The sequence below is a fragment of the Streptomyces sp. NBRC 110035 genome (genome assembly GCF_000829695.1).
GTDB lineage: Bacteria > Actinomycetota > Actinomycetes > Streptomycetales > Streptomycetaceae > Streptomyces.
The window spans coordinates 171660-279224 of the sequence record NZ_BBNN01000020.1; the positions used below are offsets into that span (position 1 = coordinate 171660).

General features: G+C 71.7%; 101 protein-coding genes, 1 tRNA gene and 4 pseudogenes (1 of these 106 cut by a window edge). 68 read left to right on the top strand and 38 right to left on the bottom strand.

Annotated elements, in window-relative coordinates:
- A protein-coding gene (locus TU30_RS10275; RefSeq protein ID WP_199816845.1) for an HD domain-containing protein crosses the window boundary here: on the top strand, positions 1–25 show its 3' end. Its footprint begins 545 nt before the window's first position; only the last 25 of its 570 coding nucleotides appear in the window; its start codon lies beyond the left edge, outside the window; the stop codon is at positions 23–25.
- Here TU30_RS10275 and TU30_RS10280 read toward each other — a convergent pair.
- Together TU30_RS10280 and TU30_RS10285 are read right to left on the bottom strand one after the other, a co-directional pair.
- Entirely contained in the window at positions 13–486 is a 474-nt protein-coding gene (locus tag TU30_RS10280) for an NUDIX domain-containing protein (RefSeq protein ID WP_042167495.1), read from the bottom strand. The two genes, TU30_RS10275 and TU30_RS10280, sit on opposite strands and share 13 nt — an antisense overlap.
- Entirely contained in the window at positions 486–1253 is a 768-nt protein-coding gene (locus TU30_RS10285) for a helix-turn-helix domain-containing protein (RefSeq protein WP_042167783.1), read from the bottom strand. The genes TU30_RS10280 and TU30_RS10285 overlap by 1 nt, the downstream gene beginning before the upstream one ends.
- Before the next feature lie 317 nt (positions 1254–1570).
- Here TU30_RS10285 and TU30_RS10290 point away from each other — a divergent pair, with 317 nt between their 5' ends.
- From TU30_RS10290 to TU30_RS10360, 15 genes are all read left to right on the top strand, one after another.
- Positions 1571–1870 carry a hypothetical protein gene (locus tag TU30_RS10290; protein WP_042167499.1) on the top strand — a complete coding sequence of 100 codons (300 nt, stop codon included), beginning with the start codon at positions 1571–1573 and terminating at the stop codon, positions 1868–1870.
- Positions 1867–2316 (top strand): Pycsar system effector family protein, encoded by a 450-nt coding sequence (locus TU30_RS10295; RefSeq protein WP_042167501.1) that lies wholly within the window; start codon positions 1867–1869, stop codon positions 2314–2316. Before TU30_RS10290 ends, TU30_RS10295 begins: the two co-directional genes overlap by 4 nt.
- Positions 2313–3311 carry a DUF2637 domain-containing protein gene (locus tag TU30_RS10300; RefSeq protein WP_042167504.1) on the top strand — a complete coding sequence of 333 codons (999 nt, stop codon included), beginning with the start codon at positions 2313–2315 and terminating at the stop codon, positions 3309–3311. Before TU30_RS10295 ends, TU30_RS10300 begins: the two co-directional genes overlap by 4 nt.
- Positions 3308–3958, top strand: a complete 651-nt coding sequence (locus tag TU30_RS10305) for a GGDEF domain-containing protein (RefSeq protein WP_042167507.1) — start codon at positions 3308–3310, stop codon at positions 3956–3958. The genes TU30_RS10300 and TU30_RS10305 overlap by 4 nt, the downstream gene beginning before the upstream one ends.
- A complete protein-coding gene (locus TU30_RS10310) occupies positions 3958–4341 on the top strand; it encodes an RRQRL motif-containing zinc-binding protein (protein ID WP_042167510.1) in 384 nt (127 codons plus the stop codon). Before TU30_RS10305 ends, TU30_RS10310 begins: the two co-directional genes overlap by 1 nt.
- Before the next feature lie 80 nt (positions 4342–4421).
- Positions 4422–6677, top strand: a complete 2256-nt coding sequence (locus TU30_RS10315; protein WP_052479772.1) for a hypothetical protein — start codon at positions 4422–4424, stop codon at positions 6675–6677.
- Between the two features lie 139 nt (positions 6678–6816).
- Positions 6817–7068 (top strand): hypothetical protein, encoded by a 252-nt coding sequence (locus tag TU30_RS10320; protein WP_042167513.1) that lies wholly within the window; start codon positions 6817–6819, stop codon positions 7066–7068.
- A gap of 35 nt (positions 7069–7103) precedes the next feature.
- A complete protein-coding gene (locus tag TU30_RS10325; RefSeq protein ID WP_042167516.1) occupies positions 7104–7292 on the top strand; it encodes a hypothetical protein in 189 nt (62 codons plus the stop codon).
- Between the two features lie 11 nt (positions 7293–7303).
- Complete coding sequence (locus TU30_RS10330; RefSeq protein ID WP_042167518.1) at positions 7304–7912, top strand: hypothetical protein; 609 nt, start codon at positions 7304–7306, stop codon at positions 7910–7912.
- Positions 7909–8694, top strand: a complete 786-nt coding sequence (locus TU30_RS10335) for a hypothetical protein (RefSeq protein WP_042167521.1) — start codon at positions 7909–7911, stop codon at positions 8692–8694. Before TU30_RS10330 ends, TU30_RS10335 begins: the two co-directional genes overlap by 4 nt.
- Complete coding sequence (locus TU30_RS10340) at positions 8691–9080, top strand: hypothetical protein (protein WP_042167524.1); 390 nt, start codon at positions 8691–8693, stop codon at positions 9078–9080. Before TU30_RS10335 ends, TU30_RS10340 begins: the two co-directional genes overlap by 4 nt.
- 89 nt (positions 9081–9169) lie before the next feature.
- Positions 9170–10069, top strand: a complete 900-nt coding sequence (locus TU30_RS10345; RefSeq protein ID WP_042167526.1) for a bifunctional DNA primase/polymerase — start codon at positions 9170–9172, stop codon at positions 10067–10069.
- Positions 10066–11223: an AAA family ATPase gene (locus TU30_RS10350; protein WP_052479773.1), complete on the top strand. Its 1158-nt coding sequence runs from the start codon at positions 10066–10068 to the stop codon at positions 11221–11223. Before TU30_RS10345 ends, TU30_RS10350 begins: the two co-directional genes overlap by 4 nt.
- The gene (locus TU30_RS10355; RefSeq protein WP_030955389.1) at positions 11220–11414 is read left to right on the top strand and encodes an AlpA family transcriptional regulator; all 195 of its coding nucleotides are present in this window, start codon (positions 11220–11222) and stop codon (positions 11412–11414) included. Before TU30_RS10350 ends, TU30_RS10355 begins: the two co-directional genes overlap by 4 nt.
- Positions 11411–12871: a tyrosine-type recombinase/integrase gene (locus tag TU30_RS10360; RefSeq protein WP_199816846.1), complete on the top strand. Its 1461-nt coding sequence runs from the start codon at positions 11411–11413 to the stop codon at positions 12869–12871. The genes TU30_RS10355 and TU30_RS10360 overlap by 4 nt, the downstream gene beginning before the upstream one ends.
- 133 nt (positions 12872–13004) lie before the next feature.
- Here the strand turns inward: TU30_RS10360 and TU30_RS10365 are convergent.
- Positions 13005–13076 (bottom strand) — tRNA-Arg (locus TU30_RS10365).
- 59 nt (positions 13077–13135) lie between these two features.
- On the opposite strand from TU30_RS10365, the gene TU30_RS10370 reads away from it, so the two are divergent.
- The 25 genes from TU30_RS10370 to TU30_RS10490 all read left to right on the top strand — a co-directional run bounded on the left by TU30_RS10370 (position 13136) and on the right by TU30_RS10490 (position 39670).
- Positions 13136–13723: a response regulator gene (locus TU30_RS10370; protein WP_078878222.1), complete on the top strand. Its 588-nt coding sequence runs from the start codon at positions 13136–13138 to the stop codon at positions 13721–13723.
- A 96-nt stretch (positions 13724–13819) separates the two neighbouring features.
- Positions 13820–14929: an ArgS-related anticodon-binding protein NrtL gene (gene nrtL / locus TU30_RS10375; protein WP_042167533.1), complete on the top strand. Its 1110-nt coding sequence runs from the start codon at positions 13820–13822 to the stop codon at positions 14927–14929.
- Positions 14930–14944: 15 nt separating this feature from the next.
- Entirely contained in the window at positions 14945–16345 is a 1401-nt protein-coding gene (lysA, locus tag TU30_RS10380; RefSeq protein WP_042167536.1) for a diaminopimelate decarboxylase, read from the top strand.
- A gap of 181 nt (positions 16346–16526) precedes the next feature.
- On the top strand, positions 16527–17819 hold the full coding sequence (locus TU30_RS10385) for a homoserine dehydrogenase (protein WP_042167538.1): 1293 nt from the start codon (positions 16527–16529) through the stop codon (positions 17817–17819).
- A 6-nt stretch (positions 17820–17825) separates the two neighbouring features.
- Positions 17826–18884, top strand: a complete 1059-nt coding sequence (gene thrC / locus TU30_RS10390; RefSeq protein ID WP_042167542.1) for a threonine synthase — start codon at positions 17826–17828, stop codon at positions 18882–18884.
- Positions 18885–19309: 425 nt separating this feature from the next.
- A complete protein-coding gene (thrB, locus tag TU30_RS10395; RefSeq protein WP_042167545.1) occupies positions 19310–20227 on the top strand; it encodes a homoserine kinase in 918 nt (305 codons plus the stop codon).
- Between the two features lie 403 nt (positions 20228–20630).
- Positions 20631–22709 carry a transcription termination factor Rho gene (gene rho, locus TU30_RS10400; protein ID WP_042167547.1) on the top strand — a complete coding sequence of 693 codons (2079 nt, stop codon included), beginning with the start codon at positions 20631–20633 and terminating at the stop codon, positions 22707–22709.
- Between the two features lie 152 nt (positions 22710–22861).
- A complete protein-coding gene (locus tag TU30_RS10405) occupies positions 22862–23956 on the top strand; it encodes an LCP family protein (protein ID WP_042167550.1) in 1095 nt (364 codons plus the stop codon).
- A gap of 169 nt (positions 23957–24125) precedes the next feature.
- On the top strand, positions 24126–24347 hold the full coding sequence (gene rpmE / locus TU30_RS10410) for a 50S ribosomal protein L31 (RefSeq protein WP_007499053.1): 222 nt from the start codon (positions 24126–24128) through the stop codon (positions 24345–24347).
- Between the two features lie 102 nt (positions 24348–24449).
- Positions 24450–25526: a peptide chain release factor 1 gene (prfA, locus tag TU30_RS10415; RefSeq protein ID WP_042167554.1), complete on the top strand. Its 1077-nt coding sequence runs from the start codon at positions 24450–24452 to the stop codon at positions 25524–25526.
- A 102-nt stretch (positions 25527–25628) separates the two neighbouring features.
- A complete protein-coding gene (gene prmC, locus TU30_RS10420) occupies positions 25629–26516 on the top strand; it encodes a peptide chain release factor N(5)-glutamine methyltransferase (protein ID WP_042167556.1) in 888 nt (295 codons plus the stop codon).
- 55 nt (positions 26517–26571) lie between these two features.
- A complete protein-coding gene (locus TU30_RS10425) occupies positions 26572–27219 on the top strand; it encodes an L-threonylcarbamoyladenylate synthase (RefSeq protein ID WP_042167557.1) in 648 nt (215 codons plus the stop codon).
- Positions 27216–27893 carry a low molecular weight phosphatase family protein gene (locus TU30_RS10430; RefSeq protein WP_042167559.1) on the top strand — a complete coding sequence of 226 codons (678 nt, stop codon included), beginning with the start codon at positions 27216–27218 and terminating at the stop codon, positions 27891–27893. Before TU30_RS10425 ends, TU30_RS10430 begins: the two co-directional genes overlap by 4 nt.
- Positions 27894–28027: 134 nt before the next feature.
- Positions 28028–29272, top strand: coding sequence for a serine hydroxymethyltransferase (gene glyA / locus TU30_RS10435; protein ID WP_042167560.1), 1245 nt, complete (start codon positions 28028–28030; stop codon positions 29270–29272).
- Positions 29273–29467: 195 nt separating this feature from the next.
- Positions 29468–30847, top strand: coding sequence for an MraY family glycosyltransferase (locus TU30_RS10440; RefSeq protein WP_042167562.1), 1380 nt, complete (start codon positions 29468–29470; stop codon positions 30845–30847).
- Between the two features lie 345 nt (positions 30848–31192).
- Positions 31193–31642: a hypothetical protein gene (locus TU30_RS10445; RefSeq protein ID WP_042167564.1), complete on the top strand. Its 450-nt coding sequence runs from the start codon at positions 31193–31195 to the stop codon at positions 31640–31642.
- A gap of 225 nt (positions 31643–31867) precedes the next feature.
- Positions 31868–32689 carry a F0F1 ATP synthase subunit A gene (gene atpB / locus TU30_RS10450; RefSeq protein ID WP_042167567.1) on the top strand — a complete coding sequence of 274 codons (822 nt, stop codon included), beginning with the start codon at positions 31868–31870 and terminating at the stop codon, positions 32687–32689.
- 71 nt (positions 32690–32760) lie between these two features.
- Positions 32761–32991, top strand: a complete 231-nt coding sequence (gene atpE / locus TU30_RS10455; protein ID WP_042167569.1) for an ATP synthase F0 subunit C — start codon at positions 32761–32763, stop codon at positions 32989–32991.
- A gap of 44 nt (positions 32992–33035) precedes the next feature.
- Positions 33036–33581, top strand: a complete 546-nt coding sequence (locus TU30_RS10460; RefSeq protein ID WP_042167571.1) for a F0F1 ATP synthase subunit B — start codon at positions 33036–33038, stop codon at positions 33579–33581.
- Positions 33578–34393: a F0F1 ATP synthase subunit delta gene (locus tag TU30_RS10465; protein WP_042167574.1), complete on the top strand. Its 816-nt coding sequence runs from the start codon at positions 33578–33580 to the stop codon at positions 34391–34393. The genes TU30_RS10460 and TU30_RS10465 overlap by 4 nt, the downstream gene beginning before the upstream one ends.
- 175 nt (positions 34394–34568) lie before the next feature.
- Complete coding sequence (gene atpA / locus TU30_RS10470) at positions 34569–36161, top strand: F0F1 ATP synthase subunit alpha (protein ID WP_042167576.1); 1593 nt, start codon at positions 34569–34571, stop codon at positions 36159–36161.
- 23 nt (positions 36162–36184) lie between these two features.
- Positions 36185–37129 carry a F0F1 ATP synthase subunit gamma gene (locus TU30_RS10475; RefSeq protein WP_042167579.1) on the top strand — a complete coding sequence of 315 codons (945 nt, stop codon included), beginning with the start codon at positions 36185–36187 and terminating at the stop codon, positions 37127–37129.
- Entirely contained in the window at positions 37126–38562 is a 1437-nt protein-coding gene (gene atpD, locus TU30_RS10480; protein ID WP_042167580.1) for a F0F1 ATP synthase subunit beta, read from the top strand. The genes TU30_RS10475 and atpD overlap by 4 nt, the downstream gene beginning before the upstream one ends.
- Before the next feature lie 113 nt (positions 38563–38675).
- Positions 38676–39053 (top strand): F0F1 ATP synthase subunit epsilon, encoded by a 378-nt coding sequence (locus tag TU30_RS10485; protein ID WP_042167583.1) that lies wholly within the window; start codon positions 38676–38678, stop codon positions 39051–39053.
- 170 nt (positions 39054–39223) lie between these two features.
- Positions 39224–39670 carry a DUF2550 domain-containing protein gene (locus tag TU30_RS10490; protein WP_042167586.1) on the top strand — a complete coding sequence of 149 codons (447 nt, stop codon included), beginning with the start codon at positions 39224–39226 and terminating at the stop codon, positions 39668–39670.
- Between the two features lie 81 nt (positions 39671–39751).
- On the opposite strand, the gene TU30_RS10495 is transcribed toward TU30_RS10490, so the two are convergent.
- The 3 genes from TU30_RS10495 to TU30_RS10505 all read right to left on the bottom strand — a co-directional run bounded on the left by TU30_RS10495 (position 39752) and on the right by TU30_RS10505 (position 43592).
- Entirely contained in the window at positions 39752–41575 is a 1824-nt protein-coding gene (locus TU30_RS10495; protein ID WP_042167589.1) for a glycoside hydrolase family 18 chitinase, read from the bottom strand.
- A 119-nt stretch (positions 41576–41694) separates the two neighbouring features.
- Positions 41695–42345 carry a response regulator transcription factor gene (locus TU30_RS10500; protein WP_042167592.1) on the bottom strand — a complete coding sequence of 217 codons (651 nt, stop codon included), beginning with the start codon at positions 42343–42345 and terminating at the stop codon, positions 41695–41697.
- Positions 42342–43592, bottom strand: a complete 1251-nt coding sequence (locus TU30_RS10505) for a sensor histidine kinase (RefSeq protein WP_042167595.1) — start codon at positions 43590–43592, stop codon at positions 42342–42344. The genes TU30_RS10500 and TU30_RS10505 overlap by 4 nt, the downstream gene beginning before the upstream one ends.
- Positions 43593–43754: 162 nt before the next feature.
- On the opposite strand from TU30_RS10505, the gene TU30_RS10510 reads away from it, so the two are divergent.
- Positions 43755–44339 (top strand): hypothetical protein, encoded by a 585-nt coding sequence (locus TU30_RS10510; RefSeq protein ID WP_042167597.1) that lies wholly within the window; start codon positions 43755–43757, stop codon positions 44337–44339.
- Positions 44336–44533 carry a DUF5708 family protein gene (locus TU30_RS10515; RefSeq protein ID WP_042167599.1) on the top strand — a complete coding sequence of 66 codons (198 nt, stop codon included), beginning with the start codon at positions 44336–44338 and terminating at the stop codon, positions 44531–44533. Before TU30_RS10510 ends, TU30_RS10515 begins: the two co-directional genes overlap by 4 nt.
- A 178-nt stretch (positions 44534–44711) precedes the next feature.
- Here TU30_RS10515 and TU30_RS10520 read toward each other — a convergent pair whose 3' ends face one another.
- Positions 44712–45284, bottom strand: a complete 573-nt coding sequence (locus TU30_RS10520; protein WP_042167600.1) for a cob(I)yrinic acid a,c-diamide adenosyltransferase — start codon at positions 45282–45284, stop codon at positions 44712–44714.
- Between the two features lie 106 nt (positions 45285–45390).
- Positions 45391–46125 carry a D-Ala-D-Ala carboxypeptidase family metallohydrolase gene (locus tag TU30_RS10525; protein ID WP_042167601.1) on the bottom strand — a complete coding sequence of 245 codons (735 nt, stop codon included), beginning with the start codon at positions 46123–46125 and terminating at the stop codon, positions 45391–45393.
- Positions 46126–46460: 335 nt separating this feature from the next.
- Between TU30_RS10525 and TU30_RS10530 the strand changes: the two genes are divergently transcribed.
- From TU30_RS10530 to TU30_RS10540, 3 genes are all read left to right on the top strand, one after another.
- Positions 46461–47309 carry a 3-hydroxyacyl-CoA dehydrogenase family protein gene (locus tag TU30_RS10530; RefSeq protein WP_042167603.1) on the top strand — a complete coding sequence of 283 codons (849 nt, stop codon included), beginning with the start codon at positions 46461–46463 and terminating at the stop codon, positions 47307–47309.
- Positions 47310–47463: 154 nt separating this feature from the next.
- Positions 47464–47787, top strand: coding sequence for an anti-sigma factor antagonist (locus tag TU30_RS10535; RefSeq protein WP_042167604.1), 324 nt, complete (start codon positions 47464–47466; stop codon positions 47785–47787).
- Between the two features lie 315 nt (positions 47788–48102).
- Positions 48103–50703 carry an ATPase AAA gene (locus TU30_RS10540; protein WP_042167605.1) on the top strand — a complete coding sequence of 867 codons (2601 nt, stop codon included), beginning with the start codon at positions 48103–48105 and terminating at the stop codon, positions 50701–50703.
- A 124-nt stretch (positions 50704–50827) separates the two neighbouring features.
- Here TU30_RS10540 and nucS read toward each other — a convergent pair whose 3' ends face one another.
- On the bottom strand, positions 50828–51499 hold the full coding sequence (gene nucS, locus TU30_RS10545; RefSeq protein WP_042167608.1) for an endonuclease NucS: 672 nt from the start codon (positions 51497–51499) through the stop codon (positions 50828–50830).
- Between the two features lie 369 nt (positions 51500–51868).
- Here nucS and TU30_RS10550 point away from each other — a divergent pair, with 369 nt between their 5' ends.
- Positions 51869–52261 carry an SCO5389 family protein gene (locus tag TU30_RS10550; protein WP_042167610.1) on the top strand — a complete coding sequence of 131 codons (393 nt, stop codon included), beginning with the start codon at positions 51869–51871 and terminating at the stop codon, positions 52259–52261.
- Between the two features lie 88 nt (positions 52262–52349).
- Here the strand turns inward: TU30_RS10550 and TU30_RS10555 are convergent, their stop codons facing one another.
- Positions 52350–53387, bottom strand: a complete 1038-nt coding sequence (locus TU30_RS10555; protein WP_042167612.1) for an LLM class flavin-dependent oxidoreductase — start codon at positions 53385–53387, stop codon at positions 52350–52352.
- Between the two features lie 243 nt (positions 53388–53630).
- Between TU30_RS10555 and TU30_RS10560 the strand changes: the two genes are divergently transcribed.
- Positions 53631–53963 (top strand): hypothetical protein, encoded by a 333-nt coding sequence (locus TU30_RS10560; RefSeq protein WP_042167614.1) that lies wholly within the window; start codon positions 53631–53633, stop codon positions 53961–53963.
- A gap of 13 nt (positions 53964–53976) precedes the next feature.
- Here TU30_RS10560 and TU30_RS10565 read toward each other — a convergent pair whose 3' ends face one another.
- The 6 genes and pseudogenes from TU30_RS10565 to mce form a co-directional block, all read right to left on the bottom strand.
- Positions 53977–54849: an ABC transporter permease subunit gene (locus TU30_RS10565; RefSeq protein ID WP_042167618.1), complete on the bottom strand. Its 873-nt coding sequence runs from the start codon at positions 54847–54849 to the stop codon at positions 53977–53979.
- Positions 54846–56126 (bottom strand): ABC transporter ATP-binding protein, encoded by a 1281-nt coding sequence (locus tag TU30_RS10570; RefSeq protein WP_042167796.1) that lies wholly within the window; start codon positions 56124–56126, stop codon positions 54846–54848. The genes TU30_RS10565 and TU30_RS10570 overlap by 4 nt, the downstream gene beginning before the upstream one ends.
- Positions 56127–56754: 628 nt before the next feature.
- A pseudogene (locus TU30_RS10575) lies at positions 56755–57054 on the bottom strand (ATP-binding cassette domain-containing protein); the annotation flags it as partial.
- Positions 57055–57161: 107 nt separating this feature from the next.
- The gene (locus tag TU30_RS10580; protein ID WP_042167623.1) at positions 57162–58097 is read right to left on the bottom strand and encodes a cellulose-binding protein; all 936 of its coding nucleotides are present in this window, start codon (positions 58095–58097) and stop codon (positions 57162–57164) included.
- A 235-nt stretch (positions 58098–58332) separates the two neighbouring features.
- The gene (scy, locus tag TU30_RS10585) at positions 58333–62187 is read right to left on the bottom strand and encodes a polarized growth protein Scy (RefSeq protein ID WP_042167626.1); all 3855 of its coding nucleotides are present in this window, start codon (positions 62185–62187) and stop codon (positions 58333–58335) included.
- Positions 62188–62460: 273 nt separating this feature from the next.
- Entirely contained in the window at positions 62461–62901 is a 441-nt protein-coding gene (gene mce / locus TU30_RS10590) for a methylmalonyl-CoA epimerase (RefSeq protein WP_042167628.1), read from the bottom strand.
- A 147-nt stretch (positions 62902–63048) separates the two neighbouring features.
- On the opposite strand from mce, the gene TU30_RS10595 reads away from it, so the two are divergent.
- Together TU30_RS10595 and meaB are read left to right on the top strand one after the other, a co-directional pair.
- Positions 63049–64272: an acetyl-CoA C-acetyltransferase gene (locus tag TU30_RS10595; protein ID WP_078878217.1), complete on the top strand. Its 1224-nt coding sequence runs from the start codon at positions 63049–63051 to the stop codon at positions 64270–64272.
- Between the two features lie 62 nt (positions 64273–64334).
- On the top strand, positions 64335–65291 hold the full coding sequence (gene meaB, locus TU30_RS10600) for a methylmalonyl Co-A mutase-associated GTPase MeaB (RefSeq protein ID WP_042167633.1): 957 nt from the start codon (positions 64335–64337) through the stop codon (positions 65289–65291).
- Between the two features lie 366 nt (positions 65292–65657).
- Here meaB and TU30_RS10605 read toward each other — a convergent pair whose 3' ends face one another.
- The gene (locus tag TU30_RS10605; protein ID WP_042167636.1) at positions 65658–66329 is read right to left on the bottom strand and encodes a PepSY domain-containing protein; all 672 of its coding nucleotides are present in this window, start codon (positions 66327–66329) and stop codon (positions 65658–65660) included.
- 116 nt (positions 66330–66445) lie between these two features.
- On the opposite strand from TU30_RS10605, the gene TU30_RS10610 reads away from it, so the two are divergent.
- Together TU30_RS10610 and TU30_RS10615 are read left to right on the top strand one after the other, a co-directional pair.
- Positions 66446–67114, top strand: coding sequence for a response regulator transcription factor (locus TU30_RS10610; protein WP_042167638.1), 669 nt, complete (start codon positions 66446–66448; stop codon positions 67112–67114).
- Positions 67111–68640 carry a cell wall metabolism sensor histidine kinase WalK gene (locus TU30_RS10615; protein ID WP_042167641.1) on the top strand — a complete coding sequence of 510 codons (1530 nt, stop codon included), beginning with the start codon at positions 67111–67113 and terminating at the stop codon, positions 68638–68640. The genes TU30_RS10610 and TU30_RS10615 overlap by 4 nt, the downstream gene beginning before the upstream one ends.
- Before the next feature lie 134 nt (positions 68641–68774).
- On the opposite strand, the gene TU30_RS10620 is transcribed toward TU30_RS10615, so the two are convergent.
- The 4 genes from TU30_RS10620 to TU30_RS10635 all read right to left on the bottom strand — a co-directional run bounded on the left by TU30_RS10620 (position 68775) and on the right by TU30_RS10635 (position 71446).
- Complete coding sequence (locus TU30_RS10620; RefSeq protein WP_042167642.1) at positions 68775–69251, bottom strand: MarR family winged helix-turn-helix transcriptional regulator; 477 nt, start codon at positions 69249–69251, stop codon at positions 68775–68777.
- Positions 69252–69352: 101 nt separating this feature from the next.
- The gene (locus TU30_RS10625; RefSeq protein ID WP_042167644.1) at positions 69353–70165 is read right to left on the bottom strand and encodes an AIM24 family protein; all 813 of its coding nucleotides are present in this window, start codon (positions 70163–70165) and stop codon (positions 69353–69355) included.
- Positions 70162–70812, bottom strand: a complete 651-nt coding sequence (locus tag TU30_RS10630) for an AIM24 family protein (RefSeq protein ID WP_042167647.1) — start codon at positions 70810–70812, stop codon at positions 70162–70164. Before TU30_RS10630 ends, TU30_RS10625 begins: the two co-directional genes overlap by 4 nt.
- A 1-nt stretch (position 70813) precedes the next feature.
- Complete coding sequence (locus tag TU30_RS10635) at positions 70814–71446, bottom strand: AIM24 family protein (protein ID WP_042167649.1); 633 nt, start codon at positions 71444–71446, stop codon at positions 70814–70816.
- Positions 71447–71868: 422 nt separating this feature from the next.
- Between TU30_RS10635 and TU30_RS10640 the strand changes: the two genes are divergently transcribed.
- Positions 71869–72213 carry a DUF3817 domain-containing protein gene (locus TU30_RS10640; RefSeq protein ID WP_042167651.1) on the top strand — a complete coding sequence of 115 codons (345 nt, stop codon included), beginning with the start codon at positions 71869–71871 and terminating at the stop codon, positions 72211–72213.
- A complete protein-coding gene (locus TU30_RS10645) occupies positions 72210–72521 on the top strand; it encodes an MTH1187 family thiamine-binding protein (protein ID WP_042167652.1) in 312 nt (103 codons plus the stop codon). Before TU30_RS10640 ends, TU30_RS10645 begins: the two co-directional genes overlap by 4 nt.
- 51 nt (positions 72522–72572) lie before the next feature.
- Here TU30_RS10645 and TU30_RS10650 read toward each other — a convergent pair whose 3' ends face one another.
- Genes TU30_RS10650 through TU30_RS10660 form a run of 3 tightly spaced genes read right to left on the bottom strand, consistent with a single transcriptional unit; the run spans position 72573 to position 74634 of the window.
- Positions 72573–73214, bottom strand: coding sequence for a TetR/AcrR family transcriptional regulator (locus tag TU30_RS10650; protein ID WP_042167654.1), 642 nt, complete (start codon positions 73212–73214; stop codon positions 72573–72575).
- On the bottom strand, positions 73211–73891 hold the full coding sequence (locus TU30_RS10655; protein WP_042167656.1) for a DUF4166 domain-containing protein: 681 nt from the start codon (positions 73889–73891) through the stop codon (positions 73211–73213). Before TU30_RS10655 ends, TU30_RS10650 begins: the two co-directional genes overlap by 4 nt.
- Positions 73888–74634, bottom strand: coding sequence for a hypothetical protein (locus tag TU30_RS10660; protein ID WP_042167657.1), 747 nt, complete (start codon positions 74632–74634; stop codon positions 73888–73890). Before TU30_RS10660 ends, TU30_RS10655 begins: the two co-directional genes overlap by 4 nt.
- Before the next feature lie 161 nt (positions 74635–74795).
- Between TU30_RS10660 and TU30_RS10665 the strand changes: the two genes are divergently transcribed.
- From TU30_RS10665 to TU30_RS10695, 7 genes are all read left to right on the top strand, one after another.
- Positions 74796–75305, top strand: coding sequence for a MarR family winged helix-turn-helix transcriptional regulator (locus tag TU30_RS10665; protein WP_042167659.1), 510 nt, complete (start codon positions 74796–74798; stop codon positions 75303–75305).
- A gap of 59 nt (positions 75306–75364) precedes the next feature.
- Entirely contained in the window at positions 75365–75703 is a 339-nt protein-coding gene (locus TU30_RS10670) for a DUF3817 domain-containing protein (RefSeq protein WP_042167800.1), read from the top strand.
- A gap of 132 nt (positions 75704–75835) precedes the next feature.
- On the top strand, positions 75836–77536 hold the full coding sequence (locus TU30_RS10675) for a methylmalonyl-CoA mutase (protein ID WP_042167660.1): 1701 nt from the start codon (positions 75836–75838) through the stop codon (positions 77534–77536).
- A gap of 268 nt (positions 77537–77804) precedes the next feature.
- Positions 77805–78785, top strand: a complete 981-nt coding sequence (locus tag TU30_RS10680) for a tetratricopeptide repeat protein (RefSeq protein WP_042167663.1) — start codon at positions 77805–77807, stop codon at positions 78783–78785.
- Between the two features lie 645 nt (positions 78786–79430).
- The gene (locus tag TU30_RS10685; RefSeq protein ID WP_042167664.1) at positions 79431–80072 is read left to right on the top strand and encodes a DUF6230 family protein; all 642 of its coding nucleotides are present in this window, start codon (positions 79431–79433) and stop codon (positions 80070–80072) included.
- 184 nt (positions 80073–80256) lie between these two features.
- Positions 80257–80847 carry a DUF6114 domain-containing protein gene (locus TU30_RS10690; protein WP_042167665.1) on the top strand — a complete coding sequence of 197 codons (591 nt, stop codon included), beginning with the start codon at positions 80257–80259 and terminating at the stop codon, positions 80845–80847.
- Positions 80848–80944: 97 nt separating this feature from the next.
- Complete coding sequence (locus tag TU30_RS10695; RefSeq protein ID WP_234307829.1) at positions 80945–82210, top strand: hypothetical protein; 1266 nt, start codon at positions 80945–80947, stop codon at positions 82208–82210.
- Between the two features lie 120 nt (positions 82211–82330).
- Here TU30_RS10695 and pyk read toward each other — a convergent pair whose 3' ends face one another.
- From pyk to pta, 3 genes are all read right to left on the bottom strand, one after another.
- Entirely contained in the window at positions 82331–83758 is a 1428-nt protein-coding gene (pyk, locus tag TU30_RS10700; RefSeq protein ID WP_042167669.1) for a pyruvate kinase, read from the bottom strand.
- Between the two features lie 73 nt (positions 83759–83831).
- Entirely contained in the window at positions 83832–85040 is a 1209-nt protein-coding gene (locus TU30_RS10705; RefSeq protein WP_042167671.1) for an acetate kinase, read from the bottom strand.
- The gene (pta, locus tag TU30_RS10710; protein ID WP_042167674.1) at positions 85037–87151 is read right to left on the bottom strand and encodes a phosphate acetyltransferase; all 2115 of its coding nucleotides are present in this window, start codon (positions 87149–87151) and stop codon (positions 85037–85039) included. The genes TU30_RS10705 and pta overlap by 4 nt, the downstream gene beginning before the upstream one ends.
- 721 nt (positions 87152–87872) lie before the next feature.
- On the opposite strand from pta, the gene TU30_RS10715 reads away from it, so the two are divergent.
- The 3 genes from TU30_RS10715 (at position 87873) to TU30_RS10725 (ending at position 89735) form a co-directional block, all read left to right on the top strand.
- Complete coding sequence (locus TU30_RS10715) at positions 87873–88898, top strand: ATP-dependent 6-phosphofructokinase (protein ID WP_042167676.1); 1026 nt, start codon at positions 87873–87875, stop codon at positions 88896–88898.
- Between the two features lie 377 nt (positions 88899–89275).
- Positions 89276–89518 (top strand): DUF6400 family protein, encoded by a 243-nt coding sequence (locus TU30_RS10720; RefSeq protein WP_042167678.1) that lies wholly within the window; start codon positions 89276–89278, stop codon positions 89516–89518.
- Between the two features lie 4 nt (positions 89519–89522).
- The gene (locus tag TU30_RS10725) at positions 89523–89735 is read left to right on the top strand and encodes a hypothetical protein (protein ID WP_042167680.1); all 213 of its coding nucleotides are present in this window, start codon (positions 89523–89525) and stop codon (positions 89733–89735) included.
- A gap of 14 nt (positions 89736–89749) precedes the next feature.
- Here TU30_RS10725 and hypE read toward each other — a convergent pair whose 3' ends face one another.
- The 8 genes and pseudogenes from hypE to TU30_RS10760 form a co-directional block, all read right to left on the bottom strand.
- On the bottom strand, positions 89750–90853 hold the full coding sequence (gene hypE, locus TU30_RS10730; protein ID WP_042167683.1) for a hydrogenase expression/formation protein HypE: 1104 nt from the start codon (positions 90851–90853) through the stop codon (positions 89750–89752).
- A pseudogene (locus TU30_RS33905) lies at positions 90846–91274 on the bottom strand (hydrogenase formation protein HypD); the annotation flags it as partial. The pseudogene TU30_RS33905 and the gene hypE, both read right to left, overlap by 8 nt.
- Positions 91270–92463: pseudogene (locus TU30_RS10735) on the bottom strand (hypothetical protein); the annotation flags it as partial. The pseudogenes TU30_RS10735 and TU30_RS33905, both read right to left, overlap by 5 nt.
- Positions 92460–93113, bottom strand: a complete 654-nt coding sequence (locus tag TU30_RS10740) for a DUF6084 family protein (RefSeq protein WP_042167686.1) — start codon at positions 93111–93113, stop codon at positions 92460–92462. The gene TU30_RS10740 and the pseudogene TU30_RS10735, both read right to left, overlap by 4 nt.
- Positions 93110–93772, bottom strand: coding sequence for a DUF5947 family protein (locus tag TU30_RS10745; protein WP_042167688.1), 663 nt, complete (start codon positions 93770–93772; stop codon positions 93110–93112). Before TU30_RS10745 ends, TU30_RS10740 begins: the two co-directional genes overlap by 4 nt.
- Before the next feature lie 601 nt (positions 93773–94373).
- A pseudogene (locus tag TU30_RS10750) lies at positions 94374–94940 on the bottom strand (nickel-dependent hydrogenase large subunit); the annotation flags it as partial.
- A 297-nt stretch (positions 94941–95237) separates the two neighbouring features.
- Positions 95238–95927, bottom strand: a complete 690-nt coding sequence (locus TU30_RS10755; RefSeq protein WP_042167693.1) for a response regulator — start codon at positions 95925–95927, stop codon at positions 95238–95240.
- A complete protein-coding gene (locus TU30_RS10760; protein WP_042167696.1) occupies positions 95924–97570 on the bottom strand; it encodes a sensor histidine kinase in 1647 nt (548 codons plus the stop codon). Before TU30_RS10760 ends, TU30_RS10755 begins: the two co-directional genes overlap by 4 nt.
- 158 nt (positions 97571–97728) lie before the next feature.
- Here TU30_RS10760 and TU30_RS10765 point away from each other — a divergent pair, with 158 nt between their 5' ends.
- From TU30_RS10765 to TU30_RS10780, 4 genes are all read left to right on the top strand, one after another.
- Positions 97729–99129, top strand: coding sequence for a cation:dicarboxylate symporter family transporter (locus tag TU30_RS10765; RefSeq protein WP_042167699.1), 1401 nt, complete (start codon positions 97729–97731; stop codon positions 99127–99129).
- 190 nt (positions 99130–99319) lie between these two features.
- Positions 99320–99745: a MerR family transcriptional regulator gene (locus TU30_RS10770; RefSeq protein ID WP_042167701.1), complete on the top strand. Its 426-nt coding sequence runs from the start codon at positions 99320–99322 to the stop codon at positions 99743–99745.
- On the top strand, positions 99742–100074 hold the full coding sequence (locus TU30_RS10775) for a co-chaperone YbbN (protein ID WP_304951810.1): 333 nt from the start codon (positions 99742–99744) through the stop codon (positions 100072–100074). Before TU30_RS10770 ends, TU30_RS10775 begins: the two co-directional genes overlap by 4 nt.
- A gap of 125 nt (positions 100075–100199) precedes the next feature.
- The gene (locus TU30_RS10780) at positions 100200–102482 is read left to right on the top strand and encodes an AAA family ATPase (RefSeq protein WP_042167806.1); all 2283 of its coding nucleotides are present in this window, start codon (positions 100200–100202) and stop codon (positions 102480–102482) included.
- Positions 102483–102510: 28 nt separating this feature from the next.
- Here the strand turns inward: TU30_RS10780 and glgB are convergent, their stop codons facing one another.
- From glgB to TU30_RS10795, 3 genes are all read right to left on the bottom strand, one after another.
- Positions 102511–104988, bottom strand: coding sequence for a 1,4-alpha-glucan branching enzyme (gene glgB / locus TU30_RS10785; RefSeq protein WP_078878218.1), 2478 nt, complete (start codon positions 104986–104988; stop codon positions 102511–102513).
- 32 nt (positions 104989–105020) lie between these two features.
- The gene (locus TU30_RS10790; protein WP_042167706.1) at positions 105021–106478 is read right to left on the bottom strand and encodes a maltokinase; all 1458 of its coding nucleotides are present in this window, start codon (positions 106476–106478) and stop codon (positions 105021–105023) included.
- 95 nt (positions 106479–106573) lie between these two features.
- The coding region (locus tag TU30_RS10795; RefSeq protein ID WP_042167811.1) for an alpha-glucosidase C-terminal domain-containing protein at positions 106574–107565 on the bottom strand (992 nt) is incomplete at its 5' end.

A 107565-nucleotide genomic window follows, 5' to 3' on the forward strand; every position in this document is an offset into this window, starting at 1 on the left:
TTCCGTCGGTGGTCAGCCAATGTAGGGTTCCCGCCGCGCGTCATCGAGGCCGTGCCGGATGCGTAGCATCATCGAAGGGTGGATATCCAGCCCGTCAAGGTCCGCCGGATCAATCCAGCGGACCTCTTTCGATTCGCTGCTTGTGCGCAGGGAACCGCCGACCGAGTGGGCTCGGAAGCAGATGGAGAACTGTTGCCGGATTTCACCGTCGTCGTACGCCAACACGTGCTCGGGGTCGGTATAGAGCCCGACGATGTTGTCAACCTCAACGTCGATACCGGTCTCTTCCCGGACCTCACGAACCACCGTGTCCGCGATGCGCTCGCCGATATCGTGGCCACCACCGGGTAGGGCCCAAAGGTCATTGTCGGTCTTGTGGATGAGCAACAGTTTCCCCGTATCGTCGCGGATAACTGCCGTCACCGAGGGGACCACCGAATTTGCCTTAGGCGCGTTCGGGTCGCGGAAGTAGTCAATGCGGCTCATCAGGGTGTGCCTTCCCAATCGTCGGGTGATGAGATCGGACGGGCCGACTGCCATACCTTTTCAACGCTCTCAGCGTAGGCATCGAAGAGTTCGCCGCCGGGGACGCGTTGCAGATGGAGCACGGGAGCCATGTAGGCGCCGACCCCGTATAGGTGGCCGTTCGCCAGCATCTCGTCATCGGCCCGGTAGATCGAGTTGTAGAGCGTGGTGCCGTGCAAGCGGAACTCGACACCTGGGAGGCCAAAGAGCGGGCCGTAGTTGATGAGGGCGTTGCGAATCTTGCCCGCCATCGCGACGCCGATCCCTTCGTCGTCGCCCCGTACGGCCACGGCCTGCGAGTCCGGCTCTCCCAACATGAAGCGGATGGGTACTCCGTCAGCCGACTTCTCTTTCACGATGCGGTGAAACGTCGCGTCCTCGGTGAGCCAGAACCCCGAGTACACCAGTAGGTCAAACTGTCGGGTCGCCTTGGAGTACAGGTTCGTCCAAAGGGTCTGCATCACGACGGACCGGTGCGGATACAGCCTCACCAACTCCGCGTTGCCGGTGGCGGTCACTTCGGCCGACGTTCGTTCGTCCGGCCAGAGGTACGAGACTTCGCACTTCAGAAGTGAGGCGGTCGCGTACTGGAAGCGCCGATACGGCTTGCGGTCCGGGTCGTTGATCCAGCGTTCGACCGTCTTGGCCGCGACACCGAGCCGTTCAGCGACCTCGTCAAGGGTCAGGCCCAGGTCGACTATCGCGCCACGCAGTCGCTCGTTCGCCACGTCCAACCTCCGCTCACTCGGGACGACTTGGTACGACTTCACGCTAGCCAAGGACGACCCGAGTCGTACAGGTGCGAAGTCGAGCGTCGCTGTCATCGCCGCCACTCTGTAGGTACATCGAGCGCGAGGGGCTCGCGAACGTCAACAGTCGAAGGGCTTGACGCAGCGAACCTCTCACTGCACGATGAGGAACACGTAATACATGTTCTCCATCGCGGAGGGCGTGTATCGACGCGCACATGTTCGGTGGCGGGACTCCCCAGCAAGGTCGCCCGCCGCCGGACCTCTCCCTGTCCCATCGATTCAGGAGAACGTCCATGCGTACGTACATCGGCCGCCAACAGGCCGTATCGGTAGAGGACTTCGTGGAACTCGCCCTGGGCACCCCGGTTGAGCTGTGGCTCGGGGCCGAGGGTGAGACGGCGGAAGAGCGCGCGGCTCGCCTGGACGCGGCGCGCGACATCCTGGCCGACCCGGAGTACAGCAACCTGCCGGACGACGTGGCCCGTATCGCCGCTGAGGTGATCGAGGCGCACGCCCCGGAGCTGTTCAACGTCGTTCCGCTGGTACGCCCGACCGGGCGCCGCCTGTCCTTCCGGAAGGGGGCGGCGGCATGAGCGCCCCGGAGACGAAGCTGACGGCTGCGCACGCCGAGGTGAAGGCGGAGATTGCGCGGACGGACACGAAGACCGGTCTGTTGCTGGCGTTCGTGGGCGCAGTGCTGGCCGGAGCCTGGACGGTCGCCAAGGACATGCCGCTGAACACCGCTTCTCTCGCGGTGGGCGGCGCGGGCATGGCGCTGTTGGTCGCGGCGGCCGGTCTACTGCTGCGGTCGGTGCGCCCGAACCTGCGCGGTCGGCACGGCTTCCCGCTGTGGGCGACGCTCACCGCTGAGGAGATCACCGCCCACCTGCGTGAGGACCGCCTCAGCGCGGACATCGCGGGTCTGTCCCGCCTCGCTGTGGCCAAGTTCACCGGCCTGCGCCGTGCGGTTGACCTCACCTGCGCGGGTGGTGCGCTGCTCATCGTCGCGGCCCTGATCGTGGCCGGGGGTGCGGCATGACGAAGACGCAGAGCATCGAGCGTCCGGCGGTGCCGCCGCTGACGCGCCCGGAGATGGGCCTTGCCGGGCTGGGGGCGCTCGCCGCGGCCGGTGTCGGGGCCCTGGGACTGATCGCATCCTTCGATGCAGTCTCCTCTGCTGCCGCCCGGTGGGGTTTCGGTGAGCCGTGGATGCTGCCGGTCGGTATCGACGTGGCCATTCCGGTGTTCACCGTGGCCAACCTGCTGTTGATCCGGATGGACATGGCGCTTGCGTGGGTGCGGTTTGTGCCCTGGGTGCTGACGCTGATCACGTGTGGGCTGAACGTCGCTGCTGGTGAGTCGCTGTGGGCGAAGGTCGCGCACGGCACGATGCCGCTGCTGTGGGTGGTGTTCTCCGAGATCGGCGCGCACATCTACGCCGTGCGGATCGGCGCCGCGACCGGCCGGCGGATGGAGAAGGTGCGGTTCTCCCGCTGGATGCTGGCCCCGCTGTCGACGTTCGCCCTGTGGCGGCGGATGACGCTGTGGGAGATCACGTCGTACTCCGAGGCGCTGAAGCGGGAGCGTGAGCGGCAGTTGGCCCGCGCCCGGCTGCGTGAGGAGCACGGTCGGCGGTGGCGGTCGAAGACCCCGCGCCCGGAACGCGTGCTGCTGAAGCTGGGGGAATTGGCCCCGGCGAGCGAGGATATCCCGCCTGTCCTGCCTGTGCCGCCGAAGGAGACGGAGAAGCCGAAGGCGGAGGCGCCCAAGCCGCCGCGCAAGCGCCCGGCCAGCACCAAGGGCAAGGCGACGAAGGCGCCGCGGACCCCGGCGGAACTGCTCACCGAAGCGCGCGCGGCTACGGCCGACTGGACGGACGACGCGATCAACGCGGAAGCCATCCGCACCACGCTGCACTGCTCTGCCGCGAACTCCCGTGTCCTGCGTGACCTGCTGCTGAACGAGCGGGCCGATGGGCGCCGCCTGCACTCCGTCGACGGCGACGACGAAGGCACCGAGGGGGCGGCGGCATGAACACCCTGATGACCATGCTGGCCGCGGCGGCTCCGGTCGCCTCCGGCTGGACGGCCCACACGCTGTGGCTGCGGCGGCGCCTGAACGTCGCCCGTCGCGACCCGCTGACCGGGCTGCGGACGCGGGAGGCGTTCACCCGCCGCGCTACCGCCCTGTTGAGGGACCCGCGCGCGGTCGTGGTGCTGGCCGACGTCGACAAGTTCAAGCAGATCAACGACACCTTCGGGCACGCTGCCGGGGACGTGTTGTTGCAGGCGACTGCGGACCGGCTCGCCCACCACGTCGGCCGTGCGGGGGTGGCCGGGCGGCTCGGGGGCGATGAGTTCGCCGCCGTCCTGATCGACGACCACGGCACCGCCGGAGACATGCTCGCCGTGCTGCACGGCGTGCTCGCCCGCCCGGTCGACAGCCAGGGCCCCGCCGTACACACCACGGTCTCTCTCGGCTGGGTGCGCGCCGCCGACTTCCCCGACGACGACCTGTCCGCGCTGCTGCGCCGTGCGGATGAGGCGATGTACGCGGCCAAGCAGGCTCACGCCGGTACCCGCCGGGCGGGGCTGGGTCGGCTGTTCGCCACAGTCACCGGGCGGCGCGCAGGCCGCACGGGCGCCCGCGCGGACGCTCCGGTCGTGGGGGTGGCTGCCTGATGTCGCCCTACGCCAAGTGCTTCGACCCGCACGGCACCCGGTTCGGCATCCCCACGTTCCCGTGGCGCTTCGCCCCGGACGGCTACGCCACCCGCCGACAGCTGCGCGAGAAGGGGCTGCGGCCGGGCGGACAACCGGTCGCCGCGCAGGTGATGCGCCGCCACCGGGGCCGCAAGTCCGGCGTTCAGGTCGCTTACCTCTACCGCATCGACTGCGCGAAGCCGGTCCGCCCGATGACCTCGCGCAAGTGGGGCGCGCTCGCCCTGGCGATGCTCGCCCGCCGCACCTGCCCGCAGTGCCGGATCACCTACAGCTACTGCATCCCGACCTCGCTCGGGGTGTGCGTCCCCTGCGCTTACCCCGAAGACCAGCGCGCCGCCTGACCCGCTCAACACGGGGCCCGGTCTCAACCGACCAAAGCAGCGTCCGGGCCCCGCATCCCTCCCGAGAGAAGGAACCCCAAGTGAAGCACCCCGACGACGACAACGAACTGTTCAACCGACTCGAAGCCGAGATGGCCACCGACTCCAAGGGCGACGTGGTCGACCTGGACAAGGCCCGGTCGGCCCGCACCGAGTCGGCCGACGGCACCCCCGACGCGTCGCCCGACTCCGCGCCCGACCGGTCGGGCGACTCGAAGCCGACCGAGTCGGCCGACCCGAGCGAGGGGGAGTCGGACGACTCCGGCCCGGCTCTGGTCGACCGCCCGGCGCCGACTCGGTCGGGCCCCGGTCTGATCGACCGCATCCGCGACTCCAAGCGGCTGGACATCATCCCGGTGTGGATGAAGTCGGGCGCGGAGTTCAAGGACGCGATGGGCTGGCTGGCCGGGCACGTGGGGCACACCATCGCCTTCCACGCGGTCCGCGTGCCGTTCCTGTACGTGCCCAAGCTCATCTGGCGCTCCCCGAGCGGCCTGGTCAACGCCCTGGGCAGGATCGGCCGTTGGGCGGTCGACGCGGAGGGCGAGCCGCTACGGCAGGCAGAGGCGCGCCGCGAGAATTCCGAGCTGTACCTGAAGCTGTCCCGGCAGCGGGACCGCCGGGTACGCCTGCGGATGCTCCTCACGTTCCTTGGCGGACTGTTCGCCCTGGTTGCGGGCCTGTTCCTGGTGTTCGGGGCGGAGCTGATGACACAGCTCATCGCCGCCGCGGTCGCCGTGCTGACGCTGGGCTGGCTGGGTGCGCCGGCGGATGCGCCGCTGGCTTCCCGCGCGGTCATCAAGACCGAGGTGCAGAAGCTCACCAGCGACATCGTGGTCAAGGCCATGGCCTCCATCGGTATCGGGCAGATCGCATCCGCGGTCGCCAAGGGACAGGACGGCATCCGGTTCGTCGCCCCGATCACCCGCGAGGGTCCGGGTTGGCGCGCTGACATCGACCTGCCGTTGGGCGTCACGGTCGCGGACGTGGCCGACCGGCGCGCCCGGCTCGCCTCCGGCCTGCGCCGCCCACTGGGCTGCGTGTGGCCCGACGCCGACCCCAACGAGCACGAGGGACGGCTCATCCTGTGGGTCGGGGACCGGGACCTGTCCAAGACCGGCACCGTGAAATGGGCGCTCGCCAACGTCCGCAAGCACGACATCTTCAAGCGCGTCCCGTTCGGCATCGACCCGCGCGGCCGTGCCCAGTCCGTACCGATGATCCAGCACAACATCCTGGTCGGCTCGCTGCCCGGCCAGGGCAAGACCGCCTCCGTGCGCGTGCTGGCCTGCGGCGCCGCCCTTGACCCGTCGGTGGAACTGTGGCTGCACGAGAACAAGGGCACCGGTGACCTGGACTCTCTCGAATGCGTCAGCCACCGGTTCGTCTCCGGCATCGACGACGACTCGATCAAGTACGCGGCCGACTCCCTGAAGCTGCTGCGCGAGGAAGTCATGCGCCGCGCGGCTGCGATCAAGAAGCTCCCGCGGGACCTGTGCCCGGACAAGCGCGTCACCCGCTCCATTGCCGACAAGCGCTCGCTGAAGCTGTGGCCGCTGGTCGGCGTGTTCGACGAGTGCCAGAACCTGTTCGCGCACCCCAAGTACGGCAAACAGGCTGGTGACGATGCCGAGTTCATCATCAAGCTCGGTCGCGCCCTGGGCGTGATCCTCGTGCTCGCCACGCAGCGGCCCGACAAGGACTCGCTTCCGACCGGCATCAGCGGCAACGTCTCCATCCGCTTCGCCCTCAAGGTCGCCGGACAGGTCGAGAACGACATGATCCTCGGTACGTCCGCGTACAAGAACGGCGTGCGCGCCACGTCGTTCCGTCCCGAGATCGACGCCGGCAACGGCTACCTCGCCGGAGCCACCGCGCTGCCGGTCGTGGTCCGCACCGCCTACCTGGACGACCCGGCCACCAACGCCATCGCTCAGCGCGCGCTCGCCCTGCGCAAGGCCGAAGGCACCCTGTCCGGGCACGCCCTCGGAGAGGACGCCGACAGCACGGCGGGCCCGTCGTACGACCTGCTTGCCGACGTGGCCGCGGTCGTGCCGCCGACGGAGAAGCGCGTATGGAACGAGCGGATCGCCGCTCGGCTCGCCGAACTGCGCCCGGAGGTCTACGGCGGCTGGAAGGGCGAGAACGTCACCAGCGCACTCAAGCCGCACGGCATCAAGACCACCGGCGTGGCCGGGACGACCGACGACGGCGAGCGCACCACCCGCCGCGGCATCGTCCGCGACGACCTCACGAACGCGATTGCGGAGCGTGACGAAAACCGGGGCGCCGCCTAGCCCGCCGGACCGCTACCGGTAGCGGGCTCACCTGCTACCGGTAGCACCCCCGCTAGCACCCCACATAGCACCTGATCTGCCATCTAGCGCATAGCACCCCACCTGCGAAAACCCCGAAAACCCCGAGAAAGGGCCCCCGATGACCCTCATCGCCCTTGCTATCGCTTGCCTGATGTTCATCACGCTCGGTTACAGCGCTCTGTGTGCGGCCAGCCCGTTCGGCACCTGCCGCAAGTGCAACGGCTTCGGCTTCGCCACCACCACCGACCGCAAGGGACGCCCCAAGCGCGGCAAGAGCTGCCGCCGCTGCAAGGCCACCGGCAAGCGCATACGCGCCGGGCGCTGGATCTTCAACCGTGCCCAGCGGATCTACCGCGAAGGCACCAACTGACCACCCGCCCCCACCACTCGAAGGAGGCTCCGCCCGTGGCCGTCACCGTCTCGCTCGTGGCCCTGTTCGGACTCGTCCTGTTCTTCCTGCTGCGCTCCAAGTCCCTCGGATACGGCTCCGCGTTCACCGCCGCCGCCTTCGGCTTCTTCCTCGCCTCCACCGGAGCCTCCGGCCCTATCAACGAACTCACCGCCGCCGTCATCGACGCCATCCAGAGTCTCTGAGGAGTCCGGCCATGAACGAACAGATCGTCGCCCGGCACTGGCTCGCCATCATCACGCCCAAGGCGGCGCCCGCCATCGCCACGTCCACCGTGCTCATCCTGGCCCGCATCTGGAACGCCAACGGCGCCGAACACTCCACCGGCAACGCCGTGCTCATGACCGTCCTGTCCCTCGGAGCCGCGGCGGCCGGCGCCTGCGCCTCCCTCGGTCGCTCCGGTGACGGCGTGCTCGCCGGAACCGCGTTCGCCGCCTCTGGCGGGCTCGCCCTGGCCGGGGTCGCCGGATACGCCGACGGGCTGTCCCTGCCGCTGCTGCTGTGGGTGCTCGCCACCGCTGTCGCCTACGGGCTCGCCGCACGCTACTGGCGCACCGACCGCCGGGAGCGCGTCGCGTACGAGCGGCACGTGAGCGACCGCCGCGAGGAACGCGCCCACATCGAACGCGTCGAAACCCTCCGCGCCACCACTCAGATCGAGGTGGCCCGTACCGGTGCGGCCTACGCCGAACAGCTTGCGCAGGCACTCGTCACCCGCGCCACCCTGCCCGGCTTCGACCCGCAGGCGCTCAACCGGGCGAGCCTTCCGCAGCTGCCCGCCGCCGGCGAGCGGGAGGCGCTGTGAGGTTCTTCCTCGGCACCCATCAGCCGCAGTGGCTGGGCACCGCGAATGTGCCGCTGTTCGTCTCCTACCGCCGTCTCGCGACCCGCCGCACACTGCCGCGCGCCATAGCGCCGTGGGCTCTGGACTCCGGTGGGTTCACCGAACTGTCCATGCACGGCACCTGGCGCACCACCATCAGCACCTATCTCGCCGCAGTCCGCCGCTTCCGTGACGAGATCGGCCGCATGACGTGGGCCGCTCCGATGGACTGGATGTGCGAGCCCTGGATCACCGGCCTGACCGGCCTGAGCGTGGGCGAACACCAGCGGCGCACGATCGACAACTTCCTTCACCTGCGCGGAGCGGCCCCGGATCTGCCCATCATCCCCGTCCTCCAAGGCTGGGAGCTGGACGACTACCTTGCCTGCGCCGACGCCTACGAGCGGGCCGGTGTCGACCTGGTGGCCGAACCCGTCGTCGGACTCGGCTCCGTATGCCGCCGCCAAGCCACCGGGGAAGCCGCCGCGATCGTCACGACCCTCGCCGCGCAGGGGCTGAGACTGCACGGCTTCGGCTTCAAGACCCTCGGCCTGCGCAGCTGCGGACAGAGCCTCGCATCGGCTGACTCCCTCGCCTGGTCCTACGACGCCCGCCGCAAACCGCCCCTGCCCGGCCACCCGCACAAGAACTGTGCCAACTGCCAGCCCTACGCCCTCAACTGGCGTGCTCGCACCCTCAACAGCCTGCCGCCGTGGCACCAACCGCCACTCGGTGACGACACCCCCGAAGGAGACGCAGCATGACGCCCCGAACCGAGAGGCCGACCACGACGAACGCGCACCCCCAGGACCTGGCGAACCAGGCTGCGGATGCGATCCGCAGCCTCAATCACGCCACCCAGAACGCCAAGGGAGAGCTGACCTACCCCGGCGACGCGTACGCGCTGGTTGCGTCGCTCAAACAGCTCACCCAGCGACTGCCGCAGAGCTTCGAGCAGATCTCCCGCTTCCTGGGGGCGCTCGCCAAGACCGGGGCGGTCACTGCGGACCACGGTGCGCCGGATGACCACCTGGCCGAAGCCCGCTCCGGTCTTGCCTCCGCCACGCTGATTGCCCAGACCCTCACCGACCACTTGGACCGCGCGCACAGTGCCCTCGGTCCGCTCGGCTACGACATCGGCTCCGAGTAGCAACGCCGCGGCGGCGGGACTCCCCAGCAAGGTCGCCCGCCGCCGCGGTTCTCCCTGCCCATCCGAAGACAGAACAGGAGATCCCCAGCATGCCGTACCCGGACGGCTCTGCCCAGCTCACCGCCGCGCTTGACGCAGCGTCGCGAGACTGGCACGTCTTCCCCCTCCGGCCCGGAGACAAGCGCCCCGCCATCTCCGCGTGGGAACAGCGCGCCACCACTGACCCGGACCGCATCACCCGGTGTTGGACGCACGCCCCCTACAACGTCGGTATCGCCACCGGCCCCTCCGGCCTGGTTGTCATCGACCTGGACAGGCCCAAGCACCCCGATGACACTCCGCCGGCCGACTGGGCCGCGGACGCGGTCACCGACGGCGCCGATGTGCTCGCCGTGCTCTGCGCGCGCCACAGCCAGCCGTTCCCCGGCAACACCTACACGGTCCGCACATGGAGCGGCGGCACGCACATGTACTTCGCCGCACCCCAGGGCGAGCCCCTGCGCAACACGGCCGGGGACAGCGCCCGCGGGCTCGGCTGGAAGGTCGACACGCGCGCCGTTGGCGGACTTGTCGTCGGCGCGGGCAGCACCTTCGACGGGCACCCCTACAAGGTCGTCCACAACGTTCCTGTGGCGCCGCTGCCGGGCTGGCTCGCCGAGCTGCTGCGCCCGGCTCCGCTGCCTCCGCAGCGACCGGTTACGGTCGCTCTCGGAGGCCACGGAAGGCGCACGGCGTTCCTGAACGCCGCGGTCAACGGAGAGTTGGCCCGCGTCACCAACTCCGGTGAGAACGAGCACAACACCAGCCTCTATCTCGCCTCCGTCGCCCTCGGACAGCTGGTAGCCGGGGGCGAGTTGAGCGAGGCCGACGTGACCGGCTGGCTTCTGTCCGCCGGGCTTCGTGTCGGCCAGGGCGAGCGTGAGGCACAGCGCACCATCGCCTCTGGCCTGCGAGCCGGAGCACGACGCCCCCGGACGGTCGCAGCATGAGTGCTAACCCCATCCCGCCCCTGCACCTGTACTCCGTGCCCAGCGACTCCGAGCCAGCACGCCCGGCGCCGCCGAAGCGGGAGCGCCCGCGCACCGCATGGACGGCTGATCAGCTCATGGCCGCCCACTTCCCCGAGCCGAAATGGGCCGTGCCCGGCATCCTCGCCGAAGGCGTCAGCGTGCTCGCCGGACCGCCCAAGGTCGGCAAATCCTGGCTCTCCCTCGGACTGGGCCTGTCGGTCGCGGCCGGAGGTACGGCGTTCGACTCCGTGCCCGTACAGGGCGGACCCGTGCTCTACCTCGCGCTCGAAGACACCCCGCGCCGTCTCCAGACCCGCATGGGCAAGCTCTTGGGCGGACAGCCAGCCCCCGCCGGGCTCACCCTGGTCACCGAATGCCCGCCCTTCCCCCAGGGCGGCATGGAGGCCATTGCCCAGTGGTTGGAGCGCAACCCCGACGCGCGCATGGTCGTCATTGACGTGTTCGCCAAGATGCGCGGGAACGCGCCGCAAGGGGTGTCGGCATACGACGCGGACTATGTCGCCGTCGGCTACGCCAAGCGGCTGGCCGACCACTACGGCGTTGCTGTCGTCCTCGTGCACCACGTGCGCAAGGCAGGCTCCGAGGACTTCCTCACCGAGGTCTCCGGCACCAACGGAATCGCCGGAGCCGCGGACGCCACGCTCGTACTGAAGCGCGCCCGCGGACAGGCAGACGGCATCCTGCACGTCACCGGCCGCGACGTCGACGAAGCCGAGTACGCCCTCAGCTTCCAACCCGCCTCCGGCGCCTGGCACCTGTTGGACGGACCGGTAACCGACCACACCGTCAGCGACACCCGCGCCACGATCCTGCGCTACGTCCGCGCTCACCCCGGAGCCAAGCCGAAGGACATGGCGGGCGAACTGCCGAACGTCGACCTGGACACGATCCGCCGCACCTGCAACCGCATGGCCGCCGACGGACAGCTCACCAAGGACCCCGGCGGCCGGTACTACCCGGACACCGAGACCCGGACGCAGGGCGCCCAAGAGGTGTCCGCACTGTCCGGCTGTCCGGTTACCCCCTCTGACCAGCACGAACACCCCGGACAGTCGGAATTGGAGCTGTCCGGCCTGTCCGGTGCGGACGAAGGCGAAGGGATGGCGGGATGAGCGCCCGTACGCAGGACGAAAAGCTGACTGTCCAAGAGGTCATCACCGATCTGAAGGTTGCCGAGTCGACCTTTTACCGGTGGCGCCAACTCGGCAAGGGCCCCCGCTCGATCAAGCTCCCCAACGGCGACGTACGAATTCGGCGGTCTGAGTACGAGCGTTGGCTCGCAGAGCGAGAGGACGCTGCGTGACCACGAATGACGAAACTCCTGCTCTCCGACCACACGGGGAGGCAAGGCCGGGTTACTCCCTCGATATTCGGCTTTGGAAGGTCACGAAGGTAAACCGGAAAGCGCGCCCCTACCAACTACGTTGGGTTGTGGGCGGGAAGGTAAGTAGCGCGACGTTCGCCACGTCGGCACTTGCCGAAAATCGAAGCTCGGAATTGCGGCAGGCTATGCGCAGGGGCGAGGCTTTCGAGATTGAAAGCGGACAGCCTGAGTCCGAAGTCCGCGCGGCAGAGGAAGCGGCCAAAGCCTCCGAAGAAGAGCCGCCGTTGCGTTGGTTCGAGTTCTGCCGGAAGTACGTGGCCGGGCGGTGGCGCACGAGTGCAGCCAAGACCCGAGAGGGCATGGCAGACGGTCTTGCAGCCGTTTCTCTCGCCATGGTCAAGCGCGGGGACGAAGCTCCGTCGGATGAGCAATTGCGGTTGGCCTTCCGGTGGGGGATCGTGCCCGCGAATGCGGGGGAGGACCCGCCGGCTGACCTCAAAGCCGCGCACGACTGGCTCACAACGACGGACCGCCCGGTTGGCGATGTGGCAGACGCGGCTGTGTTCGAAGACGTGCTCTACCGCCTCGGATACAAGCTGGACGGCACCCCAGCGGCGGGCGACACGTACAGGCGCCGCCGTCGCGCCCTGAACACCGCTCTCGAACACGCGGTGGTCGCTGGGGACCTTTCAGAAAACCCGCTTCAGCGCGCCCGCCGTAAGCACGTCGGCTCCAATGATGTGGTGGACCGACGCGTCCTCGTGAACGCCCTACAGGCCCGTCAGTTGCTCGCGGCGGTCTCCTACGTCGGATCGTGGGATCGGTGCCGTGGAAGGCGTCTGGTGGCCTTCTACGCGGTTCTGTACTACGCGGGCTTGCGTCCGGCTGAGGCGGTCGGACTCAAGCGGTCTGACTGCCATCTCCCGGACACGGGATGGGGCACGCTGACGCTCAGGGAAACGCGTCCCGTTTCTGGAAAGCAGTGGACCGATTCCGGGGAACGTCACGATCGGCGTGGGCTGAAAGCGAGGGAGGCCAAGAGTGACCGACCGGTGCCTATCCCGCCTGTCCTCGTGACGATCCTCAGGGCTCACCTGGACACGTTCGGCACGGCCAAGGAAGGACGCGTATTCGGGAACGAGCGCGGGGGAGTGGTCGGCTCATCGACCTATTGGCGAGTGTGGGAGGAAGCGCGGGAGTACGCCCTCCCGCCTGAGCGCGTCGACTCGCCGTTGGCCGGGCGCCCGTACGACCTGCGGCACGCGTGCATCACGCGGTGGCTCAACGCGGGGGTGCCGATCGCTGAGGTTGCCCGGCGGGTCGGCAACTCGCCGGAGGTGATCCACCGGCGCTATCACGGCTGCATCGACGGTCACGAGGAAGCGGCCAACGCGAAGATCACAAAGGCGCTGGAAGAGGACGGCGATACGGCCTGACGTGTGTATCGCAGATGGTGCGTGAACACTGAGAGACAGTGAGAGAGAGCGGGAGTCAGTGAGACTGACTCCCGCTCTCTCATGTCGGCATCCGCACTGGTCAGAGCATGATTCTTGCTGGCTGACTGGCGAGTGCCCCCGGCAGGATTCGAACCTGCGCACACGGCTCCGGAGGCCGTTGCTCTATCCCCTGAGCTACGGGGGCGTGTCGGTTGCGGTGATCGCTTCGACGGGTAGAACAGTACCAGTTCCGGCGGGGTGGTCATGAACCGTTTTCCGCGGGGTGGGGGAGGCCGGTGTCGCCCTGTGCGTTCGAGGCGCCACCCATGGGAGGCGGAAGTGGGGAAAGCGCGGACGCGGTGGCCGGTCCCGACCTACTCTCGAGTTGTGCCAAGGGCGTCGCGCCGGGTGCTTGTTGTGGACGACAACAAGGTCATCCGGCAGTTGATCAGGGTCAATCTCGAGCTTGAGGGCTTCGAGGTCGTGACCGCGGCCGATGGTGCCGAGTGTCTGGAAGTCGTTCATCAGGTGCGGCCCGACCTGGTCACCCTCGATGTCGCCATGCCGCGGCTCGACGGGCTCAGGACCGCGGCCCGGCTGCGTTCCGATCCCCGGACCCGTGACCTGCCGCTCGCCATCATCAGCGCCTGTACCCAGTGCGAGGTCGAGAGCGGGCTCGATGTCGGCGTTGACGTCTTCCTCGCCAAGCCCTTCGAGCCCACTGAACTCGTGCGGGTGGTACGGCAGTTGGTCGATCGGCGGAGGCGGGGGGCCAGTGGGGGCGGTGGCGGGACGGGCAGCGGCGGTGGCCTCGGGGGTGCCGATCGGGCCGCCGGGCACGCCCCCGGGTAGTCGCGCCGCCCGGTCCGTCCATTCGGGCGTCCACATCGCGGGATCCCGGCCGAGCCGGCTCGCCTCCCCACCCCCCACCTCCCCTACCCTTGTCCCGTGACCCCCGTCGAGCTCTCCCGTACCGTGCTGCGCGCGGTACGTCGTGCTGTCGACGACGGGGAGCTGAGCGTGGCCGTGCCCGAGCGGGTCGTCGTCGCGCCGCCGGGGCCCGGGGGGTGCGGGGAGTACGCCACCGGCGTCGCCCTCCAGCTGGCCCGGCCGGCCGGACGGACGCCGCAGTACGTCGCCGGGGTTCTCCGGGACCGTCTCCTTCGCGCCGAGGGCATCGGCGATGTCGTCATCACCGGACCCGGGTTCCTCAACATCAGTCTGCGGGGGGCCGACGCGTCCGTCGCCCTCGTGGAGGAGGTCCTCGGCGCGGGAGACACCCCTTACGGGCATCTCCCCGCGGGGAGCCGGGAGCCCGTGCTGCTGCGTGGCGCGGCCGACGTGCGTGCCTTCGTGCACCTCGATGCGCTGGCCCGGATCCTGCGGGCACAGGGGCATTCCGTACGGGTCGGCTTCGACGCCCCGCCTGCGTCCGAATGGGGCGCCGTGCTCGGGAACGGCGGCACCGGGGGTGCCGCCGAGGGCGCCCCCATCGAGGACGAGCAGAGCGCCGGCGCCCAGGACAGCCGCCCTCCCGTCCCCGTCCCCGTCCCCGTCCCCGTCCGCCCCGTTCCCGCCCCCGCCGACCCGCTGCCGCTGGGCCGGGACGCCGCGCGCTGGGCGCTGCTGCGGCCCGCGGCGCACGACCGGCCGCGGATCAGCGGCGAGCACCTGGAGCAGAGGGAGAGCAACCCCCTCTTCCGGGTGCGGTACGCCCACGCCCGCACCCGCGCCCTCGCGAGCAATGCCGCCGACCTCGGGTTCCGCCCCGAGCCCGGCCCCGTCGGAGTGAGCGGAAACCGGCCACTGCTCACCGCCCTCGCCGACCACCCCCGCGTGCTCGCGGCCGCCGCGCGGCACCGCGCTCCCGACCGGCTCGCCCGGCATCTCGTCACCGTCGCCGATGCCACACAGCCCCTGCTGCCCGCCGTGCTGCCGCTCGGCGCGGAGAAACCCTCGGCCGTCCACCGCGCCCGGCTCGCGCTCGCCGAAGCCGCCGGGACGGTGCTCGCCGACGGCCTGTCCCTGCTCGGCATCGACGCCCCCGACCATCTTTGAGAGAGCACGCGAAGAATGAGCCGTTCCGCACATCCCGCCGGGCCCCGTCACGCCGACGTCCTGCCCGAGGGGCGCTCCGCAGCGAGCACAGCACCGCCCGCCGACCTCAACGCCCTCGACCCCAAGGTGTGGGCGCAGACCGTCAGCCGTGACGCCGACGGTGCGCTCACCGTCGGCGGGGTCCCCGTCACGCGGCTCGCCGAGGAGTTCGGCACCCCCGCCTACATCCTCGACGAGACCGACTTCCGGGCCCGCGCGCGGGCCTGGCGCACCGCCTTCGGGGACGACGCCGACGTGTTCTACGCAGGCAAGGCGTTCCTCTCCCGGGCCGTCGTGCGGTGGCTCCACGAGGAAGGGCTGAACCTCGACGTCTGCTCCGGCGGGGAACTGGCCACCGCCCTGTCCGCCGGCATGCCCGCCGACCGGATCGCCTTCCACGGCAACAACAAGTCCGTGGCCGAGATCACCCGGGCCGTCGAGGCCGGGGTCGGGCGGATCGTGCTCGACTCCTTCCAGGAGATCGTCCGGGTCGCGCACATCGCGCAGTCGCGCGGCAGGCGGCAGCGGGTACAGATCCGTGTCACCGTCGGCGTCGAGGCGCACACGCACGAGTTCATCGCCACCGCGCACGAGGATCAGAAGTTCGGGATCCCGCTCGCCGGCGGGCAGGCCGCCGAGGCCGTGCGGCGGGCGCTCCAGCTGGACGGGCTGGAGGTCATCGGCATCCATTCGCACATCGGGTCGCAGATCTTCGACATGTCCGGGTTCGAGGTCGCGGCCCACCGGGTCGTCGGGCTGCTCAGGGAGGTCAGGGACGAGCACGGGGTCGAGCTGCCCGAGATCGACCTCGGCGGCGGTCTCGGCATCGCCTACACCAGCGAGGACGACCCCCGCGAGCCGCACCAGATCGCCAAGGCGCTGACCGAGATCGTCACCCGGGAGTGCGAGTCCGCCCGTCTCGCCACCCCCCGCATCTCCGTCGAACCCGGGCGGGCCATCGCCGGACCGACGGCTTTCACCGTGTACGAGGTCGGCACCGTCAAGCCGCTCGACGGGCTGCGCACGTACGTCTCCGTCGACGGCGGGATGTCGGACAACATCCGCACCGCGCTGTACGACGCCGAGTACAGCGTCGCCCTCGTCTCCCGCAGTTCCGACGCCGACCCGATGCTCTGCCGGGTCGTCGGCAAGCACTGCGAGAGTGGTGACATCGTGGTGCGCGACGCCTTCCTGCCGGGGGACCTGGCGCCGGGCGACCTGATCGCCGTACCGGCCACCGGGGCGTACTGCCGGTCGATGGCGAGCAACTACAACCACGTGCTCCGCCCGCCCGTCGTCGCCGTCGCGGACGGTGAGGCGCGGGTGATCGTCCGGCGCGAGACCGAGGAGGACCTCCTCCGCCTCGACGTCGGGTGAGGGGAAACGGCAGAGGCGGAGAGGGAAACCAAGAAGGAAGCAGAGAAGGAGTGGCGGAAGATCTTCGGTTCTTCCGGCTTTCCGATGGAATTGATGTCTCACGATCCGGACAAAGGGAAGAATCCTCCGTCCGGTGAGTGAGACTGGTGCAACCTAGACGGTAATCAGGAAACGAGGTCGGATGATGCGTACGCGTCCGCTGAAGGTGGCGCTGCTGGGCTGTGGAGTGGTCGGCTCAGAGGTGGCGCGCATCATGACGACGCAGGCCGTCGACCTCGCCGCCCGCATCGGGGCCCCGGTGGAGCTCGCCGGGGTCGCCGTGCGGCGCCCGGACAGGGTGCGCGAGGGCATCGCCCCGGAGCTCGTCACCACCGACGCCACCGCCCTGGTCAAACGGGGCGACCTCGACGTCGTCGTCGAGGTCATCGGCGGGATCGAGCCGGCGCGGACGCTGATCACCACCGCGTTCGAGCACGGCGCGTCCGTCGTCTCCGCGAACAAGGCACTGCTCGCCCAGGACGGTGCCGCGCTGCACGCCGTCGCCGAGGAGCACGGCAAGGACCTCTACTACGAGGCCGCCGTCGCCGGTGCCATCCCGCTGATCCGGCCGCTGCGCGAGTCGCTCGCCGGCGACAAGGTCAACCGGGTGCTCGGCATCGTCAACGGGACGACGAACTTCATCCTCGACGCCATGGACACCACCGGCGCCGGCTACCAGGAGGCGCTCGACGAGGCCACCGCGCTCGGGTACGCCGAGGCCGACCCGACCGCCGACGTCGAGGGTTTCGACGCCGCCGCCAAGGCCGCCATCCTCGCCGGGATCGCCTTCCACACGCGCGTGCGCCTCGACGACGTGCACCGTGAGGGCATGACCGAGGTCACCGCCGCCGACTTCGCCTCGGCGCGGGAGATGGGCTGCACCATCAAGCTGCTGGCCATCTGTGAGCGGGCCGCGGACGGTGGATCGGTCACCGCGCGGGTGCATCCGGCGATGATCCCGCTCACCCACCCCCTGGCCTCCGTGCGCGGCGCGTACAACGCCGTGTTCGTGGAGTCGGACGCCTCCGGGCAGCTGATGTTCTACGGGCCCGGCGCCGGCGGGGCGCCCACCGCCTCCGCCGTCCTCGGCGACCTCGTCGCCGTCTGCCGCAACCGGCTCGGCGGGACCACCGGACCGGGCGAGTCCGCCTACGCGGCGCTGCCCGTCTCCCCGATGGGAGAGGTCGTCACGCGCTACCACATCAGCCTCGACGTGGCCGACAAACCGGGTGTTCTCGCTCAGGTCGCGACCGTGTTCGCCGAGCACGGTGTCTCGATCGACACGGTTCGCCAGCAGGGCAAGGACGGGGAGGCCTCCCTCGTCGTCGTCACCCACCGTGCGTCCGACGCGGCCCTCGGCGGCACCGTCGACGTATTGCGCAAGCTCGACACCGTGCGTGGTGTCGCCAGCATCATGCGGGTTGAAGGAGAGTAAGCAGCAATGACCCACCAGTGGCGCGGAATCATCGAGGAGTACCGGGACCGGCTGCCGGTCGCCGACACCACGCCGGTCGTGACGCTCCGTGAGGGCGGCACGCCGCTCGTACCCGCGCAGGTGCTCTCCGGGCGCACGGGTTGCGAGGTCCACCTCAAGGTCGAGGGCGCGAACCCGACCGGGTCCTTCAAGGACCGGGGCATGACCATGGCCATCTCCAAGGCCAAGGAGGAGGGCGCGCAGGCCGTCATCTGTGCCTCCACCGGCAACACCTCCGCCTCCGCCGCCGCCTACGCGGTGCGCGCCGGCATGGTCTGTGCCGTGCTCGTGCCCCAGGGCAAGATCGCGCTCGGCAAGATGGGCCAGGCCCTGGTGCACGGCGCGAAGATCCTCCAGGTCGACGGCAACTTCGACGACTGCCTCACCCTCGCCCGCGCGCTCAGCGACAACTACCCTGTGGCGCTGGTCAATTCGGTCAACCCGGTGCGTATCGAGGGCCAGAAGACGGCCGCCTTCGAGATCGTGGACATGCTGGGCGACGCCCCCGACGTCCACGTCCTGCCGGTGGGCAACGCGGGCAACATCACCGCCTACTGGAAGGGCTACCGCGAGTACGCCGACGACGGCGTCTCCACCCTCAAGCCCCGGATGTGGGGATTCCAGGCCTCCGGCAGCGCTCCGATCGTGCGCGGCGAGGTCGTCAAGGACCCGGCGACGATCGCCACCGCCATCCGGATCGGCAACCCCGCCTCGTGGCAGTACGCGCTGGCCGCGCGGGACGAGTCCGGCGGTTTCATCGACGAGGTGACGGACCGTGAGATCCTGCGCGCCTACCGGCTGTTGGCCTCGCAGGAAGGCGTCTTCGTCGAGCCCGCGTCCGCCGCGTCGGTCGCCGGCCTGCTGAAGGCCGCCGAGCAGGGCAAGGTCGACCCGGGCCAGCGCATCGTGTGCACCGTCACGGGCAACGGCCTGAAGGACCCGGACTGGGCCGTCGCCGGGGCGCCGCAGCCGGTCACCGTCCCCGTGGACGCCGCGACGGCGGCCGAGCGGCTCGGACTGGCCTGACCGCCGCCACCGGAAGGCCCGGGGCGCCGCGCCACGGGCCTTCCGGCCGCCCGCCCCGGGCCCTCCCCGCCCGGTGGCGGCAGCACGCGCCGGCAGGACGGGCGTAAGAAGGCGCCTGTCCGGGGAAGTTCCCCATGAGGGAGGCACAGAGGGCTTGCGACACGCATCGGGCGCCTCCCGTGCGCCCTGTGTCGACACAGAACCTTCCTTCGATAGGCTGTACTCAACCCACCCGCCGCACATGCCGCGGTCCCGCGTCGTCTCCGTGGTCCGGACCATGGCCCGGAGGGGTTCGGGAAGCGGCCGGCCACCCTGGTCGGCGGCGGTCCCAGGGATTCTGTACGTCATCGAATGTCATTCGACAGTTCGACAGGCCGGCAGTCTTCGACTGTCACCGTCACCAGCTCAAGGAGAGTCATCGAGCGATGGCCGGTCCCGCGTTCCGCGCAGCCGCCGTCCGGGTGCGCGTCCCCGCCACCAGCGCCAATCTCGGTCCGGGCTTCGACGCCTTCGGTCTCGCGCTGGGCCTCTACGACGACGTGGTCGTCCGGGTGGCCGACGCCGGGCTGCACATCGACATCGCCGGTGAGGGCGGTGAAACCCTCCCCCGAGACGAGAACCACCTGCTCGTACGCTCCCTGCGTACCGCCTTCGACCTGCTCGGCGGACAGCCGCGCGGCCTGGAGGTCGTCTGCGCCAACCGCATTCCGCACGGCCGGGGCCTCGGCTCCTCCTCCGCCGCCATCTGCGCCGGAATCGTCGCCGCCCGCGCCGTGACCATAGGTGCCGAGGCCAGGCTCGACGACACCGCGCTGCTCGAACTCGCCACCGAGATCGAGGGCCACCCCGACAACGTCGCGGCCTGTCTGCTGGGCGGCTTCACCCTCTCCTGGATGGAGAGCGGCGCGGCCCGCGCCATCAGGATGGAGCCCGCCGAGTCCGTCGTGCCGGTGGTGTTCGTACCCGGCAAACCCGTCCTCACCGAGACCGCGCGCGGTCTGCTGCCGCGCACCGTGCCGCATGTCGACGCCGCCGCCAACGCGGGCCGTGCCGCTCTGCTCGTCGAGGCTCTGACCAGGCGTCCCGAACTGCTGCTGCCCGCCACCGAGGACCGTCTGCACCAGGAGTACCGCGCCCCCGCCATGCCCGAGAGTGCGGCGCTGGTCGAGCGGCTGCGCGCGGACGGCATCCCCGCGGTGATCTCCGGCGCGGGCCCCACCGTCATGGCGCTGGCCGACGCGGAAACCGCCGACAAGGTCGAAGCGCTGGCGGGCAACGACTGGGCCGCCAACCGGCTCGGCCTCGATCCGCAGGGAGCGAGCGTGCTTCCGCTCGCCACCTGACACACGGTTGCCGGACAAGGAGAGGGGGAATGTTTGTTGGATCCGGTAGTGTTAATCTCAAGTCTGCACCCGCACCCCACCATGGCGAGGTGCCTCGTGTCCCCGCTCGGGACAGACATTCTTCCGGGAGCCCCCCAAGCCCAACTGTGTTCTCTGCTTCGTACGCGGGCAGTACGTCGTACGAGGACACCGAACGGCCCGCCGGGCACGCTCCGGAACCGGTGCGACCGCGCCACGTGACACTGGATGCCACGGCTCGGGGAAGCGCCATCACCAGATATCCCTTCCGCCGTCGAGGCGGACCACCGCCCCGGCACGGTTCGCACAGCAAGGACCGAAGCCGGACAGCACAACCGGTCGCCGAGCCAGACAGGCCGACGTCCGCTCCAGGGAAGGACCCTTCGTGAGCGACACCACCGATCTGATGGGCGCACGTGTCGAGGAGACCGCTGCCGCGCCCGCCACGGACGCCTCCGCGCCTGCCGGCGGTGCCGGCTCCCGGCGGCGCCGCGGTACCGGCCTCGAGGGCATGGTGCTGGCCGAGCTTCAGCAGGTCGCCTCCGGCCTCGGCATCAGGGGCACCGCGCGCATGCGCAAGAGCCAGCTGATCGAGGTCATCAAGGAAGCGCAGGCGTCGGGCGGCTCCGCCGCGCCGAAGAGCGAGGCCCCGGCCGAGACGGCGCAGACCAAGCCCAAGCGCCGCGCCACCTCCAGGACCCGTACGGGCGACACCGCCCAGAAGAAGTCCGCTGCCGAGGCCCCCGCCGAACAGGCCGCCGCCCAGCAGCAGATCGACATTCCCGGCCAGCCCTCCCCGAAGGCCTCCGCCCCGGCCGAGCAGGCCCCCGCCGCCGAGGCCCCCGTCGAGCGCCGCCGCCGGGCCACCGCGGAAGCGGGCGCTCCGTCCGCCGCGGCCGAGAAGGCTCCCGCCGAGGCGAAGAGCGACGCGAAGGCCGAGGGTCAGGCGCAGTCGCAGCAGTCCTCGTCGCAGGGCGACGGCAAGTCCGACGGCGACGGCGACGGCCGCCGCCGTGACCGCCGCGAGCGCGGTCGTGACCGCGGCGACCGCGGCGACCGTGCTGAGCGCGGCGACCGGGGGGACCGCGGCGACCGTGCTGAGCGCGGCGACCGCGGCGACCGCCGGGGCAAGGGCGACGACCAGCAGCAGAACCAGGGCGGCGGCCAGGGCCGTCAGCAGAACCAGCAGCAGGGCGGCGGCCGCCAGGACGACGGTTACGACGACGACGGAGGCGGCCGTCGAGGCCGTCGCGGCCGCTACCGCGACCGCCGTGGCCGCCGTGGCCGCGACGAGATGACCTCCGAGCCGCAGATCACCGAGGACGACGTCCTGATCCCGGTCGCGGGCATCCTCGACATCCTCGACAACTACGCGTTCATCCGGACCTCCGGCTACCTGCCCGGCCCGAACGACGTGTACGTCTCCCTCGCCCAGGTCCGCAAGAACGGCCTGCGCAAGGGCGACCACCTCACCGGCGCGGTGCGTCAGCCGAAGGAGGGCGAGCGGCGCGAGAAGTTCAACGCGCTGGTCCGTCTCGACTCCGTCAACGGCATGGCGCCCGAACACGGCCGCGGCCGCCCGGAGTTCAACAAGCTCACCCCGCTGTACCCGCAGGACCGCCTCCGCCTGGAGACCGACCCCGGCGTCCTCACCACGCGGATCATCGACCTCGTGTCGCCGATCGGCAAGGGCCAGCGCGGTCTGATCGTGGCCCCGCCGAAGACCGGCAAGACCATGATCATGCAGGCGGTCGCCAACGCGATCACGCACAACAACCCCGAGTGCCACCTGATGGTCGTCCTCGTCGACGAGCGTCCGGAAGAGGTCACCGACATGCAGCGGTCGGTGAAGGGCGAGGTCATCTCCTCGACCTTCGACCGTCCGGCCGAGGACCACACCACGGTCGCCGAGCTCGCCATCGAGCGCGCCAAGCGTCTGGTGGAGCTGGGCCACGACGTCGTCGTGCTGCTCGACTCGATCACGCGTCTGGGCCGGGCGTACAACCTCGCCGCCCCGGCCTCCGGCCGCATCCTGTCCGGTGGCGTCGACTCGACGGCGCTGTACCCGCCGAAGCGCTTCTTCGGAGCGGCCCGCAACATCGAGGACGGCGGCTCGCTGACCATCCTCGCCACCGCCCTGGTGGACACCGGGTCCCGCATGGACGAGGTGATCTTCGAGGAGTTCAAGGGCACCGGCAACATGGAGCTCAAGCTCGACCGGAAGCTCGCCGACAAGCGCATCTTCCCCGCGGTGGACGTCGACGCGTCCGGCACCCGCAAGGAGGAGATCCTGCTCGGCAGCGACGAGCTGGCCGTCACCTGGAAGCTCCGCCGGGTGCTGCACGCACTCGACTCGCAGCAGGCGATCGAGCTGCTCCTCGACAAGATGAAGCAGACGAAGTCGAACGGCGAGTTCCTGCTGCAGATCCAGAAGACGACGCCGACGCCCGGCAACGGCGACTGACGTCCGCCGTTCGTCACACCCGTCTCCTCACGAGGGCCGCTTCCCGGACATCCGGGGCGCGGCCCTCGTGGTTCCGGACGACGGCGCGGACGTGGTGGTGCGGCCGGTTCCGGTGTGGTCGAAGGGGGTACCCGGGCGGACGGGAGCCGCCTATGTCTGCCGAGAGCACGCACCGGACCGACGGCCTGCGGGCCGGGGGCCGCAGCCGCAGGTGGCGGGGCATGAAGGTCGTGGCGTGGACCGCGGCCCTCGTCGTCGTCCTCGGCGGCGCCGGCCTCGGATACGTGTACGCCACCCTCGACGGCAACCTCAGGAGCGTCGACATCGACCGGATACTCGGAGCCGACCGGCCCGAGAAGGCCGACGACGGCTCCGAGAACATCCTCGTCCTCGGCTCCGACACCCGCTCCGGCGGCAACGGGAAGCTCGGCGGCGGCACCGACGACGGCACGGCCCGCTCCGACACCGCGATGATCGTGCACGTCCACGAGGGACGGGACGAGGCCTCCGTGGTGTCCGTCCCGCGGGACACCCTCGTCGACCGTCCCGAGTGCACCGGCACCGAAGGCGGCAGGCACCCCGCCGCGGACGGCGTGATGTTCAACTCCGCGTACGCCACGGGCGGGGCCGCCTGCGCCGTCAAGACCGTCGAGTCGATGACCGGCCTGCGCATGGACCACTACCTGGAGGTCGACTTCAGCGGCTTCCGGGAACTGGTCGACGAGCTGGGCGGCGTCGAGATCACCACCACCGAGGACATCGACGACCCCGACAGCCACCTGCACCTCGCCGCCGGCACCCACCGGCTCGACGGCGCACAGGCCCTCGGCCTGGTCCGCACCCGGCACGGCGTGGGCGACGGCTCCGACCTCGGCCGCATCCAGCTCCAGCAGGCCTTCGTCAGGGCCCTGGCCCAGCAGGTGGACGACGTCGGCCTCCTTGCCGACCCCGGGAAGCTTTACGGCATCGCCGACACCGCCACCCGGGCCCTCACCACCGACACCGGCCTGGGCTCGGTGAACTCCCTGATGTCCTTCGCCGGCGGCCTGCGCGACATCGACCCGGCCGGCCTGCACATGGTGACCATGCCGGTGCGCTACGACCCCGCCGACCCCAACCGCCTCGTGCCCGAGCCGCGGAAGGCGCGGCTGGTCTGGGACGCCCTGAGGAACGACGAGCCGATCCCGGGGGCGGCCACGGACGACACGGCCACCGGCGGGGCCGGGGACGTCGCAGGTGCCCCGTGAGCAGCGCCGGAGGCCCCGCGGAGCCGGCGCCGCCGCGCCGGGAACAAAAGGAGGCGGCCCCCGGTTTGGGGGGATGGCACCAGTCCTGGCAGACTGGTACGTCGGCTCCGGTTCACGCTCCCGCATCCCGCGGCGGCGACCCGGCGCCCTCCCGAACCTAGGAGTCACCTTGAAGCGCGACATCCACCCCGCGTACGTCGAGACGCAGGTCAGCTGCACCTGCGGCGCGTCGTTCACCACCCGCAGCACCATCGAGTCCGGCACCGTCCGGGCCGAGGTCTGCTCCGAGTGCCACCCGTTCTACACGGGTAAGCAGAAGATCCTCGACACCGGTGGCCGTGTGGCCCGCTTCGAGGCCCGCTTCGGCAAGGCCGCCGGCTCCAAGAAGTAGCGAGCCCCATTTCGCCGGTCCACGGCCGCGCCCCCGCCCGGGGCAGGCCGGGACCGGCGTTTTTGGTCCGCCCCTTCACCCACGTACCAGCAGGAGCCCAAGATGTTCGAGGCCGTCGAGGAACTCGTCGCCGAGCACGCCCACCTGGAGACGAAGCTCGCCGACCCGTCGGTCCACGCCGACCAGGCCAACGCGCGCAGGCTGAACAAGCGCTACGCCGAACTCACCCCGATCGTCACCACGTACCGCACCTGGAAGCAGACCGGGGACGACATCGGGACCGCGCGTGAACTGGCCGCGGACGACCCGGACTTCGCCGCCGAGCTGAAGGACCTGGAGAAGCAGCGCGAGGAGCTCACCGAGAAGCTCCGCCTGCTGCTGGTCCCGCGCGACCCCAGCGACGACAAGGACGTCATCCTCGAGGTCAAGGCGGGCGCGGGCGGCGACGAGTCCGCCCTGTTCGCCGGTGACCTGCTGCGCATGTACCTGCGGTACGCCGAGCGCGTGGGCTGGAAGACCGAGATCATCGACGCCACGGAGTCCGAGCTGGGAGGCTACAAGGACGTCCAGGTCTCCGTGAGGACCAAGGGCGGCCAGGGCGCCACCGAGCCCGGCCAGGGCGTGTGGGCCCGGCTGAAGTACGAGGGCGGTGTGCACCGCGTGCAGCGGGTGCCGGCCACCGAGTCGCAGGGCCGCATCCACACCTCCGCGGCGGGCGTCCTGGTGACCCCCGAGGCGGAGGAGGTCGACGTCGAGATCAACCCGAACGACCTGCGGATCGACGTCTACCGCTCCTCGGGACCCGGCGGGCAGTCCGTCAACACCACCGACTCCGCCGTGCGCATCACGCACCTGCCGACCGGAGTCGTCGCCTCCTGCCAGAACGAGAAGAGCCAGCTGCAGAACAAGGAGCAGGCGATGCGTATCCTGCGCTCCAGGCTGCTCGCGGCGGCGCAGGAGGAGGCGGAGAAGGAGGCCGCGGACGCCCGGCGCAGCCAGGTCCGCACCGTCGACCGCTCCGAGAAGATCCGCACCTACAACTTCCCGGAGAACCGCATCTCGGACCACCGCGTCGGGTTCAAGGCGTACAACCTGGACCAGGTCCTGGACGGCGATCTGGACGCGATGATCCAGGCCTGTGTCGACGCGGACTCGGCCGCCAAGCTCGCCGCGGCATGAGGCCGGCCCACCGGGCCTGAGCACCGGGCCCGCTGTCCGGGCCCCGCGCGAGGGGCCCGGACAACCGGGCCGCCGCAGCGACCGTACAAGAACCTCCGGAGGATGAGCGTGCAGCACCATAGTGGGGGGCGCCCCCCGAGCCCCCGCAGCGTGCTGCTCGCGGAGGTGGCCCAGGCCACCCAGCGGCTCGCCGACGCAGGCGTGCCCTCGCCGCGCACCGACGCGGAGGAGCTCGCCGCGTTCGTGCACGGCGTCAAACGCGGCGCACTGCACACCGTCAGGGACGCCGACTTCGACGCCCGCTACTGGGAGGTCGTCGCCCGCCGCGAGGCGCGCGAACCGCTCCAGCACATCACCGGGCACGCCTACTTCCGCTACCTCGAACTCCAGGTGGGGCCCGGGGTGTTCGTGCCGCGCCCGGAGACCGAGTCGGTCGTCGGCTGGGCCATAGACGCGGTACGGGCCATGGACGTCGTCGAGCCGTGCGTCGTCGACCTGTGCACCGGCTCGGGCGCCATCGCGCTCGCCCTCGCCCAGGAGGTGCCGCGCTCCCGCGTGTACGCCGTGGAGCTGTCCGAGGACGCCCTCGTGTGGACCCGCAAGAACATGGAGGGCTCGCGCGTCGAACTGCGCCAGGGAAACGCCCTGACGGCCTTCCCGGACCTCGACGGCCAGGTCGACCTCGTCGTCTCCAACCCGCCGTACATCCCGCTCACCGAATGGGAGTACGTCGCCCCCGAGGCGCGCGACCACGACCCCGGCCTGGCGCTGTTCTCCGGCGAGGACGGCCTCGACCTCATCCGCGGTCTGGAGCGCACCGCGCACCGCCTGCTGCGCCCCGGCGGCGTGGTCGTCGTCGAGCACGCCGACACCCAGGGCGGCCAGGTCCCGTGGATCTTCGCCGAGGACCGTGGCTGGACCGATGCCGCCGACCACCCCGACCTGAACAACCGGCCCCGGTTCGCCACCGCCCGCAAGGCGCTGCCGTGACCGTCCGGCAGACTTCGACCACCCCCAGCCGCATGTGTACGAGGAGGCCCGCCAGATGGCTCGGCGATACGACACCAACGACGCGACCGACCGCGCGACCGGTCTGCGTGAAGCCGCGTCCGCCGTCCGCCGGGGCGAGCTCGTGGTGCTGCCGACGGACACCGTCTACGGCATCGGTGCCGACGCGTTCACCGGCGAGGCCGTCGCCGACCTCCTGGAGGCCAAGGGGCGCGGCCGCAGCATGCCCACGCCCGTCCTCATCGGCTCCCCGAACACCCTGCACGGCCTGGTCACGGACTTCTCCGAGCAGGCCTGGGAACTGGTCGACGCGTTCTGGCCGGGCGCGCTGACCCTGGTCGCCCGGCACCAGCCGTCCCTCCAGTGGGACCTCGGCGACACCCGCGGCACGGTCGCCGTCCGCATGCCGCTGCACCCGGTCGCCATCGAGCTGCTCACCGAGGTCGGCCCGATGGCCGTCTCCTCGGCCAACCTGACGGGGCACCCCGCGCCGGAGAACTGCGACGCGGCCCAGGAGATGCTCGGCGACTCCGTCTCCGTCTACCTCGACGGCGGGCCCACCCCGGGCATCGTCCCCTCGTCGATCGTCGACGTCACGCGCCCCGTGCCCGTGCTGCTGCGCGAAGGCGCCATCCCGCCGGAGGAGCTGCGCAAAGTGGTACCCGACCTCGAGGTGGCGAATTGACGGCCCCCGAGTCGGGGCGTGGCATAGGCAACAGGGAACGCAGCGCGGAGGAGACGACCACCTTCGGGTTTCCGCGCGACACCTTCCGCATCCTCCACGTCAGCACCGGAAACGTCTGCCGCTCGCCCATCACCGAGCGGCTGACCCGGCATTTCGTGAGCCAGCGGCTGGGCCTCCTGGGCGGCGGGCTGATCGTGGAGAGCGCGGGCACCTGGGGGCACGAGGGCGCGCCGATGGAGTCCCACGCGGAGACCGTGCTGGCCGACTTCGGCGCGGACGCCTCCGGCTTCACCGGCCGTGAACTGCTGGACGACCACGTGATCCGCGCCGACCTGGTGCTGACCGCGACCCGCGACCACCGCGCCCAGGTCATCTCCATGGGCCACTCGGCGGGCCTGCGCACCTTCACGCTGAAGGAGTTCACCCGCCTGGTGAACGCGATCGACCCGGCGACCCTGCCCCCGGTGGACGAGGGCCTGGTCATGCGCGCCCGCGCCCTGGTCCGGGCCGCCGCCGCGCTGCGCGGGTGGCTGCTGGCCCCGACCGCCGAGGCGGACGAGGTCTACGACCCCTACGGCGGGCCCCTGCCGTTCTTCCGCTCCATCGGCGACGAGATACACCAGGCCCTGGACCCGGTCGTCACCGCCCTCACCGGCGTCCCGACCCGAACCTGACGGCTCCGCCGCGGTGCCCGGCCGACCTGCCCGGGGCGGCGGCCGCGACCTTCCGGGAGGCGCGGCAGCCGAGCGGGGCGGGGGCGGCGGGCCTACATTGGTCGTACGCCGGCTTCGATGTCCGGGAGCGCACCATGACGGTCACCCACGCCCTCGAGGGCGGGTTCGGGGTTCTGCGCCGGCAGGACCCCGAACTCGCCGGGATCCTGGACGCGGAGCGGGAGCGGCAGGCGACCACCCTCCAGCTGATCGCCGCCGAGAACTTCACCTCGCCCGCCGTGCTGGCCGCCCTCGGCTCACCGCTCGCCAACAAGTACGCCGAGGGATACCCGGGCGCCCGCCACCACGGCGGCTGCGAGACCGCCGACGCCGCCGAACGCCTCGCCGTCGAGCGGGCCAGGGCACTCTTCGGCGCCGACCACGCCAACGTCCAGGCGCACTCCGGATCGTCGGCCGTGCTGGCCGCCTACGCCGCCCTGCTGCGCCCCGGGGACACCGTCCTCGCCCTCGGCCTGGCCCACGGCGGCCACCTCACCCACGGCTCGCCCGCGAACTTCTCCGGCCGCTGGTTCGACTTCGTCGGCTACGGCGTGGACGCGGAGACCGGGCACATCGACCACGACCAGGTCCACGCCCTGGCCCGCGCCCACCGGCCCAAGGCGATCGTCTGCGGCTCCATCGCCCACCCCCGCCACATCGACCACGCCTTCTTCCGCGAGGTCGCCGACGAGGTGGGCGCCTGTCTGATCGCCGACGCCGCGCACCCCATCGGGCTCGTCGCCGGGGGAGCGGCGCCCAGTCCGGTCCCGTACGCGGACATCGTCTGCGCGACCACGCACAAGGTGCTGCGCGGGCCGCGCGGCGGCATGCTCCTCTGCGGCGCCGAGCTGGCCGAACGGGTCGACCGCGCGGTCTTCCCCTTCACCCAGGGCGGGGCCCAGATGCACACCGTCGCCGCCAAGGCGGTCGCCTTCGGGGAGGCGGCGACCCCGGCCTTCGCCGCGTACGCCCACCAGGTCGTCGCCAACGCGCGGGCCCTCGCCGAAGCTCTGGCCGACGAGGGACTCCTCGTCACCACCGGCGGCACGGACACCCACCTGATCACCGCCGACCCTGCTCCGCTCGGCGTCGAGGGGCGCGAGGCCCGCGGCCGGCTCGCGGCGGCCGGAATCGTCCTGGACTGCTGTGTCCTGCCGCACGCCGACGACCGCGGACTGCGCCTGGGCACCGCGGCGGTGACCACGCAGGGCATGGGGGAGCGGGAGATGGTGCTGATCGCCGGGCTGCTGGCGAGCGTCCTGCGCGGCGGCACCGAGCCGGCGCGGACCCGCACGGACGTCCACGAACTGACCGCCGCCTTTCCGCCATATCCTGGCTGAGACATGTCACCCGGCCGGGCACGCGCACCCGTACGGGCGCCGACGCGGGGCAGGCGCACCCGGGCGGTCGGGCCGTGTGCGCCGCTGTGCACGGACACACGTGCAACCATCGTCGCCACCCGGAAGTCCTCACCCGTATGCGTGCCTCGCTAGGGTGTGAGGCTGTGATGGCCAGCGAGACCTGTGGGGAAGCCCGTGCGTGAATACCTGCTGACGCTCTGCATCACGGCCGCGGTGACGTATCTGCTGACAGGGCCGGTACGGAAGTTCGCGATCGTGGCGGGAGCGATGCCGGAGATCCGGGCACGCGACGTGCACCGGGAACCCACTCCCCGGCTCGGCGGGATCGCCATGTTCTTCGGACTGTGCGCGGGACTGCTGGTCGCCGACCACCTCACCAACCTCAGCCAGCTCTTCGAGAAGTCCAACGAACCACGGGCGCTGCTCTCCGGAGCGGCGCTGATCTGGCTGATCGGTGTGCTGGACGACAAGTTCGAGATCGACGCCCTGATCAAGCTGGGCGGGCAGATGATCGCCGCCGGTGTGATGGTCGTGCAGGGCCTGACGATCCTGTGGCTGCCCATCCCCGGCGTCGGCTCGGTCGCGCTCACCCAGTGGCAGGGCACCCTGCTCACGGTCGCCCTGGTCGTCATCACCATCAACGCGGTCAACTTCGTCGACGGCCTGGACGGTCTCGCGGCCGGCATGGTGTGCATCGCGGGGGCGGCGTTCTTCCTGTACGCGTACCGCATCTGGTACTCGTACGGCATCGAGGCGGCCGCCCCGGCGACGCTGTTCTCGGCGATCCTGATGGGCATGTGCCTGGGCTTCCTGCCGCACAACATGCATCCCGCGCGGATCTTCATGGGCGACTCCGGCTCCATGCTGATCGGTCTGGTCCTCGCCGCCGGCGCGATCTCCATCACGGGCCAGGTCGACCCCGACGCCCTGAACCTGTACGCGGGCGGGGAGAAGGAGGCCGTGCACCAGACGGTGCCGGTCTACATCCCGCTGCTGCTGCCGCTGACGATCATCGCGGTGCCGGCCGCCGACCTCGTCCTGGCCATCGTGCGCCGCACCTGGCGCGGCCAGTCGCCGTTCGCGGCGGACCGGGGCCACCTGCACCACCGCCTGCTGGAGATCGGCCACTCGCACAGCAGGGCGGTGCTGATCATGTACTTCTGGTCGGCGCTGATCGCCTTCGGCGCGCTCGCCTACTCGGTCAACTCGGCGTCCATGTGGATCGTGCTCAGCGTGGTCATCCTGAGCGCCCTCGGTCTGCTGCTGCTCCTGCTGCCCCGGTTCACCCCGCGCGCGCCCCTGTGGGCCCAGCGCGTCGTCCCGCCGCGCTACCGCCGTCGCCGGTCCCCGGCGGCCGCGTCCGCCCCGCAGGAGGCGGGAGAGCGGGCCCCGGACGCGGACGCCCCGGCGGGCACGGAGCCGGACGACCGGGCCGCCGCCGCGGCCGACCGCCGTGCCCCGGTGACCGCCGGGGTCTCGGGGGGCAACGGTGCGACGGCCCTGGGCCACCACGCGCACCCGGGCGACCGGGGGACGACCGCGGGTTCCCGCTGAGGCGGCATGGCACACATCACGGTCAAGGTAAGAATCCGACTAGAGCATTGCCAAGTCGTGGGGTGGCGATGGGGCACTCTTGGGGGCGTGAAGCGCCCTAATACCAGACAAGTCGACCCCTCGCACCCTCAGGTGTGTAGGCTCACTCGCATGCGTGACCTTCCCTGCGGCCATTAGGTAAAGACTGCATCAAATAGTTTGTGATACCGTTCACGAGTCTCGTCGGGGAGAGCCGGGGAACCGCAGTACGACGGTTCGCCGGCGGAGGGAAACCGCCCTCCGTCCGCGGGACTACGCTCGTCCCTGACGACATCCTTTGCCCCCTGTTCAAAGCGGAGTTCCGCCATGCCGTCCAACGACGTCCGGATCCTGATGCAGGCTGCCGTACCCACCGCCGCCGTCGGTGCCGTCGCGGTCGCGGTCGGTGGTGCCGTCGAAGGCGGCCAGGGAGCGATCGGCGCGGTCATCGGTGCAGCGCTCGTGATCCTGCTCATGGGGACCGGGCTGTACGTCCTCCAGTGGATCGCCAGGTCGATCCCGCACCTGTTCCAGGCCATGGGCATGATGATGTATCTGACGCAGATCCTGCTGATCTTCGTCTTCATCGCGCTCTTCAAGGACACGACGCTCTTCCACCCCCAGGCCTTCGCGCTCTCCCTGCTCGTCTCCACCCTCACCTGGGTCACGGCGCAGGCGCGCGCCACCATGAAGGCCAAGACCTACTACGTGGACCCCGAACCGACGGCGACCGGCAACACGGCTGAGGCGAAGGAAGCTTCGGGGCGCCAGCCGTGAGACGTAGGGCCGGGATAAGGGTGCACGACAGACCCTGCTATCGTCCGGTGCCAACTGCGGCATCGCGGGCGCGGGCATCCACGCTGACGCCTGACACATCGCGAGGCGAGATGCCCCACAGCCGCCCCCACATCCGTAACACCAGTCCCGTGCCGATCCGCGGCTCCGTGCCGCGCCGACACCACGAGGTTGCCGAATCAATGCGCCACGCTGAAGGAGCCCGCGGTGAGTGCTGACCCGACACAGGTGCTCGCCTTCGAGACCGACTGCCACATCTTCGACGGCTGTGGCTTCCCGTCTCCCGGGCTGCACTCGTTCCTGTTCGAGCCCATGTGGGGCGACGGTGACAGCAGTGTGTACTTCAACAAGACGATGCTGCTGGCGCTGCTCGGCTCGGTCATCATCATCGGCTTCTTCTGGGCGGCGTTCCGCCGGCCCCAGGTCGTCCCCGGCAAGCTCCAGATGGTCGCCGAGGCCGGCTACGACTTCGTCCGCCGGGGCGTCGTCTACGAGACGATGGGCAAGCGCGAGGGCGAGAAGTACGTCCCGTTCATCGTCGCGCTGTTCTTCTTCGTCTGGATGATGAACCTCTGGTCGATCATCCCGCTCGCCCAGTTCCCGGTGACGTCGGTCATCGCGTACCCGCTGGGGCTGGCGCTGCTCGTCTACGCCGTGTGGGTCTCGCTGACCTTCAAGCGGCACGGCTTCGTCGGCGCCCTGAAGAACTTCACCGGCTACGACAAGTCGCTCGGTGCGGCGCTGCCGGTCGTCATGCTGATCGAGGCCTTCTCGAACCTGCTCGTGCGACCCTTCACCCACGCCGTGCGGCTCTTCGCGAACATGTTCGCGGGCCACATCCTGCTGGTGCTGTTCACCATCGCCAGCTGGTACCTGCTGAACGGCATCGGGATCGCTTATGCCGGCGTCTCGTTCGTGATGGTCCTGGTGATGACCCTCTTCGAGCTCTTCATCCAGGCCCTGCAGGCGTACGTCTTCGTTCTCCTGGCCTGCACCTACATCCAGGGCGCGCTCGCCGAGCACCACTGAGCGTCCCGCACCACCCCCATTCGTCCGGTGGCCCACCCCCCACCGGCCCGTGAAGAAAAGGAAGAACCGGAATGTCCTACACCCTGGCCGCTGTCACCGGCTCGATCGCTTCCATCGGTTACGGCATCGCCGCCTTCGGTCCCGGCATCGGCGTCGGCATCATCTTCGGCAAGGGCACCGAGGCTCTCGCCCGTCAGCCCGAGGCCGCCGGCCTGATCCGCTCCAACCAGATCCTCGGCTTCGCCTTCTGTGAGGCGCTCGCCCTGATCGGTCTGGTCATGCCGTTCGTCTACGGTCTGTGATCGTCTGATTCACGACCGGCCCACCAGACGAAAGGCACTCTGATATGAGCAAGCTGCTTCATATCGCGGCCGAGGAGGTCCAGAACCCCCTCGTCCCGCCGATCCCCGAGCTCGTCATCGGCCTGCTCGCCTTCGTCATCGTCTTCGGTTTCCTCGCGAAGAAGCTCCTCCCGAACATCAACAAGGTTCTGGAGCAGCGGCGCGAGTCCATCGAGGGCGGTATCGAGAAGGCCGAGGCCGCTCAGACCGAGGCCCAGAGCGTCCTTGAGCAGTACAAGGCCCAGCTCGCCGAGGCCCGGCACGAGGCCGCGCGCCTGCGCCAGGAGGCACAGGAGCAGGGCGCCACGCTCATCGCCGAGATGCGCGCGGAAGGCCAGCGGCAGCGCGAGGAGATCATCGCCGCCGGTCACGCGCAGATCGCGGCCGACCGCAAGGCCGCCGCGTCCGTGCTGCGCCAGGACGTGGGCAAGCTCGCCACCGACCTGGCCGGCAAGCTCGTCGGCGAGTCCCTCGAGGACCACGCCCGGCAGAGCCGTGTGATCGACCGGTTCCTCGACGACCTCGACCAGAAGGCCGAGGCCGCACGATGAACGGAGCGAGCCGCGAGGCCCTGGCAGCCGCACGTGAGCGTCTCGACGCGCTGACGGACTCCACGTCCGCCGACGCCGGCTCGCTCGCCGAAGAGCTGGCCGCCGTCACCGCGCTCCTCCACCGCGAGGTGTCGCTGCGCCGGGTCCTCACCGACCCGGCGCAGGACGGCGGGACCAAGGCGGACCTGGTCCGGCGCCTGCTCGGAACCCAGCTCAGCGGCGCCGCCGCCGACCTGGTCTCCGGCATGGTGCGCTCCCGCTGGTCGCAGCCCCGCGACCTGGTGGACGCGCTGGAGGAGCTGGCCGACCTCGCCGACCTCACCGCCGCGCAGAAGGCCGGCGCGCTCGACAGCGTCGAGGACGAGCTGTTCCGGTTCGGCCGGATCCTCTCCGCGAACAACGACCTGCGCGCCGCGCTGACCGACCGCAAGGCCACCGCCCCGGCCAAGAGCGAGCTGCTGAACAGCCTGCTCGGACGCAGGGCGGACGCGACCACCGCACGTCTGGTGACGCGTCTGGTCTCCGCGCCGCGTGGACGTAGCCTGGAAGCGGGACTGCAGTCCCTGTCCAAGCTCGCCGCCGACCGTCGCAACCGCATGGTGGCCGTCGTCACCTCCGCGGTGCCGCTGAGCGACCCGCAGAAGCAGCGCCTCGGCGCCGCCCTCGCGAAGCTCTACGGCCGCGCCATGCACCTCAACCTCGACGTCGACCCCGCGGTCGTCGGCGGGATGCGGGTCCAGGTCGGGGACGAGATCATCAACGGCTCCCTCGCGGACCGGCTGGAGGACGCGAGCCGCCGACTGGCCGGCTAGCGCCGACGCGTCCCCCGCGCACCACGCGGCGGACGCGGCAACTGAACACGTCGTACGTACCTACGGCCCTGGTTGGGCCGTGCAGAGGATTCACCTCTTTCCGGGGGGAGTCCCCGACTCGTGGAATACCCCCAAAGTGAAACTTCGGGCCCAACAAGGAGAGCAGGGAACTCAGATGGCGGAGCTCACGATCCGGCCGGAGGAGATCCGGGACGCACTGGAGAACTTCGTCCAGTCGTACAAGCCGGACGCGGCCTCGCGCGAGGAAGTCGGCACGGTCACCGTCGCCGGCGACGGCATCGCCAAGATCGAGGGTCTTCCCTCGGCCATGGCCAACGAGCTGCTGAAGTTCGAGGACGGCACCCTCGGCCTCGCCCTCAACCTCGAGGAGCGCGAGATCGGTGCCGTCGTCCTCGGTGAGTTCAGCGGCATCGAAGAGGGCCAGCCGGTCTCCCGCACCGGCGAGGTCCTGTCCGTCGCCGTGGGCGAGGGCTACCTCGGCCGCGTGGTCGACCCGCTCGGCACCCCGATCGACGGCCTCGGCGAGATCGAGACCGAGGGCCGCCGCGCCCTCGAACTGCAGGCCCCCACGGTCATGCAGCGCAAGTCGGTGCACGAGCCGATGGAGACGGGCTACAAGGCCGTCGACGCCATGACCCCGGTCGGCCGCGGCCAGCGTCAGCTGATCATCGGCGACCGCGGCACCGGCAAGACCGCGCTGGCCGTGGACACGATCATCAACCAGCGTGACAACTGGCGCTCCGGCGACGTGAACAAGCAGGTCCGCTGCATCTACGTCGCCATCGGCCAGAAGGGCTCCACCATCGCGTCGGTCCGCCGCGCGCTGGAGGAGAACGGCGCCCTGGAGTACACGACCATCGTCGCCGCCCCGGCGTCCGACCCGGCCGGCTTCAAGTACCTGGCGCCCTACACCGGCTCGGCCATCGGCCAGCAGTGGATGTACGAGGGCAAGCACGTCCTCATCATCTTCGACGACCTGTCGAAGCAGGCCGACGCCTACCGCGCCGTCTCCCTGCTGCTGCGCCGCCCGCCGGGCCGTGAGGCCTACCCGGGCGACGTCTTCTACCTGCACTCCCGCCTGCTGGAGCGCTGCGCCAAGCTCTCCGACGAGATGGGCGCCGGCTCGATGACCGGTCTGCCGATCGTCGAGACCAAGGCCAACGACGTGTCGGCGTTCATCCCGACCAACGTCATCTCCATCACCGACGGCCAGTGCTTCCTGGAGTCCGACCTGTTCAACGCCGGTCAGCGCCCGGCCCTGAACGTCGGTATCTCGGTCTCCCGCGTCGGTGGCTCCGCCCAGCACAAGGCGATGAAGCAGGTCTCCGGCCGGCTGCGCGTGGACCTCGCCCAGTTCCGTGAGCTGGAGGCGTTCGCCGCCTTCGGTTCCGACCTGGACGCCGCGTCGAAGGCGCAGCTGGAGCGCGGTCAGCGCATGGTCGAGCTGCTGAAGCAGGACCAGTACCAGCCGATGTCCACCGAGGACCAGGTCGTCTCCGTCTGGGCCGGCACCACCGGCAGGATGGACGAGGTGCCGGTCGCCGACATCCGCCGCTTCGAGAAGGAGCTGCTGGAGTACCTGCACCGCAGTGAGCAGGGCCTCATGACCTCCATCCGTGAGGGCGGCAAGATGTCGGACGACACCCTCCAGGCCGTGGGCGACGCGGTCGCGGCCTTCAAGAAGCAGTTCGAGACGAGCGACGGCAAGCTGCTCGGCGAGGACGCCCCGGCCGCTGCCGCCAAGTGACGTCCAAGGAAGGGACCTGACTCATGGGAGCCCAGCTCCGGGTCTACAAGCGTCGCATCCGATCCGTCACCGCGACCAAGAAGATCACCAAGGCGATGGAGATGATCGCCGCCTCGCGCGTCGTCAAGGCGCAGCGCAAGGTGCGGTCCTCCTCGCCGTACGCCCGGGAACTGACCCGTGCGGTCACGGCGGTCGGCACCGGTTCGGACGCCAAGCACCCGCTGACGACGGAGGCGGAGAACCCGACCCGTGCCGCGGTCCTGCTCCTCACGAGCGACCGCGGCCTGGCCGGCGCCTTCAACTCCAACGCCATCAAGGCGGCGGAGCAGCTGACCGAGCGCCTCGAGCGCGAGGGCCAGGAGGTCGACACGTACATCGTCGGCCGCCGCGGGCTCGCGCACTACAACTTCCGCGAGCGCACGGTCGCGGAGTCGTTCACGGGCTTCACCGACGAGCCCTCGTACGCGGACGCCAAGAAGGTCGCGACGCCGCTGATCGAGGCCATCGAGAAGGACACGGCGGACGGCGGGGTGGACGAACTCCACATCGTCTACACCGAGTTCGTCTCGATGATGACGCAGACCGCGCTCGGCTCCCGGCTGCTCCCGCTGCGTCTCGAAGAGGTCGCCGAGGCGGGGACGTCAGCGGCTGAGGCCGCGGCGTCCACCAAGGACGAGATCCTTCCGCTGTACGACTTCGAGCCCTCGGCGGAGGACGTCCTCGACGCCCTGCTGCCGCGCTACGTGGAGAGCCGCATCTACAACGCGCTGCTCCAGTCGGCCGCTTCGAAGCACGCCGCCACGCGGCGCGCGATGAAGTCGGCCACCGACAACGCGGGCGAGCTGATCAACACGCTCTCCCGTCTTGCCAACGCGGCCCGCCAGGCCGAAATCACCCAGGAAATCAGCGAGATCGTCGGTGGCGCAGGCGCTCTGGCCGACGCAAACGCGGGGAGTGACAATTCATGACCACCACTGTTGAGACCGCGACGGCCACGGGCCGAGTCGCCCGGGTCATCGGCCCGGTCGTCGACGTGGAGTTCCCCGTCGACGCGATGCCGGAGATCTACAACGCCCTGCACGTCGAGGTCGCCGACCCGGCGAACGCGGGCGAGCTGAAGACGCTGACCCTCGAGGTCGCCCAGCACCTGGGCAGCGGCCTGGTCCGCACCATCTCGATGCAGCCCACCGACGGCCTGGTCCGCCAGGCCGTGGTGACCGACACGGGCTCGGCGATCTCCGTGCCCGTCGGCGAGTTCACCAAGGGCAAGGTGTTCAACACCCTCGGTGAGGTGCTGAACAGCGACGAGTCCTACACGGGCGAGCGCTGGCCGATCCACCGCAAGGCGCCGAACTTCGACGAGCTCGAGTCGAAGACCGAGATGTTCGAGACCGGCGTCAAGGTCATCGACCTGCTCACCCCGTACGTCAAGGGCGGCAAGATCGGCCTGTTCGGCGGCGCCGGCGTCGGCAAGACGGTGCTCATCCAGGAGATGATCTACCGCGTCGCCAACAACCACGACGGTGTCTCGGTGTTCGCCGGTGTCGGTGAGCGCACCCGTGAGGGCAACGACCTCATCGACGAGATGAGCGAGTCGGGCGTCATCGACAAGACCGCCCTGGTCTTCGGTCAGATGGACGAGCCGCCGGGCACCCGTCTGCGCGTCGCGCTGGCCGGCCTCACCATGGCCGAGTACTTCCGTGACGTCCAGAAGCAGGACGTGCTGTTCTTCATCGACAACATCTTCCGCTTCACGCAGGCCGGTTCCGAGGTGTCGACCCTGCTCGGCCGTATGCCCTCCGCGGTGGGCTACCAGCCGAACCTGGCCGACGAGATGGGTCTCCTCCAGGAGCGCATCACCTCGACCCGCGGTCACTCGATCACCTCGATGCAGGCGATCTACGTCCCCGCGGACGACCTGACCGACCCGGCCCCGGCCACCACCTTCGCCCACCTCGACGCGACGACGGTTCTCTCCCGTCCGATCTCCGAGAAGGGCATCTACCCGGCCGTGGACCCGCTGGACTCCACGTCCCGCATCCTGGACCCGCGCTACATCGCGCAGGACCACTACGACGCGGCCATGCGGGTGAAGAACATCCTGCAGAAGTACAAGGACCTGCAGGACATCATCGCGATCCTCGGTATCGACGAGCTCGGCGAGGAGGACAAGCTCGCCGTCCACCGCGCCCGTCGCGTGGAGCGCTTCCTGTCCCAGAACACCCACGTCGCCAAGCAGTTCACCGGCGTGGACGGTTCGGACGTGCCGCTGGACGAGTCGATCGCCGCGTTCAACGCGATCTGCGACGGCGAGTACGACCACTTCCCGGAGCAGGCGTTCTTCATGTGCGGTGGCATCGAGGACCTGAAGAACAACGCGAAGGAGCTGGGCGTCTCCTGAGCCACGTGCTCGAGTGAGAGGGGGGCGGGCACCGTCCCGCCCCCCGATCCACGCCCACTAGACTTGTAACCAACACCCGGCGGACCTGCCGGGTGGTGACCCGAGGAGCCATCTTGGCTGCTGAGCTGCACGTCGCGCTGGTCGCGGCCGACCGAGAGGTCTGGTCCGGGGAGGCCACCCTGGTCGTCGCGCGCACCACGTCCGGCGACATCGGCGTCATGCCCGGTCACCAGCCGCTGCTGGGTGTGCTGGAGTCGGGCCCGGTGACCATCCGTACGAACGACGGCGGGACGGTCGTCGCCGCGGTGCACGGCGGTTTCCTCTCGTTCGCCGACGACAAGCTGTCGGTGCTGGCGGAGATCGCCGAGCTGTCGCACGAGATCGACGTCCAGCGTGCCGAGCGGGCGCTCGACCGTGCGAAGTCGGACGCCGACGCCTCTGCGGAGCGTCGCGCGGACGTTCGCCTGCGGGCCGCTGCGGCGGGCCGCTGAACGACCGGGGTGCCCGAGGCGCCTTCCGAGCCGTTTAGGCTCTGAGGGAGCCGTACGATGACGTCACTCAGCCGCGGCTGGGACCGGAGCGATCCGGACCCGGTCGCGGCTGAGGCAGATCTGGATGATTTTTCCGTTCCGTTACCTAGGAGACGAGGAGGTCGGTGTCGATGGTCCTCGCTCTGACTGTGTGCGGAAGTGTCGTGGCGCTCGTGGTGGTGGGCCTCTTCGTCTTCGGTCTGCGCCGCCGCCTCATCCAGCGTTCCGGCGGGACCTTCGACTGCAGCCTGCGCTGGGACGCCCCCGAACCGGGCGACTCCGGCGGCAAGGGCTGGGCGTACGGGGTGGCCCGCTACAACGGGGACCGGGTGGAGTGGTTCCGGGTCTTCTCCTACGCCCCGCGCCCGCGCCGGGTCCTGGAGCGCTCGGTGATCGAGGTGGCCGGCCGCCGGGTGCCCGAGGGCGAGGAGGAGCTGGCGCTGCTGTCGGACGCGGTGATCCTCGCCTGTCTGTACCGGGGCAGGCGGCTGGAGCTCGCGATGAGCGACGACGCGCTGACCGGCTTCCTCGCCTGGCTGGAGGCGGCCCCGCCCGGCCAGAGGGTGAACGTGGCGTAGCCGGGCGCCGACACACGGGTGCTCCCCCGGACCGGGTCCGGGGGAGCACCTCTGCCGTGCGGGGTCCTGCGGACCCGCGGTCTACTTCAGGCCGCTGTCGATGGCGGTGGCCAGCTCGCCGTTGGCGGTGTCACCGCTGAACTCCCAGAAGAACGCACCGCCCAGGCCCTGGTCCTTGGCCCAGTCCATCTTGCTGTCGATGGTGGCGGGGGTGTCGTAGGACCACCAGGTGTCGCCGCAGTGGGCGTAGGCCGTGCCGGCGACGGTGCCGGTGGCCGGGCAGCTGTTCTTGAGGATCTTGTAGTCCTCGATGCCGGCCTCGTAGGTGCCGGGCGCCGCTCCGGTGGCCGCGCCGCCGGGGGCGGCCTGGGTGACACCGGTCCAGCCGCGGCCGTAGAAGCCGATGCCGAGCAGCAGCTTGCTCGCCGGGACGCCCTTCGCCTTCAGCTTCGAGATCGCGGCCGCGGAGTTGAAGCCGTCCTGCGGGATGCCGTCGTACGAGGTCAGCGGCGAGTGGGGGGCCGTGGGACCGTCCTTGTCGAAGGCGCCGAAGTAGTCGTACGTCATCACGTTGTACCAGTCGAGGTACTGGGCGGCGCCGCCGTAGTCGGCCGCGTCGATCTTGCCGCCGTCCGAGCCGTCCGCGGTGATGGCCGCGGTGACCAGGTAGTCCTGGCCGAACTCGGCGCGCAGGGCCCGGGAGAGGTTCGTGAAGGCCGCCGGGCCGCTGGTGTCGCAGGTGAGGCCGCAGGCGTTCGGGTACTCCCAGTCGATGTCGATGCCGTCGAAGACGTCGGCCCAGCGCGGGTCCTCCACGACCTGCTTGCAGGACTCGGCGAACGCGGCCGGGTTCTGCGCGGCCTGGCCGAAGCCGCCGGAGTAGGTCCAGCCGCCGAAGGAGTACAGCACCTTGATGTGCGGGTACTTCGCCTTCAGCTGGCGCAGCTGGTTGAAGTTGCCGCGCAGCGGCTGGTCCCAGGCGTCGGCGGTGCCGCTGACGGACTGGTCCGCGGTGTAGGCCTTGTCGGTGGCGGCGTAGGCGTCGTCGAGCTTGCACTGGCCGCCCACGACGTTGCCGAACGCGTAGTTGATGTGCGTGATCTTCTCGGCCGAGCCGGACGTCACCAGGTCCTTGACGTGGTAGTCGCGGCCGTAGACGCCCCACTCGGTGAAGTAGCCCAGCTTGATCTTGTCGCCGGTGGGCGGCGGCTCCGTGGTCCCGCCGGTGGTGCGGACCTTCACCGAGCCGCTGACCGGGCCGGTCTGGTCGGCGGTGTCACGGGCCCGCACGCCGTACGAGTAGTCGGTGCCCTTGCTGAGACCGCTGTCCGTGTACGAGGTGCCGGTCACGGTGGCGACCCTGGCGCCGTCGCGCAGGACGTCGTAGTTCTTGACGCCCTTGTCGTCGGTGGCCGCGGACCAGGACAGCTTCACCGAGGTGTCGGTGACGCCGGAGGCCGAGGGGGTGCCGGGCGCGGAGGGTGCCGCGTCGCCGGGGACGGAGGTGCCGTCGCAGCTGCCGCCGTTGAGCTCGCAGCCGGCGGGGGAGCCGGTGCCGGAGCCGTTGAAGCCGAAGCTGACGGAGGCGCCGGGGGCGAGGGTGCCGTTCCAGGACGTGTTCTTGGCGGTCCAGTGGTTGCCCGAGGACGTCACGTCGGCGTCCCAGGAGGAGGTGACGGAGGTGCCGGAGGGGAAGTCCCACTCGACGGTCCAGGCGCTGAGGGCGGTGGTGCCGGTGTTCTTCACCGTCCACTTGCCCTCGAAGCCGGAGCCCCAGTCCTGGGTCTTGGCGTAGGTGGCGGTGGCGGACGTCGCTGCCTGGGCGGGACTCGCGAGGGCGACGAGGGCGGAGAAGGGGAGGAGCAGGGTCGCGAACCCTGCCACGGCTCTGTGTCCGAAGCGCATGCTGCGCCTCCTTTGTGAGGCCGGATGTCGTCGCGGGCATGACTGAGCCATCACACCCGCGGTGCCGTGAGGATAGAAAGGTCTGGACCACGGGTCAATAGGTCTGGACCACTAGGCCGTCACGGCCCCTGGACGCCCAACTCCTGTGCGAGTACCGCCGCCTGCACCCGGCTGCGCAGGCCCAGCTTCCCCAGAAGGCGGCTGACGTGCGTCTTCACCGTGGCCTCCGCCATGTCGAGACGCTCCGCGACACCGGCGTTGGACAGGCCCTCGCCGAGACAGGCCAGCACCTCCCGCTCACGCCGGGTCAGGGAGTCCAGCACCGACAGATCGGCCGCGGCCGCGCGGGCGGGCTTCGCCGCGAACTCGGCGATCAGCCGTCGGGTGACGGCCGGGGCGACGATCCCCTCCCCGCGCGCCACCGTGCGCACGGCCGCGATGAGGTCCTTCGCCTCCGTGTTCTTCAGCAGGAACCCCGAGGCCCCGGCCCGCAGCGCCCCGAAGACGTACTCGTCGAGATCGAAGGTGGTCAGCACCAGCACGTCGGCGAGCTCCTCCGCGACCACCTGCCGGGTGGCCGCCACCCCGTCCAGGCGCGGCATCTGGACATCCATCAGCACCACGTCCGGCCGCAGTTCGCGGGCGAGGGCCACCGCCTGCTCGCCGTCCGCCGCCTCGCCCGCCACCTCGATGTCGGGCGCGCTGCGCAGGATCAGCACCAGCCCGGCGCGGACGGCCGACTGGTCCTCGGCGACCAGGACGCGGATCATGCGGTCTCTCCTCGGAGGGTGGGCGCGGGGGTGGTGGCCGTGGCGTCGGCGGGGGGGGGGCCGGAGAGGGGCAGGGAGGCGTGCACGACCCAGGTCCCGGGCCGCGCGGAGCCGCCGCCGTCCCCAGGGCCGGCCTCGAAGGTGCCGTGCAGCAGGGCGACCCGTTCCCGCATCCCCACCAGACCGGCCCCGGAGCCCGGGGCGCGCGGGGCGTCCCGGTCGCCGTACGGGCTGACCACGCGGATGTCCAGGGCGCCGGCCTCGTGGCGCAGCCGCACGGTGACCGGCCCCCGGCCGGCGTGCTTCAGCGCGTTGGTCAGCGACTCCTGCACGATCCGGTACGCGGCGAGCTCCACCGGCGGCGGGACGTCACCGTGCGCGGCGTCGGGCAGCGGGTCGAAGGCGACGTCCAGGCCGTTGGTGCGGGCCCCCTCCACCAGGGAGCCGAGACCGTCGAGGGTCGGGGTGGCGGCCGGCTCCCGGTCGTCGTGGTGGCGCAGGATGCCGATGAGGCGGCGCATCTCGGCCAGCCCCTGGACGCTGTTCTCCCGGATCACGGCGAGCGCGTCCCGGGAGGCGGCCTCGTCGTCCAGGGAGAGCGCGGCGGTGGAGTGAATGGCGATCGCGGACAGGTGGTTGGCGACCATGTCGTGCAACTCCCGTGCCATCCGCGAGCGTTCCGCGGTCACCGCCTGGGTGCGGTCCATCTCGGCCAGCAGCGCGGTCTGCTCGGCGCGCAGCCGGGCGGTCTCGGCGGCCTCGCGGTGGTTGCGCACGATCAGCCCGGTCGACGCGGGCGTGAACGCGACGACGCCGACGGCCACCCCGACCAGCAGTGCCTCGGGCACCCGCCACACCGCGTACGGCACCAGCGCCCCCGCGACCGTGAGCAGCGCGGTGATCCGCGGGAGGAGGCGGGCGGCGGCGGGCGTGCCGTACAGGACGGCGGCGTACATCAGGTCGGTGTACATGATGATCGTGACCAGGCTGCCCTGGGTGAGTCCGTCGGCGAGCAGCGCGGCCGTGCCGGTGAGCAGCGCGGTGCGCGGGGCGCTGCGGCGCAGCAGCTCGCAGCCGGCGATCACGACGAGCGGGACCAGGAGCGGCCACCTGCCGTCGAAGACCACGTAGGCTTCGTCGGCGGGCCGCATGCCCAGCCCGATGCCCCACAGCAGCAGCCCGCCGGACAGTCCGGCGAGCGAGGCCCACACGTCGAAGCGGTGGGGCCGGGGAAGTCGTGGGGCCATGACTCCATCCAACACGCTGAGCGCGGCCGTCGCCTGATGCCCGAGAACGGTCCTCGGCGGCGCTGTACTGCACCTTTCGATGTACGGGGAGTTCATCGGCGGCGACGACGCCGGCGGCCGGTGCGCACGGGAGCCTGAAAGGGTGACCGAGAGGAGCCAACCGTGATCGTCGCCCTGATCGTCGCCTGTGAGATCGGCTTCTGGGTGCTGCTGGCCGCCGGACTGGCCTTCCGCTACCTGCTGAGAATGCCGCGCACCGGACTGGCGCTGCTGCTGTGCGAGCCGCTGCTGGAGGTCGTCCTGCTGGTCGCCACCGCGGTCGACCTCAGGAACGGCGCCGAGCCGGGCTGGGCGCACGGCCTGGCCGCGCTGTACATCGGCTACACCGTGGGGCACGGCCACCGCACCGTGAAGTGGCTGGACGGCCATGCCGCCCACCGCTTCGGCGGCGCCCCGAAGCCGGCCGGACCACCGCGCCACGGGACGGCCCGCGCCCGGTACGAGACCAAGCTGTGGCTGGGCACGCTGGCGGGCGCCGCCGTGGCCGTCGCACTGCTCCAGCTCGCCGTCTGGTACGTCGGCGACGCGGGCCGTACCGGCCCGCTGGAGGACTGGCGCGTCACCGCCCTGCGCATCACCGCGATCCACGGCGTGGTGGCCCTGGCCCACTGGGTCTGGCCGAAGAAGGACCCGGCGGGGGAGTCCCGGGCCGGGACGGACACCGGCAAGGAGCGTGTGGGCCGGTGAACCGGGCGTCCAGGAATCTCCTCGCGGGGGCCGCCACACTGGTGGCGGGCCTGGGACTGTGGCTGTTCGACGGGGGAGTGGACCTGCCCCTGGTCACCCCCGCCAAGGTGGGGGTGGTGATGATGTGCGTCGGCGGGGCGGAGGTCCTGCTGGGCCTGTACCGGGCCGCGCGGACCGCGGCCGGGTCCCGGTAGGGCGTGCTGCGGGAGCGGCGTCGTCCGCCCGGAGGGCGGGCCCGCGGCGTCCGGCACGGTGCATCGCAAGGCGGAGGGCCGTCCGCGTACCAGGTGTACGCGGACGGCCCCACACCACGGCGAGGTGCCGTGCCGGACGCCGCGGGCCGGACGGGACTTCCGGAACACGCCCTGGGGCTCAGCGCTCCCCGCCCGGCACCCACAGCACGTCGCCGGTCTCCCTGTTGGCGATGCGCGCCAGGATGAACAGGAGGTCGGAGAGGCGGTTGAGATAGGTGGCGGTGAGGGCGTTCATCGTGTCGCCGTGCGCCTCCAGCGCGGCCCACGTGGAGCGCTCCGCGCGGCGGACCACCGTGCACGCCTGGTGGAGCAGGGCGGCACCCGCCGTCCCGCCCGGCAGGATGAAGGAGCGGAGCTTCTCCAGCTGCCCGTTGAAGCGGTCGCAGTCCGCCTCCAGCCGGTCCACGTAGAACTGTTCGACCCGCAGCGGCGGGTACTCCGGGTTCTCCACGACCGGCGTCGACAGGTCGGCGCCCACGTCGAACAGGTCGTTCTGGACGCGGGTGAGGACCGCGACGACCTCCGCCTCCAGGCCGCCCAGGGCGATCGCCGCGCCGATCACCGCGTTCGCCTCGTTGGCGTCGGCGTAGGCGGAGATCCGCAGATCGGTCTTGGGGACCCGGCTCATGTCGCCCAGGTTCGTGGTGCCCCTGTCACCGGTCCTGGTGTAGATGCGCGTCAGATTGACCATGCGGCCAAGCCTAGTTGCGCCCGGGCACGGCGGACACGGTGGGCGGGTCCGTACCGGGGACCGCCCGCCGTGCCCGCCGCGCGGCGCCGGGTGCCGGACCGGTCCGTCAGATGCCGCGGGTGGGGGCCGACCAGTACGGCGACGGGTCGTGGGCCACGTGGACGTGGTCGTTGTGGCCGGGGCAGCCGGGGCCGAGGATCTCCGAGAAGCCGTGGGTCCTGCTCTGCCCGGCGAGGGTGCAGAAGCCCGGGGAGCCGACCAGGTCGGCCGCGTCTCCGTAGAGGTGACGGCTGGTCGAGGAGCCGCCGACCGCGTTGTTGCAGGCGTAGGACCGGAAGCCGCTGGAGATGTTGATCGGCACGTCACCGAGCTGGCGCCGCATGGCCTCCAGCTTCCACATGGTCTTCAGGGCGTTCGCCCTGGCGGTGGCCGCCGGGACCGCTCCGCCCGACCAGGTGGAGTTGCACCGGTTGAGTTCGGCGTAGGTGAAGTGGACCGGCGTGCAGTCGGAGTCCTGGAGCGCGTAGATCCTGCTGAAGGTCGCCGGTCCGGCCACGCCGTCCGCGGCCAGCCCGTAGGCCGCCTGGAACTTCCTGACGGCGGCGGCGGTGCGGGCGCCGTACCGGCCGTCGTAGGAGAGGCGTTCGCCCGAGGTCACCCAGCCCGCGACCCGGATCTGCAGCTGGGTCACGTCGTTGCCGGAGGAGCCCTGGGACAGCGTGCGGTTCCAGGTGTAGCAGTCGTCGGCGTGCGCCGTGCCCGCGGTGACACTCACACCGAGGACCGCGCCAGACATGACCATGATAAGGGAGAGGAGGGTTCGTGCCGCGCGTCTGAGCATGGTGGCATCCCGGCCGTCGGTCGCTGGAGGGGGCGGTGCCGTCGGCCGGACGGCGATCGTCGACCAGCGTGCGCCACACCGCTACGCGCGTCAACAACGCGCCGGTGAATGCCCGGAGTTGACTGCGGGGGGATCCGGTGGGCGAACCCTGCCGTCCGTCACCGGCGGGGAGCCCCGCCGGAGTCGGGGACGGTACGGTCCTCGGGCGTGATCGGTGTCTCACGGCGTGAGACGTGACACGCATTACTAACCCCTCACACATCCGCTCGCGGACGCTAGTGTCCGCGAGTGACAGGCATGAACAGTGTGTGAGCGTTTCGAAGGGGAGTCGCACAGTGGCACGGAAGCTCGCCGTCATCGGGGCCGGCCTCATGGGGTCCGGAATCGCCCAGGTCTCCGCCCAGGCGGGCTGGGACGTCGTGCTGCGCGACGTCACCGACGAGGCGCTCGCCCGGGGCACCGACGGCATCAAGGCGTCGTACGACAGGTTCGTGGGCAAGGGCAGGCTCGAGGCCCACGACGCCGACGCGGCCCTCGCCCGGATCACCGCGACCACCGACCTGGACGCCTGTGCCGGCGCGGACGTCGTGGTCGAGGCGGTCTTCGAGAAGCTCGAGGTCAAGCACGAGATCTTCCGAGCCCTGGACGGGATCGTGCGCGACGACACCGTCCTCGCCTCCAACACCTCCGCCATCCCGATCACCAAGATCGCGGCGGCGACCCGGCGCCCGGAGCGGGTCGTCGGCGTCCACTTCTTCTCGCCGGTGCCGATGATGCAGCTGTGCGAACTGGTCCGCGGCTACAAGACCAGCGACGAGACCCTCGCCGCCGCGCGTGGGTTCGCCGAGTCGGTCGGCAAGACCTGCATCGTCGTCAACCGCGACGTGGCCGGCTTCGTGACCACCCGCCTCATCTCCGCCCTCGTCGTCGAGGCCGCGAAGCTGTACGAGTCGGGTGTGGCGAGCGCCGAGGACATCGACCTGGCCTGCAAACTGGGCTTCGGCCACGCCATGGGACCGCTGGCCACCGCCGACCTGACCGGCGTGGACATCCTGCTGCACGCCACCGGCAACATCTACACCGAGTCCCAGGACGAGAAGTTCGCCGCTCCCGAACTGATGCGCCGGATGGTTGACGCGGGTGACATCGGCCGGAAGAGCGGGCAGGGCTTCTACACGTACTGATCAACCCGAACCCCCGGCCCGGTCACACGCCGGGGTGAATTCGGTATCGGTTCGCTTACGCGGGGCAACCTCCGCAGGCTCCACGCAGTCAGAGGTTGCATCACCGTCATGACCGAACCGCGGAGACACGAGACGCACGCACCGGGGAGCGCATATGCACATCAGGGGCGACCACGCCGAGCTGGTCGTCGGGGGCCGCCTCGACGTCCGCAGCGCGGCGGACGCCCGTACGGTCCTGCACGCGGCCGTCGACGACGGAGTCGGCGACCTGCTGCTGGACCTGTCCGAACTGGACTCCTGGGACGCCACCGGACTCGGCGTGATCATGGGAGCCCACCGACGGGCCGGCCGCCGCGGCCGGCGTCTTGTGCTGCGCGACGTACCGCCGCAGATGCAGCGCCTGTTGGTGGCCACCCGGCTGCACCGGATCCTGGCGATCGAAGGAGGCATCGGGGTGGACACACTGCCCCGTGTGTGAGGTGCGGGACAGGGCCTGCCGGACCGGACCGGACGGGCGGCCCCGGACGGGCGGACGGCGGGCCCGGGCCGGCCTCGGCCGAGGGTGCGGGCCGCGCACAATCCTCACGAGACCGTGACGTCCCGGACCGCCCGGCACCCCGGGCTGTCGTGGATACTGAGCGAAGGTTTAGGGTTCGGCTACCCGCCGCCTTGCAACCCTCGAGCTTGCAACCCTCGAGCGGGACCGGACCAGAAGCGACAGCGCGGTGTGCGGCGACACCGGGAGTCCGACGACAGGACCCAGGCACACAACGCTTTTGGGGGGCTAGGACCTATGGACCCGAACAACCCGGGACCCGAGGAGTACGGTCGCGACGGCGACGGGCACGCGCCCCGCCAGCGCCCGCCCAGGGATCCCCTCGCATCGGAAATCGGACAGCACGCGCCCGCACTCGCGCGCACGGTGCAGCTCGTCTCCGGCGACTACCTGCTCACCGTCAACCCCGTCGACGGCAGCGAGATAGAGCCCTGCCCGCCCGCCGAGCGGCCCGCCCGCCCGGTGAAGCTGACGGAGGCCGAGCGCGCCGGGACCGCCCGTGCCGCGAAGCCGCCCGTCCCGCCGGGGCCCGCGCAGACCGAGCTGCCGCTGCTGGCCCGCCAGGACGAACGCGAGAAACTGGTCCGGCTGCTCGCCCGCGGCCGCTCCGTGCTCCTCACCGGGCCCGCGGGCTCCGGCCGCACCCGGCTGCTCGACACCGTCGCCGAGGACTGCGCGGACCTCGCCCCCGACGGTGTCGTCCGCGTCAACGGCCACCGCCGCAGCACCGAGGACCTGCTGTACGACCTCTTCTACGCCGTCCACGGCGCGCCCCTGCACCGCCCCGGCCGGGACGAACTGGCCGAGTGCCTGCGGGAGGTCGGCGCGGTCGTCGTCCTCGACGACCTCGGGTTCGGCGGGGCCGCCCTGGACGAACTGCTGGACGCCACCCCCGAGTGCGCCTTCCTGCTCGGCGCCACACCGGACGTGCCCGCCCCGTCCGCCGGCTCCGGTGTCGAGGAGATCGCCCTCGACGGCCTCGACCGCGCGGCCGGCCTGGAACTGCTGGAGCACGCCGTCGGCCGGCGCCTCACCGAGGACGAGTCGAACTGGGCCGGTGACCTCTGGTTCGAGTCCGAGGGTCTGCCGCTGCGCTTCGTCCAGGCCGGCGCCCTGCTGCGGCAGCGCGACCGGCTGCGCGCCGGGACCAGCGCCGTCGACGAGTTCGGCGTCTTCGAGGACACCTCGCCCGAGGACCTGCCCGAGGACCTGCCCGAGGACGTCGTCGAGGGTGACGAGGTTCCGCTGCCCTCGCTCGGCGAAGCGGCCGCCCCCGCCCCGCTGCTCGCCTCCCGGCTCAGCAGCTCCGCCCGCGCCACCCTGCGGTTCGCCGTCGCGCTCGGCGGTGAACTCCCGCACCAGGCACACCTGCCCGCGCTGGTCGGCGACACCCACGCCGACGCCGCGCTCGGTGAACTGGCCGCGTGCGGACTGGTCTCCGCCGTCGGCTCCCGCTACCGGCTCGCCGCCGGCGTGCCGGCCCAGCTGGAGGCCGCCGGGTACACCGACGAGGCCGAGGCGCAGGCCCGTACCGCCGCCCAGCACTACGCCTGGTGGACCGGGCACCCCTCGGTCACCCCGGAGCGGGTCTGCGCCGAGGCCGACGCCGTGCTCGCCGCGCTCGGTCTGCTGTCACCGCTCGGCCCGTCCGGCGGCGAGGGCGAGCCCAGCACCGCCGTGCAGCTCGCCCGCTCCGCCGCACCCGCGTTCGCCGCGGGCCTGCACTGGAGCGCCTGGGAGCGGACGCTGCGGACCGGCGCGGAGGCCGCCCGGCTCGCCGGGGACGTGGCGGAGGAGGCCTACTTCCACCACGAACTCGGCATCCACGCCCTGTGCACCGGTGACCTCGACCGTGCCCGCGCCGAGCTGGAGGCCTCCATCGGTCTGCGCGGCGCCCTCGCCGACAAGCGCGGCACCGTCGCCGGACGCCGCGCGCTGGCCCTGGTCGCCGACCGCTCCGGCATCCCGATGACGCCGACCGCGGGCGAGGAGGTGCCCGACGCCCACTACGAGGAGTCGGTGTCGCCGCCCCGCGGGGTGCCGACGGCCTTCCCGGAGCTCCAGCCGCCCACCGACACCGGGCTGATCGTCCACCGCACCGCGCCCGCGCCTGTGCCCGCGCCCGCGCCTGTGCCCGTGCCCGCGCCGGGGCCCGCGCCCGCCTACCGGGCGGCGGGCGGCCTGAAGGGCATGGCCAGGCGCAATCTGGTGGCGGCCGGCGCGGGCGCGCTGCTCGTGGCCGTGCTGGGCACGGTGGTCACCCTCGGAGCCACCTCGGAGAACGACGCGGGCACTCCGTCGGAGAACGTCGGCGTCAACCCGTCCGCGAGCCAGGGCGTCGACGACGGCAGCCTGGGCGCCGACCCGCGTGCCGACGAGAACGGCGACACCGGTGGCGCCACCAGCCGGCCGACCGACCCCGGCCCGGACGGCGCCCTCGGCACCTCGGACGATCCGACGCCGACGGCCACCGGGTCGGGCGAACCCTCGGACGACCCGAGCGGCACGGAGGAGCCGGACGATCCGACGACCGGCACGGGTCCGTCGAAGTCCCCCGGGCCGTCCGGGCCGTCCGGCGAGCCGTCGGACTCCGACGGTCCGACGGAGCCGGACGGTCCGACGGAGCCGGACGGTCCGACGGATCCCGGTGAGGAGCCGTCCGAGCCCGCCGAGCCGACGGAGGAGCCGACGGAGGAACCCCCGCCGCCCGAGACGTCCAACTCGGCGAGCGGACCCGCCCCCTCCACCCCGGCCGAGACGGAGGCGAGCAGCTCGGCGAGTGCCCCGCAGAGCGGCGACCCGGGCACGCCCGGCAGCTCCGGGACGACGGTGATCTGACGGACCCCACCGCGCGACGAAGGGCCGGCCCCCCTCCTGGAACCCGAGGGGAGGAATCCGGCCCTTTGCATATGCCGTGGTGGCGTGACGGCGTGCGCCGCGGTGCCGGGCACCGCGGCGACGGTCAGAACAGGCGCAGCTTGTCGTCCTCGATGCCCCGCATCGCGTCGTAGTCGAGGACCTGGCAGCCGATGCCCCGGTCGGTGGCGAGCACCCGGGCCTGCGGCTTGATCTCCTGGGCGGCGAACACACCGCGCACCGGGGAGAGATGCGGATCGCGGTTCAACAGCTCCAGATAGCGCGTGAGTTGCTCCACGCCGTCGATCTCACCACGCCGCTTGATCTCCACCGCGACGGTCCGGCCCTCGGCGTCGCGGCAGAGGATGTCGACCGGGCCGATGGCGGTCATGTACTCGCGGCGGATGAGGGTGTAGCCCTCGCCGAGCGTCTCGATGCGGTCCGCCAGCAATTCCTGGAGGTGTGCCTCCACGCCGTCCTTGATCAGGCCGGGATCGACGCCCAGTTCGTGCGAGGAGTCGTGCAGGACCTCCTCCATCGTGATGATGAGTTTCTCGCCCGCCTTGTTGACGACGGTCCAGACCCCCTCCTCGTCGCCGGTGCCCTCTTTGAGGGCACAGGGCGGCGACATCCAGTTCAAGGGCTTGTAGGCCCGGTCGTCGGCATGGATGGACACGCTGCCGTCCGCCTTGACCAGGATCAGACGGGGTGCCGAAGGCAGGTGCGCGGTGAGCCGCCCGGCGTAGTCCACGGAGCAGCGGGCAATGACGAGACGCATGGTCGGCAACGCTACTCGACGGGCCGGGGTCGACGCGATCCGCCCTCACGCGCACCCCGCCGGCGCATCCGCGCACCGCACCGCGACAGGCTCCGCACCAGCCCTCGCACCACACGTGCCCCCCACTCCCAGGAGCCCCTCCCGACCCACGCGGCCCGTCCTGTATCTCCTGGAAAACGCGTGTTCTCCGATGGCCGATTACCGGCCCACAGGAAGTCCCGCATCCGGGGATTCGCCTGGTGCGGTCACGGCCCGTTGCTTACGGTATTGAACGGGAGGTCGCGACGTGTGTACGCAGCGTGGCGGAATGCGCGATCTCCCGTATCTGTCAGGCAACCCCCGCCCTGCGGGGGTGCGAGAGGAGAACCCATGTCGCTCGACGTCTCACCGGCCCTACTCGAACAGGCCGAGCGAGGCGAGGTCGACGAAGCTGACTTCGTCGACTGCGTCCGGACCTCCCTGCCCTACGCATGGGAGATGATCAGCTCCCTGGTGGCCCAGCTGAAGGTCGACGGCGGAGAGTTCGCCGACAACCAGACGCCCCCGCCGGACGAGCAGGCGCGCGGCCAGCTGTTGCGCGCGCTCGCGAGTGACGCGATACGCGGCGCGCTGCAGCGGCACTTCGGTGTCCGGCTGGCCTTCCAGAACTGCCACCGGGTGGCCGTGTTCCCGCTGGACTCCTCGGTCGACGAGAGGCTGGCCAAGTTCACCTCGGTCCGCGGTCAACTGCTGAACCAGTCACCGGAACTGCGCGACTGCTGACGCACCACGTCGGTCGCTTGCCGCTCCGTACGCGGAGGTGCGGTTTTTTGCACCGGGGCGGCAAGCCACCATCGGACCCCCGGCTCGTTCAGGGCCTGTCGGCGAGTTGGGGGATCACCTCGCGGCCCAGCCGCCGCACGGTCTCCTCGGTCGCCGCGAGGTCGCCGGAACCCTCGACGAACAGCGCGAACCGGGAGATGCCGGTCCGCTCCCCGGTCGCGGCGAGCCGGTCCGCGCACAGCCGTGGGGTACCCACCGGGTGCAGCCCGCAGAGCAGTTCGGTGTAGGCCAGTGGGTCACGCATCCGCCGCCGCCGGCCGTCCACCGTGACATGGGCCCCGAGCCCCTGCCGCAGCCAGCCCGGCATCGCCTTCAGCAGCGTCTCCGCCGCGTCGGTGCGCCGGTCGGCGATCTGGCAGACACCGGCCGACACGTGGGACGCCCGGCGGATCTCCGGCACGGGCCGCCCGCACGCGCGCGCGTGCCGCGCCCACAGGGCGACCATCCCGGCCTTCTCCTCGTCCCCGACATGCATGCCGAGCAGCATCGGCAGCCCGCGCTCGGCGGCGAGCCGCACGCTCGCCGGGGAGGTGCAGGCCACCACGACCTCGGGGCCCGCGGCCTCGGTGAGGGCCTCCGACGGGCGTGGCACGACGGGTACTTCACGGAAGCGGTAGCGCTCCCCGCCGGCCGCGACGGACGGTTCGCGCAGCCAGCGCACCAGCAGGTCGAGCGATTCCGGGAACCCCCGCTCGTACGCCTGCAGGCCGGCGCCGAACACCTCCAGGTCGACCCACGGCCCACCGCGCCCGACGCCCAGCGAGAACCGGCCGCCGCTGGTGACGTGCAGCAGCGCGGCCTGCTCGCCGAGCGCCACCGGGTGGACGGTGGGCAGCACGCTCACCGCCGTGCCGACCCGGATGCGGCGGGTGCGGCCGAGCAGTAACGCCGCCAGGGTGATCGCCGACGGACAGGTGCCGTACGGCACGAAGTGGTGCTCGCCCAGCCAGACCGCGTCCAGCCCCGCCTCCTCCGCCACTTCGGCGGAACGGACCGCTCGGTGCAGCGCCTCCCCCTCGCCCTGCCCGGGGAACCGGGCACCCAACACGAAACTTCCCACACGCATCGCTTTCCTGCTTCCTCGGCTCCGACACGGAGCTCCCCCGCAGGGCACAACCGTCTGACACGTGCCGAGGACACGGCCGGGAGGGGGAATGTGCGGATTGTCTGCAGAACGGGCGGTCCGTGAACCGGTGCCGCACCGCCGTGAAGTGAGGCTTGTGAGGATTGGTTCCGTGCGCGTACCCGGCTCCGCCCCGCGTAGGCTGGATGCGGTCCCTGCATCCTGTACAGCCCCGTGAGGTGTCCTGTGTCCCCGCGCCGCAACCGAGCCAAGGGAGCCGGTTCGTCCGGCAGGAGCGCCGAGGACGACCGGTCCGGGCGCTACGGCGGCTGGCAGTCCGCCGAGAGCTGGCGGGGCGAGGAGTGGAACGTCCGGCACGTGGCGGGGGCCAGCGCCCAGGGCAAGGCGTACCGGTGCCCCGGCTGCGACCAGTTGATCCCGGACGGGGTGCCGCACGTGGTGGCCTGGCCGGACCACTCGGGGGTCGACGAACGCCGGCACTGGCACACGTCCTGCTGGAACGCCAGGGACCGCCGCACCACGCGGGTGCAGCGGTCCCGTAACGCGCCGAGGTTCTGAGGCCTCCGGGTCCCTAGACGTCCCGCTTTCCGAGGAGGGCGAAGGCCGCGCCGAACGCCACGGCCGTGAGCCCGAGCATGATCCACAGCGGGTCCCAGCCGGACGGGCCGGACGAGCTGAGGGAGTTGGCGTAGAAGATGCTCAGCTGGTTCGGGATGGAGTACTCGAACAGCGCGGTGCGCACGCCCTCCAGTGACGAGGCGAACATGAACATCGCGATCACCAGCGGGGCGAGCACGGCGCCGATCATGAGGGTGATGGCGCCCGCCGAGTGCCGGACGATCGAGCCGACGGCCAGCGAGAGCGCGCCGAGCAGCGCGATGTAGAACGAGACTCCGACGGTGGCCTTCAGCCACTCGCCCCCGGTGGGCTCGTCCGCGTTGTTGCCCGCCAGCATGGCCACGTGCAGGAACGCGACGACCGTCGCGGACACCAGCGTGACCACGAAGGCGATCAGGAAGAACACCAGGGCCTTGGCCGCGAGCACCCGGCCGCGTGAGGGGCAGGCCACCATGGTGGTGCGGATCATGCCGGTGCTGTACTCCGAGGCGGTGGTCAGCACGCCCAGGGTGATGACGCACATGATGCCCAGGAGCAGGCCGAAGAAGCCCAGGGAGAGCGCGTTCCCACCACCGAGGTCCGGGTCGGTGCCCGCCACCACCAGACCGGTCAGCAGGCCGATGCCGACGACGAGGAACACGAACACGCCCAGCGTCCACATCGTGGAGCGCACCGACTTGATCTTCGTCCACTCGGAGGCCAGCGCATGCCCGAAGTGGGTGCGCACCACCGGGATCGGCGAGGTGTAGCCGGGGTACGGGGAGGGGGGCGCGGCCGTCTGCCATGCGGGCGCGGCCTGCTGCGTCGGGGGCTGGGGCGTGCTCATCGGGCGTCCTCGGGCTTGGTCACGTCGGAGCCGGCCGGGCCGGCTGGGGCAGCGGGGACGGCAGGCGACGCGGCCGGGGCGGCGGCCGGAGGGGGAGTGACCGGCGCGGTCGGGGCGGGCTGCGGGGCGGGCCCGGCATACGGGTTGGCCACCGGTGCGCCCGGGGCCGCCGCAGGGCCGCCCGGAGCGCCGTACGGGCCCGCGGGGGCCTGCGGCGCTGCACCCGGCGCCACCGCGAACCGCTGACCGCCCTGCTGGGGCGGCGGCGGGGCGTACCAGCCGGGCTGGCCCTGCCCCGGCACCGACAGCGGCGGCTGCGCGCCCGGCGGGAGCGGCTCCTGGAACCCCTCCTTCTGGTCGGTGGTCGAGCGGTAGTCGACCGCGCCCTGCGTCATCCGCATGTACGCCTCCTCCAGCGAGGCCTGGTGCGGGGACAGCTCCCACAGCCGTACGCCGGCCTCGTGGGCGATGTCGCTCAGGCGGGGCAGCGGCAGCCCCGTCACCCGCAGCGCGCCGTCCTGTTCGGGCAGTACGTGGCCGCCCGCCCCGGTGAGCGCGGCGGACAGCTTCTCGCGCTGCTGCGGTTCGCTGTCCGGAGTGCGCACCCGGGCGAAGTCGGCGGAGTTCGCGGAGATGAAGTCCTTCACGCTCATGTCGGACAGCAGCTGCCCCCGGCCGATCACGATGAGGTGGTCGGCGGTCAGCGCCATCTCGCTCATCAGGTGGGAGGAGACGAAGACCGTACGGCCCTCCGCGGCGAGCGTCTTCATCAGGTTGCGCACCCAGAGGATGCCCTCGGGGTCGAGGCCGTTGACCGGCTCGTCGAAGAGCAGCACCTGGGGGTCGCCGAGCAGCGCGGCGGCGATCCCCAGCCGCTGGCCCATGCCCAGGGAGAAGCCCTTGGAACGCCGCCGCGCCACCTCGTGCAGCCCGACCACACCCAGCACCTCGTCGACGCGGCGGGCCGGGATGCCGGACAGCTGGGCCAGACTCAGCAGGTGGCTGCGGGCGGACCGGCCGCCGTGCACCGCCTTGGCGTCCAGCAGGGCGCCGACCTGCCGGGCGGCGTTGGGCAGCCTGCGGTAGGGGTAGCCGCCGATCGTGACATGGCCCGCGGTGGGGTTGTCGAGACCGAGGATCATCCGCATCGTCGTCGACTTGCCCGAGCCGTTGGGCCCGAGGAAGCCGGTGACGGCGCCGGGCCGCACCTGGAAGGAAAGGTTGTACACAGCGGTCTTGTCGCCGTACCGCTTGGTCAGGCCGACTGCCTCGATCATGCTCCGCCCCATCGAGAGGTTCAGGACAACGGGGGCGCACGCCCCCGTAAGGGTTAGGAGGATATCGAGAGGCTGACGGTTCCGCCCAAGGCGAGGTAAAAACCGGCCCGCCCGTCCGCGTTCCCTCCGCTTTCCCTGCGCGTCGCGCTTCCTCAGCAGCAGGTAGCCGCCGGCGAGCGCCGCGATCACCCACAGCACCATGATGCCGAGTCCGCCCCAGGGCCCGTACGGGGTGTCGCCGTCGAGCGGCGTGACCACCTGCATGATCCGGCTGCCGGCCTGGTCCGGCAGGAACCGGCCGACCTTCTCCGTCGCGGGGACGTTGCCCAGGACGGTGGAGATCAGGAAGAAGAACGGCATCAGGATGCCCAGCGACAGCATCGGGGAGCGCAGCATCGTGGCGACACCCATCGAGAACACCGCGATCAGCGTCATGTACAGACCGCCGCCGATCACGGCCCGCAGCACCCCCTCGTCGCCCAGGGACGCCTGGTGCTCGCCGAGCATCGCCTGCCCGAGGAAGAAGGCGGCGAAGCTGGTGGCCATGCTCACGACGAGCGCGAGCGCGGTCGCCACGGCGAGCTTACCGGCCAGGAAACCGCCCCGTTGCGGCACGGCCGCCAGCGAGGTTCTGGGCGAGGCACAGCAGATGGTTGAAGGCGCTGCGGCCACCGTGCACGGCCTCGGCGTCGAGGAGGGCGCCGATGTACTTCGGCGGGTCCTTGAGCCCGTCGTAGTGCTTGCCGTCGATCCGGACGTCACCGGCGGTGGGCCGGTTCAGGCCCAGCACCATCCGCACGGTGGTGGACTTGCCCGCGCCGTTGGGGCCGAGGAAGCCCGTGACGATGCCCGGTCCGACGGTGAACGTCAGGTGGTCGACCGCCACCTTCTCGCCGTACCGCTTGGTCAGCCCCACGAGCTCGATCATGCGGCAACGCTAGAACGGGACGAGGCCCTCTGCCACCTCGGTGGCAGAGGGCCTCGCCGATGTCCGGCCACGGTGCTCCGGCCCCGGGGCCGGCCCGGAACCGCTGGTTACCGCGTCTGCTGCGCCGGGACCCCGCGGGAGGCGGGCTCCTCCTCGGCCGGCGAACCGGCCGCGGCCACCGCGGCGCCCGTGAGCGTCGCCAGCATCTCGCGGACGTTGGTCAGCTGGGCGTTGATGGAGTCGCGGCGGTTGGTCAGCGCCGCCAGCTCCCGCTCGGATTCCGAACGGATCCGGTCGGCCTTGGCGTTGGCGTCGGCCACGATGTCCTCGGCCTGACGCTGGGCGGTCTCCACCGTCTGGCGGGCCCGGCGCTCGGCGTCCGTGCGCAGCTTCTCGGCCTCCAGGCGCAGCTGCTCCGCCCGGTGCTCGATCTCGGCCAGACGCTTCTCGGCCTTGGCCTGACGCGACGCCAGGTCGCGCTCGGACTGCTCGCGGCGCTTGGCGAGGTTCGTCTCGAAGTCGGCGGCGGCCTGCGCGGCCTTCGCGCGGGTCTCCTCGAAGAGGGCGTCCGCCTCCTCGCGCTTGGACTGGGCGTCCCTCTGGGCGTCCGACCGCAGCTGCGCGGCCTCGCTCTGCGCCTTCTCGACGATCCGGACGCCGTCGTCCTCGGCCTTGGCCTTGCGCTCGGCGGAGTACGACTCCGCGTCGTTGCGCACCTGCTGGGCGGCGGACTCGGCGAGCTCGCGGTGCTGCTCGGCCGCGCGCCGGGCCTCCTCACGGAGGTCCTTCGCCTCCTCCTCGGCCAGGCGAAGGATCTTCTCCACCCGCGCGCCGAGCCCCGCGTACGACGGTTCGGCGTCGGTGACCTGGGCCTGGGCGTTCTGCGTCTCGAGGTGGAGCTCCTCGATGCGCTTTTCCAACGCGGTGATACGGGCGAGAGCGCTGTCACGGTCGGAGACGAGCTTGGAGATGCGTTCGTCCACCTGAGCGCGGTCGTATCCACGCCGCACAAGCTCGAAGCCGTAGGGGGAAGTGTCGCTCATGGGGTTCCTGTCGAATGAGACCGGTGAGGTGATAGGGGGAATCCTAGGGGCCGAAGCGCTGTGTCATCGAGCGGATGCACGTTTGATACGGAGAATGACACCCCTTTTGAGTGGCCGACCCCCGGAGTGCTTGCCAAGCTCATCCTCAAACCCCCTTACCGGCAGGGGATTTGACCTGCCGGCAAGGGATTTCGCTCACCCTCGAAGGATTCTGCCAGGTTCGTCGTGAGAAGTCCTAACCGTCCGAGGACTTGCTCCGCTGGCCGGGCGTACCGGCCGCCGCGGCCGCCGCGGCCGCCTTCACCCCGTTGTCCTTGCCGCCGGGCGCCTCGAACGACTCCAGCGCCTCCAGGACGTCCTGCACGCGTGAGATCTCGACGTTGATGTCCTCGCGCCGCCGCACCAGGACCTCCAGCTCGCGCTTGCCCTCCTCGACCGTGGCCCGCGCCTCGCGGACCGCCTCGGCCTTCAGCTCCTCGGCCTCCCTGACCAGTGCGGCCTTCTTCTGCTCGGCCTCCTTCAGGAGACCCTCGGCCTTCTTCACCGCGGCGATACGCACCTTGCCCGCCTCGGAGTTGGCCTCGGACACGATCTCCTTGGCCTTCGCCTGCGCCTTGGCCAGCTGCTCCTCGGACGCCTTGATCAGCGCGTCGCAGCGGTCGCCGGTGGACTTCATCGTCTCGGACGCCTCACGGCGGGCCCGCTCGTGCAGCTCCTCGATCTCCTTGGTGATCCGGTCCCGCAGCTCCTCGGCCCGCTCCCTGATCCGGGTCGCGTCCCGGCGGGCCCCGATCAGCAGCTCGTCCGCGTCCGTACGGGACTTCTCCACCCGGGAGTTGCCCTCGACCGTCGCCTCCGAGACGAGCCGGTCGGCCTCGGCACGGGCGGCGCCGACCATCGAGTCGGCCTGGGCCTCCGCGTCCGCGGTGGTCTTCTGCGCCTGCTGCTGCGCCTCGGTGAGCAGCTTGTCCGCCTCGGCGGCGGTCTCCGTGATGAGGGTGTCGACCTGCTCGGCCGCCTCCGAACGCCGCTTGTTGGCGTCCTTGCGGGCCTCGTCGAGGGTGCGCTCGGCGTCCTCGCGCGCGGACGTCACCAGCCGGTCCGCCTCCCGCTCCGCGTCGGCCTTGAGCCGCGCGGACTCGCCGCGGACCCGCTCCGCGTGCTGCTGCGCCGAACCGGCCGCCGCGGCCGCCTCGGCCCGCAGCCGCTCCGCGTCGCCGGACGCGTCCGCGATCAGCTTCTCGGCCTTGGCCGCCGACTCCGTGCGCAGCCGGTCGGTCTCCGCGATCGTCTCCGCGGTGAGCCGCTCTGCCTCGCCGCGCGCCTCGGTGATCAGGGTGTCCACCTGGGCCGCCGCGTCCGAACGGATCCGGTTGGCGTCCTCCCGGGCCTCGGCGCGGGTGCGTGCCGCGGTCTGCTCGGCCTCGGCGACCGCGTCCGACGCCTCCGTACGCATCCGCCGGGTCTGCTCGGAGACCTCCGAACGGACCCGGTCCGCCTCGGTGATCGCCTCGGACACCGTGCGCTCGGCGAGCGCCTTGGCGGCCTCCGTCTCCTCCTGCGCCTCGCGCCGCAGCCGGGCCGCGTCCTCGCCGGCCCGCTCCCGCTCCGCGTAGGCGTCGGTCCGGACCCGCTCCGACTCCTCCTGCGCCTCGCGGCGCGTGCGGTCCGCCGCGTGCTCGGCGGCCTGGCGCAGCCCGGTGATCTCGTCCTGCGCCTGCTCCTGCAGCCCCGCGACCGAGTCCCGCACCTGCTGGGCGTGCTGCTCGGCCGCCGACACCATCTCGGTGGCGCGCCGGTCGGCCTCCTCGACCAGCCGTACGGCCTCGGCCTGCGCCTCCTCCACCCGCTTGCGGGCCGACGCCAGCAGCTCCTCGCTCTGCTCCCGGGCACGCTCGCGCTCCTGGTCGGCCTCCGTGCGGGCCGCGCCCAGCAGCTCCTCGGCCTCGCGCCGGCGCCGGGCGGCCTCCTCCTGAGCGCCGGCCAGCGTCTCCTGCGCCTCCGCGCCGAGCCGCTCGGCCGCGGCCAGTGCCTCGGCCCGCATCCGGTCGGCGCTGTCCTGCGCCTCGGACTTCAGCCGCTCCGCCTCCGCCGCGGCTTCCGACCGCAGCCGCACGGCCACCGACTCGCCCTCCGCGCGGGAGGCCGACGCGTCCGCCGCCGCCTCGTCGCGCAGCCGCTCCGCCTCCGCCTCCGCCTGCTCCCGCAGCGCACGGCCCCGCTCCGCCGCCTCGGTGCGCAGCCGCTCGGCCTCGTCCGCCGCCTCCCGGCGGATACGGACCGCCTCCTCGCGGGCGTCGCTCAGCGCCTGCTCGGCCGAGGCGAGCCGCTCCTCGGCCTCCGTCTGCAGCCGGGTCAGCTCCTGGTCGGCCTCCGCGCGGCGCGCGGTGACGGCCCGCTCGGCCTCCTCGTGGACCTCGCGTGCGGCCCGCTCGGCGTCCTCCCTGAGCGCGTCGGCCTGCTCGACGGCGTCCGCGCGGTGCCGCTCCGCCTCCTTGCGGGTGCGCTCCAGTGTCTCCTCGGCCTGCCGGCGCAGCGCCGTGGCGCGCTCTATGGCCTCGGTACGGACCTTCTCGCTGTCCGTCTGCGCGGTGGAACGCAGCTCGTCGGCGTCGGCCTTCGCCTTGGCCAGCAGCTCCTCGGCGGACCGGGCGGCCTCCTCGATCTGCGACACGGCCTGCTTACGGGCCTCCGCACGGATCTTCTCGCCCTCGGCGACCGCCTCGGCCCGCAGGTGCTCGGCCTCGCCGCGCAGCCGGCGGGCCTCCTCCTGGAGCTCGACCGTCTTGGCCCGGTACTCCTTGGTGTCGTCCTTCGCCGCGCCCTTGAGCTGCGTCGCGATGTCGTGCGCCTCGGCGCGCAGCCGGTCCGCCTCCGCCTCGGCCTCCCGGCGGATCCGCGCGGCCTCCTCGGACGCCTCCTTGGTGGTCCGCTTGGCTTCCTCCGACGCCTTGGTGAGCACGTCCTCGGCGGTCCGGGCCGCCTTCGACAACTGGGTGGCGCTCTCCTCGGCGGTGACCGTGCGGGCCCTCTCGGAGGCCTCCGCGACGATCTTCTCCGCCTCCGCGCGGGCGTCCGCGACGATCTGCTCGGCGTCCGCCTTGGTGGTCTCGGCCTCCTTGGTGGCCTCGGTGACCAGCCGGGCGACCTGCTCCTTGGCCGTACGCGTACGGGTCTCGTTGGCGGCCTCGGCGGAGGCCAGCGCCTTCGAGGCGGCCTCCTTCGCCTCGGCGAGCACCTTGTCCGCCTCGGTACGGGCCGCGCGCAGCGCCTCCTCGGCGTCCGCCATGCGCTGCTCGGCCGCCTTGGCGAGCTCCTGGGCCTCGCGGCGGGCGGACTCCGACTCACTGGCCGTCGACGTCCGCAGCTGCTCGGCGTGGTCGGTGGCCTCCTGCGCCTGCGCGGAGGCGGCGCTCAGCAGCCGCTCGGCGTCCGCGCGGGCCCGGCGCAGCGTCTGGTCGGCCTCCGTACGGGCGGCCTCGGCCTCGCTGCGCAGCCGGTGACGGGCCTCGGAGGTCACCCGCTCGGCCTCCGCGCGGGCGGCGGCCAGGGCCTGCTCGGCCTCCGCGCGGGACTCGTCGAGGAGCCGGCGGGCCTGCTGCTCGGAACGGGCCCGCACCTGCTCGGCCCACGCCACGTTCTCGTTGACGTGCGACTCGACGGTCTGCCTGCGCTCCGCCAGCTCCTGGTCGAGCTGCTGGCGCCGGGTCACCGCCTCCTGGTGCAGCTCGGACTGGAGCCGGGCCGCCTGCTCGGCGTGCTCCTGGAGGATCCGCTGGGTCTGCGCCCGGACCTGGCTCAGCTCGCGTTCGGCGTCCGCGCGGAGCTGGTCGGCCTGCACCTGCGCGTTGCGCAGCATCTGCTCGGCCTGGTAGCCGATGTCACCGCCCTCGTAGGCGGGCCGGGACATGATGGTGCGCCGCGCCTCGTGCAGCTTGGCGCGCAGCACCTCGACCTGGTAGCCGAGGTCGTCGGCGTGCTGGATCGCCTTTTCCCGCTCGGTCTTCAGCCGCTTCATCTCGGCTTCGAACCGAGAGAGGTGGTCGACGTCAGCCGCCGGATCTCGCTCCTGGCTCTCGTAGCCCCGCACTGCGCGGTCCCATCCGTCCCCTGGTCGCAACTCTGGCCGAGTCCCGTCCGTCCGCCGAACGGGACCCCCGGGGAATGGTGTCAGATCAACGGAGGGACATGCGCTGCTGCCCCCGCGCTCGCCCCCCGAAACCCGGACCCCGGTACGTCCTGCTGTCAAGGCCGGCGACGCTCACCCGAACGGAGGCAGTCGTCACCTTTCTGACGGCAGGACCCGATCGCCCTGGACCGAGCGGCGACCGCACCCAACCCTACCGGCCCTTATGTACGTGGGTCAGTGCTCAGGTGACTCAACTGGCGCCGAAGTGACCAGTTCTGTCAGTACGCCATGACAGTCCTTGGGATGCAGGAAGGTGATTCGTGACCCCATGGAGCCGCGTCGGGGCTCTTCGTACAGGACGCGCACCCCCTTGTCCTTGACCGCGGCGGCCTCGGCGTCGACGTCCGCCGTACCGAAGGCGATGTGGTGGACTCCCTCCCCGTTCTTCGCGAGCCACTTCGCGACGGTGGAGTCCTCCCGGGTCGGCTCCAGCAGCTGGAGGTAGGACGCGCCTCCGTCCGAGGTCTCGTTGATCTTCAGCATGGCCTCGCGCACGCCCTGCTCCTCGTTGACCTCGGAGTGGAACACCTCGAAGCCGTAGGTGGCGCGGTAGAACTCCACGGTCGCGTCGAGGTCGTGGCAGGCGATTCCGATGTGGTCGATTCGCGTCAGCATGGAATCAGTGGAGCGTCACCGTGACGGTTACGCAACGTGCGCGCGATCACACCGACGGCCCGATGACGGGGCGGACCGCAGCTCAGTACATTCGAAGTAAACCCTCGTTCACTCCTCGGCTGTGCAGCCGGAAGGGGATCGCAGCTCATGGCTTCTGCATCTTCCGCACCATCCCCAGCGAACGGCACGACGTCCGTCATCGTCGCGGGTGCCCGGACCCCGATGGGCCGGTTGCTCGGCTCGCTCAAGTCCTTCTCCGGAGCCGACCTCGGCGGCTTCGCGATCAAGGCCGCCCTCGACCGTGCGGGGATCGGCGGCGACCAGGTCCAGTACGTGATCATGGGGCAGGTGCTCCAGGCCGGGGCAGGGCAGATCCCGGCGCGCCAGGCCGCCGCCAAGGCAGGCATCCCGATGAACGTCCCGGCGCTCACCGTCAACAAGGTGTGCCTGTCCGGCCTCGACGCGATCGCGCTGGCCGACCAGCTGATCCGGGCCGGCGAGTTCGACGTGGTCGTCGCCGGCGGCCAGGAGTCCATGACCAACGCCCCGCACCTGCTGCCGAAGTCCCGGGAGGGCTTCAGGTACGGTGCGGTCCAGATGATCGACGCCATGGCGCACGACGGTCTGACCGACTCCTTCGAGAACGTCGCCATGGGCGAGTCCACCGAGAAGCACAACACCCGCCTCGGCATCGGCCGCCCGGAGCAGGACGAGATCGCCGCCCTGTCCCACCAGAGGGCCGCCGCGGCGCAGAAGAACGGTCTCTTCGAAGCGGAGATCACCCCCGTCGAGATCCCGCAGCGCAAGGGCGACCCGGTCCTCTTCAGCCAGGACGAGGGCATCCGCGCCGACACCACCGCCGAGTCGCTGGGCAGGCTGCGCCCCGCCTTCGCCGAGGACGGCACGATCACCGCCGGTTCCTCCTCGCAGATCTCGGACGGTGCGGCGGCCGTGGTCGTGATGAGCAAGGCCAGGGCGCAGGAGCTCGGCCTCGAGTGGATCGCCGAGATCGGCGCCCACGGCAACGTGGCGGGACCCGACAACTCCCTGCAGTCGCAGCCGTCCAACGCCATCGCCCACGCCCTCGGGAAGGAGGGCCTCGAGGTGTCCGACCTGGACCTCGTCGAGATCAACGAGGCCTTCGCGGCGGTGGCCGTGCAGTCAATGAAGGACCTCGGTCTGTCCACGGAAAAGGTGAACGTCAACGGCGGCGCCATCGCCCTGGGACACCCGATCGGGATGTCCGGTGCCCGGCTGGTGCTGCACCTGGCGCTGGAGCTGAAGCGGCGCGGCGGCGGCGTCGGCGCGGCGGCGCTGTGCGGCGGCGGCGGGCAGGGTGACGCGCTGATCGTGCGGGTACCCAGGGCCTGAGCGAACCGGTCGTCCCTTTCATCCGTAGGTCTTGACGGGTCTTACTTGTGAACGGAGCAGTGATGCAGGACGTCTCCACTCTGGTGGCACGGGCCAGGGAGGGCGCACCGCGTGCCGTGGCCCGACTGATCTCCCTGGTGGAGGGGGCGTCCCCGCAGCTGAGGGAGGTCATGGCGGCCCTGGCGCCGCTGACCGGCAACGCGTACGTGGTCGGTCTGACCGGTTCGCCGGGCGTCGGCAAGTCGACGTCCACCTCGGCGCTGGTGAGCGCGTACCGCAGGCAGGGCAAGCGGGTCGGCGTCCTGGCCGTCGACCCGTCCTCGCCGTTCTCCGGCGGCGCGCTGCTCGGTGACCGGGTCCGGATGTCGGAGCACGCCTCCGACCCCGGCGTCTACATCCGTTCCATGGCGACCCGCGGCCACCTGGGCGGTCTCGCCTGGTCCGCGCCGCAGGCCGTCCGCGTCCTGGACGCGGCGGGCTGCGACGTGGTCCTGGTGGAGACGGTCGGCGTCGGCCAGTCGGAGGTGGAGATCGCCTCCCAGGCCGACACGTCGGTGGTGCTCCTCGCCCCCGGCATGGGGGACGGCATCCAGGCGGCCAAGGCCGGAATCCTGGAGATCGGCGACGTCTACGTCGTCAACAAGGCCGACCGCGACGGCGCCGACGCCACCGCCCGCGAGCTGAACCACATGCTGGGCCTCGGCGAGTCCCGTGCTCCCGGTGACTGGCGGCCCCCGATCGTCAGGACCGTCGCCTCGCGCGGGGAGGGCGTCGACGAGGTCGTCGAGGCCCTGGAGAAGCACCGCGCGTGGATGGAGGAGCACGGTGTCCTGGCGGAGCGCCGGCTGGCCCGCGCGGCCCGCGAGGTCGAGACGATCGCCGTCACGGCCCTGCGGGAGCGCATCGGCGACCTGCACGGCGACCGGCGCCTGGACGCGCTGGCGGAACGGATCCTCGGCGGCGAGCTGGATCCGTACCGCGCGGCGGACGAACTGGTGGCGGGGCTCACGCAGGGCTGATGCGGGGGCGGTGCCGAGGCGGACCCGGGCGCGCGGGCATCGGGTCCGCGGCCGGTGCGTGCTTCGAAAGGGGCGTTGTCCGCCCGGCAGGGGCGGGGCCCGCTGCCGGGCGGTACCGGGACACCTCCTACGCCCTCCGGCAGCGGGGAGCACCGCGGGACAAAGGGCCCGGCGGTGCACCGGATGTACGCGACCGTCCCGGTAACGAGGCGAGGCGGGGCGAGGCGCCGTGCCGGGCGTCGCGTGCCGGGCGGTGCCTCGGAGCACGCCCGGGGCGGCCGGAGCGCACGGGCCGGGCGGTGCGGGCACATGCGCCCGCACCGCCCTGTTCACGTGACCGGGTCGGAGGCCCGCTGGGAACTCCGCTCAGCGGTCGTCGCGGTCGTCGACCCGGTCGTCCGAGTCGTCGTCCGCGGTGATCTTGCCGCTGTTCAGGCCGACCAGCCACTCCCGGTCGTCCCCGCCGGCGACCGTCTCCACCTCCCAGCCCTTGGTGTCGTCGTCCAGGTCCACCGACGTCACGGTGCCCTTGGCGGCCGCCGCCCTCGCGGCCTCCCCGGCCGTCACCGACGTGCCCTTCAGCGCGGCGCGTGCCTCGGCGGTGTCGTCGTCCTCGTCGTCGTCCCGCTCCGGGCCCAGGACCTTTCCGCTGCTCGGGTCGATCCACACGCTGTGCCAGGTGTCGCCGCCGCCGAGGATGTCGACCTCCCAGGCCGCCTTGCCGCGGTGGTCGTCGTCATCGTCGTCATCGTCGTCGTCCAGTTCGACGGAGACCGCGGTGCCCGGCCGGTGCTTCAGCGCGGCGGCGACGGCCTCGTCCGCGGTCACGTCGGCGGAGAGCGTCCGAGAGCCGTCGTCCAGGTCGTCGCGGTCGTCGTCGCCGCGCCGGTCGTCCCGGTCGTCGTCGTCCGATGCCCGCGTCTCCGCCCGGTTCGTGGCCGTCGGCTCGTCGTCCCCCGAGACCGCGATGGCCGTCGCGGTGCCTCCGCCGACCAGTGCCGCGGCGGTGACGACGGCGATCACGATGTTGCGCTTCATGTGGGTTCCTCCCCGGTCGCTGCGTTTTCGACGTCCTCAATCTCGCCGACCGATGCTGAGAGGAACCTGAAACCGCCTGAAGTGATCTTCAGGTTCGCTCTGCGACTCTTGTGCCCATGCGCCTGTTGATCGTGGAGGACGAGAAGCGGCTGGCCCTGTCCCTCGCGAAGGGGCTGACCGCCGAGGGGTACGCCGTGGACGTCGTCCACGACGGCCGGGAGGGCCTGCACCGGGCCACGGAGGGCGCGTACGACCTCGTGATCCTCGACATCATGCTGCCGGGCCTCAACGGCTACCGCGTCTGCGCCGCCCTGCGCGCCGCCGGACACGAGGTGCCGATCCTGGTGCTCACCGCCAAGGACGGCGAGTACGACGAGGCCGAGGGCCTGGACACCGGCGCCGACGACTACCTCACCAAGCCGTTCTCCTACGTCGTCCTGGTGGCCCGGGTGAAGGCGCTGCTGCGCCGCCGGGGCCAGGGGGCCGGGGCCTCGCCGCTGCATGTGCTCGGGGACCTGAAGGTGGACACCGCCGCCCGCCGGGTCTTCCTGGCCGAGGACGAGGTGACGCTCACCGCCAAGGAGTTCTCCGTGCTCGAGCAGCTGGTGCTGCGGGCCGGCGAGGTCGTGTCCAAGCCGGAGATCCTGGAGCACGTCTGGGACTTCGCCTACGAGGGCGACCCGAACATCGTCGAGGTCTACGTCAGCGCCCTGCGCCGCAAGCTGCGCGCCGGGCTGATCCGGACCGTGCGCGGCGCCGGATACCGGCTGGAGAACGCGCCGTGACCCGCCTGTTCGGCTCGGTCCGCGCCCGGGCGGCGCTCGGAGCCACCCTCGTGGTTCTGGTGGCCCTCGTCGTCACCGGTGCCGCGGTCCTGCAGGCGCTGCGCTCCAACCTGACCGCCGAGGCCGGCACCCAGGCGGAGCGCACGGCGCGGGCGGTCGCCGCCGAACTCGCCGCGCGGACCCCGTACGACCAGCTGTCCGGGCTGGACAGCGAGACCGGGCCCGTCCAGGTCGTCGACGAGGACGGGAACCTCGTCGCGGCCACCGAGGACCTGCGGCGGATCACCGGCACGACCACCGACCAGGTCGAACCCCGCACGTCGTCCTTCCCCTCGCCCTCGGCGCCCCCCGCACCGTCGGCTCCGGCCCGCGACGATGACGACGACGATGACGACGACGACGATTTCGACGACGACGGGGACGACGACACCGGGGCCCCGCGGAGCCCTGTCGCCCCGGAGGGGTCCGGCGAGTCCGAACCGTCCCTCGCCCCCGGCGAGACCGGCCGGCAGACCACCTTCAGCAGCGGCACCGCGACCATGGACGAGGAGACCGCGGACTACCGCTTCGCGGCCGTGGACGTGCGGACCCACGCGCGGGGCCTGCTCACCGTCCACGCGGGCGCCCCGCTGGCCGCCGAACACAGCGCCGTACGCACCGCGCTGACCGTCATGCTGATCGGCTTCCCGCTGCTGGCGGCGCTGGTCGCCGGGATGACCTGGGTGGTCACCGGGCGTGCCCTGCGTCCGGTCGCCGGTATCCGCGAGGAGATGGCCGCGATCACCGCGTCCGAGGACCTCACGCGCCGGGTCCCGGAACCGGCGACCCACGACGAGATCGCCCGGCTCGCCCGCACCACCAACGAGACGCTCGCCGCCCTGGAGACATCGGTGGAGCGTCAGCGGCGGTTCGTCGCGGACGCCTCGCACGAGCTGCGCAGCCCGATCGCCTCCCTGCGCACCCAGCTGGAGGTGGCCGCCGCGCACCCCGGACTCCTCGACCTGGACGGCGCCGTCGAGGACACGGTGCGGCTGCAGCGCCTCGCCGCCGACCTGCTGCTGCTCGCCCGCCTGGACGCGGGGGAGCGGCCCGTCGACGCGCGGGTCGACCTGGCCGCGCTGGCCCGCGAGGAGGCGGTGGGACGCACGGGGGTGACCGTGGACGTGGAGCCGGGGGAGCCGGTGGAGGTGGCCGGGTCACGGGGGCAGCTGGCCCGGGTGCTCGGCAACCTGCTCGACAACGGACGCCGGCATGCCCGCGAGACGGTCTCGGTGACCGTGCGACGGGAGGGAGACCGGGCGGTGCTCGGGGTCGCCGACGACGGCGACGGGGTGGCCGAGGCGGACCGGGAGCGGATCTTCGAGCGGTTCGTCCGGCTGGACGCAGCCCGCAGCCGTGACGACGGCGGGGCCGGTCTGGGCCTCGCCATCGCGCGGGACGTCGCCGTACGGCACGGCGGGACACTCACCGCGGGTGCGGCACCCTCGGGCGGAGCCCTCTTCGAACTTCGTCTGCCGCTCGCCTGACAGGCGCCGGAGCGGGCCGAACCGGGCCCGGCCGGGTGGGAGACCACCCGGCCGGGGCTGCGGATCAGCGGTCGGCAGGTCAGCAGGTCACCTGATCGCCGGATGACCGGGCCGACCGGATCGACCGGATCGGGTCAGAAACGCCCGCGCTCTCCGCGCAGGTGCTCGGCGATGGGCTTCAGGGCCTTGTCCAGCTCACCGAGGGACTCGGGGGAGAGCAGGTCGATGAAGTGCCGGCGGACCGACGCCACGTGATGCGGCGCGACCTTCTGCATGGTCTCCACACCGAGGTCGGTGAGGACGGCGAAGAGGCCGCGCCGGTCGGACTCGCAGTTCTCCCGGCGGACCAGGTCCGCGGTCTCCATACGGGTGACCTGGTGCGAGAGGCGGCTCTTGGACTGGAGGGTGGCGGCAGCGAGGTCGCTCATCCGCATCCGGCGGTCCTCCGACTCGGAAAGGTTCACCAGGATCTCGTAGTCGTTCATTGTCAGGCCGAAGGGCTGCAGATCCTTTTCGAGCTGGTGCGTCAACAGCCTGTTGACCTCCAGGTGGGTGCGCCAGGCGCACTGCTCCGCATTGGTCAGCCAGCGCGTGGCCGTCTCGGTCTCCATGAATGAAGTCTACCTAAGAAGTTGAAAGGCGAACTAGTGAGGGTTTTCCTGTGGCGATGACGGCGTGCACGCGTTCGATGTCACACTCCGCAGACTACCGCTCACAGCCCGAAGCGGCGCTGGAGGTCTCCGAGCTGTCCGGGAAGGCGCGGTGCCCCCGCACCCTGTCCGTGCGCTCCTGGTGCCCCGCCGCCGGGCACTCCCGGCTGCTGCGGAGTGACCCCCGTGGCCTGCTCCGGCATCAGCGACTCGGACGACTGCAGCAGTACGGTGCCGGCCCCCACGAACTCGAACTGGTGCTCCTCGCCGGAGGCCCCGCCGAGGCCCGTCAGTGCACGTAGACCACCCATGACGCCGGTCATGTACCCGTGGTCGTAGTGGTGGCACGGGGAGGGGCAGTCCGCCCACCCGACCAGCGCCTGCGGGTCCACCCGGAGCGGGGGTTCCATGAACACCACCGGGCCGTTGGACGCGGCCACGAACTTTCCGGTTCCGATGAGCGTCAGGAAACCCGGCACGATCGACTGCTTCAGCGACAGACTTGGCTGAAAAGCAAGCAGATTGCCCGAGCGAATGGTCAGGTTGCCGTCCTCGAGGTCATACGCGTTGACGTCGAACGCCCGGTCGGCGAGCAGCATCTTGCCCGAGCCCTCCGCCACGACCCAGTCGCTCGCGTGCAGAGGCGAATGGAACGACGTACGGACCATCCGGTCGAGCCGGCCGTGTCCGACGCCGTTGAACTCGATCGTGCCGTAGTAGGCGATCATCTTCCCCTTCTGCAGGAACCACCGGCTCCCCGAGAGCTCCACGCAGAAGGTGTAGTGGTCGACGTTGTCGTCGGACGGCAGCGTCGTCGGGTCGAAGACCGTCACGCCCGGCTGCGGACCCGCGCCCGGGGTTCCGTACGTACTCACAGCTTCTCCTCCGAGGCCTGGACGAACACCGCGCCGCTGCCGCTGAGCTCCAGCTGGAACGCCTCGCCGGAGCCCCGCCCCACCATGTCCCGCCAGCCGAGCGCGGTGGACAGCTTGTTGCGGACGTCGCCGTGATGGGCGACGTAGGCCTGCGGATCGACGTGGATCGGGCGCTGCGGCGTGATCGGGATCTCGATCACGCCCCCGTGCGCCATGACCGCCACGGAACCGTGTCCCTTGAGCGTGGTGGTGAACAGGCCCTGCCCGGAGACCTGGCCCCGGACCATGCCCATCACCCCGCCCTGCGAGCCCAGGAACATCGTGCCCTGCTCCAGCGTGCCCTCGAACGCCAGCAGGCGGTCCGCCTCGACGTACAGGGTGTCCCCGGAGAGGTCGATCACCTGGATGTGGTGGCCTCCGTGCCCGAACAGGACCGTGCCGTCGCCCTCGACGGTCATCAGGGGCGTGTCCTCGCCCGCCACCCGCCGGCCGATCATCGAGCCGAGCCCGCCCTGGCCGCCCGTCGTGCTGGGGGTGAAGGCGACCTCGCCCCGGTAGGCGAGCATCGCGCCCCGCTGGCTGAACAGCCGCCGGCCGGGTGCCACGGTCGCCTCGACGACCTTCGAGTTGATCTCCTGGAAGGGCATGTCAGACGTCTCCCGCGATCGTGTTCCGCTCACTGGGCTGGACGTACACCAGCCCGTCGCCCTCGAACCGCATCTGGAACGCCTCGCCGCCGCCCTCCCCGAGCAGCGTGCGGAACGTCACCCCGGACTGGAGGGACTGGCGAAGGTTCCCCTGGTGGGCCACGTACGCGCCGGGGTCGACGGTCAGCGGGTACTGCGGGGCGACCCGGAGCACCACCGCGGGACCGTCCGACATGATCGCCGCCTGGCCGTGGCCCTCGACGGTGGTCGTGAACAGCCCGTTGCCCTGCGAGGCGCCGCGCAGACCGGTGAAACCCGTCCCCGTGCGCAGGCCGCCGTCGGTCGCCAGCAGGTTGCTCGACTCCACGTAGAGCGTGTCCCCCCGAAGACCGACCAGGTTGATCTCGGCGGCACGGTCCGCGAACCAGCAGACCCCGTGCCCCTTCACCTCCATCACCGTCATCTGCTCGCCGGTCAGCCGCCGGGTCACCATCCCCCGGATGCCGTCCCCGCCGCCGCTGAGCTTCCTGAACGCCATGTCGCCGTCGTACGCGACCATCGAGCCGTTCTTCGCCTTCACGGCGTCCCCGGTCATCTCGACGGCGAGCACCTTGCTGCTCTGAAGTCGGAACATCGCCACGTGTGTGACGGTAACCGCAGCCCCGCCCCCGGAACAGGTCCTCCCGGGGGACCCGCACCCGGAGGATTCCCCGAGGGCCCTTTCCCCGTGCCCGCCCGGGGCGCGCGGCACCGCACCGCGCCTCGCCGCGTTGCCGAGAAGCCCTGGTGGCTCCGCTGCGAGGGCTCGCCGGCGCCCTGCGGCGCACGGCACCGGACCGCGCGACCCGATCGGACGCTCAGAGGGAAAGGAGCCCTTGGGGCCGACCCGGGCCCGCCCCGCGTCCAAGCCGGACCCCCTCCTCCGGCCGCGGACGGTGTTTGCCACAATGGGCGGACGCTTGTGCATGCGTTCACAAACCGTCGGGCACAGGCCGCCGGGCCGCCGGGACCGGCACGACCCGTAGACGCCGTTGTCTCTCCCACCGAAGGTGATCCGTGGACCTCAAGACCGCCAGTGCCCTCCGCCGCCTCCGCCTGGTATCGGGCCCCGAGGCGATCTCGTTCCTGCTGCTGCTCGTGGCCTCGGTCCTGAAGCGGACCACGGAGTTCAACGCCGTTCCGGCGCTGGGCGCGATCCACGGCTTCCTCTTCGTCGTGTACGTGATCTTCTGGGCCGACGCCTGGAACCGCGCCCGGTGGACGCTGAAGACCTCCGCCTTCTACTTCCTGATGTCGGTCCTGCCCACCGGCGGCTTCTTCGCCGAGCGCCGGCTCAGGCGTGAGGCCGAGGACGCGGTGATCGCCTCCCGCGCGCGCACGGAAGGGGTCGTGAGCGCGTGATCGTCGCCTTCTCCGTGACACCCCTCGGCGTGGGCGAGGACGTGGGGGAATACGTCGCCGACGCCGTGCGGGTGGTCCGCGAGTCCGGACTGCCGAACCGCACCGACGCCATGTTCACCTCGGTCGAGGGCGACTGGGACGAGGTGATGGAGGTCGTGAGGCGCGCGGTGGCAGCGGTCGAGGCGCGCGCCCCGCGGGTCTCTCTGGTCCTCAAGGCGGACATCCGCCCCGGGGTCGAGGACGGCCTCACCTCCAAGGTCGACACCGTCGAGCGGCACCTGGACCGGGGCGCGCACGAGAGCGCGTAGTACGGCGCGGGGCGGCGAGGGGCGCGGGGCCGGGACCGGGGGTCCCGCGCCTCACGCGCGCCCCGCCGTGCGGCGCAGGTGATGGCGTACCGCGCGGTGGGCGACCGGGCCGAGACCGTCCAGGGCGGCGATGAGGATCCCGAGCTGCTCCAGGGCGTCCAGCGCCGCCCCCGCCCCCGCCGGGTCCACCCCCTCGTACAGCTCGAGGCCCACGAAGGCCGCCGCCACCGCGCGGGCGAGCCCGCCGGAGTCGGTGAACTCGCCGAACGGGGTTCTGGGCAGCACCCGTTCGAGGACCTTCTCGATCTCCACGATCCACAGGTCGAGCCCCGCCGACGTCGCCGCCTTCAGGCTGCCGTGGGTCTGCGCGCCGGCCAGCAGCTGCCCGAGCAGGGCCACCTGGCCCGCGGCGCGCTCCTCGTCGTGCATCTCCCGGCCGAAGGCGAGGAGTTCCGTGAGGGAGCCGACCTCCGTGAGGCGGGCGCGGTAGCGGGCCACCCGCTGCTCGGCCCCGTGACGGCAGGCGGCGGAGAGCAGTTCGTCCACCGAGCCGAAATGGTAGAAGACCAGCGCCTGGTTGACCCCGGCCGTCGTCGCGATCGCCCGCGCCGAGGCCTTGGCGATGCCCTGTTCGGCGAGTGTGCGCAGGGCGCCCTCCAGCAGCTTCGTCCTGGTGCTGTCGGCGGGGCTCACGCGCGCGGCTCCTCACGGACCGGCCGCAGACCGGGGCGCACCCCGCACGCGCGGACGTCGCGGTAGACGGCGGTGAAGGAACCCTCGTAGCCGAAGAGCGGTCCGAAGCGGCGGTGGGTGACGTCGACCCGGATGCGGAAGCGGCCGGCGCGTTCGTCGTAGGACTCGCGCACCTGGGCGGTCGCGCCGACGAGCTGGGGCACGCGCACGTCCACCGGCCCCTCCCGGAAGCGGTGGTCGCCCGAGCGGATCAGCAGGGAACCGTCGGGTTCCGCGCAGAAGCGGAGGTCGGTGGCGAGATGCTGGTGGGTGCCGAGGTAGTCGACGATGCGGTCGCCCCGGGGGCCCAGCACCATCTGGGCGTCGAAGCGGCGGGAGCGGCCGGACAGCCGGAAGGTACGCACGAAGGTCACCGTCTCACGGCCGAAGCCGTCGGTGTACGGCACGTTCTCGATGGTGAAGGGGACGTGCCGGCCCTGGCGGGGGACCAGGATGTCGCGGGTCGCGCCGAGCGGCAGGAACGGCTTCACGAAGGCGCCGCCGTGCCAGACGCGGTCCATCACCCCGTGGCCCGTACAGGCCTCGCCGCTGGTCGGGCCGAGGGAGAAGCGGCGTCGCAGCTCGGGGTGGAGGCGGTCGAAGTCGGCGCCCATCACGGTGCGGAAGATCGAGGTCATCGCGGGGTCTCCAGGGTGCGCAGCAGCCGGGGCGGACGGACCGGGGCCGGCGGGGTGCGCAGACAGCGGCGGGCGGCCGGGGTGCGGGCCGACGGCGGGACGAGGAGCGCGGCGGCGATCGCCGCCGTGAGGAGCAGCGGGGACAGCAGGGCTCCCGCGGAGCCGGGCGGGGCGGCCGGCTCCAGGGCGAGGACGGCGCCGGCGGCGGTGGTCACCGCCGCCCGGAGCGCCAGTTCCGTCAGCCAGTTGCGGCGGGCGTGCTCGGGGGTGACCCCGTGCTCCAGCCAGATCCGGAGCCGGTCGAAGGACCAGGCCGTCGCCCAGCCCATCAGGGGCCGCAGCACCATCCGGTCCGCGAGCGCGCCCACGGCACCCCAGCGGGACCGGTAGTCGTACCCGGTGAGGAAGCGCACGCCGGTGCCGGTCCCGTCGGGGACGTAACGCCAGTAGCCGCTGCCGTCCGCGAGCGGGGAGAGAGGGTGCGGGCAGGAGAAGCGGAGCGCGGAGGTGCGGGTGCCGTCGGGACGCTCCTTCTCGCCGGCCGAGACGCCGGTGCCGGAGATGGTCAGGAACGGCAGCACGCGCGTGGCGTAGCGGAAGTGCCGGGACTCGCCCCGGGCACGCGGGAGGCAACGGATCTCGGTGAAGCGCAGGTCCCAGCGCTGGTGCTCGGCCGGATCCTGGGTGCGCGCCCACAGCTCGTCGAGATCCGCGCGGACGTGCGTCTCTCTGTACAGCCTCATGCCCGCCCCTGTCAGCAGCGTGTTTGAGCGAGTGCTCAAAAGCTGTGACAGGGAGCGTACGCCGTTTTGAGCGAACGCTCAACGATGGGGTGGTGCGCAGACCCTGATCGAAGGGCGAGACGGGGCTGACCGGCATGTGACCGGCCGGTAGGGTCTGCTGCGTGTCGAAGCCGCTCAGTCTCTCGTTCGATCCCATCGCCCGTGCCGACGAACTCTGGAAGCAGCGCTGGGGGAGCGTGCCGTCCATGGCCGCGATCACCTCGGTCATGCGCGCCCACCAGATCCTGCTGGCCGAGGTCGACGCGGTCGTCAAGCCGTACGGGCTCACCTTCGCGCGGTACGAGGCGCTGGTGCTGCTGACCTTCTCCCAGTCCGGCGAGCTGCCGATGTCCAAGATCGGTGAGCGGCTCATGGTGCACCCCACGTCCGTGACGAACACCGTGGACCGGCTGGTGCGGTCGGGCCTGGTCGCCAAGCGCCCCAACCCCAACGACGGCCGCGGCACCCTCGCGAGCATCACCGACAAGGGCCGTGAGGTCGTCGAGGCGGCCACCGCCGACCTGATGGCGATGGACTTCGGCCTCGGCGCCTACGACGCCGCGGAGTGCACGGAGCTGTTCGCGATGCTCCGTCCGCTGCGCCTCGCCGCCGGGGACTTCGAGGGGAAGTGAGCGACGGCACCCCGGACCCGGTCCGGGATCCGCCGGAACGGACCGTTACGCTCGACGCCATGAAGCGAAGCGTGCTGACCCGCTACCGGGTCATGGCCTATGTCACCGGCGTCCTGCTTGTCCTGCTGACCTTCGGCATGATCGGCAAGTACGCGCTCGACATGGACGGCGCGGCCGACTTCACGCAGGTCGTCAGCATCGCCCACGGCTGGCTGTACATCCTGTACCTGGTCTTCGCCTTCGACCTCGGCTCCAAGCTGAAGTGGCCGGTCAGGAGGCAGATCTGGGTGCTGCTGGCGGGAACCGTCCCGACCGCCGCCTTCTTCGTCGAGCGCCGGATCTCCCGCGAACTGGAGTCGGCGTCCGCCACCGACGTGCCCGTCACGGCCAAGGCGTAGTCACCGGGCGTCACGGCCGGGCGTCACGAGGGTTCCCAGTCCCGCGGCCTCGCTGAACCATGCCGCTGCACGGAACAACGTGCGGCGGCCAGCCATCGACATTTACTAGGACGTCCTAGTAAATTCGAAGGCATGGATGCTGACGCCATCGAGGAGGGTCGCCGTCGCTGGCAGGCCCGGTACGACGCCGCACGCAAGCGTGAGGCGGACTTCACCACGCTCTCCGGTGACCCCGTGGAGCCGGTGTACGGGCCCCGGCCCGGGGACGCCTACGAGGGGTTCGAGCGGATCGGCTGGCCCGGTGAGTACCCCTTCACCCGCGGCCTGTATCCGACCGGCTACCGGGGGCGTACCTGGACGATCCGGCAGTTCGCCGGGTTCGGCAACGCCGAGCAGACCAACGAGCGCTACCGGATGATCCTGGGCAACGGCGGCGGCGGACTGTCCGTCGCCTTCGACATGCCCACGCTCATGGGCCGCGACTCCGACGACCCGCGCTCCCTGGGCGAGGTCGGGCACTGCGGGGTGGCCATCGACTCGGCCGCCGACATGGAGGTCCTGTTCAGGGACATCCCGCTCGGGGACGTGACGACCTCGATGACGATCAGCGGGCCGGCCGTGCCCGTCTTCTGCATGTACCTCGTCGCCGCCGAGCGCCAGGGCGTGGATCCCGCCGTGCTCAACGGCACGCTGCAGACGGACATCTTCAAGGAGTACATCGCCCAGAAGGAGTGGCTCTTCACGCCCGAGCCGCATCTGCGCCTCATCGGCGACCTGATGGAGCACTGCGCGGCCGGCATCCCCGCCTACAAGCCGCTCTCCGTCTCCGGCTACCACATCCGCGAGGCCGGCTCCACGGCCGCACAGGAACTGGCGTACACGCTGGCGGACGGCTTCGGGTACGTGGAGCTGGGGATCAGCCGCGGGCTCGACGTGGACGTGTTCGCCCCCGGCCTGTCCTTCTTCTTCGACGCGCACCTCGACTTCTTCGAGGAGATCGCCAAGTTCCGCGCCGCGCGCCGCATCTGGGCCCGCTGGATGCGGGACGTGTACGGCGCGAAGAGCGAGAAGGCGCAGTGGCTCCGCTTCCACACCCAGACCGCGGGCGTCTCGCTGACCGCCCAGCAGCCGTACAACAACGTCGTACGCACCGCCGTCGAGGCCCTCGCCGCCGTGCTCGGCGGGACGAACTCCCTGCACACCAACGCCCTGGACGAAACCCTCGCGCTGCCCAGCGAACAGGCCGCCGAGATCGCCCTGCGCACCCAGCAGGTGCTCATGGAGGAGACCGGCGTCGCCAACGTGGCCGACCCGCTCGGCGGTTCCTGGTTCGTCGAACAGCTGACGGACCGGATCGAGGCCGACGCCGAGAAGATCTTCGAACAGATCAAGGAGCGCGGCCTGCGCGCCCACCCCGACGGGCGGCACCCCATCGGCCCCGTCACCTCCGGCATCCTGCGCGGCATCGAGGACGGCTGGTTCACCGGCGAGATCGCCGAGTCGGCGTTCCGCTACCAGCAGTCCCTGGAGAAGGGCGACAAGAACGTCGTCGGCGTCAACGTCCACACCGGCTCGGTCACCGGCGACCTGGAGATCCTGCGGGTCAGCCACGAGGTGGAACGCGAACAGGTCCGCACCCTCGGCGAGCGCAAGGCCGCCCGCGACGACGCGGCGGTACGCGGTGCCCTGGCCGGCATGCTCGACGCGGCCCGCTCCGGCGCCAACATGATCGAACCGATGCTGGACGCCGTCCGCGCGGAGGCCACCCTCGGCGAGATCTGCGACGTGCTGCGTGAGGAGTGGGGGGTGTACACGGAGCCTGCGGGCTTCTGACCGGGTGGCCGGACCGCTGGGCGGTCGGACCGCTGGGCGGTCGGGCGGCCCGGCGGGCAGGCGGTGCAGGGCCCCGGTGCGGCAGGGGAGTCCTCCCGTTGCGGGTCGGTGGCGGCCGTGACGAGACCCCGCAGCAGGATGGGGGCGAAGCCGCGGGCCCATTCCCCTGCCACCGGCGTGGGGTGGGGCCCGGCGCCCGACGGCGCCCGGACGTACCGGTTTTCCGGGCGCTTTTCGCGGACGCGCGAGTACGGGGGAGGATAGGCGCATGCAGCCACGGAACATGTCCATGAGCGGGGTCGTCGACCTCGCCGCGGTGAAGGCGGCCCAAGAGGCCAAGACGAAGGCGGAGCAGGCCCGCGCGGAAGCGGTCCGGCAGGGCGGCGGGGGCGCCGTCTCCCCGGCCGATCTCGTCATCGACGTCGATGAGGCCGGCTTCGAGAGCGAGGTCCTGCAGCGGTCGGCCGAGGTCCCGGTCGTCATCGACTTCTGGGCCGAGTGGTGCGAGCCCTGCAAGCAGCTGAGCCCTGTCCTGGAGCGCCTCGCCGTCGAGTACAACGGGCGCTTCCTGCTCGCCAAGGTCGACGTCGACGCCAACCAGATGCTGATGCAGCAGTTCGGGATCCAGGGCATCCCGGCGGTCTTCGCGGTGGTCGCCGGACAGGCGCTGCCGCTCTTCCAGGGGGCCGCCGGCGAGGCGCAGATCCGTCAGACGCTGGACCAGCTGGTGCAGGTCGCCGAGGAGCGGTTCGGCCTGACCGGGCTGACCGTCGACCCCGACGCCGCGCCCGGGGACAGCCCCGCGGCCTCGGACGCCGAGGAGCCCGTCGGTCCGTACGACGCCCTGCTGGAGGCCGCGGTGCGGGCGCTGGACGACGGTGACCTGGGCGGCGCGATCCAGGCGTACAGGAACGTGCTCGCCGACGACCCGGGCAACCCGGAGGCCCAGTTGGGCCTCGCCCAGGCCGAACTGCTCCAGCGGGTGCAGGGCCTGGACCCGCAGCAGGTGCGCGCGGACGCCGCCGGAAACCCCAAGGACGTCGAGGCGCAGCTCTCCGCCGCCGACCTGGACCTGGCGGGCGGCCACGTGGAGGACGCCTTCGGCCGGCTCATCGACACGGTGGCGCGTACCGCGGGCGACGACCGCGACACCGTACGGGTGCGGCTGCTGAAGCTGTTCGAGGTGATCGGCGTCGAGGACCCGCGGGTCGTCGCGGCACGTCGGGCACTGGCACGCGCCCTGTTCTAGAGCGGGGCGGGCACCTGGTTCCGGTCGCCCGAGGGCGGTTTCCGGAGAAGTGATGCCCGAGTGAAGGAATGGTCAACGGAGGTCGGTGCGGCCGCGCTTTACCGAAACTTGGTAATCGCGGCCGCTGTTACTGCGAGTAAGTCGCCTGCGTGGATCTGTCGCGTTCCATCCGGCGAACAACCGCTTTGCGATCTCTCCCCGGGACACCGAGGGTCGCCGTCCGGTATCGGCGTGCCGCCCCTCGGCCGTCCGGTCGTTACCGGTAAGTAACGAACCCCCTTGTGCGGGCGGCGAGAATGCACCACGATCGGCGACGCTCGGTCCCATGCCCGTACCCCGACAGCCGGTCGGGACGCGGGCGCCCTGGGTCCCCACCGGGCAGAACCGGTGGCAGTGGAGCCGGTTCTCGGACAGGGGGGTCTTCGCCCGCTCGGCGAAGCCTGTCCGGCAGGTTGTGCGTGATGCGTGTCAGGCGCGACCAGTGGTTGTCGCTCGGGGGTGATCGCCGGTGACTCGGACGCCTAGTGCACTGCCGGGCGCGGCGCTCCCCTTCCCGAGGACGTAGCACTTCTCCCATCCCTGTCCGGCCGTCCGCCTGTCGGCGGCGCGTCGGAGCAGGAGATGTACGTCCGAGAAGGAGGAAATATGGAGTCCCAGGTGCGTGGCGGGACCAGATGGAAGCGGTTCGCCGTGGTCATGGTGCCCAGCGTGGTCGCCACGGCCGCGGTGGGTGTCGGCCTGGCGCAGGGTGCCCTCGCGGCGTCGTTCAGCGTGTCGGGCCAGCAGTTCAAGGTGACGGCCGCTCACCTGCACGGTGAGGGGTTCGCCCAGTACGGCGGCATAGACACCGTCTACACGTCGACCAAGGGCGACAAGAAGACGCAGGTCCCGGTCGCGATCTCGTCCTTCGACGACGCGACGATCACCAAGATGTGCCAGTCGGTCAAGACGGAGGTCCCCCTCATAGGGGCGGTCTACCTCCGTCTCGAGGCGGGCAATGAGGCGAAGAAGCCGGTCGTGGCCAAGAACCTCTACATCGACGTCGCCCAGCTCGACGCCGACGCGGAGTTCAAGAACATCGACATCGGCGTCGCGATCCAGGACAAGACGCGCGGCCCCGCGAACAAGGACGGGAAGACCACCCTGCCGGGTGGCTTCGCCCAGCAGGCGGAGACGGCCGATCTCTACGGCGTCGAGCAGACGGCGTGGGCGACCACGGCCGGCACGTTCAAGCTGAGCGGCCTGTCGATGCGCCTTGGCGCGGACCCCGAGATGGAGTGCTACTGACGGCTCCCGTCACCGGGGCGTCCTGGGGCGGCTGAGCTGCCCCAGGGGGCGGGGAAGCCGTTGCTTCTCCGCCCAGCCCGCCCGGTCCGCGTGCCGGGCCACCCCCACAGACTCAGACCTCCGGCTTCTCCACGCCCACGGCCGAGCCGGTACGTACTTCCACCGGACCAGGGAGCTGTTTTCCATGAGTGCCGAGACTCCGGTCCAGAGCGCCGGGACCTTCACCCGGCTGCGTCTGCGATTCCGTGACTGGCGGGGCACCCGGCCGTTCTGGGCGGGCCTGTTCACCCTGCTCGGCGGGGTGCCCATCGCCTACTTCCCCTACACCACGCTGAAGCTGGGGCACATGTCGCTCGCCATGGCGACGACCGCCGGCGCGGGCTCCCTGATCATCGGTCTCCTGCTGATCACGCTGGGCCTGACCATGTGGTTCCAGCAGGCCACCCGCATCTTCGCCGGTGTGGCGTCGATCCTCCTGGCCCTGGTGTCCCTGGTGGTCTCCAACATGGGCGGCTTCGTCCTCGGCTTCCTGCTCGCGCTGGTCGGCGGTGCGCTGGCCCTCTCCTGGGTGCCGGACAAGCCGCAGGCCGAGGCGGGCGGACGCTGGAGGTTCCCCGGCGGGCCCTCCAGGAACGGCGCGCAGAAGGACACCTCCGAGAGTGCTCCCGAGGGCACCGGGACGGGGCAGCCGCATCCTCCGCACGGGGCCGGCGGATCCGGGGAGGCGGACGGCGCCCGGATCGAGGACCACGACAGGGGGCACCGTGTCGGCTGACGGGACCCGGGACCGGAGCGCTGCCGTGGCGCCGGCCCCGGAGAGAAGGGGGCCGCGCCACGCGGCCCCCAGGAAGCCGCTGTTCACCAGGTTCCACATGCCCGCCGGGAAGGCGGTAGCCCTCGCGGCGATGCCGACCGCGGTCCTCATGGGCATGGGGTTCACGCCGACGCTGGCCCAGGCCGACGAGCAGCAGCCGCTCTCGAACAGCCTGACCGCCGACGAGTACAGGGACTGCGTGGCGGCCCCGGAGGACTCCGAGGACGGCGCGTCCTCCTCACCCACCCCGTCCGCGTCGGCGCGTGACACGGCCTCCCCGGACGAGGAGTCCGCCACGGAGCCGAGCCCCTCGGCCTCCGCCGGCGGCGACGCGGCCGAGGACTCCGGCGCGGACCCGGACGCGGGCGAGGGCGACGCGGGCGAGGGCACGGACGGCGACCCGCCCTCTTCGCCGGATTCAGGTTCCGACGACGAGGACGGGACGGCGCCCGCCGGCTCCGAGCCCTCCGGCGACCGTGCCGGGGAGCCCGGGCCGTCCCCCCCGGAGACCGAGCGCAACGCTCTGGAGGAGCTCGGCGACGCCCTCACCGACCTCCTCACCCCGAAGGGCCGGAAGACCGACGAGGCGACCGCGCGCCCCACCCCGTCGGCCCCCGCGTCCGCCGAGGACGGGGCGGACACGCAGGAGGAGTCCGCGGGGAAGGCGGCCGGGGAGGCCACCGACGCCGTGGAGGACGCCGCCGGGGAAGCGGCCGACCGGGCGGACGAGGCAGCCGAGGGTGCGGAGGGGGCGGAGGACGCCGCAGCGGAGGCCGGGGAGGCCACCGCGGCCCCCGGGGCCACCGCCCCGCCGGGCCCCAGCCCCTCCGGGAGCGCCACGACCGACGCCGGGGACTGCCCGGTCGCCACCGACGCCGAGGGCGGGGTCGACAACAAGATCCTGCTGCCCGAGGACCCGTGGTTCCTGAACGCCAGCTCGCTGACGCTGAAGGGCGCCGACTACCAGGGCATCGTCGAGGTGCGCACCGCGAGCGGCAGGATCAAGAAGGTCCTGAAGTACGTCGTCTCCGACGGCACCGACATCGGTGACCTGCACCAGACGGTCGAGGACAAGATGTCCGGCAGGACCCACCACGTGCGGGCGGCCGAGGGGTCGACGTCCACCATCCGCGACGGCGACACCGTCATGTACACGGAGTCCATCTCCGGCAAGCTGCTCGGGCTGATCCCGGTCACCTTCGACCCGGAGAACCCGCCGCCGCTCAACATCCCCCTGATCCACTTCACGGAGGTGACGGTGCAGCAGGCCGGCCAGTTCGGCGGGACCCTGCGCATCCCCGGACTGAGCCAGTACGTCACCTGAACCGGTACGCCCTCCCGAGCACCCGACGGACCACTCCGGGAGCCGCGGGGAAACACCGAGGGCGCCCCCTGCGGCAGGGGGCGCCCTCGGTGCCGTACACGCGCTGCGCGCGCCGGCCGGTCAGCTGGTCATGCCGCCCATGTGGTGGACGCGGACCATGTTGGTGGTGCCGGGGACGCCGGGAGGCGAGCCGGCGGTGATCACGACGACGTCGCCCTCGTCGAAGCGGTGCAGCCGGACCAGCTCCTGCTGGACCAGGTCGATCATCTCGTCCGTGCTGTTCACGAACGGCACGACATGCGGCTCCACGCCCCAGCTGAGCGTGAGCTGGTTGCGGGTGGACTCGTCCGTGGTGAACGCCAGGATCGGCTGGATCGCACGGTAGCGGGACAGCCGGCGGGCGGTGTCGCCGGACTGGGTGAAGGCCACCAGGCCCTTGCCGCCGAGGAAGTCGGCGATCTCGGCGGCGGCACGGGCCACCGAACCGCCCTGCGTGCGCGGCTTCTTGCCGGGCACCAGCGGCTGCAGGCCCTTGGACAGCAGCTCCTGCTCGGCCGCCCGGACGATCTTCGACATCGTCCGCACGGTCTCGATCGGGTACGCGCCCACGCTCGACTCGGCCGACAGCATGACCGCGTCCGCGCCGTCCAGGATCGCGTTGGCCACGTCGGAGGCCTCGGCGCGGGTCGGACGGGAGTTGGTGATCATCGACTCCATCATCTGGGTCGCCACGATCACCGGCTTCGCGTTGCGCCGGCACAGCTCGATCAGGCGCTTCTGCACCATGGGGACCTTCTCGAGCGGGTACTCGACGGCGAGGTCGCCGCGGGCGACCATCACACCGTCGAACGCCATCACGACGTCCTCCATGTTCTCCACCGCCTGCGGCTTCTCCACCTTGGCGACGACGGGCACCCGGCGGCCCTCCTCGTCCATCACGCGGTGGACGTCGGCGACGTCCTTCGCGTCCCGGACGAAGGACAGGGCGACCAGGTCGCAGCCCATGCGCAGCGCGAACCGCAGGTCCTCGACGTCCTTCTCGGACAGCGCGGGCACGTTCACGGCCGTGCCGGGCAGGTTGATGCCCTTGTGGTCGGAGATGACACCGCCCTCGATGACGATCGTCCTGACCTGGCTGCCCTCGACGTCCAGCACCTTCAGCTCGACGTTGCCGTCGTTGATCAGCACCTGGTCGCCGCGGGAGACGTCACCGGGCAGGCCCTTGTAGGTCGTCCCGCAGATCGTCCGGTCGCCCGGGACGTCCTCGGTGGTGATGGTGAACTCGTCACCGCGCACCAGCTCGACGGGACCCTCGGCGAAGGTCTCCAGGCGGATCTTCGGGCCCTGGAGGTCGGCGAGGACGCCGATGGCCCTGCCCGTCTCCTTGGCGGCGGCACGGACCCTGTCGTACCGGCCCTGGTGCTCGGCGTGCGAGCCGTGGCTGAAGTTGAAGCGGGCCACGTTCATGCCGGCTTCGATCAGAGCGACGAGCTGCTCGTGGGAGTCGACCGCGGGGCCGAGAGTACAGACGATTTTGGAACGGCGCATGGGGCGATCCTAACGGTTTGTTTCGCTCCGGAATATTCCGTCTGGCGGAAGGGACACATGAGGCGGTCGCCGCTCAGTTGTCCTTTCCGGCCAGGGCGTAGGTCTGGGTGGCGATCTCCATTTCCTCGTCCGTCGGTACCACGGCGACCGCGACCCGCGCACCCTCGGGCGAGACCAGCCGCGGCCCGTCGCCGCGCGCGCCGTTGCGCCCCGCGTCGATCTCCAGGCCCAGCCCGGACAGGCCCGCCACGGCCGCTTCCCGCACCTCGGCGGCGTTCTCGCCGACCCCGGCGGTGAAGGCCACCGCGTCCACCCGGCCGAGAACGGCGTAATAGGCGCCGATGTACTTCTTCAGACGGTGAATGTAGATGTCGAACGCGAGTTTCGCCTGTTCGTCGCTCGCGTCGATCCGGCGCCGGATCTCCCGCATGTCGTTGTCACCGCACAGACCGACCAGACCGCTCTTCTTGTTGAGGAGAGTGTCGATCTCGTCGACGGACATTCCGCCAACGCGCGTCAAATGGAAGATGACGGCCGGGTCCATGTCTCCCGACCGGGTACCCATCACCAGCCCCTCCAAGGGCGTCAGCCCCATCGAGGTGTCCACGCACCTCCCGCCCCGCACCGCCGACGCGGACGCGCCGTTGCCCAGGTGCAGCACGATGACGTTCACGTCCTCGGGTGCCTTCCCGAGCAGCCGGGCCGTCCGGCGGGACACGTACGCGTGCGAGGTGCCGTGGAAGCCGTAGCGGCGGATCCGGTGCTCGTCGGCGGTCGCCACGTCGATCGCGTAGCGGGCGGCGGACTCCGGCATCGTGGTGTGGAAGGCGGTGTCGAAGACGGCGACCTGCGGCAGGTCCGGGCGCAGCGCCATCGCGGTGCGGATGCCGGTCAGGTTGGCCGGGTTGTGCAGCGGGGCGACCGGGATGAGCCGCTCGATCTCGGCGAGCACCGCGTCGTCGACGACCGTCGGCTCCGTGAAGTGCATCCCGCCGTGCACCACCCGGTGCCCGATCGCGGCCAGTTCGGGGGAGTCGAGCCCCAGCCCGTCGGCGGCCAGCTCCTCGGCCATCGCCTTCAGGGCGGCCGCGTGGTCGGCGACCGGGCCGGTCCGCTCCCTGGGCGCCCCGCCCGACGCCGACGGCGTGTGCCGGACCAGGGAGGTCCGCTCGCCGATCCGCTCGACCAGGCCGGCCGCGAGCCGGCCGCGGTCCCTCATGTCCAGCAGCTGGTACTTCACCGACGAGGAACCGGAGTTGAGGACGAGGACACGGGTGCTCACTGGGACGCTGCCTTCTGGCTCGGTGCGGGGGACGGGGCCGGTGCGGGGGACTGGGCCTGGATGGCCGTGATGGCGACGGTGTTCACGATGTCCTGGACGAGGGCGCCCCGGGACAGGTCGTTGACCGGCTTGCGCAGGCCCTGGAGCACCGGGCCGACCGCGACCGCGCCGGCCGAGCGCTGCACGGCCTTGTAGGTGTTGTTGCCGGTGTTCAGGTCGGGGAAGACCAGCACGGTCGCCTGCCCGGCGACCTCGGAGCCCGGCAGCTTGGTCGCCGCGACCGACGGCTCCACGGCCGCGTCGTACTGGATCGGCCCCTCGACCCGCAGGTCGGGGCGGCGCGCGCGGACCAGCTCGGTCGCCTCGCGCACCTTGTCGACGTCGGCGCCGGAGCCGGACGTACCCGTCGAGTACGACAGCATCGCGATCCGCGGCTCCACCCCGAACCGCGCGGCCGTGACCGCGGACTGCACGGCGATGTCGGCGAGCTGCTCGGCGTCCGGGTCGGGGTTGACCGCGCAGTCGCCGTAGACCAGGACCCGGTCGGCCAGGCACATGAAGAACACGGAGGAGACGATGGACGCGTCCTGCCGGGTCTTGATGATCTCGAAGGCCGGGCGGATGGTCGCGGCCGTGGAGTGCACCGAGCCGGACACCATGCCGTCGGCGAGCCCTTCCTGCACCATCAGCGTGCCGAAGTAGTTCACGTCCGAGACGACGTCGTAGGCCAGCTCGAGACTGACGCCCCGGTGGGCGCGCAGGGCGGCGTACTTCTCGGCGAAGGCGTCGCGCAGTTCGGACGCGGCCGGGTCGATCAGCTGGGTGTCGCCGAGGGCGATGCCGAGGTCGGCGGCGTGCTTGCGGATGCGGTCGACCGGCCCGAGCAGGGTGAGGTCGCACACGCCCCGGCGCATCAGCACCTCGGCCGCGCGCAGCACCCGCTCCTCGTCGCCCTCGGGCAGGACGACCCGCCTGAGGTCGGACCGGGCCTGTTCGAGCAGCTTGTGCTCGAACATCATCGGCGTCACCCGGTCGCTGCTGGGCGCGGAGACCCGCCGGGTGAGTTCGACGGTGTCGGCGTACCGCTCGAAGAGGCCGAGCGCTGTCTCCGCCTTGCGCGGGGTGGCCGCGTTCAGCTTCCCCTCCAGGGAGAACAGCTGCTCGGCGGTGGGGAAACTGTTGCCGGGCACCGACAGCACCGGGGTGCCGGGGGCGAGCCGGGCGGCGAGCGTGAGGACGCGGTCGGCGGGCACCTCGTCCAGGGTGAGCAGCACGCCGGCTATCGGAGGGGTGCCGGCGCTGTGCGCGGCCAGCGTGCCGACGACCAGATCGGCGCGGTCGCCCGGGGTGATGACCAGGCAGCCGGGGGTCAGGGCGGCGAGGAGGTTGGGCAGCATGGCGCCGCCGAAGACGAAGTCCAGGGCGTCGCGGGCCAGCCCGGAGTCGTCGCCCAGCACCACCTTCGCGCCGAGGGTGTGGGCGATCTGGGCCACCGTGGGGGCGGCGAGGGCGGGTTCGTCGGGGACGACGTAGCAGGGCACGGGCAGCCGCGGGGCGAGCCGCTCGGCGATCTCGTCGCGGTCCTCGCGGGCCACCCGGTTGACCACCATGGCGAGCACGTCGCAGCCCAGGGTGTGGTAGGCGCGGTAGGCGTTGCGGGTCTCGTCGCGCACCGACTCGGAGGTCTGCTTCCGGCCGCCCACGACCGGGATCACCGAGGCGCCGAACTCGTTGGCCAGGCGGGCGTTCAGGGACAGCTCGTCGGGGAACTGGGTGTCGGCGTAGTCGGTGCCGAGGACGAGGACGACGTCGTACTCGCGGGCGACCGGGAGGAACCGGTCGACCAGCGTCGACACCAGTTCGTCGGTGCCGCGGTCGGCCTGGAGGGCGGACGCCTCCTGGTAGTCCATGCCGTAGACGGTCGCCGGGTCCTGGGTGAGCCGGTAGCGGGCGCGCAGCAGTTCGAAGAGGCGGTCCGGGCCGTCGTGCACCAGGGGACGGAAGACGCCCACCCGGTCGACCTGCCGGGTCAGGAGTTCCATCACTCCCAGTTCGACGACCTGGCGGCCGTCGCCACGGTCGATTCCGGTGACGTACACACTGCGGGTCACGCGTGCTCCGTTTCGTCGGGGTCTCGCGGTGCTTCGGGCCCTGCGGACCGGGGCCTCCCGGCGCCGGCCGACGCCCGCCCGCCGGGGCGCGCGGATCCTCCTCGACAGTACCTCCGCCGCTGGTGGGGGTGCCCGCCCGAGGGCCGGGGGCGGGACGGGGAGACGAACACGCGGCTTCCCGGGGCGGCCCGGGAAGCCGGAAGGGGACGGGGCCCGTCCGGCGGAACGCGTCGGCGGCAGCGGGCGGCGAACCCGGCCCGGGCGGGCGGGGCCCGGTGCGTGCGGCGGCCCCCGTCCGGATCACGCCGGGCTCGCGGGCCCGGCTCCGGGCCCGGTTCCCCGGTCCGGTGCTCCGTACGAAAGTCCCCGGAACGGGGGCCCGGGCGGGAGGGTTCCGGCGAGGCCCGGAGGGGAGGCGGACGCTGTCGGCCGATCCGGCGGGCCAGGGGGACGGGTCCGTCGGCCGTGACACGTTCCGGGAATGCGTCACGGTGGCGGCCGGAGCGCGCCCGGCGCCGCCGGCCACCGGCGCGCGGGGCCCGCGACACCAGACCGAATCCACCGGCAGCCGGGGGAGCCGGCCCGGGCCGGGGGCACGGGGCAGGACGGGGGCGGCGGGGTGATCGGCGCCGGGGAAGGGACGGGGCCGCGGTGCCTCGGGCGGCATGGGAGAATCGGAGATGCCTCACCGGTATTCCAGCGACCAGGAGACGACTGCACGATGCGTATCGGAGTTCTCACCGCAGGCGGCGACTGCCCCGGCCTGAACGCAGTGATCCGGTCGGTCGTGCACCGAGCGGTCGACAACTACGGCGACGAGGTCATCGGTTTCGAGGACGGCTACGCGGGCCTGCTCGACGGCCGCTACCGCACCCTCGACCTCGACGCGGTCAGCGGCATCCTGGCCCGCGGCGGCACCATACTCGGCTCCTCCCGCCTGGAGCGCGACCGGCTCCGCGAGGCCTGCGAGAACGCCTCGGACATGATCCGGGACTTCGGCATCGACGCGCTCGTCCCGATCGGCGGCGAGGGCACGCTCACCGCGGCGCACATGCTGTCGGAGGCGGGCCTGCCGGTGGTCGGCGTCCCGAAGACGATCGACAACGACATCTCCTCCACCGACCGCACTTTCGGCTTCGACACCGCCGTCGGCGTCGCCACCGAGGCGATGGACCGGCTGAAGACCACCGCCGAGTCCCACCAGCGGGTCATGGTCGTCGAGGTCATGGGCCGGCACGCGGGCTGGATCGCCCTGGAGTCCGGCATGGCCGCCGGCGCCCACGGCATCTGCCTGCCCGAACGCGCCTTCGACCCGGACCGGTTGGTGAAGATGGTCGAGGAACGGTTCGCCCGCGGCAAGAAGTTCGCGGTGATCTGCGTCGCCGAGGGCGCCCACCCCGCCGACGGCACCATGGACTACGGCAAGGGCGAGATCGACAAGTTCGGCCACGAGCGCTTCCAGGGCATCGGCACGGCGCTGGCCCACGAGCTCGAGCAGCGCCTCGGCAAGGAGGCCAGGCCGGTCATCCTCGGCCACATCCAGCGCGGCGGAACCCCGACCGCGTACGACAGGGTGCTCGCCACGCGCTTCGGATGGCACGCGGTGGAGGCCGCGCACCAGGGGCGGTTCGGCCGGATGACGGCGCTGCGCGGCACGGACATCGTGATGGTCCCGCTGGCGGAGGCCGTCACCGAGCTGAAGACGGTCTCGAAGGACCGGATGGACGAGGCCGAGTCGGTCTACTGACGGGACGGTCCGGCGGCCGGGGCGGCACCTGCGCGGTTCCCCTGGGCCGCTCCTCCTGTGCCGCTCCTCGACCGCCGTCCGGGGCCACCCGGCGGCCCGGTTGGAGAACTCCGGGCCGCCGCCCCGGGCCGCCGTCGCCCCAGGTCTCCTCGCCCCCTGACCGTCCGCCCGGCGCGAGACGCGGGCGCACCCGGCGGGGTCCGGCTCGTGCCACGTCCTCGCGGGCCCGTGTCCGGGCGCCGGCCAGAGGCCCGGCCGAGGCGGAAACCGTGGGTGCGCCCGGCCGGCGATGGGATCCGTCACACCTCCTTCCGGCGGCCGGACGCCGACTGGTACATGTGGCTTTCAAGCAGTTCGTGCCACGTGAAGGCGTACGCATGGACCAGCCCGACGCTCCCGACCACCTGTTCCCCTTCACCCTCGACCTGACCGCCGGAGAAGCGCGGCGCCGGGCCGAGGTCGTCGCGGCGCTCGGAGCCGGCTGGGATCCCGTCGCCGCGCTGGAGGCCGAGGACGCCGCCACCGCGCTGCTGTACTCGGACCTGGACCCGGCACAGCAGCGCACGTACGACACGCTCGTCGCGGCCGGTGTGCTGCCGACGACGGTCCGGGAGCCCTGAGACGATGCTGCCCATCGATCCCCAGGCGGACCGGGCGCGCCGGGCCTGGCTCGCCTGCCCGGGCTGCGACGACGCCCGCGACTGCGGCGTCTGCGCCGACCGGCGCAACTGCCCCACCCACTGGCGGTACCTCCTGCGCAACGAGGGCCCGCGGGTCCACCTGCAGTGCCCGGGATGCACCCACCTGTGGACGGTGGACACCCGGGCCCGCGGCTGACGGACCTCACGAGCTCAGCAGATCCGCGGCAACTGCTCGCCGAGCGGCAGGTCCACCACCCTGGTCCCGCCCAGCGCGGTGCGGGCGACGACCATACCGGGGTGCGCGTCGGTCACCTCGCCGATCACCGCGGCGCCGGCGCCCAGGGGGTGCGCCCGCATGGCGGCCAGGACCGCGTCCGCGTGCCCGGGCGGCACGAACGCGACGAGCTTCCCCTCGTTGGCCACGTACACCGGGTCCAGCCCCAGCAGCGCGCACGCGTTGGTGACGGCCTCGGGGACCGGCACGGCGCGTTCCCGCACCACGATCCCGGTGCCCGACGCGGCGGCGATCTCGTTCAGCGAGGCGGCCAGCCCGCCGCGGGTGGGGTCCCGCAGGGCGTGCAGGTCGGGGGTGACGGCGAGCATCGCCTCGACGAGGCCGCCGAGCGGCGCGCAGTCGCTCAGGATCTCCACCCCGAACTCCAGCCCCTCCCGCACGCTCATGATCGCCACACCGTGCACGCCGATCGCCCCGCTGACGAGGACGGCGTCACCCGGAACGACCCGCTCCGGCCGCAGGTCCACTCCCGCCGGGATCAGTCCGATGCCGGAGGTGTTGATGTAGACGCCGTCGCCGTGGCCGGCCTCGACGACCTTGGTGTCACCGGTGACCACCTCCACCCCTGCGGCCCGCGCGGCGGCGCCCATCGCCGCGGCGACCCGCCCCACGACGTCCGTGGCGGTGCCCTCCTCGAGGATGAAGCCGCAGGACAGGTAGGCGGCGCGGGCACTGCTCATGGCGAGGTCGTTGACGGTGCCGTTGACCGCGAGGTCCCCGATACTGCCGCCGGGGAAGAACAGCGGACGCACCACGAACGAGTCCGTGGAGAAGGCCAGCCGTGCCCCGCCGAGCTCCAGGGCGGCGGAATCGGTCAGTGCCGCCGGTGCCGGGCCGCCGAACGCAGGGGTGAAGACCTGCTCGACGAGCTCGGCGGACAGCGCCCCGCCGCCTCCGTGGCCCATGACGATCCGCGGCTGGTCGCGCAGCGGTACGGGACAGGTCCGGGCGAGCAGGTCCGGGCGCGTGTCCCCGGCAGGCCGGACGGCTCCGGGGACGGTGCCGGTGGTGTCAGACAACGGGGCTGCCTTCCAGGGACGCGTCCGGCGTCGCCGGGGTGGACAGGTCGAGCCGCCGGTACAGGTAGTACGCGGCGCAGGCACCCTCGCTGGAGACCATGGTGGCGCCGAGCGGTGTGCGCGGGGTGCAGGTGGTGCCGAAGGCCTCGCACTCGTGCGGCTTGAGCAGCCCCTGCAGCACTTCGCCGCTGCGGCAGGCGGCCGGTTCGCGGGTGGTGATGCCGTCGACGGCGAAGCGGTGCTCGGCGTCGTGGTCGCGGTAGCGCCCGGACAGTCGCCAGCCGCTGTCCGGGATGACACCGATGCCGCGCCAGGCGCGGTCGGTGACCTCGAAGACGTCGTCGAGCACGGCCCGTGCCGCGGGGTTGCCCTCCGGGCGCACGGCCCGCGGATAGGCGTTGTCGACGCGGTGCGCAGCCCGCGCGTACCGCCCGGCCGCCGACCGTGACGTGGTCCCGGGCGGGATCGGCCGCGGTGTCGCCGCCCGGGTCCCACCAGGGGGTCCCGGGCCGGAACACCCCCGGCCCGTCGTCCGGTGCGCCGGCCGGCGCGTCCGGCGCACCGGTGACCTCCCGCAGACTCCGCACCGCGCCGTGCAGCCGTTCGAGGACCTCCGGCGGCATGGTGTCCGCCAGCTCGATCACGGCCGCGGCGCGTGCGTCGGTGCCCCTGGCCTCGCGTTTCTCCTCGTCGGTGAGGGCGGCGGTGCGCAGCGCCAGGATCTCGTCGATCTCGGTCGCGTCGTAGAGGGCGCCGGGACTCTCCGGTGCGATGGCCGGGTGGTCCTCGAGGGTGATCGGTGAGGAGAGCACCAGGTCGGCCCGGCCCGGTTCGCCGGCGAGCACCGGCCAGGTGTGCAGGTTGCGGCAGGCGGCGACGGCGTCCTTGGCCCATTCGGGCGGGTCCGTCATCGAGAGGAACGCCCCGGCGTCCAGGTGGAGCAGGGTGTGGCCGGCGACCAGCGAGTGCGGCAGTGCCGCGTCGCGGTCGCCGGCGTCGTCGGGACGCCGGGAGCTGGTGTTCTCGACGACCACACGCAGCCGTCGTGTGCGGTACGGGCCCTCCAGTTCGGTGGTGGAGACCCGGACGACGCCACTGATCTCCTCACGGCGGCGGACCAGGCGCCCGACCGGCCGCCCGTCCGTGACCGGCTCCGTCTCCTCGGCCGCGGCCCGGGTGAACGGAAAGGCCACCTCGGCGCCGGTCGGTTCGGCCACCGGCAGCACGAAGGCGACCTTCTCCTCCCGGCCCTCGTCCCAGGGGACCAGGACCCGGTCGTCGAGGCGCAGTTCGCGCACCGTCTCGTACGTCCCGTCGGCGCGTGCCCGCTGGACGACGCGCCGCTGGGTGTGCAGGAAGCGGAACTCGACGGCGAGTGCGGCGCCGCGCTTCGGTTCCATCAGGCATTCGGTGTGCTGGGCGGCGTGCTCCCCGGCCGCCGCGCACCAGGCGGGCGGGACGAGCACGCCGAACTGCCAGCGCAGTCGGTTCTTGGCGGCCGACGCCCGGTACGGATAGAGCACATAGCCCTCGAAGAGGACGGCGTCCGCGACCTGCCGGGCTACGGCGAGCCGGGCTTCGGTGTCCCGGGTGAACACGGCGGTCGTCATGGTGTCCGCTCTTCCGCCGCGTTCTCTCCCACCGCGTCGAGAAGCGACTCGACGGTCGCCTGCCACGACGGCAGCGCGTGGCGCGACCGGTAGGCGAGCAGCGCGTCCACGGAGGCCCGCGGCAGCCGGATCCAGCCGCAGCCCGGGAAGTGCTGCTCGATCATCTCCTCCCAGACCTTCACCGGCATCCGGTGGGCGGCCTCCCTGTCCCAGGGGACGGGCTCCACGTGGAATCCGCCGGCGCCGGTGAAGGCGGTGCCGGAGAACAGCATCAGCAGCGGCACCTCCCCGCCGGACAGGGCACGCAGATAGCGGGTGGCCGCGATGTCGGTGTCGTACGTGCACGGCACGACCAGGTCCGTCTCGGTCTCGCCGGTGAATCCGGGGACCATCACCGAGACCTGGGCGAACTGCACCGGGTTGAGGCTGCTGCCCCAGCGGGAGCGCTCACCGAACAGGTCGGCCAGCGCCTCGGCCTCCTCGTCCCCGTATCCGCGCCGGGCCGGTTCGACACGGATCTGGCAGCGCAGCGCGAGGGCGTGGACCCGGGTGCCCTCCGACGCGGTGATCCGCAGCCGGAACACCAGTGTCGGGCCGGCCGCGTACGCGTCGGCGCGTACTCCGGTGCAGCTGAAGGAGAACTCGGTCACGGACGGCTTCCTCCCGCCTCGCGCGCCTGGTCCCGTACGTGGGTGAAGAAGGCCTCGAGTTCGGCCCGGGCCTCGGCGCCGCCGTCGAAGCCCTGCCAGCGCAGTCTCATCCGGCCCACCAGCTCGTAGGCGAGGTCGACCGGCACGAGGAAGCAGTCGGTGCGGCCCTCGTGGCGGCGCAGCAGCAGGGCCTCCACATCGGGTTCGAGCAGTTCGGCGAGGCGGGTCGCGGCGAGCACCGTCTGCCAGGACGACGGCTCCAGTTCGCTCTCCGTCGCTCCGGCGGGACTCGGGTAGAGGGCCACGAGCCGGTCGAGGGCGGAGTTGCGGAAGAAGAAGGCGACGCCGACCGGGATCCGCAGCAGTTCCCAGGCGTTGTCGTCGATGCGGTGGCCGGGATCGCCCAGGAAGCGGCGGGGGACCGCCCGGAAGCGTCCCCTCGGGCCTTCCGCGCCGCCCGGGCCGTCCAGCAGCTGGAAGCACGGACCGCAGGCGCAGACCAGTGCCCGTTTCTCGGTGTCGACCAGGTGCGGGTGGCGTTCGCCGGCGAGGGACGCCGCGCACAGCTCGCACCGCTCCTCGCGGGGCCGGCGCGGGGCGGCGAAACGGCGCAGCCCTTTCGGCCCGGCGGTCCGCCGCGGCTGCCCCGGGCCGGTCACGGGCGCGCTCGACGGACGGCGGCCGACGAGCGGCCGTCCGCGGCCGTCCGCGGCCGTCCGCGGCGGTGCGCGGCGGGCCGTTGCCGATCTGGAGCAGCGCGGGCTCGCGTGCGGCGGCCGGCTCCAGGTCCACGTCCGTCACCTCCGGGGCGAAGCACGCGAGGGCGTCGACGGCCGCCTGCCGGACGGACTCCCGTGTGCTGGGTCGCCCGCAGCCCGTCGAGGCGGTCGCCCGCAGCCGCAGGACGCCGGTCGCCGGGTCGAATCCCGCGTTCTCGACGGGGTACGGGAGGCCTGCCAGGGCGCGGCCGACCCGGGCGTGCACATCCTCCGGGTGCAGCCCGTGCAGGTTCAGCAGGCCCGCGACGAGCTCATCGCCCAGGAGGCCGTCCCACGCACTGGCGGGCGGCCCTTCCGAGGGTCGCCCGAGCAGGTCGACCACCCGGGCGAGCCCTGCGCCGTAGAACTCCATCAGGGCGCGGACCAGTTCCTCCGCCGCCGCGCACACCTGGGCGTCGCCCGTCTCCGCGAGCCGGTCGAGCAGTTCCGACCTGCCGGCCGGCCTGTTCGGCGGTCACCGCGGTTGCTCCGGTCGCCCCGCTCATCCGGCGAGGCCGCTCAGACCGGTGGGCACGTGCATCGACTTCACCGTCCTGCCGCCACCGACGTACATGTGGACGCCGCAGGGCAGGCAGGGGTCGAAGCTGCGCACCGCGCGCATGATGTCGATGCCCTTGAAGTTCTCCGGCGGGTTCTCCTCGAAGATCGGGGTGTTCTGCACGGCGTCCTCGTAGGGGCCGGGGGTGCCGTAGGTGTCGCGGGTGGAGGCGTTCCACGGGGTCGGCGGATACGGGTGGTAGTTGGCGATCTTTCCGTCGCGGATGACCATGTGGTGCGAGAGCACTCCCCCTACGGCCTCGGTGAAGCCGACGCCGACGGCCTCGTCGGGCACCTCGAACTTCTCCCAGGTCTGGGTGCGTCCGGCGCGTACCTCCTCGAGTCCCTTCTCCGCGCAGTGCAGGGCGACGGCGGCCGCGTAGGCCTGGAAGTACGTGCGGGCGCGGTTGCGCTCCAGCGCGTTGCTCCACCGGGGGATCTTCCACTCGAAGGTGGTCTCGGGCCTGGTCATCGTGCGCGGCAGGTTGATCAGGACGCTGTGGCCGGTGGAGGCACGCGGCATCCGGGCGAGTTCCCGCTCACCACGGGCGCGGCAGGGCCGACGGACTGCCGGCCCTGCCGCGCCCGGGCCCCGCCCTCTTCGCGGCGGCGCGGAGCCGCGCCGCGGGACGGCCGGCGCGGCGTACGGCCAACCGGGTGACCTCGGTGGTGGCCTCCTACGCCCCGCAGCCGACCACCCGGTCGACGAACCCCATGCTCAGCACCGCCACCACGGACACCGGGCCGCGCGGGCGCGCGGGCGCGCGGGCGCGCGGGCCGCACGTTCCGGTGTCCTCCTGCCTTCGGCTCAGGAGGGGGACGCCACCCACCGGTACTGCAGCTCCGGCCGGCCCACGGTGCCGTACTGGGGGCGGCGGGCCGCGCGGCCCGCCTCGACCAGGTGTTCCAGATAGCGGCGGGCCGTGATGCGGGAGATGCCGACGGCCTCGGCGACGCCGCTGGCCGTCAGGCCCTCGTCGGCGTCGCGCAGGGCCAGGGTCACGCGTTCCAGGGTGGGTGCGCTCAGACCCTTGGGGAGGGCGGCCGGTCCGGGGGCGCGCAGGGCGGCCAGCGCGCGGTCCACCTCGTCCTGGCCGCTGGCCTCGCCCACCGACGCCCGGAACTGGGCGTACCGCACCAGACGGTCCCGCAGCGTCGCGAAGGTGAACGGTTTCAGCACGTACTGGACGACACCCAGGGACACGCCCTCGCGCACCACCGCCAGGTCCCGCGCCGAGGTCACCGCGACGACGTCCGCGTGGTGCCCGGCAGCCCGCAGGGAACGGGCCAGCTGGAGTCCGTGAACGTCGGGCAGGTGCAGATCGAGCAGGAGCAGGTCGACGGGGGTGCGCTCCAGCACCCGGCGTGCCTCGGCGCCCGTCGCCGCCTTGCCGACGGCGACGAACCCCGGCACCCGGCCGACGTACATCACGTGGGCGCCGGCGGCGACGGGGTCGTCCTCCACCACCAGGACACGGATGGGGCGCGTGCCGCTCATGCCGTGCCTCCCCGGGCGCGGCCGGCGCCGGCACCGGCCGTCGGGGTCCGCAGCGGGAGGCGTGCCTCGAAGCGGGCGCCGCCGTCCTGTGCCGACGTCACCGTCAGCGTGCCGCCGTGGCGGCTCACCGCCTGCCGCACCAGCGCCAGGCCCAGTCCCCGGCCACCCGGCCCGGACGGCTTGGTCGTGAAGCCCCGCTGGAAGACCGCCTCGGTGTGGTCCGGGTCCACGCCCGGACCCGTGTCGGACACCCGCAGGATCAGCTCCGCGCGGGCGTCGGTGAGGGCGGTGACCGTCACCCGGGGATTCATGCCGCCCAGCGCGGCGTCCACCGCGTTGTCGATCAGGTTGCCCAGGATGGTGACCAGGTCCCGGGCGGGCAGGGTGTCCGGCAGCAGCCCGTCGTCCAGCCGGCTGTCCGGCGTGACCACCAGCTCCACGCCCCGCTCGTTGGCCTGGGCGGTCTTGCCCAGCAGCAGCGCCGCGAGGACCGGTTCGCCCACCGCCGCCACCACCTGGTCGGTGAGCGCCTGGGCCAGTTCCAGCTCGGCGGTCGCGAAGTCCACCGCCTCCTCGGCCCGGCCCAGCTCGATCAGCGAGACGACGGTGTGCAGCCGGTTCGCCGCCTCGTGCGCCTGCGAGCGCAGCGCCTGGGTGAAGCCGCGCTCCGAGTCCAGCTCGCCCATCAGCGACTGGAGTTCGGTCACATCGCGCAGGGTCACCACGGTTCCGCGCTGCTCACCGCCGGACACCGGCGAGGTGTTCACCACCAGCACCCGGTCCGCCGTCAGATGCACCTCGTCGACCCGGGGCGCGGAGGCGAGCAGCGCGCCCGTCAGCGCCGCCGGAAGCCCGAGCTCCGCGACCGACCTGCCCACCACGTCCTCCTCCGGCCCCACACCCAGCAGCTCCCGGCCGCCGTCGTTGATCAACGCCACCCTGTACTGCCCGTCCAGCATCAGGAGCCCCTCGCGCACGGCGTGCAGCGCGGCCTGATGGTAGTCGTGCATGCGGCTGAGCTCGGACGCGTTCATCCCGTGGGTGTGCCGGCGCAGCCGGGCGTTGATCACGTACGTGCCGATCGCACCGATCCCCAGGGCGGCGGACGCGGCCGCGAGCAGGGCGGTCAGCTGGCCCTGCGCGCGCTGGCTGATCTCCTCGACCCGGATCCCCGCACTGACCAGACCGACGATCCGGTCGCCGTCCAGGACCGGGGTGACCGCGCGGACGGACGGGCCGAGGGTGCCGGTGTACGTCTCGGTGAAGGTGCGCCCCTCGAGAGCGGCGGCGGTGTGGCCGCGGAACGCCAGGCCGATCTGGTCCGGGTCGGGGTGGGTCCAGCGGATGCCCCGCGGATCCATGATCGTGACGAAGTCGACGTCGGTGTCGCGCACCACCGCCAGCGCGTACGGCTGGAGCGTCGCCGAGGGGTCGGCCGTACGGATCGACTCCCGCACCGAGGGCGAGTCCGCGACGGACAGGGCCACCGCCGTGGCCTGGCGGCCCGCCGCGTCCTCCGCCTGGCTGCGGTCGCCGACGTGGCTGACCAAGGCGTATCCCACCACGAGCACCGCTATCAGCACCGCCTGCATGGCGAAGAGCTGGGCCGCGAGGCTGCGGGGTTTCGGGAGGGCGATGCGCATCCCGTCAGTGTGCATCCCCCTGCGGGCGCGAACTCAATGAACGTAAGGGTGACCGCGCTCACAGGGCAGGACATAGTCACGGCAGTCCCCCCCGACCCTCATCCCCCGGACGTGAGCCGCACGCCGGTGATGCCGACGACGTCGTCAAGGAGGCCGCCGTGACCAGCACAGCCGATACGGCACCTGCCGCTCCCCCAGTGAAGCGGGACCGCACGCACTATCTCTACATCGCGGTGATCATCGCGGTCGCCCTCGGCGTCGCCGTCGGCCTGCTGGCCCCCGGCTTCGCGGTCGAGCTGAAGCCGATCGGCACCGGGTTCGTGAACCTGATCAAGATGATGATCTCGCCGATCATCTTCTGCACCATCGTGCTGGGCATCGGCTCCGTGCGGAAGGCCGCCAAGGTCGGCGCCGTCGGCGGTATCGCCATGGGCTACTTCCTGGTGATGTCGCTGGTCGCGCTCGGCATCGGCCTGGTCGTCGGCAACATCCTGGACCCGGGAACGGGGCTCGCGGTCACCGACGCGGTCAAGGAGACGGGCCAGGCCCAGGTCGACGCGGAGGCCAAGTCCACCACCGACTTCCTGCTCGGCATCATCCCGACCACGATCGTGTCCGCCTTCACCCAGGGCGAGGTCCTGCAGACCCTGCTGGTCGCCCTGCTGTGCGGGTTCGCGCTGCAGGCCATGGGCAAGGCCGGCCAGCCGGTCCTGCGCGGCATCGAGCACATCCAGCGGCTGGTCTTCCGGGTCCTCGCCATGATCATGTGGGCTGCCCCGGTCGGTGCCTTCGGCGCCATGGCCGCCGTCACCGGAGCCTCGGGCGTGGACGCGCTGAAGAGCCTCGCGGTGCTGATGCTCGGCTTCTACATCACCTGTGTGCTGTTCATCTTCGTGGTGCTCGGCGCGCTGGTGCGGATCGTCGCGGGGCTGAACATCTGGTCGCTGTTCAGGTACCTGGGCCGTGAGTTCCTGCTGATCCTGTCCACCTCCTCGTCCGAGTCGGCGCTGCCGCGGCTCATCGCGAAGATGGAGCACCTGGGCGTCAGCAAGCCGGTCGTCGGCATCACCGTCCCCACCGGCTACTCCTTCAACCTCGACGGCACCATGATCTACATGACCATGGCCTCGCTGTTCATCGCCGACGCCCTGGGCACGCCGATGTCGATCGGCGAGCAGATCCCGCTGCTGCTCTTCCTGCTGGTCGCCTCCAAGGGCGCCGCCGGTGTCTCCGGTGCCGGCCTCGCGACGCTGGCCGGTGGCCTGCAGTCGCACAAGCCGGCCCTGGTGGACGGCATCGGTCTCATCGTCGGCATCGACCGCCTGATGAGCGAGGCCCGCGCCCTGACCAACTTCGCGGGCAACGCGGTCGCCACGGTGCTGATCGGCACCTGGACCAAGGAGATCGACAAGGAGCGGGTCGGACAGGTCCTCTCCGGCACCCTCCCCTTCGACGAGGCCACCCTGCTCGACGAGCACGGCAACGACGACCCCGCCGATCCCGCCGACCCCGCCGGGGCCCCCGCACCGGGCGGCGAGAAGGAACTCGCCAAGGCCTGACCCACAGGCCCCTGCCTGCCGCACAGGGGCCGGCGCCCCAGTGCTCCCCCCCCCCGCCGCCGAGCGGCCGGACTCCCTCCCCCGTGAGCCCGGCCGCTCGGCCCTTTTCCGTTCCGGTTCCGGGCCGGGACCCGGAACCGTCCCGTCCCGCCTTGCCCTGACGCCGACGTCAGGGCTTACGTTCACCGGTATGCGAATCGGCGAGCTGGCCGCACGCGCCGGGACCACCACGCGGACGCTGCGGTACTACGAATCACGGGGACTGCTGCCCGCGCGGCGTACGGGCAACAACCACCGGACGTACGAGGAGAGCGACCTGAATCTGCTGCGGCAGATCCGGACGCTGCAGGACTTCGGGTTCGAGCTGGAGGAGACCCGGCCCTTCGTGGAGTGTCTGCGGGCCGGACACCCGAAGGGCGACGCGTGCCCCGCCTCGCTCGCGGTCTACCGGCGCAAGCTGGACGAACTCGACGCGCTCATCGGCGAGCTGCGGGCCGTACGGGCGAGCGTCGGGGAGCAGTTGGCGCGGGCGGAGAGGGCACGCGACGAACTGGCGGCCGACGCCGCGGTTCCGGGAGGTCCGGAACCGGTGTGCGAACTGGGAGGGCACAGGTGAGCAGGGCGAAAGACGTGAGGGAAGTGACCGACGCGGACTTCGCGGCGGAGGTGATCGAATCGTCGCTGCCGGTGCTGGTGGAGTTCACCGCCGACTGGTGTCCGCCGTGCCGGCAGATGGCACCGGTGCTGAGCGCGCTGGCCGCCGAGGAGAGCGGGCGGCTGAAGGTCGTCCAGCTGAACGTGGACGCCAACCCGGACACCACCAACGCGTACAAGGTGCTGTCGATGCCGACGTTCGTGGTGTTCCGAGGAGGTGAGCCGCTGCGGTCGATGGTGGGCGCCAGGCCCAAGCGGCGGCTGCTCGAGGAACTGGGCGAGGTGATCTGAGCCGGCACCGGCGCCGCACAGAGGAAACCCCCGGGTAATTGCGCCCGGGGGTTTCCTCTGCGTATATTCGTTGACTCGCGACTTCAACAGAATTGAGTCGCAAAGAAGTTCAGTGGGCACACTGTATCCGGGCGGGAGCAGAATTGTCAAACAGCGAATATCCGGACCATGAATTCCGGCAGGAACAGGAATTCATCGACGGACTGTACGCACGCGTGGACGCCCTGCGCGGTGACACCGAGGTGTCCCTCACGGACGCGCTCGGGCAGGGCAACACGCCCATGCAGGCCAGGCTGGAGCGGGACATCCTCGTCGCCGAGCGGTCCGGGCTGCTCGCGGCGCTGAACGCGGTGGACGGTTCGCTGTGCTTCGGCCGGATCGACCTCTCCTCGGGCGACACCCACCACATCGGCCGGATCGGCCTGCGCGCCGACGACGCCGAGCGCACCCCCGTCCTCGTCGACTGGCGCGCCGACGTCGCCCGCCCCTTCTACCTGGCCACCGGCCACACCCCGATGGGGCTGAGGCGCCGGCGGCACATCACCTCCGAGGGGCGCACGGTCACCGCCCTGCACGACGAGATCCTCGACCTCGGCGACGAGACCCGTACCGGCCACGAGGACCCGACCGGCGACGCCGTGCTGCTCGCCGCGCTCGACTCCGCGCGCACGGGCCGCATGGGCGACATCGTCCGCACCATCCAGGCGGACCAGGACCGCATCATCCGTGCCCCGCACCGCGGTGTCCTGGTGGTCGAGGGCGGCCCGGGCACCGGCAAGACCGCCGTCGCCCTGCACCGCGCCGCCTACCTCCTCTACGAGCACCGCGAGCTGCTGGCCCGCCGCGCCGTGCTGATCGTCGGCCCCAACCCGGCGTTCCTCGGCTACATCGGCGAGGTGCTGCCCAGCCTGGGCGAGACCGGCGTGCTCCTCGCGACCGTCGGCGAGCTGTTCCCCGGCGTGAAGGCCACCCGGGCGGACACGCCCGAGGCCGCCGCGGTGAAGGGCCGGGCCGACATGGCGGACGTCCTGACCGAGGTCGTCCGCAGCCGGCAGGCGCTGCCCGACCCGGTGATCACCATCGAGCACGACCGCGAGATCCTGATGCTGGACGACGGCCTGGTGCGGGTCGCCCGCGAACGCACCCGCGCCGCCAAGCTGCCGCACAACGCGTCCCGCGAGTACTTCGAGGGCCACATCCTCAACGCGCTCACCGACATGGTCGCCGAACGCATCGGCACCGACCCGTACGACGGCACCAACCTGCTCGACCCCAGCGACATCACCCAGATCCGCGACGAACTCGCCGAGAACCCCGACGTGTGGTCCGCCGTCGACCGGTTGTGGCCCCGGATCACCCCGCAGCGGCTGATCGCCGACTTCCTCGCCGCACCCGAGGACTTCCTCCCGGCCCAGGACGCCGCCGCGATACGCCGCCCGGTGACCCGGCACTGGACCGTCGCCGACGTGCCACTGCTCGACGAGGCCGCCGAACTCCTCGGCGAGGACGAACGGTGGGTGCGCGAGCGGGCCGACCGGGAGCGGCGGACGCGGATCGCGTACGCCCAGGGCGTCCTGGACGTGTCGTACGCCTCGCGGACCTTCGAGTTCGACGACAAGGAGGACGACGACCCCGAATCCTCCGAGGTGCTGTCCGCGCACGACATCATCGACGCCGAACGCTTCGCCGAGCGGCACGAGGAGGAGGACCACCGCAGCGCCGCCGAACGGGCCGCCGCCGACCGCACCTGGGCGTTCGGGCACATCATCGTCGACGAGGCGCAGGAACTGTCGCCGATGGCCTGGCGGCTGCTGATGCGGCGCAGCCCGACCCGCTCGATGACCCTGGTCGGCGACCCGGCGCAGACCGCGGAGGCGGCCGGGGGCGGCTCCTGGGCGGACATCCTCGCCCCGTACGTGGAGGACCGCTGGGAGCACACCCGGCTCGGCGTCAACTACCGCACCCCGGCCGAGATCATGGACGTCGCGGCGGCCGTGGTCCGTGCCGAACACCCCGGCTTCGAGCCGCCCGGCTCGGTCCGCTCCACCGGCGTGCGCCCCTGGGCCCGCGCCACCGACGACCTGCCCGGTGCCGTCGCCAAGGCCGTCGCGGAGTTCGGCGGGCCCCAGGGCGGCCGGCTCGCGGTCATCGCCCCGCGCGACCTGCACCGCGCCCTGGCCGCCCGCCTCGACGGGGTGACGGCGGGCGCCGAGCCCGACCTGACGCAGGAGGTCGTGCTGCTCGACCCGCGGCAGGCCAAGGGCCTGGAGTTCGATTCCGTCCTCGTGGTCGAACCGGGGCGCTACGGCACCAGCGACCTGTACGTGGCGCTGACCCGCGCCACCCAGCGGCTCGGCGTCCTGCACACCGGGCCGCTGCCGAAACCGCTGGCGGACACGCTGGCATGACAGGAGGGCCCGGCGACGGCCGGACCGGTCAGGCCGGGCGCAGCCAGACCGTGGCCAGGGGCGGCAGGGTCAGCCGGACGCTCGCCGGGAAGCCGTGCCGCCCCTGCGGCTCCGGCTTGACCGGGTCCGGGTTGGTGACGTCGCCGCCGCCGTAGCGGCCCGCGTCGGTGTTCAGGACCTCGTGCCAGGCGGGCACGCCGTCCGGGACACCGACGAGGTAGTCGTGCCGGACCACGGGGGCGAAGTGGGACACCGCGAGCAGCGGGGTGCCGTCCCGGTCGTACCGCAGGAACGCGAGCACGTTGTCCTCGGCCGCGTCCCCGGCCACCCACCGGAACCCGGCCGGCTCGGTGTCCCGCTGCCACAGCGCCGGGGTGTGCCCGTACACGGTGTTCAGGTCGCGCACCAGGTCGCGCACCCCGCGGTGGTCGGCCTCGGCCCCGTACGCCGGGTCCAGCAGCCACCAGTCCGGGCCGTGCTGCTCGGACCACTCCGCTCCCTGCGCGAACTCCTGTCCCATGAACAGCAGCTGCTTGCCGGGGTGGGCCCACATGAAGCCGAGGTAGGCGCGCAGGCCGGCGCGCTGCTGCCACCAGTCGCCGGGCATCTTCGAGACCAGTGACCGCTTGCCGTGCACGACCTCGTCGTGCGAGATCGGCAGCACGTAGTTCTCGCTGTACGCGTACACCATCGAGAACGTCATCCCGTGGTGGTGGTACCTGCGGTGCACCGGCTCGTGGCTCATGTACTCCAGCGAGTCGTGCATCCAGCCCATGTTCCACTTCAGCCCGAAGCCTAGCCCGCCGAAACCGCTCGGGCCCTCGTGATGGGTGGCCCGGGTGACGCCGTCCCAGGCCGTGGACTCCTCCGCGACCGTCACCACACCGGGCACCCTGCGGTACACCGTCGCGTTCATCTCCTGGAGGAACGCCACCGCGTCCAGGTTCTCCCGGCCGCCGCGCTCGTTCGGCTGCCACTGTCCGGGCTCGCGCGAGTAGTCGAGGTACAGCATCGAGGCGACGGCGTCCACGCGCAGCCCGTCGATGTGGAACTCCTCGCACCAGTACACGGCGTTGGCCACCAGGAAGTTGCGCACCTCGCGCCGCCCGAAGTCGAACTCCAGGGTCCCCCAGTCGGGATGGGCCGCCCGCAGCGGGTCCGCGTGCTCGTACAGCGGCCGGCCGTCGAACTCGGCCAGCGCCCACGCGTCACGCGGGAAGTGCGCCGGCACCCAGTCCATGATCACGCCGATGCCGGCCCGGTGCAGGGCGTCGACCAGGTACCGGAAGTCGTCCGGAGTGCCGAGACGGGCCGTGGGCGCGTAGAAACCGGTGACCTGGTAGCCCCAGGAGCCGCCGAAGGGATGCTCGGCGACCGGCATCAGCTCGACGTGCGTGAACCCCAGGTCCTTCACGTACGCGGGGAGCTGGTCCGCAAGCTGCCGATACGTCAGGCCCGGTCGCCAGGAGGGCAGGTGGACCTCGTACACCGAGAGCGGCGCCTCGTGCGCGGGCACGTGGGCGCGGCGCTCCAGCCACTCGGCGTCCCCCCACGCGTACCGCGACGACGTGACGACCGACGAGGTGGCCGGGGGGACCTCCGTACGCCGTGCCATCGGGTCGGCGCGCAGGGTCCTCGAACCGTCGGGCCGGGTGATGTCGAACTTGTACAGCTCACCCTCGCCGACCCCCGGCACGAACAGCTCCCACACCCCGGACGAGCCCAGTGACCGCATGGGGTGCCCGGTACCGTCCCAGAAGTTGAAGCCGCCCGCCACCCGTACCCCGCGCGCGTTCGGCGCCCACACCGCGAACCGGGTGCCCCGCACGCCCTGGTGGGTCATGGGGTGCGCGCCGAGCACCGTCCACAGCTCCTCGTGCCGCCCCTCGCCGATCAGGTGCAGATCGAGTTCGCCGAGCGTGGGCAGCAGCCGGTACGCGTCCTCGACCTCCCGCACCGTCCCCTCGTAGGCCACGAGCAGCCGGTAGGCCGGGACCTCCCGCAGCGGCAGCAGTGCCGAGAAGAACCCGCTCCCGTCGTCGTGCAGCTCGACGGTGAGGCCCCCGGAGACCACGGTCACGGCCAGGGCGTACGGCTTGAAGACCCGGAAGGCGACCCCGCCCGGCACCGGATGCCCGCCCAGCGCCGTGTGCGGGGCGTGGTGTGTGCCGTCCAGCAGCCGCTCCCGGTCGGCGGTGCCCAGAGCGGGGGAGACCGCGAGCTCCGCCTCCGGCGGGGCGAGCCGGCCGGCCTCCGGGCCCGTGCCGGAGGCCGGCACCTGCACGGCCCTGGCCTTCTTCGCCCTGCCCTGCTTCGAAGCGCCCTTCTTCGTCGCGGTCTCCTTCGCCGTGCTCTTCTTCCCGGCGCCCTTCTTCGAGCCGCCCTTCTCGGACATCTCCTCGGCTGCCGCGGGCTTCTTCTCCCGCGCGGACGCCGGCGGCTCGGCGGGCCGTTGTTCGGCAGGCTGCTCCGGATGCGAACCGCTGGACTCGGGACGGGGGGTCACGGACGGGGCCTCCTGAGAGAAGGGCGGGCGGGTCAGATCTGGTCGGTGCCGGCGAGTCTGCGCACCGCCGCCATCGGGACCGGGAGCCACTGAGGCCGGTGCCGGGCCTCGTACAGCACCTCGTAGACGGCCTTGTCCGTCTCGTAGGCGCGCAGCATCACGGGATCGGTGCGCGGGTCCCTGCCCGCCGCTTCCGCGTAGCCGGAGCAGTAGGCCGCCCGGCAGTGCTCGGCCCAGTCCGGCTGCGGCGGGTCCACGGAGCGGGCCGCGTAGTCGAAGGACCGCAGCATGCCGGCCACGTCCCGGACCACGGGCTGCGGCATCCGCCGCTCGGCGAGCGGCCGGGCCGGCTCGCCCTCGAAGTCGATCAGCGACCACTCTCCCCCACCGCCGAAAGCGTGGGAGGGGCCCCCGGCCGGGGACCGCAGGCACTGGCCGAGATGCAGATCGCCGTGCACCCGCTGAGCGGTCCAGGTCTGCCCCTCGGCGGCCAGGTCCTCCAGCGCGGTGTACGCCGAGCCGAGACCGGCCGCGTACGGCCGCAGCGCGGGCACCGCCCGGACGGCCGCCGCCAGCCGCTCGGCCATGCCGGCGACCATGATCCGCAGCCGGCTGTGGCCCAGGGTGACCGTCGGCAGCGCGCGGGCCAGCGCGGTGTGCACCTCGGCGGTGGCCCGTCCCAGCGCGCGCGCCTCGGCGACGAAGTCCTCACCCTTGGCCAGCTCCCGCAGCGCCAGCTCCCACCCGTCCGTCGCGCCCTGCACGTACGGCTGGAGCACACCCAGCACATGCGGTTCACCGGGGTCGGCCGGGTCCGGGTCCGCGACCAGCCACGCCGTGGGCGGCGGCACCCGCGGGCAGCCCTCGCGGGCCAGCGCCAGCGGCAGCTCCAGATCGGGGTTGACCCCGGGCACGATCCGGCGCAGCAGCTTCAGGACGAACGCGTCCCCGTAGACGACGGACGAGTTCGACTGCTCGACCGTCATCAGGCGCGGCACCAGACCGGGCCGGATCTCCTGCCCCGGGTCCCGCTCGAAGCGCAGAACGCCGATCCGGGCCCGGGTGCGCAGGGCCTCCAGGAGCAGTTCGGCGGGCCGGGCGTCGTGCAGGGCCTCGTAGACCGTCCGTCCGGCGAGCGGGCCCTCGCTCATGTGCCCGATCAGCGCGTTCGCCAGCCGGGGCGGCAGCGCCTCACGCACCCCGATCAGCAGCTGGTAGCAGTCACCGGGGCGGGCGGCGCCGCCCTCGGGGGCGGGCGAACCGGGTGGGACGGACGGGTCGGGCTGGTGGGCGCGGACGAGCAGGTGGTACAGGCCCAGCCGGGCGGTGGGCGGCAGCAGCTCGGTGGCCGCGACCAGGGTGAACCCGGTGACCGGCCGCCCCTTGCCCGCGAACCAGCGCTGTCGCGGCAGCCATTCCCTGAGCAGTGGATCCAGCGACACAAGGAGGCCGGGCGGGGGTGCGACCGTACGTATGACGGCTTCCGACATTTCAGTCGCGTCCTTTCCCCGGGATCGTCGGGGTGTTACTGATGCGTGCCCCGGGCGGGGCGGGAGAAACCGCCCCACCCCGGGTTCCCTGCGTGCTACGCGGTGTCCCCGCGCAGGCGGAACCAGTAGAAGCCGTGGCCCCCGAGGGTGAGCAGGTACGGCAGTGCTCCCACGGCCGGGAAGCGCACCCCGCCGAACAGTTCGACCGGGTGACGGCCCTCGAAGGCGCTCAGGTCGAGTTCGGTGGGCTGCGCGAAGCGGGAGAAGTTGTTGACGCAGAGGACCAGGTCGTCCTCGTACTCCCGGAGGAAGGCGAGGACGGCGGGGTTGGAGGAGGGGAGTTCGGTGTAGGTGCCGAGGCCGAAGGCGGGGTTCTGCTTGCGGATCTCGATCATCCGGCGGGTCCAGTGCAGCAGTGAGGAGGGTGAGGCCATGGATGCCTCGACGTTGGTGACCTGGTAGCCGTGGACCGGGTCCATGATCGTGGGCAGGAACAGCCGGCCGGGGTCGGAGGAGGAGAAGCCGGCGTTGCGGTCGGGGGTCCACTGCATGGGGGTGCGGACGGCGTCGCGGTCGCCGAGCCAGATGTTGTCGCCCATGCCGATCTCGTCGCCGTAGTAGAGGATCGGCGAGCCGGGCAGGGACAGCAGCAGGGCGTTGAAGAGTTCGATCTGGTTGCGGTCGTTGTCCAGGAGCGGGGCGAGGCGGCGGCGGATGCCGATGTTGGCGCGCATGCGGGGGTCCTTGGCGTACTCGGCCCACATGTAGTCGCGTTCCTCGTCGGTGACCATCTCCAGGGTCAGCTCGTCGTGGTTGCGCAGGAAGATGCCCCACTGGCAGCCCGAGGGGATGGCGGGGGTCTTGGCGAGGATCTCGGAGACGGGGTGGCGGGACTCGCGGCGTACGGCCATGAAGATGCGGGGCATGACGGGGAAGTGGAAGGCCATGTGGCATTCGTCGCCGCCGACGGCGTAGTCGCCGAAGTAGTCGACCACGTCCTCCGGCCACTGGTTCGCCTCCGCCAGCAGCACGGTGTCCGGGTACTGCGCGTCGATCTCCTTGCGCACCCGCTTGAGGAAGGCGTGCG

Coding starts and splice junctions, on each gene's coding strand:
- TU30_RS10280 (WP_042167495.1), bottom strand. CDS start 486: ATGAGCCGCATTGACTACTTCCGCGACCCGAACGCGCCTAAGGCAAAT.
- TU30_RS10290 (WP_042167499.1), top strand. CDS start 1,571: ATGCGTACGTACATCGGCCGCCAACAGGCCGTATCGGTAGAGGACTTC.
- TU30_RS10295 (WP_042167501.1), top strand. CDS start 1,867: ATGAGCGCCCCGGAGACGAAGCTGACGGCTGCGCACGCCGAGGTGAAG.
- TU30_RS10300 (WP_042167504.1), top strand. CDS start 2,313: ATGACGAAGACGCAGAGCATCGAGCGTCCGGCGGTGCCGCCGCTGACG.
- TU30_RS10305 (WP_042167507.1), top strand. CDS start 3,308: ATGAACACCCTGATGACCATGCTGGCCGCGGCGGCTCCGGTCGCCTCC.
- TU30_RS10310 (WP_042167510.1), top strand. CDS start 3,958: ATGTCGCCCTACGCCAAGTGCTTCGACCCGCACGGCACCCGGTTCGGC.
- TU30_RS10320 (WP_042167513.1), top strand. CDS start 6,817: ATGACCCTCATCGCCCTTGCTATCGCTTGCCTGATGTTCATCACGCTC.
- TU30_RS10330 (WP_042167518.1), top strand. CDS start 7,304: ATGAACGAACAGATCGTCGCCCGGCACTGGCTCGCCATCATCACGCCC.
- TU30_RS10340 (WP_042167524.1), top strand. CDS start 8,691: ATGACGCCCCGAACCGAGAGGCCGACCACGACGAACGCGCACCCCCAG.
- TU30_RS10345 (WP_042167526.1), top strand. CDS start 9,170: ATGCCGTACCCGGACGGCTCTGCCCAGCTCACCGCCGCGCTTGACGCA.
- TU30_RS10350 (WP_052479773.1), top strand. CDS start 10,066: ATGAGTGCTAACCCCATCCCGCCCCTGCACCTGTACTCCGTGCCCAGC.
- TU30_RS10355 (WP_030955389.1), top strand. CDS start 11,220: ATGAGCGCCCGTACGCAGGACGAAAAGCTGACTGTCCAAGAGGTCATC.
- TU30_RS10370 (WP_078878222.1), top strand. CDS start 13,136: ATGAACCGTTTTCCGCGGGGTGGGGGAGGCCGGTGTCGCCCTGTGCGT.
- lysA (WP_042167536.1), top strand. CDS start 14,945: ATGAGCCGTTCCGCACATCCCGCCGGGCCCCGTCACGCCGACGTCCTG.
- TU30_RS10385 (WP_042167538.1), top strand. CDS start 16,527: ATGATGCGTACGCGTCCGCTGAAGGTGGCGCTGCTGGGCTGTGGAGTG.
- thrC (WP_042167542.1), top strand. CDS start 17,826: ATGACCCACCAGTGGCGCGGAATCATCGAGGAGTACCGGGACCGGCTG.
- thrB (WP_042167545.1), top strand. CDS start 19,310: ATGGCCGGTCCCGCGTTCCGCGCAGCCGCCGTCCGGGTGCGCGTCCCC.
- TU30_RS10405 (WP_042167550.1), top strand. CDS start 22,862: ATGTCTGCCGAGAGCACGCACCGGACCGACGGCCTGCGGGCCGGGGGC.
- prfA (WP_042167554.1), top strand. CDS start 24,450: ATGTTCGAGGCCGTCGAGGAACTCGTCGCCGAGCACGCCCACCTGGAG.
- prmC (WP_042167556.1), top strand. CDS start 25,629: ATGAGCGTGCAGCACCATAGTGGGGGGCGCCCCCCGAGCCCCCGCAGC.
- TU30_RS10425 (WP_042167557.1), top strand. CDS start 26,572: ATGGCTCGGCGATACGACACCAACGACGCGACCGACCGCGCGACCGGT.
- glyA (WP_042167560.1), top strand. CDS start 28,028: ATGACGGTCACCCACGCCCTCGAGGGCGGGTTCGGGGTTCTGCGCCGG.
- TU30_RS10445 (WP_042167564.1), top strand. CDS start 31,193: ATGCCGTCCAACGACGTCCGGATCCTGATGCAGGCTGCCGTACCCACC.
- atpE (WP_042167569.1), top strand. CDS start 32,761: ATGTCCTACACCCTGGCCGCTGTCACCGGCTCGATCGCTTCCATCGGT.
- TU30_RS10460 (WP_042167571.1), top strand. CDS start 33,036: ATGAGCAAGCTGCTTCATATCGCGGCCGAGGAGGTCCAGAACCCCCTC.
- TU30_RS10465 (WP_042167574.1), top strand. CDS start 33,578: ATGAACGGAGCGAGCCGCGAGGCCCTGGCAGCCGCACGTGAGCGTCTC.
- atpA (WP_042167576.1), top strand. CDS start 34,569: ATGGCGGAGCTCACGATCCGGCCGGAGGAGATCCGGGACGCACTGGAG.
- TU30_RS10475 (WP_042167579.1), top strand. CDS start 36,185: ATGGGAGCCCAGCTCCGGGTCTACAAGCGTCGCATCCGATCCGTCACC.
- atpD (WP_042167580.1), top strand. CDS start 37,126: ATGACCACCACTGTTGAGACCGCGACGGCCACGGGCCGAGTCGCCCGG.
- TU30_RS10490 (WP_042167586.1), top strand. CDS start 39,224: ATGGTCCTCGCTCTGACTGTGTGCGGAAGTGTCGTGGCGCTCGTGGTG.
- TU30_RS10495 (WP_042167589.1), bottom strand. CDS start 41,575: ATGCGCTTCGGACACAGAGCCGTGGCAGGGTTCGCGACCCTGCTCCTC.
- TU30_RS10500 (WP_042167592.1), bottom strand. CDS start 42,345: ATGATCCGCGTCCTGGTCGCCGAGGACCAGTCGGCCGTCCGCGCCGGG.
- TU30_RS10505 (WP_042167595.1), bottom strand. CDS start 43,592: ATGGCCCCACGACTTCCCCGGCCCCACCGCTTCGACGTGTGGGCCTCG.
- TU30_RS10520 (WP_042167600.1), bottom strand. CDS start 45,284: ATGGTCAATCTGACGCGCATCTACACCAGGACCGGTGACAGGGGCACC.
- TU30_RS10525 (WP_042167601.1), bottom strand. CDS start 46,125: ATGCTCAGACGCGCGGCACGAACCCTCCTCTCCCTTATCATGGTCATG.
- TU30_RS10535 (WP_042167604.1), top strand. CDS start 47,464: ATGCACATCAGGGGCGACCACGCCGAGCTGGTCGTCGGGGGCCGCCTC.
- TU30_RS10540 (WP_042167605.1), top strand. CDS start 48,103: ATGGACCCGAACAACCCGGGACCCGAGGAGTACGGTCGCGACGGCGAC.
- nucS (WP_042167608.1), bottom strand. CDS start 51,499: ATGCGTCTCGTCATTGCCCGCTGCTCCGTGGACTACGCCGGGCGGCTC.
- TU30_RS10550 (WP_042167610.1), top strand. CDS start 51,869: ATGTCGCTCGACGTCTCACCGGCCCTACTCGAACAGGCCGAGCGAGGC.
- TU30_RS10555 (WP_042167612.1), bottom strand. CDS start 53,387: ATGCGTGTGGGAAGTTTCGTGTTGGGTGCCCGGTTCCCCGGGCAGGGC.
- TU30_RS10565 (WP_042167618.1), bottom strand. CDS start 54,849: ATGAGCACGCCCCAGCCCCCGACGCAGCAGGCCGCGCCCGCATGGCAG.
- TU30_RS10570 (WP_042167796.1), bottom strand. CDS start 56,126: ATGATCGAGGCAGTCGGCCTGACCAAGCGGTACGGCGACAAGACCGCT.
- TU30_RS10580 (WP_042167623.1), bottom strand. CDS start 58,097: ATGAGCGACACTTCCCCCTACGGCTTCGAGCTTGTGCGGCGTGGATAC.
- mce (WP_042167628.1), bottom strand. CDS start 62,901: ATGCTGACGCGAATCGACCACATCGGAATCGCCTGCCACGACCTCGAC.
- TU30_RS10595 (WP_078878217.1), top strand. CDS start 63,049: ATGGCTTCTGCATCTTCCGCACCATCCCCAGCGAACGGCACGACGTCC.
- meaB (WP_042167633.1), top strand. CDS start 64,335: ATGCAGGACGTCTCCACTCTGGTGGCACGGGCCAGGGAGGGCGCACCG.
- TU30_RS10605 (WP_042167636.1), bottom strand. CDS start 66,329: ATGAAGCGCAACATCGTGATCGCCGTCGTCACCGCCGCGGCACTGGTC.
- TU30_RS10610 (WP_042167638.1), top strand. CDS start 66,446: ATGCGCCTGTTGATCGTGGAGGACGAGAAGCGGCTGGCCCTGTCCCTC.
- TU30_RS10620 (WP_042167642.1), bottom strand. CDS start 69,251: ATGGAGACCGAGACGGCCACGCGCTGGCTGACCAATGCGGAGCAGTGC.
- TU30_RS10630 (WP_042167647.1), bottom strand. CDS start 70,812: ATGCCCTTCCAGGAGATCAACTCGAAGGTCGTCGAGGCGACCGTGGCA.
- TU30_RS10635 (WP_042167649.1), bottom strand. CDS start 71,446: ATGTTCCGACTTCAGAGCAGCAAGGTGCTCGCCGTCGAGATGACCGGG.
- TU30_RS10655 (WP_042167656.1), bottom strand. CDS start 73,891: ATGACCTCGATCTTCCGCACCGTGATGGGCGCCGACTTCGACCGCCTC.
- TU30_RS10660 (WP_042167657.1), bottom strand. CDS start 74,634: ATGAGGCTGTACAGAGAGACGCACGTCCGCGCGGATCTCGACGAGCTG.
- TU30_RS10670 (WP_042167800.1), top strand. CDS start 75,365: ATGAAGCGAAGCGTGCTGACCCGCTACCGGGTCATGGCCTATGTCACC.
- TU30_RS10675 (WP_042167660.1), top strand. CDS start 75,836: ATGGATGCTGACGCCATCGAGGAGGGTCGCCGTCGCTGGCAGGCCCGG.
- TU30_RS10680 (WP_042167663.1), top strand. CDS start 77,805: ATGCAGCCACGGAACATGTCCATGAGCGGGGTCGTCGACCTCGCCGCG.
- TU30_RS10685 (WP_042167664.1), top strand. CDS start 79,431: ATGGAGTCCCAGGTGCGTGGCGGGACCAGATGGAAGCGGTTCGCCGTG.
- TU30_RS10690 (WP_042167665.1), top strand. CDS start 80,257: ATGAGTGCCGAGACTCCGGTCCAGAGCGCCGGGACCTTCACCCGGCTG.
- TU30_RS10695 (WP_234307829.1), top strand. CDS start 80,945: ATGCCCGCCGGGAAGGCGGTAGCCCTCGCGGCGATGCCGACCGCGGTC.
- pyk (WP_042167669.1), bottom strand. CDS start 83,758: ATGCGCCGTTCCAAAATCGTCTGTACTCTCGGCCCCGCGGTCGACTCC.
- TU30_RS10715 (WP_042167676.1), top strand. CDS start 87,873: ATGCGTATCGGAGTTCTCACCGCAGGCGGCGACTGCCCCGGCCTGAAC.
- TU30_RS10720 (WP_042167678.1), top strand. CDS start 89,276: ATGGACCAGCCCGACGCTCCCGACCACCTGTTCCCCTTCACCCTCGAC.
- TU30_RS10725 (WP_042167680.1), top strand. CDS start 89,523: ATGCTGCCCATCGATCCCCAGGCGGACCGGGCGCGCCGGGCCTGGCTC.
- TU30_RS10755 (WP_042167693.1), bottom strand. CDS start 95,927: ATGAGCGGCACGCGCCCCATCCGTGTCCTGGTGGTGGAGGACGACCCC.
- TU30_RS10760 (WP_042167696.1), bottom strand. CDS start 97,570: ATGCGCATCGCCCTCCCGAAACCCCGCAGCCTCGCGGCCCAGCTCTTC.
- TU30_RS10770 (WP_042167701.1), top strand. CDS start 99,320: ATGCGAATCGGCGAGCTGGCCGCACGCGCCGGGACCACCACGCGGACG.
- TU30_RS10790 (WP_042167706.1), bottom strand. CDS start 106,478: ATGTCGGAAGCCGTCATACGTACGGTCGCACCCCCGCCCGGCCTCCTT.